The 110,694-nt window shown below is 67.0% G+C and carries 113 protein-coding genes (1 of these 113 only partly in view); 40 read left to right on the forward strand and 73 right to left on the reverse strand.

The features are described from left to right. Nucleotides 1–119: 119 nt before the first annotated feature. The 6 genes from ACSFBL_RS25860 to ACSFBL_RS25885 form a co-directional block, all read right to left on the reverse strand. Complete coding sequence (locus ACSFBL_RS25860; protein WP_435518681.1) at nt 120–986, reverse strand: MaoC/PaaZ C-terminal domain-containing protein; 867 nt, start codon at nt 984–986, stop codon at nt 120–122. Between the two features lie 130 nt (nt 987–1,116). Beyond that, a complete protein-coding gene (locus tag ACSFBL_RS25865; protein ID WP_435518682.1) occupies nt 1,117–1,794 on the reverse strand; it encodes a nitroreductase in 678 nt (225 codons plus the stop codon). 20 nt (nt 1,795–1,814) lie between these two features. Continuing rightward, the gene (locus ACSFBL_RS25870) at nt 1,815–2,864 is read right to left on the reverse strand and encodes a phosphotransferase family protein (RefSeq protein WP_435518683.1); all 1,050 of its coding nucleotides are present in this window, start codon (nt 2,862–2,864) and stop codon (nt 1,815–1,817) included. A gap of 61 nt (nt 2,865–2,925) precedes the next feature. Next, the gene (locus ACSFBL_RS25875; RefSeq protein ID WP_435518684.1) at nt 2,926–4,173 is read right to left on the reverse strand and encodes an acyl-CoA dehydrogenase family protein; all 1,248 of its coding nucleotides are present in this window, start codon (nt 4,171–4,173) and stop codon (nt 2,926–2,928) included. A 141-nt stretch (nt 4,174–4,314) separates the two neighbouring features. After that, a complete protein-coding gene (locus ACSFBL_RS25880; protein ID WP_435518685.1) occupies nt 4,315–5,223 on the reverse strand; it encodes an acyl-CoA thioesterase in 909 nt (302 codons plus the stop codon). Between the two features lie 3 nt (nt 5,224–5,226). After that, on the reverse strand, nt 5,227–6,018 hold the full coding sequence (locus ACSFBL_RS25885; protein ID WP_435518686.1) for an enoyl-CoA hydratase/isomerase family protein: 792 nt from the start codon (nt 6,016–6,018) through the stop codon (nt 5,227–5,229). A gap of 118 nt (nt 6,019–6,136) precedes the next feature. Here ACSFBL_RS25885 and ACSFBL_RS25890 point away from each other — a divergent pair, with 118 nt between their 5' ends. Then, on the forward strand, nt 6,137–7,252 hold the full coding sequence (locus tag ACSFBL_RS25890) for an Rv3169 family protein (protein ID WP_435518687.1): 1,116 nt from the start codon (nt 6,137–6,139) through the stop codon (nt 7,250–7,252). 117 nt (nt 7,253–7,369) lie between these two features. Here ACSFBL_RS25890 and ACSFBL_RS25895 read toward each other — a convergent pair whose 3' ends face one another. From ACSFBL_RS25895 to ACSFBL_RS25935, 9 genes are all read right to left on the reverse strand, one after another. Then, nucleotides 7,370–8,146 (reverse strand): enoyl-CoA hydratase, encoded by a 777-nt coding sequence (locus ACSFBL_RS25895; RefSeq protein WP_435518688.1) that lies wholly within the window; start codon nt 8,144–8,146, stop codon nt 7,370–7,372. Nucleotides 8,147–8,163: 17 nt separating this feature from the next. Beyond that, nucleotides 8,164–9,375 carry an ABC transporter substrate-binding protein gene (locus ACSFBL_RS25900; protein WP_435518689.1) on the reverse strand — a complete coding sequence of 404 codons (1,212 nt, stop codon included), beginning with the start codon at nt 9,373–9,375 and terminating at the stop codon, nt 8,164–8,166. 22 nt (nt 9,376–9,397) lie between these two features. Further along, the gene (locus ACSFBL_RS25905) at nt 9,398–9,892 is read right to left on the reverse strand and encodes a hypothetical protein (RefSeq protein WP_435518690.1); all 495 of its coding nucleotides are present in this window, start codon (nt 9,890–9,892) and stop codon (nt 9,398–9,400) included. Further along, complete coding sequence (locus ACSFBL_RS25910; protein WP_435518691.1) at nt 9,889–10,923, reverse strand: phosphotransferase family protein; 1,035 nt, start codon at nt 10,921–10,923, stop codon at nt 9,889–9,891. The genes ACSFBL_RS25905 and ACSFBL_RS25910 overlap by 4 nt, the downstream gene beginning before the upstream one ends. After that, complete coding sequence (locus ACSFBL_RS25915) at nt 10,920–11,540, reverse strand: histidine phosphatase family protein (protein WP_435518692.1); 621 nt, start codon at nt 11,538–11,540, stop codon at nt 10,920–10,922. Before ACSFBL_RS25915 ends, ACSFBL_RS25910 begins: the two co-directional genes overlap by 4 nt. A 4-nt stretch (nt 11,541–11,544) precedes the next feature. After that, nucleotides 11,545–12,414, reverse strand: a complete 870-nt coding sequence (locus tag ACSFBL_RS25920; RefSeq protein ID WP_435518693.1) for an SDR family oxidoreductase — start codon at nt 12,412–12,414, stop codon at nt 11,545–11,547. A 26-nt stretch (nt 12,415–12,440) separates the two neighbouring features. Then, nucleotides 12,441–13,586, reverse strand: a complete 1,146-nt coding sequence (locus ACSFBL_RS25925) for an acyl-CoA dehydrogenase family protein (RefSeq protein WP_435518694.1) — start codon at nt 13,584–13,586, stop codon at nt 12,441–12,443. 25 nt (nt 13,587–13,611) lie between these two features. Beyond that, nucleotides 13,612–15,168 (reverse strand): long-chain-fatty-acid--CoA ligase, encoded by a 1,557-nt coding sequence (locus tag ACSFBL_RS25930; protein WP_435518695.1) that lies wholly within the window; start codon nt 15,166–15,168, stop codon nt 13,612–13,614. A 119-nt stretch (nt 15,169–15,287) separates the two neighbouring features. Beyond that, nucleotides 15,288–16,472, reverse strand: a complete 1,185-nt coding sequence (locus ACSFBL_RS25935) for a 3-hydroxyacyl-CoA dehydrogenase family protein (protein ID WP_435518696.1) — start codon at nt 16,470–16,472, stop codon at nt 15,288–15,290. A 179-nt stretch (nt 16,473–16,651) separates the two neighbouring features. On the opposite strand from ACSFBL_RS25935, the gene ACSFBL_RS25940 reads away from it, so the two are divergent. The 7 genes from ACSFBL_RS25940 to ACSFBL_RS25970 all read left to right on the forward strand — a co-directional run bounded on the left by ACSFBL_RS25940 (nt 16,652) and on the right by ACSFBL_RS25970 (nt 23,989). Continuing rightward, complete coding sequence (locus ACSFBL_RS25940; protein ID WP_435518697.1) at nt 16,652–17,413, forward strand: SDR family NAD(P)-dependent oxidoreductase; 762 nt, start codon at nt 16,652–16,654, stop codon at nt 17,411–17,413. 66 nt (nt 17,414–17,479) lie between these two features. Beyond that, entirely contained in the window at nt 17,480–18,688 is a 1,209-nt protein-coding gene (locus tag ACSFBL_RS25945; RefSeq protein ID WP_435518698.1) for an ABC transporter substrate-binding protein, read from the forward strand. Between the two features lie 9 nt (nt 18,689–18,697). Continuing rightward, nucleotides 18,698–19,576 carry a branched-chain amino acid ABC transporter permease gene (locus ACSFBL_RS25950; RefSeq protein ID WP_435518699.1) on the forward strand — a complete coding sequence of 293 codons (879 nt, stop codon included), beginning with the start codon at nt 18,698–18,700 and terminating at the stop codon, nt 19,574–19,576. Between the two features lie 7 nt (nt 19,577–19,583). Then, the gene (locus ACSFBL_RS25955) at nt 19,584–21,404 is read left to right on the forward strand and encodes a branched-chain amino acid ABC transporter ATP-binding protein/permease (RefSeq protein ID WP_435518700.1); all 1,821 of its coding nucleotides are present in this window, start codon (nt 19,584–19,586) and stop codon (nt 21,402–21,404) included. Beyond that, a complete protein-coding gene (locus ACSFBL_RS25960; RefSeq protein WP_435518701.1) occupies nt 21,401–22,195 on the forward strand; it encodes an ABC transporter ATP-binding protein in 795 nt (264 codons plus the stop codon). The genes ACSFBL_RS25955 and ACSFBL_RS25960 overlap by 4 nt, the downstream gene beginning before the upstream one ends. Next, nucleotides 22,192–22,995 (forward strand): SDR family NAD(P)-dependent oxidoreductase, encoded by an 804-nt coding sequence (locus ACSFBL_RS25965; RefSeq protein ID WP_435518702.1) that lies wholly within the window; start codon nt 22,192–22,194, stop codon nt 22,993–22,995. The genes ACSFBL_RS25960 and ACSFBL_RS25965 overlap by 4 nt, the downstream gene beginning before the upstream one ends. Before the next feature lie 7 nt (nt 22,996–23,002). After that, nucleotides 23,003–23,989: a ketopantoate reductase family protein gene (locus ACSFBL_RS25970; protein ID WP_435518703.1), complete on the forward strand. Its 987-nt coding sequence runs from the start codon at nt 23,003–23,005 to the stop codon at nt 23,987–23,989. On the opposite strand, the gene ACSFBL_RS25975 is transcribed toward ACSFBL_RS25970, so the two are convergent. The 11 genes from ACSFBL_RS25975 to ACSFBL_RS26025 form a co-directional block, all read right to left on the reverse strand. Continuing rightward, nucleotides 23,986–24,795, reverse strand: a complete 810-nt coding sequence (locus tag ACSFBL_RS25975) for an enoyl-CoA hydratase/isomerase family protein (protein WP_435518704.1) — start codon at nt 24,793–24,795, stop codon at nt 23,986–23,988. The genes ACSFBL_RS25970 and ACSFBL_RS25975 overlap by 4 nt on opposite strands. Continuing rightward, nucleotides 24,788–26,593, reverse strand: a complete 1,806-nt coding sequence (locus ACSFBL_RS25980) for an AMP-dependent synthetase/ligase (RefSeq protein WP_435518705.1) — start codon at nt 26,591–26,593, stop codon at nt 24,788–24,790. Before ACSFBL_RS25980 ends, ACSFBL_RS25975 begins: the two co-directional genes overlap by 8 nt. Nucleotides 26,594–26,601: 8 nt before the next feature. Beyond that, nucleotides 26,602–27,417, reverse strand: a complete 816-nt coding sequence (locus ACSFBL_RS25985; protein ID WP_435518706.1) for an ABC transporter ATP-binding protein — start codon at nt 27,415–27,417, stop codon at nt 26,602–26,604. Further along, the gene (locus ACSFBL_RS25990) at nt 27,414–28,616 is read right to left on the reverse strand and encodes an ABC transporter substrate-binding protein (RefSeq protein WP_435518707.1); all 1,203 of its coding nucleotides are present in this window, start codon (nt 28,614–28,616) and stop codon (nt 27,414–27,416) included. Before ACSFBL_RS25990 ends, ACSFBL_RS25985 begins: the two co-directional genes overlap by 4 nt. Before the next feature lie 22 nt (nt 28,617–28,638). Beyond that, the gene (locus ACSFBL_RS25995; protein WP_435518708.1) at nt 28,639–29,676 is read right to left on the reverse strand and encodes a branched-chain amino acid ABC transporter permease; all 1,038 of its coding nucleotides are present in this window, start codon (nt 29,674–29,676) and stop codon (nt 28,639–28,641) included. A gap of 2 nt (nt 29,677–29,678) precedes the next feature. Then, nucleotides 29,679–30,566, reverse strand: coding sequence for a branched-chain amino acid ABC transporter permease (locus tag ACSFBL_RS26000; RefSeq protein WP_435518709.1), 888 nt, complete (start codon nt 30,564–30,566; stop codon nt 29,679–29,681). Beyond that, nucleotides 30,566–31,429: an ABC transporter ATP-binding protein gene (locus ACSFBL_RS26005; RefSeq protein ID WP_435518710.1), complete on the reverse strand. Its 864-nt coding sequence runs from the start codon at nt 31,427–31,429 to the stop codon at nt 30,566–30,568. The genes ACSFBL_RS26000 and ACSFBL_RS26005 overlap by 1 nt, the downstream gene beginning before the upstream one ends. A gap of 149 nt (nt 31,430–31,578) precedes the next feature. After that, on the reverse strand, nt 31,579–33,225 hold the full coding sequence (locus ACSFBL_RS26010; protein ID WP_435518711.1) for an AMP-binding protein: 1,647 nt from the start codon (nt 33,223–33,225) through the stop codon (nt 31,579–31,581). 127 nt (nt 33,226–33,352) lie between these two features. Further along, entirely contained in the window at nt 33,353–33,820 is a 468-nt protein-coding gene (locus tag ACSFBL_RS26015; protein WP_435518712.1) for a MarR family winged helix-turn-helix transcriptional regulator, read from the reverse strand. A 115-nt stretch (nt 33,821–33,935) separates the two neighbouring features. Further along, on the reverse strand, nt 33,936–34,868 hold the full coding sequence (gene kce / locus ACSFBL_RS26020; protein ID WP_435518713.1) for a 3,5-dioxohexanoate:acetyl-CoA acetone transferase: 933 nt from the start codon (nt 34,866–34,868) through the stop codon (nt 33,936–33,938). A gap of 27 nt (nt 34,869–34,895) precedes the next feature. Beyond that, on the reverse strand, nt 34,896–35,810 hold the full coding sequence (locus tag ACSFBL_RS26025; protein ID WP_435518714.1) for an SDR family NAD(P)-dependent oxidoreductase: 915 nt from the start codon (nt 35,808–35,810) through the stop codon (nt 34,896–34,898). A gap of 139 nt (nt 35,811–35,949) precedes the next feature. Between ACSFBL_RS26025 and ACSFBL_RS26030 the strand changes: the two genes are divergently transcribed. The 9 genes from ACSFBL_RS26030 to ACSFBL_RS26070 all read left to right on the forward strand — a co-directional run bounded on the left by ACSFBL_RS26030 (nt 35,950) and on the right by ACSFBL_RS26070 (nt 44,482). Then, complete coding sequence (locus ACSFBL_RS26030; protein WP_435518715.1) at nt 35,950–37,428, forward strand: 3-oxoacyl-[acyl-carrier-protein] synthase III C-terminal domain-containing protein; 1,479 nt, start codon at nt 35,950–35,952, stop codon at nt 37,426–37,428. Further along, on the forward strand, nt 37,429–38,634 hold the full coding sequence (locus ACSFBL_RS26035) for an acetyl-CoA acetyltransferase (RefSeq protein ID WP_435518716.1): 1,206 nt from the start codon (nt 37,429–37,431) through the stop codon (nt 38,632–38,634). It begins immediately after the preceding gene. Between the two features lie 51 nt (nt 38,635–38,685). Then, nucleotides 38,686–39,456 carry a glucose 1-dehydrogenase gene (locus ACSFBL_RS26040; protein WP_435518717.1) on the forward strand — a complete coding sequence of 257 codons (771 nt, stop codon included), beginning with the start codon at nt 38,686–38,688 and terminating at the stop codon, nt 39,454–39,456. A gap of 12 nt (nt 39,457–39,468) precedes the next feature. Further along, complete coding sequence (locus ACSFBL_RS26045) at nt 39,469–40,263, forward strand: enoyl-CoA hydratase-related protein (protein ID WP_435518718.1); 795 nt, start codon at nt 39,469–39,471, stop codon at nt 40,261–40,263. A 125-nt stretch (nt 40,264–40,388) separates the two neighbouring features. Beyond that, the gene (locus tag ACSFBL_RS26050; RefSeq protein ID WP_435518719.1) at nt 40,389–41,918 is read left to right on the forward strand and encodes an enoyl-CoA hydratase-related protein; all 1,530 of its coding nucleotides are present in this window, start codon (nt 40,389–40,391) and stop codon (nt 41,916–41,918) included. Beyond that, entirely contained in the window at nt 41,915–42,367 is a 453-nt protein-coding gene (locus tag ACSFBL_RS26055; protein ID WP_435518720.1) for an FAS1-like dehydratase domain-containing protein, read from the forward strand. The genes ACSFBL_RS26050 and ACSFBL_RS26055 overlap by 4 nt, the downstream gene beginning before the upstream one ends. Then, nucleotides 42,364–42,756: a MaoC family dehydratase gene (locus tag ACSFBL_RS26060; protein ID WP_435518721.1), complete on the forward strand. Its 393-nt coding sequence runs from the start codon at nt 42,364–42,366 to the stop codon at nt 42,754–42,756. Before ACSFBL_RS26055 ends, ACSFBL_RS26060 begins: the two co-directional genes overlap by 4 nt. Further along, entirely contained in the window at nt 42,753–43,991 is a 1,239-nt protein-coding gene (locus ACSFBL_RS26065) for an acetyl-CoA hydrolase/transferase family protein (RefSeq protein WP_435518722.1), read from the forward strand. Before ACSFBL_RS26060 ends, ACSFBL_RS26065 begins: the two co-directional genes overlap by 4 nt. Then, nucleotides 43,988–44,482, forward strand: a complete 495-nt coding sequence (locus ACSFBL_RS26070) for a PaaI family thioesterase (RefSeq protein ID WP_435518723.1) — start codon at nt 43,988–43,990, stop codon at nt 44,480–44,482. Before ACSFBL_RS26065 ends, ACSFBL_RS26070 begins: the two co-directional genes overlap by 4 nt. 7 nt (nt 44,483–44,489) lie before the next feature. On the opposite strand, the gene ACSFBL_RS26075 is transcribed toward ACSFBL_RS26070, so the two are convergent. Further along, a complete protein-coding gene (locus ACSFBL_RS26075) occupies nt 44,490–45,518 on the reverse strand; it encodes an NADP-dependent oxidoreductase (RefSeq protein ID WP_435518724.1) in 1,029 nt (342 codons plus the stop codon). A 119-nt stretch (nt 45,519–45,637) separates the two neighbouring features. On the opposite strand from ACSFBL_RS26075, the gene ACSFBL_RS26080 reads away from it, so the two are divergent. The 7 genes from ACSFBL_RS26080 to ACSFBL_RS26110 all read left to right on the forward strand — a co-directional run bounded on the left by ACSFBL_RS26080 (nt 45,638) and on the right by ACSFBL_RS26110 (nt 52,894). After that, nucleotides 45,638–46,090: a MaoC family dehydratase gene (locus ACSFBL_RS26080; RefSeq protein ID WP_435518725.1), complete on the forward strand. Its 453-nt coding sequence runs from the start codon at nt 45,638–45,640 to the stop codon at nt 46,088–46,090. Continuing rightward, entirely contained in the window at nt 46,087–46,968 is an 882-nt protein-coding gene (locus ACSFBL_RS26085; protein ID WP_435518726.1) for an HpcH/HpaI aldolase/citrate lyase family protein, read from the forward strand. Before ACSFBL_RS26080 ends, ACSFBL_RS26085 begins: the two co-directional genes overlap by 4 nt. A gap of 33 nt (nt 46,969–47,001) precedes the next feature. Next, nucleotides 47,002–48,168: an acyl-CoA dehydrogenase family protein gene (locus tag ACSFBL_RS26090; RefSeq protein ID WP_435518727.1), complete on the forward strand. Its 1,167-nt coding sequence runs from the start codon at nt 47,002–47,004 to the stop codon at nt 48,166–48,168. 16 nt (nt 48,169–48,184) lie between these two features. Next, nucleotides 48,185–49,384: an acyl-CoA dehydrogenase family protein gene (locus tag ACSFBL_RS26095; RefSeq protein ID WP_435518728.1), complete on the forward strand. Its 1,200-nt coding sequence runs from the start codon at nt 48,185–48,187 to the stop codon at nt 49,382–49,384. 10 nt (nt 49,385–49,394) lie between these two features. After that, nucleotides 49,395–50,297, forward strand: coding sequence for an SDR family oxidoreductase (locus ACSFBL_RS26100; protein ID WP_435518729.1), 903 nt, complete (start codon nt 49,395–49,397; stop codon nt 50,295–50,297). Between the two features lie 4 nt (nt 50,298–50,301). Then, complete coding sequence (locus tag ACSFBL_RS26105; RefSeq protein ID WP_435518730.1) at nt 50,302–51,876, forward strand: AMP-binding protein; 1,575 nt, start codon at nt 50,302–50,304, stop codon at nt 51,874–51,876. Between the two features lie 64 nt (nt 51,877–51,940). Then, entirely contained in the window at nt 51,941–52,894 is a 954-nt protein-coding gene (locus tag ACSFBL_RS26110; RefSeq protein WP_435518731.1) for a bifunctional helix-turn-helix transcriptional regulator/GNAT family N-acetyltransferase, read from the forward strand. Here ACSFBL_RS26110 and ACSFBL_RS26115 read toward each other — a convergent pair. From ACSFBL_RS26115 to ACSFBL_RS26125, 3 genes are all read right to left on the reverse strand, one after another. Next, nucleotides 52,884–53,666: a 3-hydroxybutyrate dehydrogenase gene (locus ACSFBL_RS26115; RefSeq protein WP_435518732.1), complete on the reverse strand. Its 783-nt coding sequence runs from the start codon at nt 53,664–53,666 to the stop codon at nt 52,884–52,886. The genes ACSFBL_RS26110 and ACSFBL_RS26115 overlap by 11 nt on opposite strands. Before the next feature lie 100 nt (nt 53,667–53,766). Beyond that, nucleotides 53,767–54,975, reverse strand: a complete 1,209-nt coding sequence (locus ACSFBL_RS26120; protein WP_435518733.1) for a patatin-like phospholipase family protein — start codon at nt 54,973–54,975, stop codon at nt 53,767–53,769. 48 nt (nt 54,976–55,023) lie between these two features. Continuing rightward, a complete protein-coding gene (locus ACSFBL_RS26125; protein WP_435518734.1) occupies nt 55,024–55,473 on the reverse strand; it encodes a CHRD domain-containing protein in 450 nt (149 codons plus the stop codon). A gap of 104 nt (nt 55,474–55,577) precedes the next feature. Here ACSFBL_RS26125 and ACSFBL_RS26130 point away from each other — a divergent pair, with 104 nt between their 5' ends. Further along, on the forward strand, nt 55,578–56,123 hold the full coding sequence (locus ACSFBL_RS26130; RefSeq protein WP_435518735.1) for a DUF924 family protein: 546 nt from the start codon (nt 55,578–55,580) through the stop codon (nt 56,121–56,123). On the opposite strand, the gene ACSFBL_RS26135 is transcribed toward ACSFBL_RS26130, so the two are convergent. Beyond that, nucleotides 56,124–57,026, reverse strand: a complete 903-nt coding sequence (locus tag ACSFBL_RS26135; RefSeq protein WP_435518736.1) for a YihY/virulence factor BrkB family protein — start codon at nt 57,024–57,026, stop codon at nt 56,124–56,126. It abuts the gene before it with no gap. An 87-nt stretch (nt 57,027–57,113) separates the two neighbouring features. Between ACSFBL_RS26135 and ACSFBL_RS26140 the strand changes: the two genes are divergently transcribed. The 5 genes from ACSFBL_RS26140 to ACSFBL_RS26160 all read left to right on the forward strand — a co-directional run bounded on the left by ACSFBL_RS26140 (nt 57,114) and on the right by ACSFBL_RS26160 (nt 60,056). After that, nucleotides 57,114–57,704, forward strand: coding sequence for a chromate transporter (locus ACSFBL_RS26140; RefSeq protein WP_435518737.1), 591 nt, complete (start codon nt 57,114–57,116; stop codon nt 57,702–57,704). Beyond that, nucleotides 57,701–58,300: a chromate transporter gene (locus ACSFBL_RS26145; RefSeq protein ID WP_435518738.1), complete on the forward strand. Its 600-nt coding sequence runs from the start codon at nt 57,701–57,703 to the stop codon at nt 58,298–58,300. Before ACSFBL_RS26140 ends, ACSFBL_RS26145 begins: the two co-directional genes overlap by 4 nt. Nucleotides 58,301–58,320: 20 nt before the next feature. Beyond that, the gene (locus ACSFBL_RS26150; RefSeq protein ID WP_435518739.1) at nt 58,321–59,289 is read left to right on the forward strand and encodes an aldo/keto reductase; all 969 of its coding nucleotides are present in this window, start codon (nt 58,321–58,323) and stop codon (nt 59,287–59,289) included. A 91-nt stretch (nt 59,290–59,380) separates the two neighbouring features. Further along, entirely contained in the window at nt 59,381–59,551 is a 171-nt protein-coding gene (locus tag ACSFBL_RS26155) for a hypothetical protein (protein WP_435518740.1), read from the forward strand. A 28-nt stretch (nt 59,552–59,579) separates the two neighbouring features. After that, the gene (locus ACSFBL_RS26160) at nt 59,580–60,056 is read left to right on the forward strand and encodes a DUF3237 domain-containing protein (RefSeq protein ID WP_435518741.1); all 477 of its coding nucleotides are present in this window, start codon (nt 59,580–59,582) and stop codon (nt 60,054–60,056) included. 26 nt (nt 60,057–60,082) lie between these two features. Here the strand turns inward: ACSFBL_RS26160 and ACSFBL_RS26165 are convergent, their stop codons facing one another. The 4 genes from ACSFBL_RS26165 to ACSFBL_RS26180 all read right to left on the reverse strand — a co-directional run bounded on the left by ACSFBL_RS26165 (nt 60,083) and on the right by ACSFBL_RS26180 (nt 62,784). After that, complete coding sequence (locus ACSFBL_RS26165) at nt 60,083–60,940, reverse strand: amidohydrolase family protein (protein WP_435518742.1); 858 nt, start codon at nt 60,938–60,940, stop codon at nt 60,083–60,085. A 102-nt stretch (nt 60,941–61,042) separates the two neighbouring features. After that, entirely contained in the window at nt 61,043–61,786 is a 744-nt protein-coding gene (gene rlmB, locus ACSFBL_RS26170; RefSeq protein ID WP_435518743.1) for a 23S rRNA (guanosine(2251)-2'-O)-methyltransferase RlmB, read from the reverse strand. Between the two features lie 37 nt (nt 61,787–61,823). Further along, nucleotides 61,824–62,012 carry a hypothetical protein gene (locus ACSFBL_RS26175; protein ID WP_435518744.1) on the reverse strand — a complete coding sequence of 63 codons (189 nt, stop codon included), beginning with the start codon at nt 62,010–62,012 and terminating at the stop codon, nt 61,824–61,826. Between the two features lie 58 nt (nt 62,013–62,070). Continuing rightward, nucleotides 62,071–62,784, reverse strand: a complete 714-nt coding sequence (locus ACSFBL_RS26180) for an ABC transporter ATP-binding protein (RefSeq protein ID WP_435518745.1) — start codon at nt 62,782–62,784, stop codon at nt 62,071–62,073. 16 nt (nt 62,785–62,800) lie between these two features. Here ACSFBL_RS26180 and ACSFBL_RS26185 point away from each other — a divergent pair, with 16 nt between their 5' ends. After that, nucleotides 62,801–63,451, forward strand: a complete 651-nt coding sequence (locus tag ACSFBL_RS26185) for an arylesterase (RefSeq protein WP_435518746.1) — start codon at nt 62,801–62,803, stop codon at nt 63,449–63,451. Nucleotides 63,452–63,523: 72 nt separating this feature from the next. Here ACSFBL_RS26185 and ACSFBL_RS26190 read toward each other — a convergent pair whose 3' ends face one another. Together ACSFBL_RS26190 and ACSFBL_RS26195 are read right to left on the reverse strand one after the other, a co-directional pair. Next, nucleotides 63,524–63,727 (reverse strand): hypothetical protein, encoded by a 204-nt coding sequence (locus ACSFBL_RS26190; RefSeq protein ID WP_435518747.1) that lies wholly within the window; start codon nt 63,725–63,727, stop codon nt 63,524–63,526. A gap of 70 nt (nt 63,728–63,797) precedes the next feature. Next, nucleotides 63,798–64,991, reverse strand: a complete 1,194-nt coding sequence (locus tag ACSFBL_RS26195) for a PLP-dependent transferase (protein WP_435518748.1) — start codon at nt 64,989–64,991, stop codon at nt 63,798–63,800. Here ACSFBL_RS26195 and ACSFBL_RS26200 point away from each other — a divergent pair. Together ACSFBL_RS26200 and ACSFBL_RS26205 are read left to right on the forward strand one after the other, a co-directional pair. Further along, nucleotides 64,959–65,783, forward strand: a complete 825-nt coding sequence (locus ACSFBL_RS26200; RefSeq protein WP_435518749.1) for a DUF6597 domain-containing transcriptional factor — start codon at nt 64,959–64,961, stop codon at nt 65,781–65,783. The two genes, ACSFBL_RS26195 and ACSFBL_RS26200, sit on opposite strands and share 33 nt — an antisense overlap. Continuing rightward, nucleotides 65,780–66,217, forward strand: coding sequence for a VOC family protein (locus tag ACSFBL_RS26205; protein ID WP_435518750.1), 438 nt, complete (start codon nt 65,780–65,782; stop codon nt 66,215–66,217). The genes ACSFBL_RS26200 and ACSFBL_RS26205 overlap by 4 nt, the downstream gene beginning before the upstream one ends. A gap of 35 nt (nt 66,218–66,252) precedes the next feature. Here ACSFBL_RS26205 and ACSFBL_RS26210 read toward each other — a convergent pair whose 3' ends face one another. From ACSFBL_RS26210 to norR, 5 genes are read right to left on the reverse strand one after another with little or no spacing between them, the layout of a single operon-like run. Then, nucleotides 66,253–67,047 carry an alpha/beta hydrolase gene (locus ACSFBL_RS26210; RefSeq protein ID WP_435518751.1) on the reverse strand — a complete coding sequence of 265 codons (795 nt, stop codon included), beginning with the start codon at nt 67,045–67,047 and terminating at the stop codon, nt 66,253–66,255. A 42-nt stretch (nt 67,048–67,089) separates the two neighbouring features. Next, nucleotides 67,090–67,677: a YbhB/YbcL family Raf kinase inhibitor-like protein gene (locus tag ACSFBL_RS26215; RefSeq protein WP_435518752.1), complete on the reverse strand. Its 588-nt coding sequence runs from the start codon at nt 67,675–67,677 to the stop codon at nt 67,090–67,092. A 54-nt stretch (nt 67,678–67,731) separates the two neighbouring features. After that, nucleotides 67,732–68,295, reverse strand: coding sequence for a methyltransferase family protein (locus tag ACSFBL_RS26220; RefSeq protein ID WP_435518753.1), 564 nt, complete (start codon nt 68,293–68,295; stop codon nt 67,732–67,734). 4 nt (nt 68,296–68,299) lie between these two features. Then, entirely contained in the window at nt 68,300–68,989 is a 690-nt protein-coding gene (locus ACSFBL_RS26225; protein WP_435518754.1) for a glutathione S-transferase family protein, read from the reverse strand. A 15-nt stretch (nt 68,990–69,004) separates the two neighbouring features. After that, complete coding sequence (norR, locus tag ACSFBL_RS26230; RefSeq protein WP_435518827.1) at nt 69,005–70,579, reverse strand: nitric oxide reductase transcriptional regulator NorR; 1,575 nt, start codon at nt 70,577–70,579, stop codon at nt 69,005–69,007. Nucleotides 70,580–70,786: 207 nt separating this feature from the next. Here norR and hmpA point away from each other — a divergent pair, with 207 nt between their 5' ends. From hmpA to ACSFBL_RS26245, 3 genes are all read left to right on the forward strand, one after another. Then, nucleotides 70,787–71,980: an NO-inducible flavohemoprotein gene (gene hmpA / locus ACSFBL_RS26235; protein ID WP_435518755.1), complete on the forward strand. Its 1,194-nt coding sequence runs from the start codon at nt 70,787–70,789 to the stop codon at nt 71,978–71,980. A gap of 163 nt (nt 71,981–72,143) precedes the next feature. Further along, entirely contained in the window at nt 72,144–72,608 is a 465-nt protein-coding gene (locus ACSFBL_RS26240; RefSeq protein WP_435518756.1) for a (2Fe-2S)-binding protein, read from the forward strand. 10 nt (nt 72,609–72,618) lie between these two features. Further along, nucleotides 72,619–74,772, forward strand: a complete 2,154-nt coding sequence (locus tag ACSFBL_RS26245; protein ID WP_435518757.1) for a xanthine dehydrogenase family protein molybdopterin-binding subunit — start codon at nt 72,619–72,621, stop codon at nt 74,770–74,772. Nucleotides 74,773–74,850: 78 nt separating this feature from the next. On the opposite strand, the gene ACSFBL_RS26250 is transcribed toward ACSFBL_RS26245, so the two are convergent. The 20 genes from ACSFBL_RS26250 to ACSFBL_RS26345 all read right to left on the reverse strand — a co-directional run bounded on the left by ACSFBL_RS26250 (nt 74,851) and on the right by ACSFBL_RS26345 (nt 95,294). Next, complete coding sequence (locus ACSFBL_RS26250) at nt 74,851–75,375, reverse strand: phosphoribosyltransferase (protein ID WP_435518758.1); 525 nt, start codon at nt 75,373–75,375, stop codon at nt 74,851–74,853. A gap of 150 nt (nt 75,376–75,525) precedes the next feature. Then, nucleotides 75,526–76,857, reverse strand: a complete 1,332-nt coding sequence (locus ACSFBL_RS26255) for an adenylosuccinate synthase (protein ID WP_435518759.1) — start codon at nt 76,855–76,857, stop codon at nt 75,526–75,528. Nucleotides 76,858–76,877: 20 nt separating this feature from the next. Then, on the reverse strand, nt 76,878–78,041 hold the full coding sequence (locus ACSFBL_RS26260; protein WP_435518760.1) for an ATP phosphoribosyltransferase regulatory subunit: 1,164 nt from the start codon (nt 78,039–78,041) through the stop codon (nt 76,878–76,880). Between the two features lie 46 nt (nt 78,042–78,087). Then, nucleotides 78,088–78,276, reverse strand: a complete 189-nt coding sequence (locus ACSFBL_RS26265; protein WP_435518761.1) for a DUF2065 domain-containing protein — start codon at nt 78,274–78,276, stop codon at nt 78,088–78,090. 45 nt (nt 78,277–78,321) lie between these two features. Further along, nucleotides 78,322–79,221: a protease modulator HflC gene (gene hflC, locus ACSFBL_RS26270; protein ID WP_435518762.1), complete on the reverse strand. Its 900-nt coding sequence runs from the start codon at nt 79,219–79,221 to the stop codon at nt 78,322–78,324. Between the two features lie 12 nt (nt 79,222–79,233). Beyond that, nucleotides 79,234–80,580 (reverse strand): FtsH protease activity modulator HflK, encoded by a 1,347-nt coding sequence (gene hflK, locus ACSFBL_RS26275; protein WP_435518763.1) that lies wholly within the window; start codon nt 80,578–80,580, stop codon nt 79,234–79,236. 76 nt (nt 80,581–80,656) lie between these two features. Next, a complete protein-coding gene (gene hflX, locus ACSFBL_RS26280; RefSeq protein WP_435518764.1) occupies nt 80,657–81,826 on the reverse strand; it encodes a GTPase HflX in 1,170 nt (389 codons plus the stop codon). A 53-nt stretch (nt 81,827–81,879) separates the two neighbouring features. Further along, nucleotides 81,880–82,125 carry an RNA chaperone Hfq gene (gene hfq, locus ACSFBL_RS26285; protein ID WP_012747311.1) on the reverse strand — a complete coding sequence of 82 codons (246 nt, stop codon included), beginning with the start codon at nt 82,123–82,125 and terminating at the stop codon, nt 81,880–81,882. 169 nt (nt 82,126–82,294) lie between these two features. Then, entirely contained in the window at nt 82,295–83,635 is a 1,341-nt protein-coding gene (gene der, locus ACSFBL_RS26290; protein WP_435518765.1) for a ribosome biogenesis GTPase Der, read from the reverse strand. 21 nt (nt 83,636–83,656) lie between these two features. Beyond that, on the reverse strand, nt 83,657–84,802 hold the full coding sequence (gene bamB / locus ACSFBL_RS26295; RefSeq protein ID WP_435518766.1) for an outer membrane protein assembly factor BamB: 1,146 nt from the start codon (nt 84,800–84,802) through the stop codon (nt 83,657–83,659). Further along, complete coding sequence (locus ACSFBL_RS26300; RefSeq protein ID WP_435518767.1) at nt 84,799–85,485, reverse strand: YfgM family protein; 687 nt, start codon at nt 85,483–85,485, stop codon at nt 84,799–84,801. The genes bamB and ACSFBL_RS26300 overlap by 4 nt, the downstream gene beginning before the upstream one ends. A 6-nt stretch (nt 85,486–85,491) precedes the next feature. Further along, nucleotides 85,492–86,790 (reverse strand): histidine--tRNA ligase, encoded by a 1,299-nt coding sequence (gene hisS, locus ACSFBL_RS26305; RefSeq protein WP_435518768.1) that lies wholly within the window; start codon nt 86,788–86,790, stop codon nt 85,492–85,494. Between the two features lie 8 nt (nt 86,791–86,798). Beyond that, complete coding sequence (ispG, locus tag ACSFBL_RS26310; protein WP_435518769.1) at nt 86,799–88,091, reverse strand: flavodoxin-dependent (E)-4-hydroxy-3-methylbut-2-enyl-diphosphate synthase; 1,293 nt, start codon at nt 88,089–88,091, stop codon at nt 86,799–86,801. Between the two features lie 11 nt (nt 88,092–88,102). Continuing rightward, the gene (locus ACSFBL_RS26315; RefSeq protein WP_435518770.1) at nt 88,103–89,002 is read right to left on the reverse strand and encodes a helix-turn-helix domain-containing protein; all 900 of its coding nucleotides are present in this window, start codon (nt 89,000–89,002) and stop codon (nt 88,103–88,105) included. Further along, nucleotides 88,995–89,825, reverse strand: coding sequence for a type IV pilus biogenesis/stability protein PilW (pilW, locus tag ACSFBL_RS26320; RefSeq protein ID WP_435518771.1), 831 nt, complete (start codon nt 89,823–89,825; stop codon nt 88,995–88,997). Before pilW ends, ACSFBL_RS26315 begins: the two co-directional genes overlap by 8 nt. A 4-nt stretch (nt 89,826–89,829) precedes the next feature. Next, nucleotides 89,830–90,978, reverse strand: coding sequence for a dual-specificity RNA methyltransferase RlmN (gene rlmN / locus ACSFBL_RS26325; RefSeq protein ID WP_435518772.1), 1,149 nt, complete (start codon nt 90,976–90,978; stop codon nt 89,830–89,832). 20 nt (nt 90,979–90,998) lie between these two features. After that, a complete protein-coding gene (ndk, locus tag ACSFBL_RS26330) occupies nt 90,999–91,424 on the reverse strand; it encodes a nucleoside-diphosphate kinase (RefSeq protein WP_286597970.1) in 426 nt (141 codons plus the stop codon). Nucleotides 91,425–91,574: 150 nt separating this feature from the next. Further along, nucleotides 91,575–93,299 (reverse strand): pseudouridine synthase, encoded by a 1,725-nt coding sequence (locus ACSFBL_RS26335; RefSeq protein WP_435518773.1) that lies wholly within the window; start codon nt 93,297–93,299, stop codon nt 91,575–91,577. Continuing rightward, nucleotides 93,296–94,150 (reverse strand): SMC-Scp complex subunit ScpB, encoded by an 855-nt coding sequence (gene scpB, locus ACSFBL_RS26340; RefSeq protein WP_435518774.1) that lies wholly within the window; start codon nt 94,148–94,150, stop codon nt 93,296–93,298. The genes ACSFBL_RS26335 and scpB overlap by 4 nt, the downstream gene beginning before the upstream one ends. 127 nt (nt 94,151–94,277) lie before the next feature. After that, complete coding sequence (locus ACSFBL_RS26345) at nt 94,278–95,294, reverse strand: RluA family pseudouridine synthase (protein WP_435518828.1); 1,017 nt, start codon at nt 95,292–95,294, stop codon at nt 94,278–94,280. Nucleotides 95,295–95,317: 23 nt separating this feature from the next. Between ACSFBL_RS26345 and ACSFBL_RS26350 the strand changes: the two genes are divergently transcribed. Beyond that, a complete protein-coding gene (locus ACSFBL_RS26350; protein WP_435518775.1) occupies nt 95,318–96,127 on the forward strand; it encodes an outer membrane protein assembly factor BamD in 810 nt (269 codons plus the stop codon). A gap of 92 nt (nt 96,128–96,219) precedes the next feature. Here ACSFBL_RS26350 and ACSFBL_RS26355 read toward each other — a convergent pair whose 3' ends face one another. Together ACSFBL_RS26355 and ACSFBL_RS26360 are read right to left on the reverse strand one after the other, a co-directional pair. Continuing rightward, nucleotides 96,220–98,241, reverse strand: coding sequence for a DNA repair helicase YoaA (locus ACSFBL_RS26355; protein ID WP_435518776.1), 2,022 nt, complete (start codon nt 98,239–98,241; stop codon nt 96,220–96,222). Beyond that, nucleotides 98,241–98,444 carry a DUF465 domain-containing protein gene (locus ACSFBL_RS26360; protein WP_435518777.1) on the reverse strand — a complete coding sequence of 68 codons (204 nt, stop codon included), beginning with the start codon at nt 98,442–98,444 and terminating at the stop codon, nt 98,241–98,243. Before ACSFBL_RS26360 ends, ACSFBL_RS26355 begins: the two co-directional genes overlap by 1 nt. Before the next feature lie 124 nt (nt 98,445–98,568). Between ACSFBL_RS26360 and ACSFBL_RS26365 the strand changes: the two genes are divergently transcribed. Next, nucleotides 98,569–99,336 carry a PP2C family protein-serine/threonine phosphatase gene (locus tag ACSFBL_RS26365; RefSeq protein WP_435518778.1) on the forward strand — a complete coding sequence of 256 codons (768 nt, stop codon included), beginning with the start codon at nt 98,569–98,571 and terminating at the stop codon, nt 99,334–99,336. Between the two features lie 18 nt (nt 99,337–99,354). Here ACSFBL_RS26365 and ACSFBL_RS26370 read toward each other — a convergent pair whose 3' ends face one another. The 8 genes from ACSFBL_RS26370 to ACSFBL_RS26405 all read right to left on the reverse strand — a co-directional run bounded on the left by ACSFBL_RS26370 (nt 99,355) and on the right by ACSFBL_RS26405 (nt 109,446). Continuing rightward, nucleotides 99,355–100,044: a hypothetical protein gene (locus tag ACSFBL_RS26370; protein ID WP_435518779.1), complete on the reverse strand. Its 690-nt coding sequence runs from the start codon at nt 100,042–100,044 to the stop codon at nt 99,355–99,357. Further along, a complete protein-coding gene (zapE, locus tag ACSFBL_RS26375; RefSeq protein WP_435518780.1) occupies nt 100,041–101,141 on the reverse strand; it encodes a cell division protein ZapE in 1,101 nt (366 codons plus the stop codon). Before zapE ends, ACSFBL_RS26370 begins: the two co-directional genes overlap by 4 nt. Before the next feature lies 1 nt (nt 101,142). Continuing rightward, nucleotides 101,143–102,570, reverse strand: coding sequence for a dihydrolipoyl dehydrogenase (lpdA, locus tag ACSFBL_RS26380; protein ID WP_435518781.1), 1,428 nt, complete (start codon nt 102,568–102,570; stop codon nt 101,143–101,145). A gap of 146 nt (nt 102,571–102,716) precedes the next feature. Further along, nucleotides 102,717–103,991, reverse strand: coding sequence for a 2-oxoglutarate dehydrogenase complex dihydrolipoyllysine-residue succinyltransferase (gene odhB / locus ACSFBL_RS26385; RefSeq protein WP_435518782.1), 1,275 nt, complete (start codon nt 103,989–103,991; stop codon nt 102,717–102,719). 50 nt (nt 103,992–104,041) lie between these two features. Then, nucleotides 104,042–106,924 carry a 2-oxoglutarate dehydrogenase E1 component gene (locus tag ACSFBL_RS26390; protein WP_435518783.1) on the reverse strand — a complete coding sequence of 961 codons (2,883 nt, stop codon included), beginning with the start codon at nt 106,922–106,924 and terminating at the stop codon, nt 104,042–104,044. A 274-nt stretch (nt 106,925–107,198) separates the two neighbouring features. Next, a complete protein-coding gene (locus tag ACSFBL_RS26395; RefSeq protein WP_435518784.1) occupies nt 107,199–107,477 on the reverse strand; it encodes a hypothetical protein in 279 nt (92 codons plus the stop codon). 6 nt (nt 107,478–107,483) lie between these two features. Further along, the gene (locus tag ACSFBL_RS26400; RefSeq protein WP_435518785.1) at nt 107,484–109,025 is read right to left on the reverse strand and encodes a tripartite tricarboxylate transporter permease; all 1,542 of its coding nucleotides are present in this window, start codon (nt 109,023–109,025) and stop codon (nt 107,484–107,486) included. Between the two features lies 1 nt (nt 109,026). Next, nucleotides 109,027–109,446, reverse strand: a complete 420-nt coding sequence (locus ACSFBL_RS26405) for a tripartite tricarboxylate transporter TctB family protein (RefSeq protein ID WP_435518786.1) — start codon at nt 109,444–109,446, stop codon at nt 109,027–109,029. Nucleotides 109,447–109,747: 301 nt separating this feature from the next. On the opposite strand from ACSFBL_RS26405, the gene ACSFBL_RS26410 reads away from it, so the two are divergent. Both ACSFBL_RS26410 and ACSFBL_RS26415 read left to right on the forward strand, forming a co-directional pair. Next, nucleotides 109,748–109,897: a hypothetical protein gene (locus ACSFBL_RS26410; protein ID WP_435518787.1), complete on the forward strand. Its 150-nt coding sequence runs from the start codon at nt 109,748–109,750 to the stop codon at nt 109,895–109,897. Nucleotides 109,898–110,029: 132 nt separating this feature from the next. Then, nucleotides 110,030–110,389: a PRC-barrel domain-containing protein gene (locus ACSFBL_RS26415; protein WP_435518788.1), complete on the forward strand. Its 360-nt coding sequence runs from the start codon at nt 110,030–110,032 to the stop codon at nt 110,387–110,389. Between the two features lie 36 nt (nt 110,390–110,425). On the opposite strand, the gene ACSFBL_RS26420 is transcribed toward ACSFBL_RS26415, so the two are convergent. Then, nucleotides 110,426–110,694, reverse strand: the 3' end of a protein-coding gene (locus tag ACSFBL_RS26420) for an adenylate/guanylate cyclase domain-containing protein (RefSeq protein ID WP_435518789.1). Its footprint extends 1,057 nt past the window's final position; only the last 269 of its 1,326 coding nucleotides appear in the window; the start codon falls outside the window, past its right edge; it ends in the stop codon at nt 110,426–110,428.

The following is a 110,694-nucleotide window of genomic DNA, read 5'->3' on the forward strand; positions in this document are numbered from 1 at the left end:
GTATCCAGCAGAGGGTCCCCCACTCTTGCTGAGATTGAACGGCTGTTGCCGCCTTCGGCGCCACCTCAACTCCAGTCTTCTGATCCCCTTCGGGAGAGAGGCATCCATAGCATCTCCGTTCATTGATCGCTGAACCGGCATTCGCCGCGATCCAGCACGATCACGTCCCGTTCGACCGCCACCGCCCGGAATCGCACCGTGTCGCCCTCGTCGAACAGGTCGACGCGAACGATTTCGCCAGGGTATGCGGGCTGCGCGAAGCGCACGAACATCGAGCGCAGCCGCTCGGGATGCCCCGGGCTGAAGCGCTTGAGGATCGCCCTGCAGGCCAGCCCCATCGTGTTTAGGCCGTGCGAGATCGGCCGGTCGAAGCCGGCGCGGCGCGCGATCTCCGGGTCGGCGTGGATCGGCATGTAGTCCCGGCTGACCAGGCGATAGAGCAATGCCGCCTGCGGCGCGGTGCGGTATTCGATGCTGGCGCTCGGCACGGCACCGTCGCGCAGCGGGGGTACGGCCTGCGGCGCCTCGCCATGGTTGCCGCAGCCGCCGTCGCCGCGCAGGTATTGCGTGGAATTCAGGCTCGCCAGCGCCTCACCGGATCGGGCATCGGCGATTTCGGTGTCGAAGTAGATCAGGGCGCCGCGCCCGACGCCCTTGTCGACGACAGCCCGCACCCGGTGCGTGGCACGGATGTCCGCGTCCAGCGGCAGGGGCCGGTGCAGCACGAAGCGCTGCTCGCCGTGAAGGATGTTCACCCAGTCGATCGCGGCATCGGGATCGGCGTGCCAGAAGGGTGGCCAGCCCAGCACCATGCACTGGCTAGGCACGGCGTGCTGCGCCCGCCCCTCGAAGACGTAGGGCAACTCGTCCTCGTCGAGCGGATCGGAGCCGATGCCCAGCCCGAGCGCGTACAGGGCCGAATCGCGCCAGTCGTAGTGCTGGGCGGTCGCTTCGAAGCTGCGCTCGATGACGTTCTGCAGGTTCATGTTGAGGCTTGTCTCCGTCCCGGCGAGATGCGGTGTCTCGGATCGACGATCCGAACCATCAGCATACAGTACCATACGCATGCGTACTACCTATGGTTAGTACGGGGTCGCCGCTGACCGGACGACAGCCTCAGCGATGGAATCGCACGGCCTCTCCAGTCGCAGCACGGCCGACGCGCGCGGCGTTGGCCTTGTCGGTGTGATCCTCATAGCCGAACGAGACGCCGAACAGCAGCCGCTGCGAGTCGGGCAGCCCCAGCGATGCCCGCACGATGCCGGGGTACAGGCCGAGCGCGCCCTGGGCGCAGGTGGCGATGCCCCTGGCAGTCATCGCCAGCATCAAGGTCTGCGCATACATGCCGATGTCGGTCGCCTCCCGTGTATCGAAGGGATGGGGCATGAAGATGAAGACGGCGTGCGGCGCGCCGAAGAAATCGAGATTGCGCAGGTAGGCGGCGCGTCGTCCGACCAGATCGCCTCGTTCGACACCCATGGCCCCGTAGAGCTGCACAGCGGCATCGACCTGGCGGGCACGGTACACCCCGTCGAACTTGCCATCCGCGGGCCAGTCGGGCTCGATCGGGGCTTCCCGGCCGCCAGCCTCGACCAGCGCCGTGCGAAGGCGCTGGAGCGCCGGTCCCGAGACCACGTGCGGCATCCAGGGCTGGACGTTGCAGTTGGACGGCGCTCGCTGGGCGATCGCGAAGACCTCGTCGAGCACAGGCTGCGGCACTTCTTCGGGCCGGAAGCCGCGCACCGATCGCCGCTGGAGGATGGCATCGTCGACCGTCATGATGGTCCTCGGCATGGATGCGCTCTGCTGGCGGCTCATTGGCCCGCAATCAACGCGGCACCCCGCTTCGCATAGGCCCGCGCCAGCTTGCGGCCGACGCGCGCGGCGTCCGGCAGGAAGCCGTTGCCGGCCTCGCCGCGCACCGCCACGCCGGCACTGCCGACGGCACCGCGGAACATGGCGAACACCTGGTGGAAGGTCGTCATGCGCTCACCCGACCCGGCCAGCCGGTAGTAGCGCTCGAGGTATTCCTCTTCGGTCGGAATCCCGAGTTCGGCCAGCGGCAGGCCCAGCAACCCGCCGTTCTCGTCGGTCGCCATGCGCCACGCCTGGCTGTTGAAGGCCACGTCCACCAGCGGATGACCGAGCGTCGACAACTCCCAGTCGAGCACCGCGACGACGCGCGGCTCGGTGGGATGGAACATCATGTTCGTGATGCGGAAGTCGCCATGGCACAGGGCGATCGTCTGGCTGTCGGGCACCCGTTCGCCGAGCCAGGCCACGATCCGGTCGAGGTCGGGATTGTCGTCATCGCCGCGGCGGAACTGCGTCCATTGCTGTGACCAGCGGCTGAACTGGCGCGCGAAGTAATTGCCGGGACGGCCGAAGTCGCCGAGGCCGACGGCGGCGAAGTCCAGGCGGTGCAACGCGGCCATCGTCGCGCCCATCGATTCGTACATGACGCGGCGCTCGTCCGGTGCCACGCCAGGCATCGCGAAGCCTTCGAACACACGGCCCTCGATGCGCTCCATCAGGTAGAACGGCGTGCCGAGCACTTCGCGGTCATCACAGTACAGGATCGGCGCGGGCACCGGCACGGTGCTGCCGCGCAGTGCGGTGAGCACGCGGTATTCGCGGTCGATGGCGTGGGCCGAGGCCATCAGGACCGCGTTGGGCTGCTTGCGCAGCACGGCGTGCCAGTCGCCGCGGCGCAGGAAATAGGTCGGGTTCGACATGCCGCCGACCGTGCGCTCGATGATCAGTTCGCCCGTGTGCGCCGGCAAGGCCTGCCGGAGGTAGGCATCCAGGCGCGCCGGCTCGAAGTCGATGCCGCGCCCGGCAGGCGCTTCGACGGCGGCGCTCATTCGGCAACCTCCGTGCTTCGCACCGGGGTGCGAGCTTGCCTGGAGCGGTCCGGCGCGACGCTCATGATGTCGCGCGCTTGCCCGCGAAGCCGAACAGATACTGCGCGACGCGGCGCATCTGCATCTCTTCCGAACCCTCGGTGATGCGGTAGCGGCGATGGTGCCGGTAGATGTGCTCGAACGGCAGCGCGCGCGTGTAGCCGATGCCGCCGTGAACCTGGATCGCGCGGTCCGCCGCCTCGCAGCAGAGCCGGTTTGCCCGGAAGTTGCAGATCGAGACCAGGTCGCTGATCTCCAGCGGGTCCTGCTGGTCCATCCGGCTCGCGACCTGGAAGATGAAGTTGCGCACCATCTCGGATTCGGCGTAGAGCTCCACCAGCGGGAACTGGATCGCCTGCTTCTTCGACAGCGGCTCGCCGAACGCGATGCGGTTGACTGCGTACTTGGCCGATTCGGCGATGCAGTAGCGAGCCGCGCCCGCGCTTGCCGCCGCCTGGCGAATGCGGTTCTCGTGGATGAAGCGTTGCGCCAGCACCAGGCCCTGCCCTTCCTCGTGCAGGATCGCGCTCTCTGGCACGCGAACATCCTTCAGCTCGACCTCGGCATGGTCGCTCGGCATGTTGAAGGTCCAGTGGTTGAAGGCGATGCGATGGCCGGGCGTGTCGGTGGGCACGATGAACGCGGTGATGCCGAGCGCATCGCCGGGCTTGCCCGAGGTCCGTGCGAACACGAGGTTCGCGTGCGCCCGCTGCACCTGGCTGTTGAAGCGCTTCATGCCGTTGATGACCCAGCCGTCGCCGTCGCGCACCCCCGTCGTTTCGAGCCAGGTCGCGTCGCTGCCGTGGTTGGGTTCGGTCAGCCCGAACGAGAGGTGGCGGTCGCGCTTGATGATGCCCTCGATGTAGCGCTTCTGCTCGGGCGTGCCGTAGGCGTTGAGCACCGGCACGATCGGGAAGTTGCCGACGATCGAGGATTCATCCTGCAGATCGTTGTGCAACCCCAGTCCCTTGGCGGCCAGGTGCTCGCGGATCGCGGCGATCGCCAGGTTCGAGGCCGCCTGGCCACCGCAGGCCTTCGGCAACCCGTAGCGCAGGTGCCCTGCCCTGTCGGCCCGGCGCTCCATCTCGGCGATCAGGTCATGCCATTCCTTGCGCGGGAAGCCGTCGTTCTCCCAGTCGGTGCGCGCGTACTCGCGGCGATGGTCGAAGAACTGCATGTTCTCGCGCTCGAGCGGCTTGATCTCGGCTTCGATGAACGCGTCGAGTTCGGCGAGCTTGGCGACGACTTCGGGAGGAAACTGGTAGTCCATGGGGGATGTGCTCCTGATGTTGGCGATCCGGTCGCCGGTGATTCATTCGGCTCTATGTATGCGTCAATGACAATACACATGCGTACGACAACCGTCAACGGGATCGTCCCTGCAACAGGCGGTCGGAGATGCTGCGAAAGGTCAGCCCATCGGCGTCATCAGGTTTTCCTGGGTGGCGCTCGCCACCAGCGCGCCGTCGAGCTCGTGCACGGTCGCGATCGACAGGCCGCGTCCGCGCCCCGCGCAGGGACTCTGCACATCGAAGTGCAGCCAGCGGTCGGCGCGCAACGGGCGGTGAAACCAGATCGCATGGTTCAGGCTCGCCACATGCAGGCGCGTGCCGTCGCGCTGCAGTTGCGGCACGTGGACGCCCACGCTCGGGAAGTTGAGCCACCAGTCCGAGAGGTACGCGAATGCCGCAGCCTGCAGGGCCGGCTCGTCGGGCAGCGGATTCCGCGCGCGCAACCAGAAGCGCAGCGCCGCAACCGATGACGACAGGCCCAACGCCTCCGAGGGGTCCGCGACGCGAAAATCCAATGCCAGTGATTCGAGCGGATAGCCGAGCGTCTGCCAGATCGCGTCGGCCGTCTCCTTCGGCATGTCCTCCAGTCGGAGCAGCGATCCCGGATCGACATTGCCGGCGCGTGACGACGTCGCGTGATCCGGGCCGGGCAGCGGCGTGGCGAAGGTGGCCTGGGCGTCGAGCACCACGCGGCGGTTGTCACCCGCGTCGCCCTCCTGCGTCCCGCGCACGTGGCGCGAGGCGAAGCGCTTGCCGTCCTGCAACGGCGTGACTTCGTAGTCGATCGGACGATCCGGCGAAGCACTCTGCAGGAACATGAACTGCAATGCGGTGGCATCGCGATCGGCCGGCACCGTCATCGACGCCGCCATCAGCGCATGCGCGAGGAGTTGCCCGCCGTAGACGGTGCCGCGCGCGTTGGCGCTGGCATGGCGGCTGCGAAAGCGCGAAGGCCCGACCGGCTGCAGCCGCAGCAGCGCTTCCAGGTCATGCAGATTCCACGGCGCGAGGCCGGGAGGGCCGCTCATCGCTCAGCGACCCTGGAAGGCCGGCTTGCGCTTCTCGACCTGGGCGGCGATGCCTTCCTGCGCATCGAGCGTGGCCGAGACGCGTGCCAGGGTCAGCGCCTCGTCCTCGAGCTGCGCTTCGAGCTGGGCCGCACCGGCCTGCATGAACAGTCGCTTGGTTTCGCCGTATGCCACGGTCGGCCCTGCCGCGAGCTTGCGGGCGAGCGCGAGCGCATCCTCCTGCAACTGCGCATCGGGCACGATCTGGTCGACCAGCCCGGCCCGCTGGGCCTCCTCGCTGGCGAGCACTTCGGCGAGCAGCACGAAGCGCCGCGCGCGGGCCACACCCATGCGCGCGCTCAAGGTCACGCTGGAGCCTGAATCGCAACTGAAGCCAAGCTGCGCAAAGGCCGAGCCGATGCGGGTCGACGCCCCGGCGACCACGACGTCGCAGCCCGCCAGCAGCGCCACCCCGCCGCCCATCGCAAAGCCCTGCACCGCCGCAACGACCGGAACCGGGAGCCGCCAGAAGCGCTGCAGCCCCATGTGGAGGTCGCTGGTCCACTCGCGCACCAGCGGCGGCAGGCGGTCGCGCGCCGGGTAGAAGACCTTGAGATCGCCGCCGAAGCTGAAGTTCGAGCCATCCGCGCGCAACAGCACGGCGCGCAAGCCGGTGCAGTTCAGCAGGTCCGAGGCGACCTGCCTGAAATCGCGCGCAAAACCACCGTCGAAGGGGTTGCCCCGCGCGGGCTGGGCGAGCGAGAGAATGGCCAGTCCGTCCTGCAATTCGACACGGATGGAGTCGGTTGAATTCATGGGATTTCTGTCTCCTGGTTCAAGGTGAGGTGTGCCGGACCTTGCTCGCCGCAGCTGCGGGGAAACCCGGCTATCGTGCTATAGCAGACTATACGCTACCGTATTAGAATTCCGCAATATGCTGACCGCCCAAGACGACCTCATCGGCCACCAGTTGCCGACCACCTTCGACCAGATCGACAACAGCGATCCGGCCTGGATGGAACGGCTCTGGTACACCGGGCATCCCACGCCTGATGGCAATCTCATCTTCGACATCGGGCTGGGCTATCACCCGAATCGCAATGTGATGGATGCCTTCGCCGGTGTGGCCGTCCGGGGCCGGCAATGGAACTTCCGCGCGTCGCGCCGGCTGCGTCCCGACCCGCTGACAACGAGCGTGGGGCCGCTGTCGATCAAGGTCATCGAGGGCTTGCGCCGGCATCGGTTGACGCTCGACGCCAACGACTCGGGCATCCGCTTCGACATCGGGTTCACCGCGAACCTGAACCCCCACGAGGAAAAGGCGCATCTGCGCCGCCGCGACGGCCGCGTCACCGAGAACATGGCGCGCGCGCAGCAGCTCGGCCGCTACAGCGGCTGGCTCGAATTCGACGGCCGGCGCGTCGAGATCGACAGCGCGACATGGATGGGGCAGCGCGACCATTCATGGGGGGTGCGCGCCGAGATGCGCAGCGACGAGACGACGCCTCCGCTCACCTTCTACCCGCCCTTCTTCTACTGCTGGACCACCGCGCAGTTCGCGAACCGCGGGTTGCACATCTTCTTCAAGGAGCGCGCGCCGGGCGAAAAGATCTACCTCTCGGGCGAGGAAGTGTTCACGGCCGGCAGCAAGGTCTCTGGCCGCAACCAGCTGGTCGACGTTCGCCACGAGGCGAGTTGGCATGACGATCCGCACGGGCAATCGATGGCGGCGATGCAATTGCATCTGAAGTTTGCCGATGGCAGCGAGCGGCCGGTGTCGGTGCGGGTGTTGCCGACGAAGTATTTCCTGAAGGGCGGTCTGTACGGCGGCCTCGACGGCTGGTTCCACGGGGACGACCGGGGCAAGCTGTACTTCGAGCATGACGTCTGGGATCTCGACGACCCCGGCACGCGTCGCCGCGTCCGCACGCTGGCCGACCAGGTGATCGAGGTCCGCGATGGCGACGAGGTCGGCTACGGGATCATCGAATACGGTGTGGGCAAGGGCTATGCGATGTACGAGAGCGTGCAGTCGCACCCGGCTATTTGAGATCTCCCCCAGCCTCGCCCACTTCGTGTGGCTCTGCACCCCCTTCCGGGGGCGACGGCGGTGGACCGGCGGAGCCGGATCCACGACGTCCCTGGATTGAGCCGGGCCTGCGGCCGGCTATTTGGGATTGCCTTTTCGGCGGGCGATCATGGCTGCCACTCTGGCCTCGATGGCGGCGCGGTCGGCCTTGGCGTTGTTTTCGATGGAAAGGCGGCGTTCGAGGGCGATTGCGTCGTTGATGGGCAGGGCCGCGCCGTCGTCGAGCAGGCGTTTGTAGGCGCATAGCGTCTCGGGCACGGCTGCAGCCATTTGCGTTGCGATTTCCTCGGACTTGGGCATCAGGGCCTCGGGGGGGACCACGTGGTTCACGAGACCCCACGCGAGTGCTTCCTCGGCGCCGAGGTAGCGGCCGGTCAATGCCAGTTCCTTGGCGCGGTTCAGGCCGATCGCGCGCACCATGCGAACCGAACCGCCCCATCCCGGCAGCAGTCCGACGTGCGCGTGCGTGTCGGCGAAGCGCGCCTGGGTCGATGCGACGAGCAGGTCGCAGGAGAGCGCGATTTCGAGGCCGCCTGTCATCGCGAGTCCGTTGATGGCGCCGATCACGAGGCCGGAGAAGGTGCGGATCGCTCGCACCGGATCGTTCTCGTAGGCCCCGGCGGCGAGTTCGTCGGTGGCGCCCCATTCGTCGAGGTCCATGCCGGCGGAGAAGGCGCGGCCCGCACCGGTCAGGATCAGCACGCGCACCGACGGATCGGCCTCGAGCGCCTCGACGGCGGCGACGAACTCGCGGCGCAGTTCGTTCGAGAGCGTGTTGAGCTTGTCGGGCCGGTCGAGCACGAGGGTGGCGAAGCCTTCCTCGCTGCGCAGCACACGGAGGGTCTTGAAGTCCATTGGGCGCAATGTACCGCTCATTGCACCTTGCACTCGGGGCTCGGCGGTGGGAACAGCGACGTGCCCGGCTCGATCTGGCGCATCGCGAAGGTGGTTGCCTTGCCGTCGGCGGTCTTCACGACCTGGGCGACGCCGTGCTGGCGGATCAGCGTGTGGTCGGCGGCGCGCATCTCGACTTCGCCGTAGACGGTCTGAACCTTGAGCCCCGCCAGCGCGTCGCGCACGGCGGGCACGTCGGTGCTTTTGGCCTTCAAGATCGCGCCGCGCAGCATCTCTAGCGCGACCATCATGTCGGCATCGGTGTAGATCGGCTTGCGCTTGTTGTGCTCCTCGTAGGCCTTCACGAAGGCGGCGTTGCGCTCGCCGGGCATCGTGTTGTGGTAGCTAAGCCCGTTGAGCACGCCCAGCACCGCGTCGCCCTGGGCTGACAGCTGGAACTCGGTCGCGAAGCCGTTGCCGAGCACCGTCTTGTACTTGTCGAACAGGCCGAACTGCTTCTGCTGCTTGGCAAAGGAATTGCCGTCGGACATGTAGAGCGTGACCATCAGCGCGTCCGCCGGCTTCGACAGCTGCGTGATGTAGCTACCGAAGTCGGTCGTGCCCTGCGGTGCGAACAGGCTCTGCTGCACGGTACCGCCCTCCTCCTTGACCATGTCGGTGAACTTGGCCGCGAAGGAGTGGCCGACCGCGTAGTCGGGCGAGATCACGTTCCATGTTTTCGCGCCCGACTTCTTGACGAAATCGCGCAGCATCGCGGTGTACACGGCGTCGGGCGTCGTGACGCGGAAGAAGTTGGGCTGGCAGGACTTCGTCATCAGGTCGTCGCCCTGCGAATAGACGTCGATCATGAGTGCGTTGAGTGCGGCCAGCTTGGGCGCGATCGCGAGCGAATGCGAGGTGGGCGTCTGGCCTGTCACGAAACTCGCGCCGCCCTGCTGCACGAGCTTGGTCACCGCGGCGATGGCGCTCGCCGGGGTGCCGGAATGCGATTGCAGCACGACCTCGAACTTGCGTCCGAGCGCGCCGCCCTGTGCGTTGAGGATGTCGACCGCCGTTCGGGCGGAGTCCTCGACGAGGCTGGCGTAGGTGGCGAAGGGACCGCTGTCGATCGTCAGCACGCCGATCTTGATCGGTCCCTGCGCCTGGGCGTTCACCGCCGCCGGCAAGGCGAGCAGCAGGGCGCCGGCCACGGCCGAAAGCGCAACGAATCTTCTGGACAGTGAAGTCATGGGGGTGTCTCCTTGGGGAATCTCAGTCTTCCGAACCGCTGGACATTTCCGCGAAAAGCGGTCGGGGTGAACTCTTCAGTTCGATGGCAAGCTCCGCACGCATGGCGGTACGCAACAAGTTGTCGATCCGGTCGGCCACCTCGGCCGGCAGTTGCGCGCGCTGGGCGTCGAGCCATCCAAGCAGTTCGCCGACCGCGCGATTGCCTTCGTCGCGCAGTGCGAGCAGTGCGACGATGGGCTCGGCCTGCGGCGCAGGGCCGGCCGGCAGCGGTGGCAACGAGGACGCCTCGGGCCGGTCGAGCACCAGGGCGGCCACGCCGTCGATCGCAACGCGCTGTGCCGCGATCTGCTCCAGCAGGAAGCCTGCGGACCAATCGGCGCGCACCTTGAAGGTGTTGAGCAGGTTGATGACGCCGAAGACCTGGCCGCGGGCGAACTCGTCGTCGAGCCGGCTCAGCACTTCCTTGCGAAGGGTGGCGTTCATGCCGTCGATGAGTCGGGCGAAGGAGTTGTTCATCGGGTGGCCTCGATCGTCTTTTCCATCTGGCGCAGGCAGGTCGCGATCTGGCTGCCCATCGCTGGCATGCGCATGTCGTTGAAGCGGCCTTCCTCGAAACAGCGCGCCGCCGCCATGTGCGTCGCGGCGAGCTTGAGCAGCGACAACGCCTGGTAGTAGCGCACGGAGTCCATCGAAACCTCGAAGCCTGCCTTCTCGCCGTACCGGGCGTAGAACCAGTCGGGCTCGGCGAGCCGGCAGATCAGCTTGCTCCCGCCCATGTACATCGGCAGGCTTGCCCAGCCGAGGTCTTCGTGCGGGTCGCCGAGATGTACGAGTTCCCAGTCGAGGATCGCGGTGATGCGGCCGTCCTGCTCCAGGAAATTGCCGGTGCGGTAGTCGCCATGGACGATCGCGACGCGCGGCGCGGTCGGGCAATGGGCCTTGAGCCATCGCAGGCCCCATTCGGCCATCGGATACGGACGCATGGCCCAGCGCGCGATCTGCTGCTCCCAGTACTCGACGTTGATGAGCGCGGCATTCTGAACGGTGATGCCGTGCGCCATCTCGGCCACCGGCTTCTCCTGCCAGGGAATGCGATGCAGCGCCGCGAGCGCATCGACAAACTGCTCGGCCAGGCGCTTGCGATAGCCTTCTTCGAGGCCGGGCTCGTTGGCCGACACCCAGGGCACGACCGCGTCGCCCGAGACCTTCTCGCAGAACATGAATGGCGCGCCGAGGATCGTCGGGTCGTCGCTGCTCCAGTAGGCACGCGGCACGGGGACCGCGCTGCCTTCGAGCGACTGCATCGACAGCACCTGCGGCCGGGCGCTGTAGGGCGCGAAGAGACCGTAGTCCGGGCCCAGGCGCAAGATGATTTCGCGCGGGCCGTCGTCGCCGTCGATGCCGGCCACGGGCACGGCATAGGTCAGCCACGAGAACCCGACCGGGAAGCGGCGCACCGTGCCGACCTGCACCGGATGCCCGAGTTGCGCGGCCAGGTAGTCGGCGATCTTCGGGGCCAGCGTGGTGTCGTCGATGAGCGTGGTCATGGGGAATCCGTGGGATGGGAGGCGGCCCGTCGCACGGGAAGATGGCCGCGCTCGTTCACGCTCGCCACGCCGATCGCGCCGCCGGAGAGCGCGCGCAGCCGCGTCATCGAGGCATAGCCCGGTGCGAAGTGCACGATGCGCGACAGCCCGAGCGCATGCGAGAGCACCACGTTGATCGGCAGGCCATGCGTGAAAACGGCGACGTGCTGATTCCGGGGCCCATTGCCGATCGTCGCGGCAAGCGCTTCGAGCACGCCCTGGCGGAACTTCGTGGCGTCGCCGCCGAAGAAGGCGATCGGATCATCGAGGAAGCGCGACCATTCGTCGGTGCCGAGCGCACGCAGCGTTTCGGTGGACCGGTAGCGGTCGACATGGCGATCGGCCTCGGCCCATCCGTCGACCTCCTCCATCGGCAGGCCGAGCCGGTCGGCCAGCGGCTGTGCGGTCTGCCTCGCGCGGACCATCGGACTGCTGACGATGCGCGTGATGCCCTCCTGCGCGAGCCGGTCGGCGACCGCTTCGGCTTGCGCCCTTCCGTCCGCGCGCAGCGGCGGGTCGTGCGGGCGCTCGGTGTCGTCCTCGTCCGGGCGTCCATGGCGGACCAGCACCAGCTTCATGGCCTCAGCGCCCCTGCTTGAGCAATTCGGGCAGGCTCGCGCGATGGAAGCCCTCGAACGGCACGCTGTTGTGGTGCGGTGTCTGCTTCCAGGTCCCGCGCGCATTGGGCGTCCCGCCATCGACGCGGACGCAGCTGCCGGTGATGTAGGCCGCCGCAGGCGACAGCAGGTAGACGATCGCGGCCGACACCTCCGCCTCGGTGCCGAAGCGCTGCATCGGCACGGTGGGCGGGAATTCGAGGATCTTGGCCTTGGCTTCCGGCGCATAGGTGTCGAAGCCGCTGGACGCGATCCCGCCCGGTGCGACGGTGTTCACGCGCACGCCCGAGGCCGCCCATTCGCAGGCGGCCGTCTCGCTCAGCGTGAGCATGCCGCCGCGCGCGGCGCCCGAATGCGCGAAGTCGGGCCAGCCGTGCCAGATGTCGGCAATGATGTTCACGATGGCGCCGCCGTGCTGCTCCATCCAGCGGTTGTAGGCCTCGCGCATGAAGATGAAGCCGCCCGTGAGGTTGTTGCGCACCACCGCCTCGAAGCCCTTGGTCGAGATGGTCTTCATCGGCGTGCGGTACTGGCCGCCCGCGTTGTTGACCAGGCCGTCGAGCCGCCCGCGCGCCTTCAGCACGGCGTCGATGGTTTCGCCGACGGCGACCTCGTCGCGGATGTCGCAGGGATGCGCGCTCGCGCTGCCGCCGTCCTCGGCGATCTCGCCGCGGACCTTCTCGAGCTTCTCGGCGGTGCGGCCGACCAGCGCCACGTGGGCGCCGAGCGATGCCAGTTCGTGGGCAGTGCAGCGGCCGATGCCGCTGCCGCCGCCCGTCACGATGACGGTCTGGCCGTCGAAGATGCCGGGGCGAAAGACGGATTGGTAGGGCATGCCGGTGTTCCTTTTTGTGCCTGTCTCTACTGCACGGCGGCGCGGCCGATGCGCTGGCGTGCAATCACGAGCTTCATGATGCCGGCCGTGCCGTCGCCGATCTCCAGGCCCATCACGTCGCGCATGCGCTGCTGGTGCGGCAGGTCCTTCGACCAGCCGTAGTGGCCGAAGGTCAACAGGCACTGGTGGATGACGTCGAAGGCTGTCTTCGGCCCCATCCACTTGACCATGGCCGCCTCCGTCGTGTGCGGAAGACCCGCATCACGCAAGGCCAGCGCGTGATAGGACAACTGGCGCACCGCCGCGATGTGCGACTCGCCCTCGGCGAGCGGAAAGCTCACGCCCTGGAACTGCCCGATCGGCCGCCCGAAGGCCTCGCGCTCCTTCGCATAGTCCCAGGCCTCGTCGAGCGAGGCCTGCGCCGCGCCGCAGCACTGCAGCGCAATCAGCGCGCGGCTGTAGTCGAAGCCCTGCATGACCTGCGTGAAGCCCTTGCCCTCATCGCCCAGGCGGTGGCTGGCCGGCACCTTCACGTCGTCGAAGAACACCGAGCCACGCCCGATGATCGCGCTGCCGACGTCGTCGAAGTGCGTGCGCTGGATGCCGGGCGACTCGGCCGGGATGAAGAAGGCCGACACCCCTTTCGCGCCATCTTCGGGCCGGCCGGTGCGCGCGAAGATCAGGTAGGCGTCGGCGCGATCCGCGAAGGTGATCGATGTCTTCTCGCCGTTGATGATGTAGTGGTCACCATCGCGGCGCGCGCGCATCTGCAGGTTGCTCGCATCGGAGCCGCCGCGCGGCTCGGTCAGGCAGATCGCCACCACCGCCTCGCCGCGGATCATGCGCGGCACCCATTCCTCGACCACCTCGGGCTGCGCATGCCGGATCAGGATCGCCGCGTTGAGCGAGACGCCCACCGGCACCGCGCTCACGTTGAAGTCGCCGTAGGCCAGTTCTTCCGCGATCAGGCCGGTCGTGACCGCATCGGCGCCGAGGCCGCCCAGGCGCTCCGGCAGGTCGACACCGATGAGGCCGAGCCGCCCCATCTCGGCGAGCAGGTCGCGGTCGAGCACGCCCAGCTTCTCGCGCTTCTGGTAGTGGGGCAGCAGGCGCTCGCGCGCGAAGCGGCGCGCAGATTCCTGCAGCGCCTTCTGGTCGTCGGTCAGAACCATGGGATGTGTCTCGTGGAGTGGATGTTCAGATCTTGCGTTCGTGACCGACCCAGTACGGGTCGCGCAGCACGTTCTTGCGCACCTTGCCGACCGGCGTCACGGGCAGCGGATCGGCCCGGAACTCGATGCTGCGCGGGCACTTGTAGCCGCCGATGAGGGTGCGGCAGTGCGCGATCAGCGCGTCGGCCGTGGCCTGCTTGCCGTCTTTCAGGACCACCACCGCGTGCACGGCCTCGCCCCATTGCTCGCTGGGGATGCCGATCACGGCGGCCTCGCGCACCGCCGGATGCAGGAAGAGCGCGCGCTCGGTCTCGATCGAATAGACGTTCTCGCCACCCGTGACGATCATGTCCTTGACGCGATCGGCCACGTAGAGAAAGCCGTCGCCGTCCAGGTAGCCCGCATCGCCGGTGTGCATCCAGCCGTCGCGCAGCGCGGCGCGCGTGGCCTCGGGATTGTTGAGGTAGCCGAGCATCAGGAAGTCGCTGCGCACGATGATCTCGCCGATTTCGCCAACTGGTGCGTCGGTGCCGTCGGGCAGCACCACGCGGATCTCGTTACCGAAGCCGGCCTGCCCGGCCGAGCGCAGGCGCGACGATTTCTCGCCCGAGACGATGTGGTCGCGCCAGCGCAGCATGGTCGCGAAACCGCCGGTCTCGGTCATGCCGTAGATCTGGTAGAAGCCCCAACTCGGCACCTTCTCCATGGCGCGCAGCATCAGGCCCTCGGGCATCGGCGAGCCGCCATAGATACACGTCTTGAGGCTCGTCAGGTCGTACTGATCGACATCGGGATGGCTCAGCAGCATGTTGACCATGGTCGGCACCAGCACCGCGTTGGTCACCTTGTGTTCGCCGATCGCCTTCATGACTGGCAGTGCCTCGAACTTCGGCAGGATCGCATGCGTGCCGGCGGCCATGGTGATGTACCAGAGGGCGCTCGCGCCGGCAAAGTGGAAGTAGCCCGCCACGTACAGGAAGGTCAGGTCCTCGACGCTCGGCAGCAGCGCGAGGTAGCAGCAGGTCGCGAGGTACACGCCCTTGTGCGACATCGCCACGCCCTTGGGATGCGCCGTGGTGCCGCCCGTGTAGAAGATGACGTAGAGGTCGTCGTCCGACCGGTTCGCGTCCGGCATCGGCGCGTATTCCTCGACGAGGGCTTCGTAGGAGAGCATGCCCGTCGGGGTCGGCCCGTCGCCGAGGTAGATGAAGGTCGTCACGGACGGCATCTGCGGGCGGATCTGCTCGGCCTGCTCCACGAACGCATCGTCGACGAACAGGATGGGCGCCTTGGAATCGGTGAGCGCGTAGATGTTCTCCGGCACCGACCAACGCACGTTGAGGGGCGCGAGCGCACCGCCGGCCCAGGGCACGGCAAAGAAGAGCTCCAGGTAGCGATCAGAGTTCATCGCCAGGATGGCGACGAAGGCTCCCTCCTTCACCCCCAGCGAGCGAAGCGCCGCAGCCATCCGCGGCACGCGCGTGCCGACTTCCTTCCACGTGCGACGACGCTCGCCACTGATGGTGGCCACGCGTTGCGGGCTGCACTGGACGGCCCGCTTGAGGAGCTGGGTACCCTGCATGTTCTGTCCTTTGAGGTACTTGGTAGTCTTCCCATACGGTACGCTACCGTACGATCATACGCCAATGGGGGTTCCCCCTAAGTGCCGCCGACAACCATAGGGCTTGCCGCCGTGCCGATTCATGTCTCGGCGAAGCCTCCACGCTGCACAGCCAGTCTCCGCAGCCAGGGCGACGGACGGAAGCGCTCGCCATGGAGATCGGCCAGCGCATCGCATTCCGATTCGAATTCGGCGAGCCCCCGCTTTTCGACCTGTGTCAGCACGCCGCCCTCGGACTTCGGAAAGCCCAGGCCCAGCATGGAGCCGATGTCGGCCTCGCGCGCCGTGGCGACCGTGCCCTCCTCCAGGCAACGCGCAGCCTCGAGCGCCTGTGCATGCATCAGTCGACGCCGCACGGCGTCAATGTCGGGTTGGTTCGAAAGTGGTGGGTGCAGCGCGCCCAGACCGGGCCACAACTGCTTCGGTTCCCCTTCGGGGTAGTCGTAGAAGCCGCCGCCGTCGCGCCGACCACGACGACCGGCGGCCATCAACGCATCGAGCACGGGCCTCGACAGCGGGCGGCAGAAGCGCTCGGGCAACCCGTCCGCCCTCGCCTGCCGGGCCTGTTGCCAGTTGAGCGCGATACCGGTTTCGTCGAGCATGGCGAGCGGCCCGATCGGCATACCGGCCGACGCTGCAGCCGCCTCGATCGATGCGGGGGCAACCCCCTCCGCCACCATCGCCGCGGCCTCGTCGAGATAGGCCGCAAAGACGCGCGACGTGAAGAAACCGGGCCCGTCGCGCACCACGATCGGCGTCTTGCCGAGCCTCTTTGCCCATTCAAGGGCCAAGCGCGTGGTTGCGGAGCTGGTTTCGGCTCCGACCACCAATTCGACCAGCGCCATCCGGTCGACCGGCGAAAAGAAGTGCATGCCGACGAAGCGCTCGGGCCGGGACAACGCGGACGCCAGACCCGAGACCGGCAAGCCGGACGTGTTGGTCGCGATCAGCGCGCCGTCGGCCACGACACTCTCGATGCGCCGCAACACCTCGGTCTTGATGCCGCGGTCTTCCGCCACAGCCTCGACCACCAGCGTGCAAGCCGACAGGCCATGGACGTCCGGCGCGGCTGTCACGCGGTCGAGGATGGCGTCGCGAGCGGCCGCGTCGAGGCGGCCCTGCGACACGCGCTTTTGAAGGTCCGCCCCCAGGCGCGACAGACCGCGCAGAGCTGAAGCTCGATCTCGCCCGACGAGCACCGCCTGGATGCCGGCGCCCGCCGCCGCATGGCACAGGCCGAGGCCCATCAGGCCGGGGCCGACCACGCCGATTCGCAAGTTCTCATGAAGCGTCATGGAAGGCCGATTTCTTTCGCTGCAGATACCGAGGGAAAGCCCGTACGACGAATGTCTCGCATTTCTAATGCACTTGCGTACGATACGCACCCATACTAGATACGTCAATTCGGTGCAACCACATGCGCGACCACGGAGACATCCAGCGAATGAACTCGATCGACCTGACTGGTCGCTGCGCCGTTGTCACTGGCGGCGGCAGCGGCATCGGGCTGGCCACGGCGAAGCGCTTTCTCGCCTCGGGCGCCCGCGTCGACCTGTGGGGACGCAGTGCAGACAAGCTCGAAGCGGCCGCGAAGGAACTGGGTGAGCCGAGCGCGGTGTCGTGGCGTGTAGTCGATGTGTCCGACCACGCTGCAGTCCAGCAGGCCGCGGCCGGTGCGAAGGCGGCGCTCGGCCAGGTCGACATCCTTTTCAACAACGCCGGCGTCGCACTCGAGGTGTGTCCGATGGTGGAGATGTCGCTCGACGCCTGGCATCAGAACATCGCCATCAATCTGCACGGCGTGTTCTATTGCTGCCGCGCGCTGGCGCCTGACATGATCGCGCGCGGCTGGGGTCGGATCATCAATGTCTCGTCGATGGCGGGCAAGGACGGCAATGCGATGCAAAGCGCCTACTCCGCGGCAAAGGGCGGGGTGATCGCCTTCACCAAGAGTCTGGGCAAGGAACTCGCGACCACCGGCGTCACGGTCAATGCCATCGCGCCCACGCTGTTCGAAACACCGCTCGCAATGGCCACGATGGCCGATGCCCCGGCGGCGATGCAGGCCGTGATCGACAAGATTCCGATGCGCCGCATGGGGCACGCAGACGAGGCGGCTGCCATGTCGGCCTGGCTGGCATCGGACGAATGCTCGTTCACCACGGGTTTCACCTTCGATCTGTCCGGTGGGCGCGCCACCTACTGATCCCGAATCCCCGCCGGTGCCCTGAATGCGCCTCCCCAGCCCAACACCCCGACAGAAGGACTCCTCATGACCCGCTCCAGCCACCCCTCGCGCCGTTCGGTGCTCGCCGCCGGCTCCGCACTCTTCGGCGGCTCGCTGCTCGCCGGCGCGCCAAGCGTGTTCGCACAGGGGGGAGACACGTTCAAGATCGGCTCGGCGCGTGCGATGACCGGGCTGGTCGCCTCGTCCTTCGCCCCCCTCTATGTGTCGGTCAAGATCGCGGTCGAGGAGATCAACGCGTCCGGCGGCATCCTGGGCCGCAAGGTCGAGATCATCGAGGTCGATGACGAGAGTTCGCCCGCCAAGGAGCCTGCCGTGATGCGCAAGCTGATCGACGGCGGCGCGCAGGCGCTGCTCGGTCCGGTCGGCAGTTCGCACACGATCGCCGCGGCCACGACGTCGACGGCCGCCAAGGTCATCCACGCCGGGGGCGGCTGGGCCGAGGAGTTGGCCGACGGCGCGAAGTACCCCTATCACTACCAGTTCACCTACAACACCGGCCACCAGGGAGAAGCCATCGCGCGGCTCATCGTCGAGAAGCTCAAGCTGAAGAAGGTCGGCATCCTGCAGGAGAACAGCGGCCTGGGCGAATCGGGCGGCGCCGCGACCGTGCGCGCACTCAAGAAGCGGGGGCTCGATCCGGTGGGCATCGAGGTCTACCCGCCGAACGCGACCGACCTCAAGGTCTACCTCAACAAGTTGCGCTCGGCAGGCGCCGACGCGATCGTGCTGTGGAACTCGCCCGTCCAGGGCATGCTGCTCACCGCCTCCGGGCTGCAGGCGATGAAGTGGTATCCGGCGCTGCTCGGTGGCAACTCCCTGTTCTCGAACACGGTGCTCGAGAACACCGATCCCGAGGTCCTGAAGAACGCCTACGGCACGCTCATCAAGACCATGACTTACACGGAGACCGAAGCGCCCGGCCCGAGGCAGGTGGCGTATGCCAAGCGCGTGGTCACGTTCCCGGAGTCCAAGTTCTGGGAGATCAATGCGGCGATCAGCCCGTTCTACGACTACCTGCACCTTCTCAAGGCGGTCGTGGAGAGCGAAAAGCGCTTCGACACCGAGCGGGTCAAGAAAGCCTTCGACGCCACGAAGAACTATCCCGGAATGATCGGCAGCATCAGCTTCACTTCTGAAAACCATTGCGCCCTGACCGGCGACCAGATGGTGATGGCGACGCTGCTGTCCGGCAAGGATCCCCGCTCGATGGGCGTGTTCCGCGAGCGCGCCTGAAGATTCCTCATGTGGCCCGATGTCATCGTCGCCGGCCTGACCTCCGGCAGCCTCTACTGCCTGGTCGCGGTCGGCTTCAACGTCCTGTATCGGCCGACCAAGGTCTTCAACTTCGCGCAGGGCGACTTCGTGATGGTGGGCGCCATGGCGAGCGCGCTGCTCATGACCCAACTCAAATGGTCCTGGGTGCCCGCGTTCGCGGCCGCGATGGCGGGCGTCGCGCTGCTGTCGCTGGTGGTCGAGCGCGTCGCGGTGGCGCCGGTGCTCAAGCGCAGCACGAACGGGACGGCCTGGATCATCACGACGCTCGCCATCGCGATGATCATGACCAACGTCGTCGGCAAGATCTGGGGCGCCGACCCGATCGTGGTGAACGCGCCGGCACCCTTGTCGAACGACATGCTGACCTGGGGCAGCCTCAACATTTCGAGCTACCAGATCGCGCTCATCGTGCTGACCGTGTTGCTGGTGGTGGTGGTCGAACTGCTGTACGGCAGCCTGTGGGGCAAGGCGGCGATCGCGGTTTCGGAAGACCGCGATGCGGCCTTGCTGCGCGGGATCGATCCGACCTCCATCAGCCGCTGGTCGTTCGCCCTCGGCGGCGCGTTCGCGGGGCTGACCGGCGCGCTGGCGTCGCCGGTACTCAGCGCGTCCACTTCCCTCGGCGGGATGCTGCTGCTCAAGGGCTTTGCCGCGGCGGCGATCGGCGGCCTGGGCAGCAATCGTGGCGCGCTCATCGCGGGCTACGCCATCGGCCTGTCCGAGGCGGCCAGCGCCCTGCTGCTGTCGCCCGGCTACCACAACGCCGTGATGCTGGTGCTCGTGCTGGCCATCCTGCTGGTGCGGCCCGGCGGGCTGTTCAGTTCGCTCGAAGCGCGCACGGTGTGACGGCACGATGAACGTTTCGACGCGCACGCTCCCCACCGCGACGGCCGGTGCCGAGGCGGCGGCGTCGCGCTCCGCGCCCGGCCGCATCGCCATCGCCGCGGCCGTCGTCGCGGCCCTGTCGGTGCCGCTGTGGTTTCGTGGCGACTTCATCCTGTTCATGGCGACGCAGGCCGGCGTGATGATGCTGGTCGCCATCGGCCTGAACTTTCTCACCGGCTACGCGGGGCAGGTGTCGCTGGGCGCAGGCGCCCTGGTCGCGGTGGGCAGCTACACGACGGCCCTGCTGATGGTCGATGCGCATTGGTCCTTCTGGGCGTCGGCACTCGCCGGCATGGTGCTCGCGACCGTCATCGGCCTCGTCATGGCGCTGCCCGCGCTGCGTCTGTCGACCTGGTACTTCGCGCTCGTCACGCTGACCTTCGCGCAGGTGGTGACCGACCTGCTCGTGGAATGGCGCAGCCTCACGCGCGGCTTTTCGGGGATCGTCGGCATCCCGGCGCCGGCCATCGCCGGCTACACGCTGGGTCCTGTGCAGGTGTACCTCGTCGTCGCAGGCTGCGTGGTGGCGGCTTTCCTTGTGATCCGCAACCTCACGTTGTCGCGCTACGGTCGCGGCATGGTGGCCGCGCGCGACAACCCGCTGGCGGCCACGGCGTCCGGCGTCTCGCTCTTGCGCATCAAGCTCTTTGCCTTCGCGGTGAGCGCCGCGCTTTCGGGCTTGGCCGGTGCGTTCTACGCGGTTCAGAAAACGGTGATCACGCCGGAAGACTTCACAGCCGACTTCTCCATCTTCTTCCTGCTGATGATCGTGACGGGCGGCCTCGGCAAGCTCTGGGGCCCGGTCATCGGCACGCTGATCTTCTTCCTGCTTCCGGAGCTTCTCGGCGCGTTGCAAAGCTGGCGCCTGCTCATCTACGGCGTGATGCTCCTGGTGCTCATGATCTTCGCGCCGCACGGGATCATGGGCATGGGCTTCTGGAAGCGGTGGGGCGCGCGTGGCGGCGCATCGCGATACGCCGGCGGGGACGTCGCAGGCGCACACCCGGTCCACCGGCTCGGGCTCGTCGTCCGCGACCTGCACAAGCAGTTCGGCGGCGTCGCCGCGCTGCAGGGCTGTGCGCTGAGCGCCAAGGCCGGCAGCACGCACGCGCTGGTCGGCCCGAACGGCTCCGGCAAGACCACGACCTTGAATGTCATCAGCGGCTTCATCCGCAGTGACCAGGGCAGCGTGCTGATCGGTGATGTGGACGTTTCGCGCCGCGCACCGCACGAGATCGCGCGCCTGGGCGTCGGCCGCACCTTCCAGACGCCGAAGCTGCTGCCCGATATGACCGTGCTCGACAACGTTCGACTGGGGGGCTTCCCGAGCGAGCACGCCACGGCGGTCGAGATCGCGCTCGGCCTGCCGCGCGCGCGGCGCGACCGGCACGACGGCTCGGCCGCCGCGATGGCCCTGCTGCGCTTCGTCGGCCTTGGCGAGCGCGCCGACGATCTCGCAGGTGACCTGCCGCACGGCCAGCAGCGGCTGGTGGAGATTGCCCGCGCGATGGCCGGCCATCCTTCGCTGCTGCTGCTCGACGAGCCGGCGGCCGGCCTGTCGATGGACGAACTCGACCGCCTCGGGGCATTGATCGAGGCCATCACCAGGCTGGGCACGACGGTGCTGATCGTCGAGCATCACCTCGAACTGATCGCACGCATCAGCCGCAGCGTCACCGTGCTCGATCGCGGCAAGGTGCTGGCGGCCGGCACGCCCGACGAGGTGTTCAGCCACCCGGAAGTCGAGCGCGCCTACATGGGCCGGGAAGGCACGGGGGGCTCGCGATGAGCGCCATCGACGCCGCCCCGCCCGCGCTGCTGCAGGTGCGCGACCTGCGCGCCGGCTACGGACGGGTGAACGTGCTGGAAGGTGTGTCGATCGACGTCCCCCAGCGCGGCCTGGTTGCCATCGTCGGCAGCAACGGCGCCGGCAAGTCGACGCTCCTGCGCGCGCTGTCGGGACTGATCCGCAGCACCGGCGGAGAGATCACGTTCGGCGGCGCGTCACTGGTCGGCGCCACGCCGAGTGCGATCGTCTCCCGGGGCCTCCTGCATGTGGCCGAGGGCCGGCGCCTCTTTCGCACGCAATCCGTACGCGACAACCTGCAGCTCGGGCTGTGGGGCGCGAAGCTGGGCAAGGCCGAAGCGGCGGCGCGTTTCGATCGCGTGTACGCGCTCTTCCCGACCTTGCACGAGCGCCAGGGCGTGCGCGCCGGCATCCTGTCGGGTGGTCAGCAGCAGATGCTCGCCGTGGCGCAGGCACTGATGCACGCGCCCCGCCTGCTGATGCTGGACGAGCCCTCGCTCGGACTCGCGCCGGCCGTCATCGATCAGTTGCTGGACGCCGTGGTGCAACTGCGCGCCGACGGCACCACCATCCTGCTGGTCGAACAGATGGTCGAGCGCGCATTGCAGATCGCCGATACCGCCTACGTCCTTCAGAACGGACGCGTGATCGGCCATGGCGCCGCGCGAGAAATGCTCGACAGCGACCTGATCCGGCAAGCGTATCTCGGCGCCGGTGCCACGACCCCGGCCGCGGCGCCCCCTTCCACCACCTTCTCGAAAGTCACACCATGAAGCTCCAGGGAAAATCCGCGATCGTCACCGGCGGCGCGCGCGGGCTGGGCCGCGCCTATGCGCTGCGGCTCGCCTCGCTGGGCGCCGACGTCGCAATCATCGATCTCAACCTCGACGGCGCCGCCGAATTCGGCGAGAAACTCGGCGCGGCCAGCGTGCCCGCCGAGATCGAACAGCTCGGACGCCGCAGCCTCGGCATCCAGGCCGATCTGACGCGCCGCGACGAAGCCTTTCGGGCCATCGAGTCGGCGCTCGCCGCGCTGGGCCGGATCGACATCCTGGTCAACAACGCAGGCGGCGCGATCACGCCGGCCGAGCGCAGCCTGGCCTCGGTTACGCCGGAAGAGGACACCCGGCTGCTGATGGACGTCAACTACATGAGCACGGTGCACTGCTGCCAGGCGGCCGCACCGGCAATGCAGCGGCAAGGCAGCGGCGTCATCGTCAACATTTCGTCGCAGTCGGGCATCACGACCTACAACCAGGGCCTGCTTGCCGCCTATGCCGCTTCCAAGGCGGCCGTGACGCACTACACGCGCTATCTGGCGGCCGAGCTCGGCCCGAAGGGCATCCGCGCCAACTGCCTCGCGCCCGGCGTGATGCTGACGGCCCGCGTCGCCGCGCAGGCCGCCGCGCGTGGCATCGGCACCGATGCCGAGGCGGCCAAGGTGCCGCTGCGCCGACTCGGACAGGTCGAGGACTGTGCGGGCGTGCTCGAGTTCCTCGCCACCGACCTGTCGCAGTACGTCACCGGCCAGGTCATCTCCGTATGCGGCGGCGCCGTGCTGACACCGAACTGAGGCCACCATGAAGATCTGCATCTTCGGCGCCGGTGCCATCGGTGGCTACCTGGCGGTGCATCTGGCGCAGTCCGAAGGCGTGTCGGGCAGCGTCGTCGCGCGCGGCGCGCACCTGGCGGCCATCCGCGCCAACGGCCTGACGATCGAGTCGCCGCGCGGCACGCTGCGCGCGCGCGTGCAGGCGAGCGACGATCCGGCAGCACTCGGCGTGCAGGACGTGGTCATCCTCGCGCTGAAATCGCATCAGGTCGCAGCCGCGCTCGATGGCGTGCAGGCTCTGCTCGGGCCCCACACCGTGGTGGTGCCGCCGACGACCGGGATCCCCTACTGGTATTTCCACGACCTTCCGGGGCCCTTCGTCAACCGGCAGGTGGAACGTCTCGATCCGGGCGGGCGCCAGTGGCGTGCCCTGGCGCCGGAGCGCGTGATCGGCTGCGTGTACTGGGTGGCCTCCGAAGTCACGGCGCCGGGCGTCATCCACCACGACGGCAGCCTGTCGCGCTTCCCGATCGGCGAACCCGACGGATCGAACAGCGAGCGCATCGCGCGGCTCGCGGCGGCCATGGCGGGCGCGGGTCTCGATGCGCCCGTGGTGCCCGACATTCGCGCGTGGATCTGGGCCAAGATGATCAGCAGCCTGTGCTGGAACCCCGTCGCCGTGCTCACGCTCGGCACGCTTTCGGAAATGAATGCGCGACCGGAGATCGTCGCGATCGTGCGCGCGATGATGGCCGAGGCCGACGCCCTCGCACATCGCCTCGGCGTCGAGCGGATGCCGATCTCGATCGACCAGCGCATCGAGGCCGCGCGCAACGCCGGCGACCATCGCATGTCGATGCTGCAGGACCTGGAGCGAGGCCGCGCGCTGGAGCTCGATGTGCTCGTCGACTCCATCGAGGCGATGCGCGAACTCGCGCAATCGCCGACACCGACGATCGACACGGTCTACGCGCTGTTGCGCCTGCGTGCCGCAAAGACGGGGGCCCGGGCTTAGGCGCCGTCCTTCTTGCGTGCGAGCATCGCCTCGGCCGCACGCCGAAGCTCCCCCGTCGTCCTTGCAAGGATCTGCGTTCGGTTCTCGAGTTCGATCGCACCGGCGAGGCTCGCGCTCTCGAGATTCGCCCACCCACCGCGCTTGGTCATCCAGACACCGAAGACGCTGTTGGCCGCGATGGCCTGCGCCAGTTCGACGGCACGCGCGATCAGCAGGTCGTCGTCCACAAGTTCCGACACCAGTCCGATGCGCTCGGCCTCGACCGCGTCGACCATGCGCCCGGTCAGCATCATCTCGAAGGATCGCGACGTGCCCACGGCGCGCGGCAGCAGCCAGCTCACGCCGATGTCGCAACTGGACATGCCGACCTTCACGAAGGCGGCATTGAAGGAGGCCGAGCGCGCCGCGATGCGGATCTCGGCCGCCAGCGCCAGGCCGAGGCCCGCACCGTTGGCCGGGCCGTTGACCGCGGCGATGACCGGCTGTCGCAATGCGCGCAGCCGGGTGACGAGGCTGGCGAAGAGCTCCTGCCGCTTCATCCAGGCTTGCGTCTCGCCGGCCTCGCTGCCCGGCGCGTCGCCGGCGAGCGAGAGGTCGAAGCCCGCGCAGAAGCCGCGCCCCGCCCCGCTCACGATCAGCACGCGGCATGCATCGTCGGCGTCGATCGTGTCGAGCAGGCGAAGGATCTCGCGCACCGTGTCGTCATCGAGCGCGTTCAGGCGCTGCGGGCGGTTCAGGCGCAACAGCGCAACGCCGCTGGCGGGCTGCTCCAGGTACGCGCCCGCGGATGAAGCCGGCTCAGGCATAGATCGACTCGATCACGTCGGCGTACTTTTCCGCGATGGACTTGCGACGCACCTTCATCGTGGCGGTCACTTCGCCGTCGTCGTGGTCGAGCTCCTTCGCGAGCAGGTGGAACTTGCGGACCTGCTGCACCTGCGCCAGGCGCGCATTGACGGCGGCGACCTCGTTCTCGATCATCTGGCGCACGCGCTCCTGCTCGACGAGGCTCTTGAAGTTGGTGTAGGCCAGCCCCTGGGCTTCCGCCCAGTTCGCGACGCTGTCGAAGTCGATCTGCAGCAGGGCCGACACGAAGCGACGCCGGTCGGCGATGACGATCGCTTCCTTGATGAAGGGCGACATGCGCAGGGCGTTCTCGATCTCGGACGGCGTGATGTTCTTGCCGCCCGCGGTGATCATGATGTCCTTCTTGCGGTCGATGATGCGCAGCTCGCGGCCGGCCGGGCCGTCGTCCCAGCGGGCGATGTCGCCGGTGCGCAGCCAACCGTCGGCGTCGATGGCCTCGGCCGTCGCCTCGGGGTTGCGGTAGTAGCCCCTGAACACCACGTCACCGCGGATGAGGATCTCGCCGTCGTCCGCCAGCTGGAGCTCCACGCCGGGATACGGCACGCCAACCGTACCGACCGGCGATGCGTCGCTCGGCTGCATGGTCGTGGCGCCGGAGGCCTCGGTCAGGCCATAGGCCTCGCGGATCGGGACGCCGAGCACGCGGAAGAAGTGCAGGATGTCCGGTGCGATCGGCGCGCCCGACGAGATCGCCACCCGGCAGCGTCGCAGCCCGACGTAGTTGAGCAGCGCGCGCAGCACCAGCACATACCAGAAGGCCCAGGCGACGCGCTGCGCGAGGCTGCGCTGCCGCGGCGGCAACGCCGCGAAGCGGCCCACCGAGGCCATCGCGCGCTGGTACAGCGCAAGCCGCCAGCCGCCCGCTTCGCGCAGCTTGGTCTGGATGGAGGCGTGGAACTTCTCCCAGATGCGCGGGACGCCGAAGAACACCTGGGGCGACAGCTCGCGCAGGTCTTCCTGCACGGTGCGAAGGCTTTCGGCGAAGTTGACGACCGCGCCGGTCGCGAGCGGCACGTGGATCGAGAACATCTGCTCCGCCACATGGCACAACGGCAGGTAGGAGACCAGCGAATCGCCTTCGGTGCAGGCCAGCACGGTGTTGAGCCCGCGCGCCGCGCTGCCCAGGCCGCGCCAGCTCATCTGCGCGGCCTTGGGCCGGCCGGTGGAGCCTGAGGTGAACACGATCAGCCCGATGTCGTCCAGCGTCTGCGCGGCCGCAAGCGTCGCGATGCGCGCGGGCTGCGCAACGGCGAGCTGGCGCCCCTGCGCGATCAGCGCCTCGAATTCGTGGATGCCCGCACGGCTGTAGTGACGCAGGCCGCGCGTATCGATCAGCACGATCTGCCGCAGTTCGGGCAGGTTGTCGCGCACCGACAGCACCTTGTCGAGCTGCTCCTGGTCCTCGCAGACGATGATCGGCGAGCCTGCCAGCTGCAGCAGGTACTCGATCTCGACGCCCGGCGAGGTCGGATAGACCCCCGCGACGATGCCGCCGGCCAGGCCGACGCCGAACTGCGCGATGACCCACTCGATGCGGTTCTCGCCGAGGATCGCGACCTTCTCGCCCGGCTTGAGGCCCAGTTCGAGCAATGCCAGCGCAAGGCAGCTCGCCCGCTCGGCGTAGTCGCGCCAGGTCACCGGCTGCCACACGCCGAACTGCTTCTGGCGCAGCGCCACCGTGTCGGGGCGCGTGCGTGCCCAGTACAGCAACTGCTGCGGCGTCGTCAGGCTTTTCAACTCTTCGATCATGACAACCAGCGCTTGCGCCGCTTGTAGTGCTTCACGTCGCGAAAGCTCGTGCTCCCGCCGCCTTCGCCACTGCCGAGGTAGAAGCGCTGCACATCCGGGTCGCCCAGCAGGACCTCCTTGGCGCCGTTGATGACGATGCGACCGTTCTCCATGATGTAGCCGTAGTCGGCCACCCCGAGCGCGACGCGCGCGTTCTGCTCCACCAGCAGCATCGCCACGCCCTGCTCCCGGTTGATGCGCGCGATGATCGAGAAGATGTCCTTCACCACGAGCGGCGCGAGCCCGAGCGACGGTTCGTCCAGGAGGATGAGTCGCGGCTGCCCGACCAGCGCCCGGGCGATCGCGAGCATCTGCTGCTCGCCGCCCGAGAGGTAGCCCGACAGCTGCTTGCGCCGCTCCTTCAGGCGTGGGAAATACTCGAACACCGCCTCGATGTCGGGTGTCTTGCCGCTGCGCCCGTGCAGCGCATTGCCGGCCGCCACGAGGTTCTCGTCCACGGTCAGTTCCGAGAAGACATGGCGCCCTTCGCGCACATGCGCGAGGCCGCGCCGCGGCAGCATATGTGGCGCCCAGCGGTCGATATCCTCCCCGAAGAACTGGATGCGGCCACTGGCCACGCGCCCGTTCTCCAGCGGCAGGATGCCGGAGGCGGCCTTCAAGGTGGTCGTCTTGCCCGCGCCGTTGGAACCGAGCAGCGCCACCACCTTGCCGTCAGGCACCTCGATCGAGAGGCCGCGCAACGCCTGCACCGTGTGGTGATAGACCACCTCGATGTTGGCGATCGACAGTGCGGGCGCCGGTGGACCGCTCACACCTTGATCCATGAACTCGCCGGCTCCATCTGCTTGGTCTTCGGGTCGTAGCGGTAGATGCGCCCGACCGGTGCCTGGTGCTTGCTCAGGTCCACCAGCGTGCCGAAGATGCCGCCCGAGTCCCAGTCCTTCATCGACTCGAGCGCGGCCTTCATGTTGGGCAGCGTGAGCGGCTTGTTGGCCTTGATGCAGCGTTCGGCGATCTCGGCGAACACCATGCCCGAGAGCCACGAGCTGATGTAGAACGGCGAGATGTTCTTCATGTCCGGCCGGTTCTTCGCCGCATAGTCGCGCATCGCATTGATCATGGCCGAGTCGGTCTCGTGCCCGTAGCGGTACGGACTCACGCCGCCAAGCGATTCGCCCATGGCGCCGAGCGCGTCGTAGGCGGGCTTGTCGAGGCCCCAGGCGGTGCCCATGACCTGGCTCTGCAAGCCCGCCTCGCGCATCTGCCGCACGAACTCCGGCATCGGCGCGAGGATGTAGCCCTGGAAGATCACGATGTCGGGCCGGGCACGGCGCAGCTTCGCGACCTCGGGCGCGACGTCGATGCCGGCCTGCTTGGTCACGATCTCCGCGACGATCGGCAGGCCCAGCTTCTCGGCGCGGGCCTTGCCGCCCGGGATGCCGTCGCGGCCGAATTCGGTGTCGGCGTAGACGTAGGCGATCTTCGGCTTCTCCGACTTCGACCAGGTCTTGGCGATGTACTCCATCAGGATTTCGTGCATCGAGCCGTAGATCGGGCCCGGCACGAAGTGCTGGGGCATGCCGGTCGGGTCGGCCATCGAACTCGCCAGCGAGGTGGACGACGTCATGATCGTGCCCGACGCGATGGCGTCCTGCGCGACGGCCTTCGCCCATTGCGTGCTGTCGCCGTAGAAGAAGGTCGGCTTGTCCGACGCCATCAGCTTCTTGAAGATGGCCACGCCCTGGTCGAGCTTGAAGCCGCTGTCCTCCGACACGTAGCGCAGCTTGCGGCCGGCCACGCCGCCGTTGGCGTTCTTCCATTGCACGAAGTCGTTCAGCCCGTTGTTCATCGCGGTGCCCGCGAACGCGAAGATGCCGGTGATCGGCTGCGAGGCCGCGATCACGATCTCGCCCTTCTGTGCCTGCGCCGATGCGCCCTGGATGGCGAAGGGTCCGAGCGCGGCGGCGGTGCCGGCGGCCTGGATCAGTTTGCGTCTCAGAAAGTCCGTCATGGTCAGTCTCCTCGTTATCGGTTCAGGTGATGAAGGGCCACAGGTGAAAGATGCGTCGCACGCGTGCCCACATGGCCGACAGCCCATGCGGCTCGAAGATCAGGAAGACGATGATCAGCAGGCCGAACACGACCTGCCCCATCGGCAATAGAAGGCCGGCGATGCCGGGCAGCCACTCCGCGCCCGCGTGCGCGACCAGCCGCAGCACCTCGGGCACGAAGGTCATGAAGACGGCGCCGAGGATGCTGCCGAGCACCGTGGCACCGCCGACGATGATGGCGGCCAGGTAGTAGATCGACAGCGTGACCGTGAAGTACTCGGGCGTGATGTTTCCGTAGAAGTAGCCCAGCAGTCCGCCCGCGACGCCGGCGTAGAAGGCACCGAGCGCGAACGCTAGGAGCTTCGTGCGCAGCAGGCTCACGCCGAGGATCTCGGCCGAGATGTCCCGGTCGCGCACCGCGATGAAGGCCCGGCCGATGTAGCTGCGCTGGAGATTGCGCGTAGCCAGCGCCGCCAGCAGCACGCAGCCATAGATCAGGTAGAAGTTGCGCCGGTCGCCGATCAGTTCGAAGCCGAACAGGCTGGCCCGCGGAATCGACGTGCCGGGCACGCCGCCGGTCACCGCGTCCCACTCGCGGAACACGAAGGTCAGGATGAAGTGCGCGGCCAGCGTGGCGATCGCGAGGTAGATCCCTTTCACACGCAGGCTCGGCAGGCCGACCACCACGCCGATCATGGCGGCCAGCAGGCCCGCGATCGGCAACGCAACGTAGAACGGCACCCCCTGCTTGGCGAGCCAGGCGACCGTGTAGCAGCCCACCCCGAGGAAGGCCGCGTGCGCGAGCGAGATCTGGCCGGTGCTGCCGGTCGTGATGTTGAGGCCCAGTGTCGCGACGATGTGGATGCCGACGATGCAGGCCATCGCGAGCACGTAGTCGCTGCCGTAGAACGGCAGCCCGATCAGCGCGACGATGAACAGCGCCATCGAGCGCCGCGAAGCCGGCGAGTCCCAGAGCTGCTCTTCGGAGCGGTGCGTTTCGTGGAAGACACCCGTGCGCATGGTCAGAGCCTCTCGATGGTTCGGGTGCCGAAGATGCCGTGCGGACGCATCACGAGGATGGCGAGCACGACCACGTACGGGACCAGGTCGCGCGCCTTGCCGCCCAGGTAGCCGGCGGCCACCGCGTCGAGCCAGCCGACGATCAGGCTCGCGACGATCGCGCCGACGATGCTGTCGAGGCCGCCCAGGATGATCACCGCGAAGGCGGCGAGCGCCGTCGAGGCCAGCAGCGGGGACAGGTTGGCCGATGTCGCGATCAGCACGCCCGCCACCGTGCCGACCAGGCTCGAAAGGATCCAGGTCAGCCGCTGCGCATGGTGGATGTCGATGCCCATGGTCGCCGCGGTCACCGGGTCGCTCGCGGTGGCGCGCAGGGCGATGCCGGTCTTCGAGTAGCGGAAGAAGGCGATGAACGCCGCGATCAGCACGGCCGCCACCACGAAGTTGCCGATGGCCGTGCCGGGAATCAGCACCTCGCCGAAGTTGAGCGGCATGCGCGGCAGCAGCGGGGGCACCGTGAAGGTGTCGCCGCCCCAGATCGCCTCGACGCTGCCATGCACGATGCTGGCCATGCCGATGGTGGCCATCAGCACCGAGACAGGCGACTGGCCCGATAGCGGCCGCAGCACCATCCGCTCGACCAGCACTGCGAGCAGCGCGATCGCGGCGAGCGCAACGCCGAAGGCCGGTAGCGGCGCCAGGCCGAAGGTCACGTGCGCCGCGTAGTAGAGGTAAGCGCCGAGCATCATCACCTCGCCGACCGCGAAATTGACGACGCCCGTGCCCTTGTAGACCAGCACGAAGCTCAGGGCGACCAGTGCCAGCACGCCACCCGAGAGCAGGCCGATGGTGCTGTATTCGATGAACTCGTACCAGTTGGACATGTTCATCACGCGCCCTCCTCGTCGGCGCCCAGGTAGGCCTGGATGACGCCCGGATGGCTGCGCACCTCTGTGGGCGTTCCGCTCGCGATGACCTCGCCGAAGTTGAGCACCACGACGTGGCTGGAGATGTCCATCACCATCCCCATGTCGTGCTCCACCAGCAGCACCGTCACGCCCCACTCTTCCTGCACGTCGAGGATGAAGCGTGCCATGTCCTCGGTCTCTTCGCGGTTCATGCCGGCGACTGGCTCGTCGAGCATCAGCACGCGCGGGCGCATCGCAAGCGCGCGGGCGAGTTCGACGCGCTTCTGCAGGCCGTACGACAGCGCCTCGACGGGGCGATGGCGCAGGTGGTCGATCTGCAGGAAGTCGATCACGCGCCGCTCGACCTCGTCGCGCAGCGCGAGTTCCTCGTTGCGCGCCGACCGGGTCTGCGCCAGGCTCTGCAGCAGGCCGGCGCGCATCACGTGGTGGCCGCCCAGCTTGATGTTCTCGAGCACGCTGAGGCCGTGGAACAGCGCGATGTTCTGGAACGTGCGCGCGAGTCCGCGCGACGCACGCTGATGCACCGGCACGGCGGTGATGTCCTGCCCGTCGAGCAAGACGCGGCCGCTCGAGGGGCGGTAGAAGCCCGAGATGGTGTTGAACACGCTCGTCTTGCCGGCCCCGTTGGGGCCGATCACCGCCGTGATCTGCCCTGGCGCCGCGGCGAAGGAGACGCCACGCAGCGCGTGGATGCCTCCGAAGCGCAGGTCGACACCCTCGACCGCCAGCGAGACGCCGGCAGCAGCGGCCGAATGCGCAGCGTCCGCTGCGCGTCCGGTCGGCAGGGAAGTTGTCCGCTGTAGCGAGGAAGCCGCGATGTCCATGCGCCCGTTCCGAGGTCCTGAGGGAGCGCCGGTCCGGCGGCGCCCATGAAATGTCCGGCACGCAGGCCAGACACGCAAAAATAATACGCTACTGTAAGGTATGCAATATCAATGCTTACCCGCGCGCACGACGGGGGGGCCGCGAGTGGCTACTGCGTGGCGGCGGCGAAGGCCTTCGCGCGTTCCTTCAGGACGAACTTCTGGATCTTGCCGCTGGGCGTTCGCGGCACCGCAGCAAGCACTTCGACGCGCTCGGGCCAGTACTGCTTCGCGACCTTGCATTCGGCCATGTAGGCCTGGACGCCGGCGAGGTCGAGGGTCGCGCCGGGACGCAGTTCGAGGAAGGCGCAGGCGCGCTCCCCGAGCCGCTCGTCGGGGTAGCCGACGATCGCCGCCATCGCGACGGCCGGATGCTTGTAGAGCAGCGCCTCGATCTCCACCACCGGCACGTTCTCCCCGCCGCGGATCAGCACGTCCTTGGTCCGGCCGTTGATGCGGATGTAGCCCTCGTCGTCCATGTAGGCCAGGTCGCCCGTGTCGAACCAGCCTTCCGCGTCGTAGGTGGCGATGTCGGGCCGCTTGTAATAGCCGAGGGACATCTGCGCACCGCGCACGAGCAGGCGGCCGGTCTCTCCCACCGGCATGGGCTTGCCGTCGTAGTCGACGATGCGGATGCCGACGCCGTCGAGCGCGCGGCCGTCGGTCTTCGATGACTTGTCGGCGGCCCGGGAAGGCTCGGTCAGGGTGCTCGAGAGCGACTCGGTCATGCCCCACAGCGAGCAGACCTTCAGGTCCAGCTCGTTGGCCGCGCGCTCGATCAGCACCGGTGGGATCGGTGCGCCGCCGCACAGGAAGGAGCGCAGGCGGGCCGGCCGCGGCGCGCCATCGACCACGGCACCGCAGATGTCCGCGAGGAACGGCGTCGATGCGGCCGTGTACGTGACGCCTTCCTCGGCCATCAGGGTGACGCCGCGCCGCGCTTCCCAGATGTCCTGGAGCACGACGGTCGACCCGAGGTAGATACCAAGGACCATGACGGCGGCATAGCCCGTCATGTGTCCGACCGGCGAGCAGGCGAGCAGCACGTCGTCCGAGGTCAGTCCGAAGCGCTCCGACAGCGCCTTGTTGCAGGCCAGCAGCGTGTTGCACGAGTGCATCACGCCCTTGGGCGAGCCGGTGGTGCCGGAGGTGAACATCATGACCGCGAGTTCCTCGGGAACGAGCGCGCGGTCGGCCGAGACTTCGGCTGCCTCGACCCGTTTGCTGCCCTGCAGCAACACGCGTTCGAAGCCGTTGGCGCCCTCCCCGTCGACGACGACGATGTGCTGCAGCTTGGGCAGTTTCGCTTTCAGGCTTTCCGCCATGGCCGCATGGTCGAAGCCGCGGAACATCGCCGGCACCACGAAGACCTTGGCCTCCGCGAAGCCGAGCATGAATTCGAGCTCACGCTCGCGGAAGATGGGCATCAGCGGATTCACCACCGCGCCGATGCGGCCACAGGCCAGCGTCATGACGACGAATTCCCACCAGTTGGGGACCTGCACGGCCACGATGTCGCCGTGTCCGACGCCCAGGTCGCGCAGCGCGCCGGCGGCCAGTGCGACCTTGTCGCCGAGTTCGCGGTAAAAGATGCGCACCGGCTCGGCCCGGTCCGCGCGATATGCCACGAGTGCGGACTTGTCGGGGGTTTGGCGGATCGCGGCGACAAGGTAGTCGTCGATGGTCTTGTCCTGCCAGAAACCCTCCTCGCGCATGTGCCGCGCGTGGGCGACAGCATCGAATCCTTTGACCGTCATGCCAGTATCTCCAAGTAGTCGCTGGAATTAGTTCACTACTGTACGATACGTGGATTGACGATTCATCGCAAGCCCGGACACCCCCGGGAAAGCGAGCACATGGCGGCCCCGAACGGACGAGGACGAATCAGGCCGTCTCGGTGGCCTGCAGGTAAGTCAGCAGGTTGCGCTTCATGGCGTCGAGCGTGATCGCCGCCGCCTCCAGCTTGGTGTCGGCCAGGCCGTCGAGGATCTGCTCGTTGAGCTGATGGCTGACCTTGCGCATCCGGGTGATCAGCTGCTTGCTCTTGGGTTCGAGGAAGACGCGATTCACGCGCCGGTCGGTGGCGTCGGCATCGCGCCGTACCAGGCCGGATTTCTCGAGGCGGTCGATCAGGCCGCCGACGGCCACCTTGCCTAGGTCGAGTTCCTCGGCCAGTTGCGACTGCGTCATGCCGTCCTCGCGCGACAGGTAGGCCAGCACCCACCATTGCGAGCGGGTCACGTTCAGCGGCTTCAGGCAGCGGTCGAAGGCGCTGCGTCGCAGGCGCGAGACGTCGTGGATCAGAAAACCGAGCCGAAGCTCCCAGTCGGTGGAATGCGGGTCAGTTGCCATGGTGCGCCGCTCGCCGCGGGCGGCGAGTCTATTACTGTAATGATGCGTACATTCTAGCAACTGACTTTAAGCCCGTGCAGTCCGCAAAGCGACAGCCGCCCGAAGGATCCGGGCGCTAGAAGGCGACGGCGTCCTTGCCCTTGAGCTGCAGGATCTCGCGCGCCTCGGCCGGTGTCGCGACCACCAGCCCCAGGCCCTCGATGATCTCGCGCGCCTTGCGCACCTGCTGCGCGTTCGATTCGGCCAGCTTGCCCGCGCCGATCCAGAGGCTGTCCTCCAGCCCGACGCGCACGTTGCCGCCCATGGAGGCCGACATCGCCGCGATCGGCATCTGGCTGCGCCCCGCGCCGAGCACCGACCAGCGGTAGTCGCTGCCGAAGAGCCGGTCGGCCGTGCGCTTCATGTGCATGACGTCGTCGGGGTGGCTGCCGATGCCGCCCAGGATGCCGAACACCGTCTGCACGAAGAACGGCGCCTTGACCATGCCCCGATCGACGAAATGCGCAAGGTTGTACAGGTGCGAGGTGTCGTAGCACTCGAACTCGTAGCGGGTGTCGTTGACCGACAGCTCGGTGAGCACCGTCTCGAGGTCGCCGTAGGTGTTGCGGAATATCAGGTCCTTGCTACCTTCCAGATAGGGGCGCTCCCAGTCGAACTTGAATTCCTTGAAGCGCTGCAGCATCGGAAACAGGCCGAAGTTCATCGTGCCCATGTTCATCGAGGCGACCTCGGGCTTGAGCACCTTGGCCGGCTGCATGCGTTCCTGCACGGTCATGTAGGGCGAGCCGCCGGTCGTCAGGTTGATGACCGCATCCGAACGGGCCTTGATGTCCTTCAGGAAGGGCACGAAGGCCTCGGGCCGCTGGTCGGGCTTGCCCGTGACCGGATCGCGCGCATGCAGGTGGATGATGGCTGCGCCGGCCTCGACGGCGCCGACCGCCGCATCGGCGATCTCTTGCGCCGTCACCGGCAGGTACGGCGACATCGAGGGCGTATGGATCGCACCGGTCACGGCGCAGGTGATGATGACTTTGCGTTGGGTGGACATGCAGGTCTCCTTGCTTTCAAACGAGGTTTAGACGGGATCCCAGGTGAACACATCGCCCGAGCGATCGAGCGGGAAGAAGCTGGCGCGCAGCATCGGCAGCGCGGTGTCGAGCACGCCCTCGGGCGTCCAGCCTTCGCCGCAGTGTGCACTGCGGATTGGCCGCGGCTGGCTGAACAGGTAGATCTCGTTGTTGCGCACGCCGAAGATCTGCCCGCTGACATCGCTCGCCCCATCGGCGCAGAGCCCGACCACGAAGGGCGCGATCTTCTCGGGCACCAGCTTCTTGAGGCCTTCCACCCGCTTCTTCTGCTCGGGCGTCTCACTCGGGATCGAGTCGATCATGCGCGTCCAGGCGAAGGGCGCCACGGCGTTCGAACGCACGCCGAACTTCTGCATGTCCAGCGCGATCGACTTCGACAGGCCCGCGATACCCAGCTTGGCCGCGCTGTAGTTGGCCTGGCCGAAATTGCCGATCAGGCCGGAGGTAGACGTCATGTGCACGTAGACGCCGCTGCCCTGCTGCTTGAAGTGCGGCGCCGCGGCCCGGCTCACATTGAAGCTGCCTTTCAGGTGCACGGCCAGCACCTGGTCGAACTCGGGCTCGCTCATGCGGTGGAACATCACGTCGCGCAGGATGCCGGCGTTGTTGACGACGATGTCGATGCGCCCGAAGGTGTCGACGGCCGCCTCGACCATCTTGTTGGCCGCGCCCCAGTCCGCCACCGAGCCGCCGTCGGCGATGGCATCGCCCCCCATGGCCTTGATGGCCGACACGACCTCGTTCGCGGGCTGTTCCTGGTCCGGCTGGCCGTCCAGCGACGCGCCCAGGTCGTTGACGACGACCTTGGCGCCCGCGGCCGCCATGGCCAGCGCGATGCCTCGCCCGAGACCCCGGCCGCCGCCCGTGACCAGCGCCACTTTGCCTTCGAGTAGTTTGCTCAATTCATGTCTCCTTGGGTGCAGCCGTCGAGGGTAAACCCCTGTTCATCCTCGAGATTGCGGCTTGCGGAAATATCGTGCGCTAGCGTACCATGCACCACATGATCATGTACAGCAGGCGTTCGCGCCGACGCCAAAAGCCATGAACGATTCCGAGACCGTGTTCGGCCTGCTGGCCACCACCCGCTACGTGCCCCGCCTGCGTCTGGAACGCAGCGAAGTCGCCGCGCAGCACCGCTGGATGGCACCGGGGCTCAAGTCGCTCGGCAAGGGCCAGCGCGCGATGGCCAACTGGGACGAGGACGTGGTGACGATGGCGGTCGAGGCCGGTCGCACGCTGCTGGCCTCGATGTCCGCACCGCACGCAAGGGAGCTGACCCTGGCTTCCACCACCCTCCCCTTCGCGGACCGTCTCAACGCCGGGATCGTCGCGGCCGCGGTCGGACTGGCAGGCGATGCCGTCGTGCGCGATGTCGCTTCGAGCGCCCGCGCCGCGCTGACCGAACTGGCCGGCACACTGCGCCATCCGACGCCGGACGCCACCCGGATCATCGTCGCGGCCGAACGCCGGACCGCGAAGCCCGCCAGTGCGCAGGAGCTCATCTTCGGCGACGGTGCCGCGGCGGCGTCCGTCGGCACCGGGCGCGCCATCGCCACCTTCGTCGCGGCGCGCAGCCTGCATGCCGACCTGGTCGATCACTTCCGCCAGTCGGGCGAGGTCTACGACTACGGCTGGGAAGAACGCTGGATTCGCGACGAGGGCTACATGAAGCTCGCGGCCGACACGATCCGGCAATGCCTGGCCGACGCCGGGGTGAGCGCATCGGACGTGAGCCACTTCGCGCTGCCCGCGCCGCTGGCGCGCATCAACGAGGCCGTCGCCAAGCGCGTGGGCATCGCACCGACGGCGCTGGTTGCCACCGCCTCCGACGCGGTCGGCGACATCGGCTGCGCGCAACCGCTGGCCATGCTCGACATCGCACTCCGCGCGGCGGCACCCGGCGCGCTGATCCTGGTGGCGGCCTTCGGCAGCGGCTGCGACGTGCTGCTGCTCAAGCGCACGGCCGCGCCCTGTCCGGGCAGCGCGCCCGACGCCGGCAAGCCCGAGACCAGCTACCTCAAGTACCTGTCCTTCACGGGGCAGATCGACCTGGCCTGGGGCATGCGCGCCGAGATGGACAACAAGACCGCGTTGACCGCCGCCTGGCGCGATCACGCACGCACCGAACGCTTCGAAGGCGGCCGCTGCGAGCGTTGCGGCACCGTACAGTTCCCGCGCTCGCGGGTGTGCGTCAACCCCGCCTGCCGCGCACAGGACACGCAGCAGCCGGCCAACCTGGCCGACGTGCCGGCGCGCGTGATGTCGCACACCACCGATTTCCTGGGCTACACGCCCGACCCTCCGTTCCAGTTCGGGCACATCGACTTCGAAGGCGGTGGCCGGGTGCTGATGGAATTCACCGACACCGATGTCGGCGAGCTCGCGGTCGGGCTGCCGCTGCGCATGGTCTACCGCGTGAAGGAATTCGATCGCAACCGCGGCTTCCGGCGCTATTTCTGGAAGGCGACGCCGACGCGCGCCGGCGTGAGCAGCGCCCCATCCACCCCGGAGAGCAAGTAAATGGCCAGCGGAATCCGCGACAAGGTCGCCATCATCGGCATGGGCTGCACGCGCTTCGGCGAGCGCTGGGATTGCGGTCCCGAAGACCTCATGCTCGAAGCCTTCAACGAAGCCGTTGCCGACGCAGGCATCGACGCGCGCCAGATCGAGGCCGCATGGTTCGGCGTCTGCCTCGAGGAGAACAACGTCGGCAAGACCGCCGGCCCGCTCGCCCAGGCGCTGCGGCTCCCGCGCATCGCGGCGACGCGGGTGGAGAACGCCTGCGCGACCGGCACCGAGGCCCTGCGCGGCGCAGCCTACGCGGTGGCCGCGGGCGCCTACGACATCGTGCTCGCGCTCGGTGTCGAGAAGCTCAAGGACACCGGCTACGGCGGCCTGCCGGCGCGCACGCGCGGCGTCGCCAACGATCTCTGGCTGCCGAATTCGACGGCACCCGGTGCCTTCGCCCAGCTCGCCTCGGCCTACGCGGCCAAGCATGGCGTGGCGATGACGGAATTGCGGCGCGCCATGGCGCACATCTCGGTCAAGAGCCACGCGAACGCGGCGCTGAATCCGAAGGCTCACCTGCGCAACAAGATCACCGAGGAAGACGTGTTCAAGGCAATGACCATCGCCGCGCCGCTCGGACTGTACGACTGCAGCGGGGTCAGCGACGGCGCCGCCTGCGCGATCGTCACCACGCCGGAGATCGCCCGCGCGCTCAAGGCCAACGCCGAGATCGTGACGATCAAGGCGCTGGAGGTGTCGGTGAGCAATGGCGAGGAAGCCAGCTTCAACAACTGGGACGGCGCGAACATCGCGACCGCCAAGACGGCCGCCGAGCGCGCCTACCGCGCCGCCGGCATCAGCGAGCCGCGCCGCGAGATCCAGATGGCCGAGGTGCACGACTGCTTCTCGATCACCGAGGCAGTGCTGATGGAGGACCTCGGCTTCAGCGCGCCCGGCCGTGTGATCCACGACGTGCTCGACGGCGTCTTCGATCGCGACGGCGCCTTGCCGGTCGTGCCCGACGGCGGGCTGAAGTGCTTCGGCCATCCGATCGGTGCCTCCGGCCTGCGCATGGTCTACGAGGTCTACCAGCAGATCCATGGCCGTGCGGGCGAACGCCAGCTCAGGAACGTCGACCGCGGCCTGACGCAGAACCTCGGCGGCCATCCGCACCAGAACGTGAGTGCCGTCGCCATCATCGGCCGCGCGGGCGCCTGAGCGCATAGCCGTACCGAATCCCCCCATTCCCTTTTCAACTGGAGACTTCCCATGCGAGGACTGAAAGGCAAGAAGGCCATCGTGACCGGCGCCGGCAGCGGCATCGGCCGTGCCATTGCGTTGCGGCTTGGCGCCGAAGGCGCGATCGTCGGCGTGTTCGACATCAACCCGGCCGGCGCGGCCGAGACCGTCAAGGCCATCGAGGCCGCCGACGGCAAGGCGATCGCGGTGACCTGCGACATCACCGACTACGCGGCGGTCACCGCGGCCGTCGCGAGCTTCGAGGGCCAGGCCGGGGCGGGCACCGACATCCTCGTCAACAACGCGGGCTGGGACACGCCCATGCCCTTCCTGAAGACCGAGGAGGCCTTCTGGAAGAAGGTCACCGCCATCAACTGGTTCGGCCCGCTGCACATGACGCACGCTGTCGCCAAGGGGATGGCCGAGCGCAAGAGCGGCCGGGTGGTCAACATCGCATCGGACGCCGGCCGCGTCGGATCGACGGGCGAGGTCGTCTACTCCGGCTGCAAGGGCGCGACGATCGCCTTCGCGAAGGCACTGGCGCGCGAGGTTGCACGCAGCAATGTCACCGTCAACACCGTGTGCCCCGGTCCGACCGAGACGCCGGCGATGGACGCCTTCGTCGGCACCGGCGAGCAGGGCCAGAAGATCCGCGACGCGATGGTGCGCGGCGTGCCGCTCGGCCGCATCGGCGTGCCCGACGACTACCCCGGCATCGTGGCCTTCCTGGCCAGCGACGACGCCGCCTTCATCACCGGCCAGACGATCAGCGTCTCGGGCGGCCTCAGCATGCATGGATAACAGGAGCAGAACATGAGCAAGGACTACAAGGACATCCTCTACGAAGTGCGCGACGGCGTCGTGAACATCACGATCAACCGGCCCGACGTCTACAACGCCTTCCGCAACCAGACGCTGGAAGAGCTGATCGACGGCCTGCGCCGCGCCGACGAGGAGAAGAGCGCGAACGTGATGGTGCTCTCGGGCGCCGGCGACAAGGCCTTCTGCACCGGGGGCGACCAGAAGGTGCACCTGAGCGAGGACGGCCTCTACGGCCCGCGCGGCACGGTCGGCATGCCGATCGAGGAGATGCAGACGGCGCTGCGCGACCTGCGCAAGGTCTCGATCGCCAAGGTGCAGGGATTCGCGATCGGCGGCGGCAACGTCTTCGCGACGCTGTGCGACCTGACCATCGCGAGCGAGAAGGCCACCTTCGGCCAGGTCGGGCCGAAGGTCGGCTCGGTCGATCCGGGCTGGGGCACGGCCTACCTGGCGCGCATCGTGGGCGAAAAGAAGGCCCGCGAGATCTGGTTCCTGTGCCGAAAGTACAGCGCCGCCGAGGCCGAGAAGATGGGCCTCGTCAACAAGGTGGTGCCGCACGACCAGCTCGACGCCGAAGTAGCGCAGTGGTGCAAGGAGATCAACGAGATGAGCCCGACTGCACTCGCGATCGCCAAGCGCTCGTTCAACGCGGACAGCGAGAACATCCGTGGCATCGGCTTCCTCGGCATCCAGACGGTCAAGCACTACTACCAGACCGAGGAGTCGAAGGAAGGCGTGCGCGCCTTCAACGAGCGGCGCAAGCCCGACTTTAAAAAATATGCCTGAGGACTTGGCTCACCCCCAGGCTCGTGCACTTCGTGTCACTCTCCACCCCCTTTCAGGGGGCAATACCGGCGGCCCGGCAAAGCCGGTTCCGCGGTATTCCTGGCACCCTGATCTGATGGCGACCTATGGAAACTTTGATTCAAACCAACCTTGAGGCCGACGGCGTGCTTGTCGCCACCATCGACATGCCGGGCCGCACGATGAACGTGTTCTCGGCGGATCTGATGGATGCGCTCGATGCGCTGATGGACCGGGTGGACGAGGACGCGCAAGTTCGGAGCGTGGTGCTCACCTCGGGCAAGTCGACCTTCTTGGCGGGCGCCGATCTCGTGATGGTGCGCGGCTACACCGATCGCGCGAAGACCGGCACGCACGAGGAACTGTTCGCCATGTGCGGGCGCCTGGGCCGCCAGTTCGTCCGGCTCGAGCAGTCGGCCAAGCCGTGGGTTGCGGCGGTCAACGGCATCGCGCTGGGCGGCGGACTCGAACTGGCGCTCGCGTGCCGCGTGCGGCTGGTCACCGACGCGCCGCGCACGCAGATCGGCGTGCCCGAAGTGCGGTGGGGACTGCTGCCGGGCGCCGGCGGCACGCAGCGCCTGCCGCGTCTGGCCGGCTTCGACGCGGCGCTCGACCTGCTGCTGAGCGGCCGCTCGATCGCGCCAGCCGACGCGGTGCGGCTCGGCATCTTTGCCCGGGCGCTGCCGGCGTCGCAGCTCGTGGACGAGGCACGAGCGGTCGCGCGCACGCTGCACGGCAAGCCATATGACGAGAAAGAGAAGTTCGCCCGCCTCGCGCAGGCCGACGTGCCGCCCTACACCCCCGAAGGTGCGCGGGCCATCGCGCTCGAGCATGGCGTGAGCCCGGACAATTTCGATCGCTACCCCGCGTACAGCGCCATCGCCGACAGCGTGCTCAAGGGCGCGCGGCTCCCGCTCGCCGAGGCGACCGATGCGGAGATGACGCAGTTCCTGCGCCTCATGTTCAACCCGGTCGCCGGCCAAATGGTGCGCACCCTGTTTCTCGAGCGCCTGCGCGCGGAGCGTGAACTGGCGGCACCGAAGGGCACGGCCATTGAGCGCATCGAAGTGGGCCCCCTGGGCCCGGCGCACAAGACATGGGCCGACGCGCTGGCCAGGATGAAGGTCGCGCAGGCGGCCAATGCGTCGCTGCCGGAAGGGACGATCGAGATCGTCGACCTGCAAGGCAGCCGCCATTGCGTGGCGCTTGCAACGCTCGACACGCCGGCCTCCTCCGCTTCTGCGCTGGCCCTGCTCGCGCCCGCCGGGCCGTATGGGCGCGTGATCGAGATCATCAGTTCGGATGACGAGGCGGCGACCGCCATCGCCGCCCTGGCGCCGCATCTGGGCGCATTGCCGTGGCGGACCCCGGGCCCCGCCAGCGTGCTGCAGCGGCTTCGCGGCGAATCGCTCGATGCACAGGCGCACACGGCCGTGCAGTGCGCGGCGGTGCCGGGCGCGAGCGACGTGGCCTTCCTCGATGTCGCCGCCTGCCTGGCCGGGGTGACGCCGGCCTGGAGCGGTGGCCCGCTCAGCTGGCTCTGGGCCGAGCGCGCCAGGGTCGTGCCCGGCTTCGACTCGGGAACGCGCGACGCCTGGAACCGGCTCCAACCGGCCCTGCACCGCGCCTTCGCATGATCGACCGCACCCGCATCGGCTTCGAGACCGAGGCCACCACGGCGGACATCGACGGCTGGCGCGTCAAGCTCTTCTGCCAGGCGGTGGGCGAGGACGACCCGGTCTACCGCGATGCCGACGCCGCACGGGCGGCGGGTCACCCGGCGTGCCCGGTGCCGCCGACCTTCCTGAAGGCAATCGAGGGCGAGCACTTCAGCAGCGCGCAACTGATGGCGCTGCTCCAGGTGCCGCTGCGCGGCGTGCTGCATGCCGAACAGAGCTTCGAACATCTGGCGCCGGTCTACGTGGGCGACCGCATCGAGGTCAGCCGCAAGGTGGCCGACATCTTCGACAAGAAGAACGGGGCCTTCACCTTCATCGTCGTCGACACGGACTACCGCCGCGCGAGGCAACCCGTGGCCAGCAGCCGGCAGACGATCCTGGTGCGCAATGCGCTGGAGGCGACATGAGCGCGTTTCCGGAAACGCTCGAACTGCACTGCGGACCCGTCACGGCCGTCGACCTCGCGCTGTTCGCGGCCGCCTCGGGCGATCACAACCCGCTACACCTCGATGTCGAGGCGGCGCGTGCCGCCGGTTTCGACCGTCCGCTGGTGCACGGCATGCTGACCATGGCGTACGCCGCACGCCTCTTCACGAAGACCCTCGGCGCCGGCAGCGTGCGGCACCTTCACACGCGATTCACCGGAGCCGCCCGGCTCGGCGACACGGTCGTGCTGAGCGCGACGCTGACAGGCACCGAGGGTGAACTCGGTCTCTATGACCTCGACGCGCGCACGTCGGCCGGTGTCGAGCTGGTCTCGGGCAAGGCCCGGGTGGCGAGCGGACCGACGCGATGAGCCGACTCGTCGACGCGCTGCAACCCGGCATGCGGGTCTTCGTACCGACGCTGAGCACGGAGTCCCCGCTGCTGCTGGACGAACTGCGCGCCGATCCCGAGCGTGCCCGTGGCGTGGTCTTCACCGGCGTGCAGTTTCCCGGCATCGACCGCGCGGACTATCTGGCGCTGCATCCCGAGGCGCGACAGACGGCCTTCTTCATGACCCGCCCGGTGCGCGCCGGCCTGCTCGAGGGGCGAGCCGAACTGCTGTCGCTGGACTACCTCGGCATTGCGCGTCATCTTCGCGACGCTGCGCCCATGGACCTCGCGATCGCGCATCTCACACCGCCGGATGCCGATGGCTGGTGCAGTCCGGGCCTCGCGAGCGATTTCATGCCGCTCGTATGGGCGCGCGCGAGGAAGCGCATCGCGCACCTCAATCCGCGCATGCCGCGCACGCAGGGCTCGTTCCGCGTCCATGTCTCGGAGCTGGATGCGGCCGTCGAAGTCGATGCCCCGCTCAACGACTTCATCGAGTCGCCCTCGGGCGAGGTCGAGGCGCGGATCGGCCGGCATGTCGCCACGCTCGTGCGGGACGGGGACACACTCCAGTTCGGCATCGGCTCCGTCCCGCTGGCCCTGGCCGGTGCGCTGAGCGCGCACCGCGGGCTGCGCTTCCATGGCGGGCTGGTATCGAGCGCCTTGCAGACGCTGTGGGAAGCGGGCGCGATGGACCGCGACGCGCCAATCACCACCGGGGTGGTCCTGGGCGACGCGTCCTTTCATGACTTCGTCGGGCGCCTCGCCCCGTTGCGTCTTGTCGACGTGATGAAGACGCACGACCCGGGCATCGTCGCAGCGATCCCGCGCTTCGTCGCGATCAACGCCGCGGCCGAAGTCGACCTGTTCGGCCAGGTCAATGGCGAGCGCGTGGGCGGAACGATCCAGGCGGGCGCGGGCGGGTTGCCCGCCTTCGCACAGGGCGCGCTGGCATCGCCCGGCGGCCGGCTCCTGATCTGCCTGGGCGCGACCGCGCGCAAAGGCAGCGTGTCGCGCATCGTGCCCGTACTGGGGGACCAGGCCCTGTGCACCTTGCCGCGCTACCTGGCGGACGCCGTGGTGACCGAGCATGGCATCGCCGAGCTTCGCAATCTGTCGCTCGACGGCCGGGCCGAGGCGCTGATAGGCATCGCGGCGCCGGAGCACCGCGCGAGCCTGCAGGAAGCCTGGCGCGCGATCCGCAAGGCCGCATGACCACCATGACCCAGGCTCCGCACCCTGCGCCACCGCCGCCCGGCTTCGAACAAGTGGACCTGGGTGGCACCTTCGCCACCGTCAACGGACCGCTCTTCGCGCGCTGGCACGGCGAGCGCCTGCAACTGGGCTTCCGCGTCGGCCCCGGGCACGTCAATCCCGGGCAGAACTGTCATGGCGGGATGTTGTGCACCTTTGCCGACGTCCTGATCTCGACCGCGGCGCAGTACCAGACCGACATCCCGCGCCAGTTCCTCCCGACGATCAGCCTGCAGGTGGACTTCCTGGCCGTCGCGCCGCTGGGCAGCTGGGTCCAGGGCCAGGCCGAGATCCTGCAGGTGACGCGCAACCTCATCTTCTCGCAGGGCCTCATCCAGGCCGATGACCAGGTGGTGATGCGCGCGAGCGGCGTGTTCCGGCGCGGCCCGCTGCTGCCGGAGTCTGCCGATGACCAGGCGTTGCGCCTGCCCGGCATGCCGCTACGCAGCTAGCGGGCGCTCAGCGCACCTCGGCTTCGTCGCAGAGGCGGATCAGCCGCTTGCCGAGGTTGTCGCCGCGATACAGACCCGCGATCGCATCCGGTGCGTGCGCGATGCCGTCGAGCACTTCTTCCATGTAGCGCAGGCTGCCGTTGCGCAACCACGCGGCCAGATCCGCACGCGCACCGTCGGCGTATTCGGGGTGGTCGAAGATCACGAAGCCCTGCATGCGCGCGCGCTTGGTGAGCAGGTGGCGTTCGACGCGGGGGCCCTGCGGCGGCGGGTCCCAGCTCGCGACCGACGCGGTTCCGCAGATCACGATGCGCGCCCCGACGTTCAGGTGCGCCATCACGGCGTCGCTGATCGTCCCCGCCGTGTTGTCGAAGTAGACATCGACGCCGCCGGCACAGGCTTCTGCCAGGCGCTGTGCGAAATCGGCCGCCTTGTAGTCGACCGCTACGTCATAGCCGAAGCGCTCCACGCACAGCGCCCGCTTGGCCTCGCCGCCCGCGATGCCGACCGCGCGGCATCCTTTCAATCGCGCGATCTGGCCCACGCAGGAGCCGACGGCGCCTGCGGCGGTCGAGACGACGACCGTCTCGCCGGCACGAGGCTGGCCCAGTTCGAGCAGCCCGTAGTGCGCCGTCACACCGTTGATCCCCATCACGCCCAGCGCGGTCGACATCGGCAGGTCGTCCTCGGCGATGCGTCGCAGGATGGCGGCACCGTCGACCGCCGCATAGTCCTGCCACCCGAAAAGCCCCGTCACCGCGGCGCCCACCGGCCATGCCGGATCCTTCGATTCGACGATGCGCCCGGCGGCGAATGCCCGCATGACGGCGCCGATGGCCACGGGCTCCGAATAGTTGGCGACGGCGCTGACCCAGCCGCGCATCGCCGGCTCGACCGACAGCCAGATGTTGCGCACCAGCACCTGGCCCGGCCCGGGCGACGTCACCGGCGCGTCGACGATCTCGAAATGTTCCGCCTGCGGGATGCCCGTGGGCCGGCTTTTCAGGCGAACCTGGCGATTGATGCGCGCATTCATCGATTTGTCTCCATCAAGGTTCCACCCGAGTTGCAAAGCTGCGAGACTTGCTATAGTACACATGCGTACCATGCACATCCATACGCTGTAGCAACTTTCTATTCATGAGGTAAATCACGATGGCAGGCCGCTGGTTTGAGGAATTCGAAGTCGGTCAGACTTTCGACCACGAGATCCGCCGCACGGTCACCGAGGCCGACAACATGTGGTTCAGCAACGCCACCTGCAATCCCGCGGCGATCCATATCGACGCAGAGTACTGCAAAGGCACGGAATTCGGGCGGCCCCTGGTCAACAGCATCTTCACGCTCGGGCTGGTGATCGGGCTGTCGGTGCAGGAAACGACGCTCGGCACGACCGTGGCCAATCTCGGCATGACCGACACGCGCTTTCCGGGCCCGGTGTTCGCGGGCGACACGATCCGCTCGCGCACCACCGTGAAGGAGATCCGGGACAGCAAGTCGCGCCCGAATGCCGGCATCGTGACCTTTCTGCACCAGGGTCTCAACCAGCGCGGCGAAGAGGTGTGCGTCTGCACACGCCAGGCGCTCATGCTCCGAAAGCCCCAATGAAGCCGCTCAAGCTCCGCTCGATGCTCTTCGTACCGGCCGACAGCGAACGCAAGCTGGCGAAGTCGGTCGGCAACCCGGCAGACGTGCTGATCCTCGACCTGGAGGACTCGGTGGCCGATTCGCGCAAGGTCGGCGCGCGCGCCACCGCCGTCGAGTTCATCGCGGCGCAAGCTCCGCACATCACCGCCAGCCTCTTCGTCCGCATCAACCCGCTCGACACCACGCTGGCGATGGGCGATCTTGCGGCCATCGTCGTGCCCGGTCTGGCCGGCATCATGCTGCCGAAGACGCGCAGCGCGGCCGACATCACGCGCCTCGGTCACTGCCTCGACGCGCTGGAGGCACGCGCCGGCATTGCGCCGGGCACCGTGCGAATCGTGCCGGTCGCGACCGAGACGCCACAGGCCATGCTGACCATGCAGAGCTTCGCGACTGGCCCGATCGAGCGGCTTGCAGGCATCACCTGGGGCGCCGAGGACCTCTCGACGGCCATCGGCGCGGTATCGAACCGCGACGAGGACGGCAGCTTCTCACCGCTCTACGTCTGGGCCAACTCGCTGTGCCTCTGCGCCGCCGCATCCGCCGGCGTCCCGCCGATCGACACGCTGCATGCCGACTTTCGCGACCCCGAGGGCCTCGCGACCGCCTGCCGCGCATCGCGTCGTCGCGGCTTCCGCGGCCGCATTGCAATCCACCCGGACCAGGTTGCCATCATCAACGAGGCCTATACGCCCTCGGAGGCGGAGATCGCGCATGCCCTTCGCATCGTCGATGCATTCGCCGCCGCGCCGGATGCCGGCACCCTGAGCCTGGACGGCGTGATGCTCGACAAGCCGCACCTGACGCAGGCGCTCGAGACCTTGCGGATGGCCGACTAGACGGCCGACAACAGCGAGACCCACGGAGACCCTATGGATTTCTCAATCAGTGAAGACCATCGCGCGATTCGCGACGGCGTGAGCGCGGTGGTGCGATCTTTCGACGACGAGTATTGGCTCGCACGCGACGACGATGGCGAGTTTCCGCGCGCCTTCCACCGGGCAATGGCCGACGCGGGATGGCTCGGCATCACGATGCCGCCGGAATATGGCGGCGCCGGACTCGGCGTGACCGAGGCCGTGATCATGATGCACGAGGTCGCGAGCCATGGCGGCGGCATGGCATCCGCATCGACGGTGCACATCAACCTTTTCGGGCCGCATCCGATCGTGGTCTTCGGCACGCCCGAACAACGCCAGCGCTGGCTGCCCCGGCTCGTCGAAGGCAAGGACCAGTGCTGCTTCGGCTTTACCGAGCCCGATGCCGGCCTCAACACGACGGCGATCAAGACCTTCGCGCAGAAGGTACCCGGCGGCTACCTCGTGCATGGGCAGAAGGTCTGGACCTCGACCGCGCAGGTCGCCAACAAGATCATGCTGCTGACGCGCACGACCAAGCTGGAGGACTGCAAGAAGCCGACCGACGGCATCACGATCTTCTACACCGACCTGGACCGCAGCAAGATCGAGGTGCATCGCATCCCCAAGATGGGCCGCAAGGCGGTCGACTCGAACTCGATCTTCATCGATGGCCTGTTCATCCCCGAGGAGGACCGTGTCGGTGAGGAAGGCAAGGGCTTCTCGTACATCCTGCACAGCCTCAACCCCGAGCGCCTGCTGGTGGCGGCGGAAGCCGTTGCCATCGGGCAGGACGCGTTGCGCCGGGCTGCCAAGTACGCGCGCGAGCGCGTCGTCTTCGACCGGCCCATCGGCCAGAACCAGGGCATCCAGCACCCCCTGGCCGAGCGCTGGATGGCGCTGGAGGCGGCGTGGGCCATGGTGATGAAGGGCGCCTGGCTCTATGACCAGCACCAGCCCTGCGGCGCGGAGGCCAACACCGCAAAGTTCCTCGGCGCGCGTGCCGGCTTCGATTCGTGCATGCAGGCCGTGCTGACGCATGGCGGTTTCGGGTACGCGAAGGAATACCACGTCGAGCGCCTGCTGCGTGAAGTGACGGTGACGCGGATCGCGCCAGTGACGGAGCAACTGATCATGTCGTTCATCGCCGAGAAGGTGCTCGACCTTCCCAAGTCTTACTGATCGCAAGGGAGCCAAGGTGTTCAAACGAAATCTTTTCAACGAAGACCACGAGTCATTCCGCAGCATGGTGCGCCGGTTCATCGAGAACGAGATCGCGCCCTACCACGCGCAATGGGAGGAGTCCGGCGTCGTGCCGCGTGAGCTGTGGCTGAAGGCCGGCGCGGCGGGCATGCTCTGCTGCACCGTGCCGGAGCAGTACGGCGGCGTCGGTGCCGACTATCTCTTCGACGTCGTGGTGTTCGAGGAAATGGCACGCTCGGGCTTCTCGGGACCGGGCTTCATGATCCACTGCGATCTGGTCGCGACCTACATCGCCAGCTTCGGATCCGAAGCGCAGAAGAAGAAGTGGCTGCCGCTGATGGTGACCGGCGAGGCGATCGGCTCGCTCGGCATGACCGAACCCCACGCGGGATCGGACCTGAAGGCGATCCGGACCAAGGCCGTGCGCGACGGCGACGACTTCGTCATCTCGGGCCAGAAGGTGTTCATCTCGAACGGGCAGCTGTGCGACGTGATCGTGCTGGCGACGAAGACCGACTCGACCGCGGGCGCCAAGGGCGTGACGCTGTTCCTCGTCGACACCAGCCTGCCGGGCTTCCGTCGCGGCAAGAACCTGCACAAGCTGGGCATGAAGGCGCAGGACACCTCCGAGCTGTTCTTCGACGAAGTGCGCGTGCCGGCCACCGCGATGCTCGGCGAAGAGGGGCGCGGCTTCGAGCTGATGATGACCAAGCTCGCGCAGGAGAGGCTGGCGCAGGCCATCCGTTCCGCCACGGTGGCCGAGACGGTGATCGACTGGACCATCGAGTACACAGGCAACCGCAAGGCCTTCGGCAAGACGATCGGCGACTTCCAGAACACGCAGTTCAAGCTCGCCGAACTGAAGACCGAGGCGGTCGTCGGGCGGCAGTTCACCGACCGCTGCATCGAGACCTTCATGAAGGGCGAACTCAATGCGGTCGACGCGGCCATGGCCAAGATGTGGCTCAGCAACATGCACTGCAAGGTCGTCGACGAATGCCTCCAGCTCTTCGGTGGCTGGGGCTACATGTGGGAGTATCCGATCGCGCGCGCCTATGCGGATGCGCGCATCGTCAAGATCGCCGGTGGATCGATCGAGGTGATGAAGCACATCATCGGCCGCCAGCTCTTCAGCGAATTCCGCCCGGGCAAGGACGCCGCCGTGAACGGCATCGCGGGCGTCAACCCTGTCTAGGAGACTCGCAGTGATCCCCTCCACCTTTCGGCCCGACGTATTGGCGGGCAAGCGCATCCTCATCACCGGCGGCGGCACGGGCCTCGGCAAGGAACTGGCGCGGCAGTTCGCCGCCCAGGGTGCCGCGGTGCACATCTGCGGGCGCCGGGAGGCCGTCCTGCAGGCTGCCGTGGCCGAGCTGAACGAGACGGCGCAGCACGGCGGCAGCGCCGAATCCCACATCTGCGACGTGCGCGACGCCGACCAGATCGAGGCGATGGTCGACCGCATCTGGGCGGGCGGCCCGTTGACGGGCCTGGTCAACAACGCAGCCGCCAACTTCATCTCGCCGTCGATCGACATCAGTCCGCGCGGGTTCGCGGCAGTGCGCTCGACGGTGATGGATGGCGCGCTCTTCTCCACGCTGGCCTGCGGCAGACGCTGGATTGCCCAGGGGCTGCCCGGCTCCGTCGTGAGCATGCTCGTGACCTGGGTCTGGACCGGCTCGGCCTACGTGCTGCCTTCGGTGATGGCCAAGACGGCGGTTCATGCGATGACGATGTCGCTGGCAGTTGAATGGGGGGCGAAGAACATCCGCGTCAACGCGGTGGCACCGGGTCCGTTCCCGACCGAAAGCGCATGGGAGAAGCTGGCCCCGATCCCCAAGGCCAACGTCGGCGCTGCATCGTCCGACGAGGTGCCGATGCAGCGCTTCGGCCGCATGCCGGAGCTGTGCAACCTGCTGACCTTCCTGCAGGCCGATGGCTGCGAATACCTCACGGGGCAGAACATCGCGATCGATGGCGGGCACCATCTGGCGGCGCCCAGCACCTTCGCGGCGCTGGGCAAGCTGACCCCGGAAGACTGGGCCGAAGCCAAGACGCTCGTGCGGGGCCGCGCCGAACAGGAAAAGGCACAACGCAGCGCAGGCTGAGGCGATGCCTATTGCGCACGACAACGCGACGCGCGATCTGCGACTCAACGCCCGCGTGACACCGGACCGCCCGGCGATCGTCTGCGGCAACGAGACATGGAGCTATGCGGCACTCGAGGCGATGAGCAATCGAATGGCGGCGGTGCTTCGCAGCCTCGGCACGGTACGCGGCGACCACGTCGCCTCGCTGATCGGCAATCGGGCCGAGGCGGTGGCCCTCGGCTGGGCCGCATGGCGCGCCGGTGTCTATCTGACGCCAATGCCGACAGGCCTCACCGCAACCGAATTGCGATACGTGATCGACGATTGCGATGCGAAGGTCGTGATCGCCGATGCAGCCTTGTCAGACGGCGCGGCGCAGCTCCCCGCCCTGTCGAAGCCGGAAATCTCATGGCTGTCGCTGCGGGGTCCGATTCCGCAGTTCACCGCCCTGGAGCCATTGCTGTCACAAGCCTCGCCCGAGCCCGACAGCGACGAGACACCCGGTGCCTTGATGGTCTACACCTCTGGCACGACCGGGGTCCCCAAGGGCGTGTTCCGCCCGCTCCTGCCGGCGGACTACCGCGGCACGCCGCCGTTCGCGGGGGACCTGCTGACACTGTTCGGCCTCGGCGACGAAGACGTGCGCTATCTGTCCACCGCTCCGCTCTACCATGCGGCCCCGCTGCGATTCGCGCTGGCCGTCACCGCCGGCGGCGGCACGGTGCATGTGATGCAGCGCTTCGATGCAAACGAAGCGCTGCATCTGCTGGAACATCACGCCATCACTCACAGCCAATGGGTGCCGGCCATGTTCCAGCGACTGCTCGAGCTTCCGGCCGGGCGTCGCGCGGCGTTCAGCGCGCCGGCGCACCGCTCCGCCATCCACGGCGCGGCGCCCTGCCCCTTCGCGCTCAAGAAGGCCATGATCGATTGGTGGGGACCGATCGTCAGGGAGTACTACTCCGGCAGCGAAGGTGTCGGGCTGACCTTGATCGATTCGATGGAGGCGCTCTCCCATCCCGGGTCGGTGGGACGCGCGCGCAAGGGCGTCCTTCACGTGGCGGACGATGCCGGCAATGCCTTGCCGCATGGCACCACCGGCCTCGTGTGCTTTTCCGGCGTGGCGCCATTCGCGTACTACAAGGCGCCGGAGAAAACCACCGGCCGCACGCTGCCGCAGGGATGGCAGACTTTTGGCGACATCGGCCATGTCGACGAGGACGGCTATCTCTACCTGACCGATCGGCAGGACGACATGATCATTTCCGGCGGGGTCAATGTGTACCCGCAGGAGATCGAGTTGGCCCTCCGTAGCGTGCCGGGCGTATGGGACTGCGCCGTCGTCGGCGTCGCAGATGAGCGCTTCGGCGAGCGTCCCGTGGCTTTCCTGGTGGCTGTACGCGGCGTCCCCGAGGGCGATCCGCCGGCTCTGATCGCCGCAGTGCGCGCACATTGCGAGTCGCATCTTGCTCGCATCAAGCGACCGTCGGATTTCGTGTTGGTCGACAGCCTGCCGCGATCGCCTACCGGCAAGCTGCTGCGCCGTCTGCTCCGCGAGATGGTGGGCGACGACAAGCGGCGAGATCTGTCGCCGTAGCTCTGGCTCGCGACGCCCGCTCAATTGATTGCTTTGGTCAATCAATTGATTGACAATGGCAACCATGTCAACAGTTTCATCCGCCTCGCCCGAGGTCGCCGCGGTCAAGGCGATCCGCCAGTTCAATCGCTTCTACACCCGTCGCATCGGCGTGCTCGACCCGTACCTCGACAGCGACATGTCGCTGACCGACGTTCGCGTGCTGTATGAGCTGGCCCACCGCGAAGCCCCGGTCGCCAGCGAGATCGGCAAGGATCTGCACCTCGACGGCGGCTACCTCAGCCGCATCCTGCGCCGCTTCGAAGCCAGCGGCTGGCTGCGGCGCGAACCCGATGCACGGGATGCGAGGCAGAGCCTCCTGTGCCTGACCGAGGCCGGCCATGCCGCCTTCGCCCCGCTGCAGCAGAAGTCGCGCGACGAGGCGGCCGCCCTGCTCTCGCCGCTCGCCGCCCCCCAGAGAGCGCAACTCATCGACGCCATGCAAACCGTTCAAACCTTGCTGGACCCGGCGGCCGCCCCTCCGACGAAGACGAGGGCGGCCGTGCTGCGCGCCCCGGCACCGGGGGACATAGGTTGGGTCGTGCAGCAGCACGGCGAGATCTACGCCCGCGAATACGGCTGGAACAGCGATTTCGAGGCGCTGGTGGCCGACATCTCCAGCCGGTTCCTGCGCAAGTTCCAGCCCGAATGGGAGCGCTGCTGGATCGCCGAACTCGACGGCGAGCGGGTCGGGGCCGTGTTCGTGGTGCGCAAGTCGCCGAGCACGGCGCAGCTGCGCATGCTGATCCTGAGCCCCAAGGCACGCGGTCTCGGCCTGGGCGCCCGGCTCACGGACGAATGCATCGCCTTCGCGCGCAGCAAGGGCTACAGGAAGATGGTGCTGTGGACCAACAGCTGCCTCAGCGCCGCGCGCGGCATCTACGCCGCACGCGGCTTCCGGCTGATCAAGTCGGAGCCCTACGAGGGCTTCGGCCAGCAACTGGTCGGCGAGACCTGGGAGCTCAAGCTCACTGCATGAACCAGCCGTGGCTCACGACCAGCGACTGGCCCGTCAGCGCGTTGGTCGGGAAGGCAGCGAACAGCAGCGCCACGCGCGCCACGTCGTCGGTGGTGGTGAACTCGCCGTCCACCGTCTCCTTGAGCATCACGTTCTTCACCACCTGCTCCTCGGTGATTCCGAGCGTCTTGGCCTGCTCCGGGATCTGCTTCTCCACCAGCGGCGTGCGCACGAAGCCGGGGCAGATCACGTTGGCCCGCACGCCGTGCGAGGCGCCTTCCTTCGCGACGGTCTTGGCCAGCCCGATCAGGCCGTGCTTGGCGGTGACGTAGGGTGCCTTGAGCAGCGAAGCCTCCTTGGAGTGCACCGAGCCCATGTAGATCACGCTGCCGCCGCGGCCTTGCGCGTACATGTGCTTCAGGCAGGCCTTGGTGGTGAGGAAGGCGCCGTCGAGGTGGATCGCCAGCATCTTCTTCCAGTCGGCGAAGCTGAATTCCTCGACCGGATGCACGATCTGGATGCCGGCGTTGCTGATCAGGATGTCGATGCCGCCGAAGGCCTTGGCGGCCTCCTCGACGGATGCGTTGACTTGGTCCTCGCTGGTGACGTCGACCCCGACGCCGATGGCCTGCGCGCCCGTGGCCTTGAGTTCCGCGGCGGTGGCATCGGCGGCCTCCTTGTTGAGGTCGGCGATCACGATTTTCGCGCCTTCCTTGGCGAAGACGATCGCGATTTCCTTGCCGATACCGCTGGCCGAGCCGGTGATGAAGGCGACCTTGTCCTTGAGCTGCATAAGATTTCCTTTGCGTGACGGAGGTTGGGAGAAGCGTGCAATCTGCGTGCCCGAGGCATCAGACTGGCGGTGGAAACTTAAACGTACCTGATCTGCATGACTATGCGCCGGCCGGAATGTTCGGCAACTTCATCGGGCGGCGAACGCGGCGCGAGTTGGGCTCGGTGAGGTCGAAGGTCGTCACGCCGTTGGCCTGCGCCGCGCTCTTCAGCCATTCCGGATGGTCCAGCGTGTTGCAGATGTCGCGCATGCCGGCCTCCCAGTGTTCGTCGACCGACGCGCGCGAGAACTCGTAGTCCTTCGATTCGAGCTCGTAGGGCTTGTCGCGGTAGATCAGGTGGACGATCTCGATGGGCTTGTGCGAGAGCTGGTCGCACACCGCTTGCACGCTGGCATCCTTGCGCAGCGGCGCAGGAAGCTTCTTGATGAGGTCGGCGATCGCCTGCTGGAGGTTCACGTTCGAAGCGAGCGCGTCGGTGTTCATGCGCGTGCGGCTCGAATAGGTGATGTCCTTCTGCCGCTCCATGGTCTCGGAGATCGTGCTGGGCATCGCCCCATGCGCGCTGAACAGGTCGACCTGCAGCACGAGCAGCGGCTCGCTGCGCGGATGGGTGTCGAGCACGTACTGCAGCGGCGTGTTCGACACGATGCCGCCGTCCCAGTAGTCCTCGCCGTCGATGTGCACCGGCGCGAAGCCCGGCGGCAGCGCGCCGCTGGCCATGATGTGCTCGGGGCCGATGCGCTGGACCGTGTTGTCGAAATAGATGGAATTGCCGGTGCGCACGTTCACCGCGCCGACGCTGAAGCGGATCTCCTGGCGGTTGATGCGATCGAAATCCACCAGGCGTTCGAGCGTCGCCTTGAGCGGCGCGGTGTCGTAGTAGCTCAGCACCGGCGCGGCGCCGCCAAGCAGGAGGGCCGGACTGCGCCTCGGCTCGAAGAAGCCGGGCACGCCGAACACGGCCGCCGACGTGGCGCTCCACTGGTTGAACATGACGCGGTCGCTCCACCACGTCGGCACGCGCTGCGCCGGGCCGGAGGAAACGAGATCCCAGAATTCGCGCAGCCGCTTCACCCGCATCTCGGGTGCGTTGCCGGCGATCAGCGCCGCATTGATGGCGCCGATCGACACCCCGGCCACCCAATCGAGCGCCTTGTGCTTTTCGAAGACGCCCGCGTAGACGCCGGCCTGGTAGGCGCCCAGGGCGCCGCCGCCCTGCAGCACCAGGGCCTTTTTGGCGGTCGTGATGTCGACGGTGATCCCCGCGCGGCTCGGGACGGATGAGTTGGCATTTCTGGAAACGGGCATGGCGTCATTGGACACCATGCGCCGCACCGCCGGCTTCTCCCGAAGGGATTACATCTTGGGCAGCATCTGCCCGCGAATCTCGCCACCCGGGTTGGCGGCCGTGTGGACATTGGCATACCACTTGCCGGCCATCAGGTCCGCCGCCTGCGCCGGGGTGAGCGTCGCCGTCCCCTCGATCGGGCTGGCCGCGTTGGCAAAGGGAAGGACCACCGCCGCATTCGCACCCGCGGCGGCAGGGCCATGGAAGTGCGCCGCCGTGGCTGGGCCGCTCAGGCCGTCATAGGTGATCTTGTATTTGAGGACGTTCGTGTCCTTGTTCAGCGTCGCCTCGGCGAGGCCGCTGCCGCGCGTCATGTTGGGCGGCACTTCGCTGGCGGCGTTCATGCTGCCGCTGAAGCTCGCGGTGTTGGACTTCGACATCATTCCGCAGCCTGCGAGCGCAGCGGTCGCGACGCCGGCCACGAGGGCCATGCGCAAGGTGGTGCCATATCGGTTCATGGATTGATCTCCTTCTGTTTTCGAAAAGCCAGCATAGGCAGCATCCCCGGCGCCCGCTGTCGGCCACGAACCCGACTTCGAACCCGGTGGCATGATTTCGGTGCATGAAAACCCTGCCTTCTGCCCCCGAAATCGTCGAATTCTGGCGAGACGCCGGTCCCAAGCGCTGGTTCGCCAGGAGCGCTGCCTTCGACGCCGAGTTCAAGTCGCGATTCGAAGCCGCCCACCACGCCGCCGCGACCGGCGCGCTCGACCCGTGGGCCGGCGATGCCGAGGGTGCGCTCGCATTGCTCGTGCTGCTCGACCAGTTCCCGCGCAATGCCTGGCGCGGAAGCGGCCACATGTTTGCGACCGACGGGAAGGCGCAGTCCGTCGCGCGCGCCGCGGTCGATGCCGGCCTCGACCGGCAGGTCGATGAAGCGCTGCGGCCCTTCTTCTATCTGCCCTTCATGCATTCGGAATCGCTGGCGGACCAGGAGCAATCGGTCGAACTCAATGCCGCGCTCGATGCCAACACCCGGCGCCATGCCGTGTTGCACCGCGACATCATTGCGCGCTTCGGGCGCTTTCCGCATCGCAACGCGGCCCTGGGCCGCCCGACGACCGCCGAAGAGCAGCAGTACCTGGACGACGGTGGCTTCAAGGGTTGATCAGGCGGACTGCTCCACGCGCATCGGCGAGGTTCTTGCCGCGGGACGCGGCCGGCCCTTGAACGAGCCGTACTCGTGCGCGTACACCCAGGTGAACTCGACGCCCAGCAGGAAGATCTGCGCCGAGTAGTAAACCCACACCAGCAGCACCACGAGAGAACCCGCCGCGCCATAGCCCGAGGCGATGCCGGTCTTGCCGATGTAAAGCCCGATCAGGAACTTGCCGATGGTGAACAGCACGGCAGTGACCACCGCACCAATCCACACGTCACGCCATTGCACACGCACGCGCGGCATGAACTTGAAGATCATCGCGAAGCCCACCGTCACGATCGCGAAGCCGAACACGGAGTTGACGTTCTGCGCCAGCGTGGCCCAGCCGCCGAAGACCGGCGCCCACCATTCGCCGAGCGCGGCAAGCGCCGCGTTGACCACCAGCGACACCATCAGAAGGAAACCGATGCCCATGATCATGCTGAACGAGAGCAGCCGCACGCGCATCAGGTCGAGCAGCCCGTTGACGTCCTGCCGCGCCGGCGCACGCCAGATGCGGTCGAAGGCGTCCTGGAGTTCGCCGAACACGGTGGTCGCGCCGACGATCAGCAGGGCCACGCCGATCACCGTCGCCACGATGCCCTGCCTCGGCTTGTTGAGCGCCTCCAGCATGATCTGGATCGCCCGCGCGCCCTCGGTGCCCATCAGGCCCGAAAGCTGTTCGAAGATCTCGCCGCGTGCCTCGTCGCGCCCGAACACGAGGCCGACGACCGAAATCACGATCAGCAGCAGCGGCGCCACCGAGAACACCGTGTAGTAGGCCAATGCGGCGCCCATGCTGGGGGCGTAGTCCGCCCGCCACGAAGCGAAGGACTGCTTGCAAAGATCAAAGAGCGCACGTGCAACCATCCGCGCAGTGTCGCAGCATGCGGCGGGCACGCAAGCCGAACAGGGTGCGGCGACGCTCAGGCCCCTTGCCCGTGATAATCGGCCGCAATGCATCCGCCCCCCCACAGTGCGGCCACGGCGCCCGACCACCCGCAACCCCAGTCCCCCCGCGACCTGTTCGTTTCATTCACCTGGCTTGCGTTGCAAGGCTTCGGCGGCGTGCTCGCCGTCGTGCAACGCGAGATGGTCGAGAAGAAGCGCTGGCTGACGCCCGACCAATTCCTCGAGGACTGGGCCGTGGCCCAGGTGCTGCCGGGACCGAACGTGGTCAACCTCGCGCTGATGATCGGCGACCGCTACTTCGGCCTGCGCGGCGCCGTGTGCGCGGTGGCCGGCATGCTGACGGTGCCGCTCGGCGTGATCCTGACGCTGGCCGTGCTCTACGCCCACTACGCCGGCAATCCGCAGGTGGCCGGCGCGCTCCGCGGCATGGGCGCGGTGGCGGGCGGCCTCATCGCCGCCACCGGGATCAAGCTCATTCCGGCGCTGCGCAAGCACCCGCTGGGCTTCGGCGTCTGCCTCGGGATCGTCGCGCTGGTGTTCGTCGCCATTGCCTTTGCGCGCATTCCCCTCGGATGGGTGCTGCTGGCCGTCGGCGGCATCACCTGCGCCTGGACCTGGCGAAAGCTGCGCGCATGACGATCGTGATGCACTGGCACGACTGGCTCGCCCTTTTCGGCCAGTACCTCATGCTCTCGCTGCTGTCGATCAGCGGCGCCATCACGACCGTGCCGGACATGCACCGCTACCTGGTGACACAGCACAACTGGCTGACGGACGCGCAGTTCAGCTCGTCGGTCGCGATCGCCCAGGCCGCGCCCGGGCCCAACGTGCTGTTCGTCGCGCTGATGGGCTGGAACGTCGGGCTCAATGCCGGCGGCGGCATCGGTGCCGGGCTGCACGCATGGCTGCTGGGGCTGCTCGGCCTCGCCACGACGATGGTCGGGATCATGCTGCCCAGCACCACCCTCACCTACTTCGCGACCCGCTGGGGCCATCGCAACCGAGAGCGGCGCGGGGTGCGGGCCTTCAAGCAGGGCATGGCGCCGGTCGTGGTCGGGCTGCTGATCGCGACCGGCTGGGTGCTGGCCTCGGGAAACCATTCCGGCGACGCGCCCGCATGGCACCTCTGGCTGCTGACCGGCGTCTCGGCGTTTATCGTCTGGCGCACTCGTATCCATCTTCTGTGGCTGCTCGGTGCCGGCGCCCTGCTCGGCGCGCTGGCCTTCGTCTGACTTATCGAGGAAATCACTTCATGCAGTTTCGACCCCTCGGCCGCTCCGGCCTGCAAGTCTCCCCGCTCGCCTTCGGCGGCAACGTCTTCGGCTGGACCGTCGACGAAGCGCTGTCGTTCCGGCTGCTCGACGCCTGGCTCGACGCCGGCTTCAACTTCGTAGACACGGCGGACGTCTATTCGAGCTGGGTGCCCGGCCACATCGGCGGGGAATCCGAAACCATCATCGGCAAGTGGCTCCGGCAGACCGGCAAGCGCAACCGCGTGGTGCTTGCGACCAAGGTCGGCAAGCCGATGGGCGAAGACAAGAAGGGTCTCTCGCCGGCGTACATCCGCCAGGCCGTCGACGCTTCGCTCAAGCGCCTGAAGACTGACCACATCGACCTCTACCAGTCGCACGACGACGATGCGGAGACGCCGCTGTCCGACACGGCGGAAGCCTTCGCCGCGCTGATCAAGGCCGGCAAGGTCCGGGCCATCGGCGCATCGAATTTCAGCGCGCCCCGCCTGGCCGAGGCGCTCGACGTGGCGGAGAAACAGGGCCTTCCGCGCTACGAGAGCCTCCAGCCGCTCTACAACCTGTACGACCGGGCAGTCTTCGAGAAAGACCTTGAACCGCTGTGCGTCGAACGCGGCATCGGCGTCATCAACTTCTACGCGCTCGCGGCGGGCTTTCTGACGGGCAAGTACCGGACCGAGGCGGACGCATCGAAAAGCGCGCGCGGCGCCAACACGACGAAGAAGTACCTCAACCCGCGCGGCCTGCGCATCCTCGATGCGCTGGATGCCGCCGCCAAGACGCATGGCGTCACGCCGGGCCAGGTGGCGATCGCCTGGCAGATCGCGCGGCCCTCCATCACGGCGCCCATCGCCAGCGCCACGTCGATGAAGCAGCTCGACGAACTGCTCGCCGCGGCCACGCTCCAATTGCCCGCCGAGACCATCGCCGCCCTCGACGCGGCGAGCGCCGAGGCCGCCGACCAACGGTAGGCACCCTCCGACACGCATTGGCGGCCCAGGCCGCCGCTGCGGCGACCCGCGCCGTGCAGACTGGCGCGGATCGCAATACCGGAGAGAGAACATGTCCTTTGCCCTCTACATGATCGGGTTCCTGATCTTCCTGGCCGGCCTCGTCTGGGGTGCGTCGGTCGCTGGCGTGCCGACGCTCTACATCGGGATCGGGGCACTGATCGTCCTCGGCATCGGCATCTTCAGTGCCGTGAGCCGCACGCGGGGCAAGGACCCATCCTGAGCGACGCCAACGGCGTTACGCTCGGCGGATGACTGCCACCGATCCGCTCGCTCCACCCTCCCTCGACTATTTCGCCGACCTGCAGGTAGATGTCGGCGCGCCGCAGGTGCTCAGCCAGTGGCCGCGCGGCATGCGCAGGCTCGTGCCGATCACCGGCGGCAAGGTACAGGGCAAGGGGTGGACCGCCAGGGTTCTCCCGGGCGGGACCGACTTTCAACTGATCGTCAGTGACACCCTTTCGGAGCTGGATGCCCGTTACGGGCTCGAGACGGACGCAGGCGACCTCGTCTACGTCCAGAACCACGCGGTCCGCGCCGCGCCGCCGGAGGCGATGGCAAAGCTGCTGCGCGGCGAGCCGGTCGATCCGTCGCAGATCTACTTCCGCTGCAATCCGCGATTCGAAACTGCCTCGCCGGCGCTGCGCTGGATCGGCGAGCGCATGTTCGTCGGGGTCGGTGTGCGCCATCCCGCGCAGGTGGTGATGCGCTTCTTTGTCTTGCTGTAGACCCCGCCGCAGACTCGTCGCGACGACTACGCGGCGCCGAAGCGATAGAAGGCCTGCGGATTGCGCACCAGCAGTTGCTCACGAAGCGCCGCATCTGGGGCGATCTCCGCCAACGCATCGACCAGTTCGCCATCGTCCGGTACATGGTCGTGCAGCGGATGCGGCCAGTCGGTGCCCCAGAAACACCGGTCCGGAAAATCCCGCACGAGCGTGCGCGCGATTTCGATGCCGTCGGCGTACCCGGGCGCGCGCGAGATGCGGTCGATGCCGCTGACCTTGACGCGGAACAGCGGGTTCTTCATCAGCGTATGCAGTGCGACGAAGTCCGGATGCTTCGTCCCGGCCGATGCGTCGACACGCGCCATGTGGTCGATGACCACGGGAACGGCACTCTGTGCGAGCGGGGCAGCCAAAGAATGAATCAGACCGCGCTCGAAATGCACCTGCAGATGCATCCCCAGCGATTCGAGCCGCCGAGAGAACGCAACGACACCGTCGACGTCGAACGCCGAACCGGACGCGCCGGTGAAATTGAATCGAACGCCCCTGAATCCCACTGACGCGAGCCGCGAAAGCTCCTTGTCGGCGACATCGAGCGGCAGCAACGCAACGCCCAGGTAGTTGCCGCCACCGGCCGCAATGGCGTCCTCGACCACGCGGTTGTCCAGCCCGTGGCACAGCGACTGGACGATCACGCAACGCTCGATGCCCATCTGGCGGTGCAGCGCGAACAGCGTTTCCTTGGGCGCATCCGCCGGCGTGAAGCTGCGCTCTTTCGCGAACGGAAACCGCTCGGCAGGGCCGAACACATGGACGTGCGCGTCGCACGCACCCGCCGGCAGCGCAAGCCGCGGCGTCGAGGGATGCGGGTTAAAGGTCAGCATCGGCGTCAGGAATACCGCGAACCGGCTCTGCCGGGCCGCAGGTATTGCCCCCGGCTGGGGGTTGGCGGAGCGACACGAAGTGCGCGAAGACTGGGGGCGAGCTCACGACCTTTGTCGCATGGCCTCGTAGAGGCATACGCCGCTGGCGACGGAGACATTCAAGCTCTCTACCGCCCCGGCCATCGGGATGCTCACCAGCTCGTCGCAGGTCTTGCGGGTGAGCTGCCGCATGCCCTCGCCCTCTGCGCCGAGCACCATCGCGAGCGGACGCTTCAAGTCGCACTGATAGAGCGTGCCGGGCGCGTCGTCGCTCGTGCCGACGCACCAGATGTTGCGCTCCTTCAGTTCGCCCAGCGTGCGCGCGAGATTGGTGACCATGAAGTACGGCACCGTCTCGGCCGCCCCGCTCGCGACCTTGGCCACCGTCGCGTTGATGCCGGCCGCATGGTCCTTGGGCGCGATCACGGCGTGGGCACCCGCGCCGTCGGCCACCCGAAGGCAGGCGCCGAGGTTGTGCGGATCGGTCACGCCGTCGAGCACGAGCAGCAGCGGCATGATGCCCGCGGCCTCCAGGCCTTCGAGCAACTCGTCGAGCGAATGGGTCTGGGGAATGGGCTCCACGCGCGCCGCCACGCCCTGGTGGCCGTGGCTGCCGGCGAGCTTGGCGAGGCGCAGGCCGTCAGCCTCGATCAGGCGGACGCCGGCCTCCTGCGCACGGGCGATGAACTGGCGCATGCGCGCATCGCGGCGGCTGGCATCGAAGAGCACCTCGATCACCGATTTCGGCGAGGTCTTGATACGCACGCCGACGGCGTGGAAGCCGAAGATCACTTTGGGGGAAGACATCGGGGGATTATCGAGCCCCGGCCGTGATTGCCCGCGTTCAGAGCCTCCCGGTCACGTAGAGCAGCATCAGGACGACGACCACAGCCACGGCCGCAAGCGCCACCCACTTGCCCCGGCCGGTCCGAGCAGGTTCCGCGATCTTGCCGCGCCCCGGCCCGCCTCGTGGCGCCAGCCCGCCGAAGGCGGTGTCGTCTTCGTCGTCGTCAGGGTTTCGCGGTCTCTGCATGGCAATCTTCCTTGCTATGCGTGGGGGCCGCCCGGGCGGCCCGCCGTTCGAAATGCGCTCAGGCGCCGTGACCGTCGAGCGCCACGCGGCCAGCCTCGATGGTGATCCGCCGCTCGCACCGCTCAGCGATGCCACGGTCGTGCGTGACGAGCACGAGCGTCGTGCCCAGCTCGCGGTTGAGATCGAACATCAGTTTCATCACTTGCTCGCCCGTTGCAAAGTCGAGACTGCCTGTAGGTTCGTCGGCCAGCAACAACGCGGGTTGTACGACAAAAGCCCTCGCCAGCGCCACCCGCTGTTGCTCTCCGCCCGACAGCACCTTGGGGTAGTGTCCGAGCCGCTGGCCCAGCCCGACGCGGCCGAGCATCTCGGTCGCGGCCTTGCGGGCGTCCTTGCGATCGGCCAGTTCGAGTGGCAGCATCACGTTTTCGAGCGCGCTCAGGTTGCCGAGCAGCTGGAAACTCTGGAACACGAAGCCGACCTTCTGGGCGCGCAGGGCCGCACGTTCGTCTTCGTCGATGGCGAACAGGTCCGCCCCGGCGAGTTTGACGGTGCCGCGGGTGGGCGTGTCCAGGCCAGCGACGATCGACAGCAACGTGCTTTTCCCCGACCCTGATGCACCGACGATGGCGGCAGTCTCCTTCGCGCCCAGCGTGAAATCGATGTCTTGCAGAATGTCCAGCGTTCCGGCGGAGTCGGTGACGGACTTGAAGACATGCTCGACGGCGACGATGGGTTGGGATCGGCTGCCATCGGATTGGATTGAGGACATTGAAAGGTTTCGCGTGGTGAATCGACGTCACTTTATCTTGTGCGGCGCGCTGGCCGGCAGCGGCGGGTCATGGGTCGCCGCGCAGGCGCAGGCCGCGACCGCCCGAAAACCGGTCATCCTTGTCGTCGGCGACTCGCTCTCGGCCGAGTACGGCCTCAAGCGCGGCGAAGGCTGGGTGCCCCTGCTCGACAAGCGACTGGGCGAGCAGAAGGTCACGGCCACGGTCATCAACGCCAGCATCAGCGGCGACACCACGGCCGGCGGACGGGCGCGGCTGCCCGGCCTGCTCGCGCAGCACCAGCCCACGCATGTCGTGCTCGAACTGGGCGCGAACGATGCGCTGCGCGGCCTGCCCCTCGCCGGCACCGAGGACAACCTGCTCCAGATGACGAAGGCCGCCCAGGCTGCCGGGGCGCAGGTGCTGATCGTCGGCATCCAGGTGCCGCCCAACTACGGCAGCGACTACACCCGGCGCTTCGAGGCGATCTTCGCCAAGGTGGCGAGTGCGACCAAGGCGCCGGTGGTGCCGTTCCTGCTCAAGGGCGTGGCCGACAGTCCGGATGCGGCGATGCTTTTCCAGGCCGACCGGATCCATCCGACGGCGGCCGCGCAGCCGCGCATGCTCGACAACGTGTACCCCGCGCTGCGCAAGCTGCTGCCCAAGTGAAGGGCCAAGCAAAAAGCCGCCGCAGGCCCGAAGCCCGCGGCGGCTTTTGCTTGATCTGGGAGCCGGAACGGCTCAGCCGTTTTTCGTCGGCAGTTCCGGAACGGTCGGCGGGTCACGCTCCAGCGAGGCCACGTCGGTTTCCGGATCGCCCGGGGCGAGCCCGTCGCTGCTGGGCATGAGCTTGCGGTTGGCTTTTTCCCTCAGCTTCTCTTCCTTCTTCTTCTTCTTGGCCAGTTCCTTCTGGCGCTTCTCGTAGCCGTAATTTGGTGTTGCCACTGCTTCTCCTTCGGGCGAGGCAGTCAGGTTGACTGCGCGTCATCGGACTGTACGCGATAACCGTCCGCTCTCAGAGCGCCGCGAGGGCCTGTTCGAGGTCGGCGCGCAGGTCCTCGACGTCTTCCAGGCCGACCGAAAACCGCACCAGCGTGCCCTTGTGCGGCCACCTGGCGACGCTCGCATCGCGCATCAGGCCGATGTCGTAGGGCACCACCAGGCTGATCGGGCCGCCCCACGAATAGCCGAGCCGGAAAAGTTCCAGGCTGTCGCAAAACCGGTCGACCTGCTCGGTCCCGTAGCGGTCGTCGAACACCACGGAGAACAGGCCGGCGGCGAGATCGGTGGCACCGCAAAGCCGCAGCCAGTGCGCATGGCCCGGCGAGCCTTCCAGCGCCGGGTGCAGCACCTGCGCGATCTCCGCGCGCCCTTCGAGCCAGCGGACGAGTTCGCGTGCGCTGCGGTCGTGCGCCTGGTAGCGCAAGGCGATGCTCGGCAACGAACGCAGGAGCGTTTCGACATCGCCGACGCCGATGCCGAAGCCCATCCGCATGTGCGTGAGCTTGATCGCGCGGTGCAGGCGTTCGTCGCGCGTGACCACGCTGCCCATCAGCACGTCGCCACCGCCGCTCGGGTACTTGGTGAGTGCGTGGACGGAGACGTCGACCCCCTGCCCGCTGCCGTTGAAATCGAAGGGTGCGAAGGCCAGTCCGGCGCCCCAGGTGTTGTCGAGCGCGGTGATCACGCCACGCGCGCGGCAGACGGCGACCAGCGCCGGCAGGTCCGGGAACTCCATCGTGACCGAGCCGGCGGCCTCGACCCAGACCAACTTCGTTTGGGGGGACAGCTTGGCGGCGAGATCGGCCGGGTTCATGGCGTCGTAGAGCCGATGGGTGATCCCGAAATTCGCCAGCTCGCCATTCGCGAGCGCCTTGTTGGGGCCGTAGGCGTTGTCGGGAATCAGCACCTCGTCGCCGGTCTTGAGCAGCGCGAAGGACACCAGCGCGATCGCAGCGAGGCCGCTGGGCACGAGCAGGCACTCGGTGCCGCCCTCCAGCGTGGCGAGCCGCTCTTCGAGCGTGAAGGTGGTCGGCGTTCCGTGCAGGCCGTAGGTGTAGCCAGCCTTGGTCTTCCAGTCGCGCGCGCGCATTGCGGCGACGTCGGCGAAGAACACGGTGGAAGCCTTGTACACGCCGCGCTGGGGTGCCGCGAAATTCACGGGGGGGCTGTACGGATGGTGGATCAGGTCGGTGATGGGCTTTCGCATGCCTCCATGCTAGTCGACCGGATCGGCCGGGCAACAGACAATGCGCGGATGCTGCTGACGCGCGCTCCGGGCCCCTCGTTGCGGCCCTTTGTCCGGACCCTCTGGGCGGCCGATCCCGGCCCGCGCGATCCGCCAGCGGGCCGGACACCGGCGCGCGAACATGTGCTGCCGACGGGCGACATGCATCTGGTCTTCCGGCTGTCGGGTCCGCCGCTTCGGCTCTTCGCGGGCGCGGCGGATTCGGTGGGGTACACGGTGGGCTACGCGATCGTCGGGGGCGCGCGCTCGGCCTTCTACGCGCGCGATGTGTCCGTTGCCACACGATCGGTCGGCGTACAGTTGCGGCCGGGTGCCGCGCGGGCCCTGTTCGGCATGCCTGCCCATGAACTCGCGAATCGCCACACGCCGCTGGATCAGCTCTGGGGCGCCCAGGCATTCGAAGCGCTCGAACAGCTCCACGATGCCGGGACGCCGACGGCCCAACTGGCCTGCCTCGAAGCCTTGCTGAAGAAGCGACTGGAACGCCGGCCGCAAGCCATGCATGCCGCATTTCAATCGCGACTTTCTCGAGATCACCGGCATGACGCCGGAGACCTATCGCAGGGCCGCGCCAGGTTCGCCGAATCACGTGCGTATCGACGTCCGGTGGTGAACCAGCCGGCATTCTGCAGCGTCGCGCGGCGACCCGAGGCGCGTCCACGCGTGCCGCGAAGCCCCGGTCAAATTCGTTCAATACGTCCCGCGCGCAGGGGCTCAGAATCGCGAGACCGTTTCACGAGGACCCTTCGATGACCGTCCATGAGCTCTTTCCCTACCTCTGCGTAAACGACACGGCAGCCGCCATCGGCTTCTATGGCGAGGTATTCGGCGCCAAGGAGAAGTTCAGGCTGACCGAACCGAGCGGTCGCATCGGGCATGCCGAACTCGACTTCGGAACCACCACGGTGATGCTCTGCGACGAGTTCCCGGAGTACGGCATCCGCGGCGCCAAGACGATCGGCGCCACGCCCGTCACGCTGCATCTGCACGTCGACGATGCCGACGCGGTGATCGAGCGCGCGTTGAAGGCCGGCGCCACGCTCCATATGCCCGCGCAAGACCAGTTCTACGGCGAGCGTTCAGGCTCGTTCTTCGACCCCTTCGGGCACCGCTGGAACGTGGGTCACAGCATTGAGGACGTGGCGACGGAGGAGATGCAGCGGAGGTATACGGAGGCGCTCAAGTAGCTGCCGGGGCGGCGAGTCGGCTGTCGTGTCCGAGGTTATTTGGCAAGAATCCAGGCGGAGACCTGCGCCACCACGTCGCGCTCAATGCCGTTGAAGCCGTGATAGGCCATGGCCTCGCACGGGTCGCCCTTGCTCTCCCCACCTTCGAACGCCAGCAACTCCTTGCGTGACGCGTTTGCAAGCTTCGCCATGAGCGCAGGCACGTTGGCAAAGCCGCAATAAGCGCAGCCATCCTTCGCGTGATGCACGACGAGAACGGGGATGCGGATTCTTTCCAGCGGCATGGCCGGGACAGGCCGGCTGTTGTTGTCCGTCAGGATGGTCGAGCTCAGGACAATGCCGTCCGGTCCTTCGGGGCCGGAGAGTTCGGTCGCGACATAGGCGACGGACTGTGTCCCGCGGCTCGTACCCACGAGCCAGACCGGCGCCCTGGATTGCTCGCGCGCCCAGGCGATGACCGCCTTGATGTCCGCCGCATGCTCGGGCTTCTGACGAAAACCGGCGAGGAAGGGCGGATTCTGTCGGTCGGATGGTGCATCGACCACGACAACCATGAGCCCCTGGTCTGCAAACAACTGACGCGTGCGAACCAGGAAATTCCCGGCACCCCAATCGAACGAACCGTTGGGGAATATCTTCAGCCCCCCGTGTCCGCCGGCAAAGAGGATCACGCTTGCCTTTGGCGTCAGCGGCGACAAGACAAGCATCCGCTGTGTCACTCCGGGCCGGGTTGGAATGTCCACGACTTTCTGTGCGGTCTGCGCCTGGGCTTGTTGAACGCCGAGCAAGATCAGAAAGCCCGCGGTCCAGGCCTTGATGGCGCGGCGCATCGACACTCTCTGCATCGCCATGGACATCCCCTTCAATGGCGCTCAGGGCCTGCCGAAGCGCAGCACGATGCTGCTGGCGCCCTTGCCGTGACCATCGACAAGCCGCGCCTGGAGCTCCGGCCAGGTCAGGCCCGGCGGCAGCGCGCCCGGCTCGTAGTCGGTGGCGATGGCGGTGAACGTGTAGTGGTGCCAGCCCGTGTTCGGCGTGGCGCAGGGCCCCATGTAGTAAGGCAACTCCTGCGTGCTCTTGCCGCCCGTGAACTTGGGTGAGGGCTTTGTCACTTCGTTCTCGGCGAAGCCACCGACGGCGGGATCGATGCCATAGGCCACCCAGTGGTACACGCCGGCGCCGCCCCTGCCCTCCGGGTCATGCAGGACGATCGCGATGCTCTTCGTGCCCGGCGGCACGTTCTTCCACGCCAGCGCTGGCGACACGTTCTCGCCCACGCAGTTCGGGTTGGACTTGATGTTGCCGGCATGGCGCTGCTCCAGTCGCGAGTTGTCGGGAAACTGCGGCGCGTACAACGTGAAGGCCGTCTCGTGGATCGGCACATTGCCAGTCGCGGCGCACGCGGCCAGGGCGACGCCTGCGAGCGGCGATAGATGGCGTGTCAGGGAAGCGAAATTCATTGTTGTCTCCTCGTTGTCGTAGTTTCAGGATACTGTCTCAGGGGTCCGACGCAGCTAAAGCACAAACGGGACGAAGCGCCGCGACCGCCGCATGTAGTCGCGGTAGGCCTCGCCGAAATAAGCCAGACACTCCTGCTCTTCGCGAATCGCGGTGACGTACAAAAGCGCCGTCGCCGCGAGCACCAACACCAACCCCAGCCACGTGAACTGCTGGAGAAAGATGCCCCAGGCCAGGCAGATCAGCGACGTGTACATCGGGTGGCGGATATAGCGGAACGGCCCGACGGTTACGAGCCTGCTCGTCCGCTCGAATCCGAGCAGCGCCGCGTCCTTGCGTTCGGCGCTCGGCCGGCCCCGGCGCCGCAGCATGAGAAATGCGTGGAGCGGAAGCCAGATCGAAGTCATGAGCAACGCCATCGCCACGGATTGGCGCAGCACGACCGGATCCGTGCCCCAGACGGGCAGGTTGATCCATATGAGCCCCAGGATGCATTCCCATGCGAAGAACCGGTAGAAGCCGTGGGACCGCGGCCGCGTGATGGCGCCGCGGGAGGCGTAGAGGAGCACCGAACTCACGACGACGAAGGTTGGCCCGTAGGCCGCCAGGGGCAGGAGCATCGCGTCAGGGGTTCCTCGGCTCGAAAAAGCGTTGGGCCAGGCCCGCGCGCCCCGGATAGAACTTGAACCACGGCCGCGCCTGCTCGATGGTGCGCGCGACCGATGGATGCGCCATCAACCGTTCGAAGTAGTCGCCGAGGTGCGCATGCTCCGGCAGCAAGGGCACGTAGGTCACGGCGTAGAACAAGGCCGGCGCCGCCGCACAGTCGGCCATGCTGAACGCGTCGCCGGCCACCCAGGTCCGCCCTTCGAGGCGGCGGTCGATGAAGGCATAGGCCGACGACAGGCCTTCTCGCGCACGGGTCACGTTGATGGGGTCGCGATCCCCTTCGGGCCGCAGGAGATCGGCGGTGAACGCCTGCATGGGGGTCATCACATACAGGTCGAAGAGCCGGTCCCACAGGCGCACATCGAGCGCGGCGTCCGGGTCATGCGGAATGAGGACGCGGCCGGGGCCTGCATGGTGGCGCTGCAGGTGCTCGATGATGATGCTCGTCTCTGGGACGGGCCGGCCCTGGTCGACCAGGAGCGGCATCTTGCCGGTGGGCGTCAACGCGAGGTAGGCGGCCCGCTTGGCGGGATCGGACAGATCGAGCAACTGCTTGTCGATGTCGACGCCCAGTTCGTCGACTGCGATCAACACCTTGTGGCAATAGGACGAGAGCGGGTGGTAGTGCAGCGTAAGTGCAGTCATTGGATGCCGGTTGGTTCAATGGCGATCGAGTGTCGACGAGGGCGAGCCTGATTGCAACGATCGCAGCGACCGCTTGTCGCCAGGAAGGCCGAGCCGCTTCGCAAGACGGGCGAGATTGCCACGGTCCATGCCGAGTGCGCGGCCGGCTGCAGCCCAGTTGTAGTCGTTCTGCGCCAGGGCCGACGCGACGAGTTCGCGCTCCAGCCGTGTCACCGCGTCCCTCAGCCCCTCGCCTTCGCGCAGACGCGGCCCGGGCACTGGCGCGGGCGACGGGGTGTCCGGTGCTCCGGACTCGACCCGAGGTGGCCCGCCCTGCAAGTCGAGGTCACCCGCCGTCAGGCTCAGGATGCGCGGGCGCTGCGCATGCCGGCCGAGCGCCTTCAGCACGCTCCGGCCGAGCAGATGCTCCAGCTCGCGCACGTTGCCCGGCCAGTCGTGGGCGAGCAGCGCGGCCTGCGCGCCGGCATCCAGCCGCAAGCCGCCGAGACCCAGTCGGGAGCGGTTCTCTTCGAGGAAGAAGCCACTGATGAGCAGCACGTCGCGGCCCCGCTCCCGCAACGGCGGCACCTGCAGCGGGTAGACGCTCAGGCGATGGTAGAAGTCCGCGCGCAGGCGCCCTGCCCGTACCTCGTCCGCCAGATTGCGATTGCTCGCGGCAATGAGCCGCACATCGACGCGGTGCTCGCGGTCCGAGCCGAGCCGCTGCAACTGGCCGCTCTGCAGCACGCGCAGCAGCTTGGCCTGCACCGGCAGCGCGAGTTCGCCGACCTCGTCGAGGAAGAGGGTGCCCCCGTCGGCCAGTTCGAACTTGCCCGGGCGTTCACCGACGGCGCCGGTGAACGCGCCTTTCACGTGGCCGAAGAGTTCGCTTTCCACCAGCGTTTCGGGCAACGCGGCGCAGTTCAGGCTGATCATGGGGCGCGCGGCCCGGGACGAGCCCGCGAGCAGCGCTTCGGCGACCAGTTCCTTGCCGACGCCGGTCTCGCCCTGGATCAGCACGGACAGCTCGCTGCCGCTGACGAGGTCGATCTCCTTCTGGAGCTGCCGCATCGCGGGGCTGCGGCCGATCAGTCCTCGTGCGCGCGGCGCCGCGGCCAGGCGGTAGCCCTCGGCGCGAAGGCTCTCGTCGCGGACGCGCGACTTGAGGTGCTCGATGTGCCCGGCCACCCTGACGGTTGCCGCGGCCAGGCTGCCAAAGGACGCCAACACCTTCAGGTCGATGCGCGAGAAGCGTTCCGGCGCCAGGTCGTCGAGCGTCAGCAGGCCCCAGGGTCTGTCGTCGACCCGGATCACGCAGCCCACGCAATCGTGCACCGGCAGATGGCCTTTCACACCCTCGACCAGGCCGTCGTAGGGGTCGGGCATGTCGCTGTCGGCAGGGAATCGCAAGGGCCCATCCGCATCGAGCAAGGCGGCGAAGCGCGGATGCTCGCCGACGCGGAACCGGCGGCCCAGCGTGTCGCTGCTCAGGCCGTCCACGGCCAGGGGCAGCAGCCAGCCGTCCTCCAGGCGCAGCAGCGCAGCGGCGTCGCACGGGAGCACGACGCGCAACGCCTCCAGCAGGCGTCGGTAGCGTTCAGCGCTGGGCATTTCGCGCGCGATATCGGCCACGAGGGGGATGAGGGCCTGGAGCAAGGGATGCGTGGTCAATTGGACTCGATGCGTGTCGTCGTGATGCCATCGTAGCCGTGTCAACAAGACATCATCGGCGGCCAAGTCATTGATTCATAACGACCGCCGGCCTGGAACGACGATTGCAATGAAGTAGCCATCTCCTCCATCATCGAAAGGCTCTCCATGCTGTCCGCCGCCCAAAAGGCCATCGTCACCGCCACCGTTCCCCTGCTCGAAACCGGTGGCGAAGCGCTGACGACGCACTTCTATTCCATCCTGCTGGGCGAGCATCCCGAAGTCCGCCCGCTCTTCAACCAGGCCAACCAGGCGAGTGGCGACCAACCCCGCGCATTGGCGAACGGTGTGCTCATGTACGCGAAGAACATCGACCGGCTCGAAGCCCTGGGCGACCTGGCCGGCGAGATCGTCAACAAGCACGTCGCGCTGCAGGTGCTGCCGGAGCACTATCCGATCGTCGGCGCCTGCCTGCTGCGAGCGATCCGCGAAGTGCTCGGCGCGGAGGTTTCGACGGACGAAGTCATCGAGGCCTGGGCCGCCGCCTACGGGCAACTCGCCGACATGCTGATCGGTGCCGAGAAGCAGATCTACGACAGCAAGGCCGCCGCGCCCGGCGGCTGGCGCGGCGGGCGGGACTTCAAGGTCGTGCGCAAGGAAGTCGAGAGCGACGAGATCACGTCCTTCTACTTCGCGCCCATCGACGGCAAGCCCGTGCTCGACTTCCAGCCCGGCCAGTACATCACGCTGCGCCTGCGTTTCGATGGTCAGGACATCCGTCGCAACTACTCCCTTTCGGCCGCGACGAACGGTCACACCTACCGAATCAGCGTGAAGCGGGAAATCGGCGGCCTGGCTTCCAATCACCTGCACGACGCGGTGCAGGTCGGCAGCACGATCGAGTTGTTCCCGCCCTCAGGCGCATTCACGCTCGAACAGAGCGACCGGCCGCTGGTGCTGATCAGCGGCGGCGTGGGCATCACACCGACGCTGGCGATGCTCGAGGCCGCGCTGAAGACCTCGCGAGCGGTCCACTTCATCCACTGCGCGCGCACGCGCAGCGTCCACGCCTTCCGGGATGCCATCGATGGGCTGGCACACAAGCATCCGCAACTGAAGCGCTTCTATTGCTACGACGAGGCGCCCGAGACCTCGAGCGATGCCGACGCGCCCCACGCCATCGGCCGACTCGACAGCCACAAGCTCGCGCAATGGCTGCCTGCCGCGACGCGCAACGTCGATGCCTACTTCCTCGGGCCGAAGCCGTTCATGCAGCAGGTGAAGAAGGCGCTGCGGACGCTCGGCGTGCCGGACCAGCAGGTCCGCTACGAGTTCTTCGGGCCCGCGTCGGCGCTGGAATGACGTCGAATTCGAGGTGCTGACGAGCGGCCCCGTCGCGCGTTGACATCGTGGGGCGGCCGGCGTATGGGCCGAGTCAGCATCCGGTCAGTCAAGGAAGATCAGGGTGCGATGTTTGCCGCGAATGTCTCGCTGGCGAGCATTTCCATAAAAGAGGAGACGCCCCATGACCATTGGCCTCAATCTGAACGGTAAAGCGGTGCAGGTGAAATCCGAGCCCGATACGCCGTTGCTCTGGGTGATTCGCGACGAGATCGGACTCACAGGCACCAAGTTCGGCTGCGGGGCCGCCTTGTGCGGCGCTTGCACCGTCCACCTCGACGGCATGCCCGTCCGCTCTTGCCAGACACCCGTTTCAGCCGCCGCAGGACGCAAGGTCAGCACGGTCGAGAGCCTCTCGCGCAACAACACGCATCCGCTGCAGAAGGCGTGGATCGCCCATGACGTGCCGCAATGCGGCTACTGCCAGTCCGGCCAACTGATGAGTGCCGCCGCATTGCTCAACACCAACAAGAACCCGAGCGATGCCGACATCGAAGGCGCGATGAGCGGCAACATCTGCCGATGCGGCACCTATGGCCGCATCAAGGCCGCCATCAAGACCGCTGCCGCCGAAATGCGACGCGCGTGAGGAGATCGACATGAACTCCAACACGACCCTCGCCCCGCTGTCGCGCCGCGGCTTTCTGCAAACCTCCGCGTTCGTCGGCGGCGGGCTCATGCTCGGCGTCACCCTGCCCGGCTTCGTCGGCGACGCCCAGGCCGCTGGCACTGTTCACACGCCCAATGCCTGGGTGCACATCGCCGACGACAACACCATCACGCTGCTGTCCGCGCGCTCGGAAATGGGCCAGGGTGTCTACACCTCGATGCCGATGCTGATCGCGGAAGAACTGAACGTCGACATCCGCAAGATCAAGGTCGCCATCGCGCCGCCCGACACCAAGCTCTACGGCAACGCCTTGCTCGGCGGGCCGCAACTCACCGGCGGATCGACCTCGGTGCGCGACGGCTGGGAAAAGCTGCGCATCGCCGGTGCGCAGGTGCGCGAAATGCTGATCACCGCGGCGGCGAACAAGTGGAAGGTCGACCGCGCCACGCTCACCGCCAAGGATGGCGTGGTGCATGGCCCCGGTGGGAGGAAGGCGACCTATGGCCAGCTCTCGGCGGCGGCATCGCAGTTGCCCGTGCCGGAGAAGGTGGCGCTGAAGGACCCGAAGGACTTCACCATCATCGGCAAGCGCACGACGCGGCTCGACACGCCTGCAAAGACCAACGGCACGGCCGTGTTCGGCATCGACGTCAAGCTGCCGGGAATGGTCTACGCGTCGCTCGAACAGTGCCCCGTGATCGGCGGCACGGTGAAGAGCTTCGACGCCACCAAGGCGAAGGCGATGCCGGGGGTGATCGACGTCGTGCAGATTCCGGACGGCGTCGCGATCGTCGCCGACACCTGGTGGCATGCAAAGAAAGCGCGCGAAGGCCTGACCGTCGTCTGGGACGAAGGCGCCGGCGCGACCTTGAACGACAAGACCATGCTGGCGGGTATTCGTGCCGGTTCGCCCTCGGACACCGTCCTGCCGCTCAAGGCCGTGGGAGACGCCGATGCGGTGATTGCCAAGTCCGCGAAGGTCGTCAAGGCCGAATACACGATGCCGCTGCTGTCGCATTCGCCGCTGGAGCCGATGAACTTCACCGCGCATGTCCACGAGGACAAGGTCGACCTGATCGGCCCGACGCAGTGGCAGGACGCGGCACAGGCCACCGTGGCCAAGGTGCTCGACGTCAAGCCCGAGAACGTGACGCTGCAGACGACCTTCCTCGGCGGCGGATTCGGCCGTCGCATCGACATCGACTACATCATCCAGGCCGCGCAGATCTCCAAGGCAGTCAACAAGCCGGTGAAGCTGCTGTGGACGCGCGAAGACGACATGACGCATGACTTCTACCGCCCGCAGTCGGTGCACCGGCTGGCCGCTTCGCTCGGCGATGATGGCAAGCCGACGGCGATGACGTTCCGGCTCATGTCGCAGTCGGTGACGGCGCGGATCTTCCAGTTGCCCCCCGATGTGCAGGACCCGCTGATGACCGAAGCGGCGATGGCGCCCTACGAGATTCCCGCAACGAAGCACGATGTCGTCAAGCACGATGCCGGGATGCGCGTGGGGTACTGGCGTTCGGTGAGTCATGCGCTCAACGCCTTCGCGAACGAGAGCTTCATCGACGAACTCGCAACGGCTGCCGGGCAGGACCCGTACGCCTATCGATTGGCGTTGTTGACCAGCAAGCCGCGCTTCGCAAACGTGATGCGAATGGCCGCCGAAAAGGCTGGCTGGGGCACGCCGGCACCGGCCGGGCGCTTCCGCGGCATGGCGCTGATGGAAGGCTACGACACCTACATGGCGCAGGTGGCCGAAATCTCGATGAAGGACGGCTTGCCGGTGGTGCACAAGGTCACGGTCGTCGCGGACCTGGGGCGGATGGTCAATCCGGACACGGTGGAAGCGCAGATCCAGTCGAGCGTGATCTTCGGCATGACGGCCGCGCTCTACGGCGAGATCACCATCGAGAACGGTCGCGTGCAGCAGACCAACTTCCACCAGTACCAGTTGGTGCGGATGAACGAGGCGCCGGTGATCGACATCACGCTGGTGCCGAGCACCGAGAAACCCGGCGGCATCGGCGAGCCGGCGACGGCGCTGATCGGCCCGGCGATCGCCAACGCGATGTTTGCCGCCACCGGCAAGCGCGTGCGGAGCATGCCGCTGACGCGCGACAACCTGCAGAACGCCTGAGCGGCCAGCGCACGCCTGAGCGGCCAGCGCGCCTGAGGGGCTTCCCTGCCCTTCAGGCGCGTGAAGCCCGCGGAGGCCTCAGACGGACCACTTCTCCATGAGCTTCTCGGCGCCCATGGCGTCATAGCCCTCGAAGGGCTGGTGGATCCACGGATTGGTCTGCAGGAACTCGACCGAGTAGTCCGGCGTGAAGGTCGAAAGCGCCTTGGTCCAGATCACGGCACTGCGCAGCTCGGTGATGGGCTTGTAACTGCTCTTGAGGTTCTCCACCACCGCGTGGAGCGTGTGGCCGGAGTCCGCGAGGTCGTCGACCAGCAGCACCTTGCCTGCGATCTCGCCCTTGGGCGTCGTGATGTAGCGCGCGATGTCGAGGTGACCCTGGATCGTGCCGGCGTCAGCCCGGTAGGAACTGGTCGACATGATCGCCAGCGGCTTGTCGAAGATGCGCGAGAGCACATCGCCGGGGCGCATGCCGCCGCGCGCCAGGCACAGGATCGTGTCGAACTGCCAGCCCGACTGGTATACCTTGATCGCGAGCTTCTCGATCAGGTTGTGGTACTCGTCGTAGCTGACGTAAAGGTGCTTGCCGTCTTCGGTCAACATGCGCTCGTCTCCATCGAATGGTTAATGGTTGATTCAATGCCAATTGCGGTGAACACTGCGGAACCGGCTCTGCCGGCCCGCTGGTGTTGCCCCCGGCAAGGGGTGTGCGAAGCGACACGAAGTGCGCGCGGCATGGGCGCGAGCAACATGTCAGTCTGCAAGATAGGGGTGGCGCATCATGATGGTGTGATCGCGATCCGGGCTCGTCGAGACCATGTGGATCGGCACACCGGTCACCTGCTCGATGCGCTGCAGATAGAGGCGCGCATTGATGGGCAGCTTGTCGTATTGGGTGACGCCCACGGTGCTCTCGGTCCAGCCTTCGAGCTTTTCGTAGACCGGGGTGCAGCGCTCGATCTCGTCGGCGCCCATCGGCAGGATGTCGGTGTATTCGCCGTCGAGCTGGTAGCCGGTGCACAGTTGCAGTTCCTCGAGGCCGTCGAGCACGTCCAGCTTGGTGATGCAGAGGCCGCTCAGGCCGTTGACCTGGGCCGAGCGCTTGAGCAGTGCGGCGTCGAACCAGCCGCAGCGGCGGCTGCGGCCCGTGGTCACGCCCTTCTCGGCGCCGACGGTGCTGAGGTGGTAGCCCACGCTGCCCGGCTTTTCCCAGTCGAGCTCGGTCGGGAACGGGCCACCGCCGACGCGGGTGCAGTAGGCCTTGGTGATGCCGAGGACGTAGTGCAGCATGCCGGGGCCGACGCCGGATCCGGCGGCCGCATTGCCGGCCACGCAGTTGCTGGAGGTGACGTACGGATAGGTGCCGTGGTCGACGTCGAGCAAGGTGCCCTGCGCGCCTTCGAACAGAAGGTTGGCGCCGGCGCGGTTCGCGTCGTTGAGCTCGCGCGAGACGTCGGCCATCATCGGCTTGAGCAGCTCGGCGTGGCGCATCGCTTCTTCATACACGGTGTCGAAATCGATGGCCGGTGCGCTCAGCACCTGCGTCAGCACGTGGTTGTGCAGGTCGAGCAGCACGCGCAATTTGGTGGCGAAGCGCTCGGGATGCTTCAGGTCCTGCACCCGCAGGGCGCGGCGCGCGATCTTGTCTTCGTAGGCCGGGCCGATGCCGCGGCCGGTGGTGCCGATCTTCTCGATGCCGCCCTTTTCGCGGTAGGCCTCGCGTGCGATGTCGAGCGCCGCATGGAAAGGCAGGATCAGCGGGCAGGCTTCGCTGATGCGCAGGCGCGAGCGGACCTCGACGCCGGCCTTCTCCAGGCCTTCGATTTCCTCGAAGAGCTTGCCGGCGGACAGCACCACGCCGTTGCCGATGTAGCACTTGACGCCGGGCCGCATGATGCCGCTCGGGATCAGGTGCAGCGCGGTCTTGACGCCGTTGATGACCAGCGTGTGGCCGGCGTTGTGGCCGCCCTGGAAGCGCACGACGCCCTGCGCGCTTTCGGTCAGCCAGTCGACCAACTTGCCCTTGCCTTCGTCGCCCCACTGGGTTCCGACGACGACCACGTTTCTTCCGGTGGTTACGCTCATGATTTTTCGCTTTTCAGGATTCAGATGGCTTGCACGCGCCACTGGCCGTCGCGCTCGACGAGCTCGCGGTCGCAATGGAATTCGTCGATTTCGCTGTCGTGGCCGGGCAGGACGCACACCACGGTTTCGCCTTCGCTGCGCAGCGCGGCGATGGTCTTGTTGAGGGCCTCGGCGTCGCTCCACGGCGCGCGGATCGCGGCGCGCAGGGGCCTTTCGGGCAAAACGCCGACCAGTTCGCGGACGTCGAGGCTGAAACCCACCGCTGGACGGTTGCGACCGAACACGGCGCCCACTTCGTCGTAGCGGCCACCGCGCACCAGGGCGTCGCTGGCGCCTTCGGTGTAGATGCCGAAACGCATGCCGCTGTAGTAGGCGTAGCCACGGAGGTCGGCCAGGTCGAAACTGACGCGCGCACCGTCGAGACGGGATGCCAGTTGCTTCAGGTCGAACAGTGCGGCGCGTATGCCCGCCGAGTCCGGGAGGGCCTTGGCCGCTTCGTCGAGCACCGATACGTCGCCGTACAACTGAACCAGCGCCAGGAGGCCTTCGCGCGAAGATGCCGGGAAATCGGTTGTGAGCGCCCGCAGGGCGCTGGCGTCCTTGGCCGCCAGGGCCGCGTGCACCCGTGCGATGACGGCGGCATCGACCGGCACGCCGGCAAACAGCGCGCGCACGATGCGCGCGTCGGCCATGTCGACGATGACCGGGCCCTGCGCGCTGCCGGTCACACCGGCGGCGTGGAGGCAATCCAGCGCCAGGCGCAAAGTCTCGGTGTCGGCTTCGAGCCCCGCGTGACCGTAGATCTCGGCACCGAACTGAAGCGGCTCGCGGGTCGCATGGGGGCGGTCAGGACGGGTGTGCAGCACAGGCCCGCAATAGCAGAGCCGGGTCACGCCAGCCCGGTTGAGCAGGTGGGCATCGATGCGCGCGACCTGGGGCGTGGTGTCGGCCCGCAAGCCGATGCTGCGCCCGGACAACTGGTCGACCAGCTTGAAGGTCTGCAGGCCGAGCGCCTCGCCCGTGCCGGAAAGCAGGGACTCCAGGTGCTCGAGCAGCGGCGGCATCACCAGCTCGTAGCCATAGCCACGGGCAGTGTCGAGCAGTTCGCGTCGAAGTTCTTCGATGTGGCGGGCCTCGGAAGGCAGCACATCGGCAATGTGATCCGGGAGGACCCAGGCGGACATGGAGATCGGGGGCGTGGTTAAACCGGGATTCTACCGGGCGCCCGCGTCACCCCAATAACCAGAGCAGGAAGAGGCCCAGAAGTATGCTGCAGAGACCGAAGAAGCGGAGCTGCCCGTCTCGCAATTGCATGAGCTGGCCGAAGCCGCGCCGCCAGCCGCCGGGGAACAGGAAAGGCAGCAGCCCCTCGATCACCAGGACAAGGGCCAGCGCGCTCCAGAAGGTATCGATGTCCACGACGGTCCGGGTCTCAGCAGGCAACGGGCCGGCGCATCGTCATCGTCAGCGACGGGGTGCGTTGCTCGTCGAACCGGAGCTCTGCATCGACCTGAAGAAGTCGGACGAGGGGTCCAGCACCATCACGTCGCTCTTCTTGTTGAAGCTCTGCTTGTACGCGTCGAGGCTGCGATAGAACAGCGCGAACTGCGGATCGCGGCCGAAGGCGTCGGCGTAGATGCTGGCAGCGCGGCCATCGCCCTCGCCCTTGATCTTCTGGGCGTCGCGGTAGGCGTTCGCCACGATCACCTCGCGCTGGCGATCGGCGTCGGCGCGGATCTTCTCGCCCTCGGCGAAACCGGTCGAGCGCAGTTCGTTGGCGACGCGCTTGCGCTCGGCCTCCATCCGGCGATAGACCGATTCGGTGATCGCCTCGACATAGTCGACACGTGTGATGCGCACGTCCACGACATCGACGCCCCACGGCTTGGCACCCTTGACGACTGCCAGCACTTCGCGCTGGACATCGGACATCACGGCTTCGCGGCGCACCGAGATCAGGTCGCGCACGGTCCGCTTGTTGATGTTTTCCTGGAACGCATTGCGCACCACGCGATTGAGCTGCACGGCGCCGGCGTTCTCGTCGAGGCCGACGTTGCGGATGTACTCCGACGGATTGCTGATGCGCCAGCGCACATACCAGTCGATCACCACCCGCTGCTTCTCTGCAGTCAGCATGGGCTCCGGATCGAGGCTGGACAGGGTCAGCAGGCGCTTGTCGATGTACGAGACGTTCTGGAACGGCGGCGGCAGCTTGAAGTTCAGGCCCGGCTCGGTGATCACTTCCTTGATCTGGCCGAGTGCGTACACCACGCCGAACTGGCGCTGGTCGACGACGAAGAGGGTCGAACTCAGGAGCGCGAGCGCCACCAGGATCGACGAGACGATGAATCCGATTCTGTTCATATTCTTGTGTCCTCAGCGCACGTCGCGGTCACGCGAGCGGCCATCGCGGGCGCGGGCGTCACCCGCCGAGGGAGCGACCGGAATCACGGACGACTGCGGCGAGGCCGTACCCGCGACATTGGGGTTGGCGGCATCGACCGGTGTGCCGGCGGCGGCGTTCTGGCTGGACAACTGCATCAGCTTGTCGATCGGCAGGTACAGCAGGTTCGAGTTCTGCTTCGAGTCGATGAGGACCTTGGTCGTGCTGCTGTAGATCTGCTGCATGGCGTCGGTGTACATGCGGTCGCGCGTCACCTGCGGCGCCTTCTGGTACTCGCTCAGGACCGAGCTGAAACGCTGCGCGTCACCCTGGGCCTGTGCAACGATCCGCGCCTTGTAGGCTTCGGATTCTTCCTTGAGCCGCGAGCCGGTACCGGTCGCACGCGGGACGACGTCGTTCGCGTAGGCCTGCGCTTCGTTCTTGGCGCGTTCGCGCTCCTGGCCCGCCTTGAGGACGTCGTCGAACGCCGCCTGCACCTGCTCCGGCGGGCGCACACCACCCTGCTGGAGGTTGATGCCCACGACCTCGACGCCGACCTTGTAGCGGTCGAGGATGGTCTGCATCAGCGTGCGCACGCGCGGAGCGATCTGGTCGCGCTCGTCGGCAAGTGCGGCATCCATGCGCATCTTGCCCACGACTTCGCGGACGGCCGTCTCTGCGACCTGCACCACCGTGTCGGCCGGCGACTTGCTCTCGTAGAGGAAGGCGCGAGCGTCGCTCAGTCGGTACTGCACCGCGAACTTGATCTCGACGATGTTCTCGTCCTCGGTCAGCATGGCGGACTCGCGCAAGCCGGTGGAGCGAACGATGGTGTCGCGACCGACGTCGACGGAGCGGATCTGCGTGGTGACAACGATCTCGTGGCGCTGGATCGGATACGGCAGACGCCAGTTGAAGCCTGCACCGACGGTCGCCTTGTAGCGGCCGAACTGCGTGATGACGGCCTGTTGACCTTCGTTCACGATGAAGAAGCCGGTGCCCAGCCAGATCAGGACCGCCACTGCGGCGACCAGGCCCAGGCCGAAGCCCGCGTTCTTCATGTCGGGCTTGAGCCCGCCGCCATTGCCGCCGTTCGGACGGTTGTTGTCGCCACCGCCACGGTTACCCCCGAAAAGTCCGCCGAGCTTGCGATTGAAGTCGCGCCAAAGTTCGTCGAGGTCCGGCGGCCCCTGGTTGGGACCCTGGCCGCGGGGGCGATTGCCGTTGCCGGAGGGCGGCGGAGCGGGCGGCTCGCCGTCGGGACGGTTGACGGCGGGACGGTCGCCGTTCGACGAGGAATCGTCACCCCGGCCCCAGCGGCCATCGTTCAGATTGAACATGCCCTGGAACCGTCTCCACACTGGCTTTGCATTCATTCGATTCTGTTCTGTAGTCAGTGACGGGGATTGTGCCCAATCAGTTGGCGGCATCGTGCAATTCGGGGCTGGCTTCTGGGGACATGTCCTCAGCAGGCAGGCGGGAGCGTTCGGCGAGTTCGGCGCGCAACGCCGGAACACCTTCGCCGGTGTGGGCGCTCAGGAAGATGCGGGACACCTGCACGCCGTCGACGTCGATCTCGTCCTGGAGATGCAGGGGGTGCTGCGTGCTTTCAAGTGCATCGAGCTTGTTAAAGACCAGCAACTGCGGCACGTTGTCGGCACCGATGTCCTTGAGCACGGCCTGCACTTCGGCCATCTGTTCGGGGTGATGGGGGTTGGACGCGTCGACCACGTGCAGCAGCAGGTCGGCATCGACGGCCTCCTGGAGGGTGGCCTTGAAGGCGTCGATCAGGCCGTGCGGCAAGTCGCGGATGAAGCCCACGGTGTCGGAGATCGACACCTTGCGGCGCGCGTCGCCCAGGTACAAGTGGCGCGTCGTGGTGTCCAGCGTTGCGAAGAGTTGGTCGGCCGCATAGGCGCGCGCCTTGACCAGGGTGTTGAACAGCGAGGACTTGCCGGCGTTCGTATAGCCGACGAGCGAGATGTTGAAGGTATCGCGACGCTCGCGCTGGCGCCGCTGGGTGCCGCGCTGCCGCTGCACCTTGGCGAGGCGCTCGCGCGTGCGCTTGATGGCTTCGCCGATCATTCGGCGGTCGAGCTCGATCTGCGTTTCGCCGGGACCGCCGCGCGTACCGATGCCGCCGCGCTGACGCTCCAGGTGGGACCAGCGGCGCACGAGCCGCGTGCTCAGGTATTGCAGGCGTGCCAGTTCGACCTGCAGCTTGCCCTCATGGGAGCGCGCGCGCTGGGCGAAGATTTCGAGGATGAGGAAGGTGCGGTCATACACCGCGACGCCGAGTTGGCGCTCCAGATTGCGCTGTTGCGCGGGGCTGAGCGACTGGTCGAACACGACCTCGCTGGCCCGATGCAATTCGGCGAGCTCACGGATCTCGTCGGCCTTGCCGCTTCCGACGAACAATGCCGCGTCGGGCGCCTTGCGTTTGCAAACGAGGCGTGCGACCGGCTCCAGGCCCGCGGTCTGCGCGAGCAGTCCGAGTTCCTCGAGTTCACCGTCGAAATGGGGCAGCCCGAAATCCACGCCGACAAGAACGACGGCGCCTTCCTTGCGTGGGATCAGTTCAGACAAGCGGGATCAAATTGAAGAAAGCGCGGCGGATGAACCGCCGCGCTCCGTGCCCTTCAGGCAGCGGCGTCGTCGTTCTCGGCAGCCGAGAAGTTGACGGCCCGACCCGGCACGATGGTGGAGATGGCGTGCTTGTAGACCATCTGGGTCACCGTATTGCGAAGCAACACGACGTACTGGTCAAACGACTCGATCTGACCTTGCAGCTTGATGCCGTTGACCAGATAGATCGAAACCGGCACGTGCTCACGACGCAAGGTGTTCAGGAAGGGGTCTTGTAGAAGTTGCCCTTTATTGCTCACGATATTCTCCGTGTTCAAGAGTAGTTGTTGGAGAGGTCACCTTAACACAGCGATTCCGCGCTGCAGCAAGAATGTCCAATGGCCTTCAAAAATACGGCAGTTAAAAGTCGGAACTTCAGGCGTGGTTGCTGCTCTTCGGCGGCTAAAGGAAGCCAATCCACAGCGGGCGCTATGCGTCCTTGTCCGCGTACGGATTGTGCGAGGTCTTGAGTTCAATGCGCAAGGGCGTGCCGACCAGATCGAATTCCTTGCGGAAGCGCCCTTCGAGAAAGCGCTTGTACGCGTCGGTGACGTGTTCGAGCGAATTGCCGTGGATCACGATCACCGGCGGATTCATCCCGCCCTGGTGCGCATAGCGCATCTTCGGCCGGTACATGCCGGAACGCTTGGGGGCCTGGAATTGCACGGCCTCCAGCAGCAGCCGCGTCAGCACCGGCGTCGACATCTTGCGTGTCGCCGATTTGTGCGCCTGCACGATGGCCTGCCAGACCGGACCGAGGCCCTGGCGCTTGACGGCCGAGATGAAGTGCAGCGAAGCGAACTTGAGGAACGGCAAGCGCGTCTCGATCTGACGCTGGATCTGCTCCCGCTGGTAGCTGTCCACCGCATCCCATTTGTTGATGGCGATCACGACCGCGCGCCCGCTTTCGAGGATGTAGCCCGCGATATGGGCGTCCTGGTCGGTCACGCCTTGGGTCGCATCGAGCAACAGCAGGACGACGTTGGCCGACTCGATGGCCTGCAGCGTCTTGACCACCGAGAACTTCTCGATCGCCTCGAACACCTTGCCCTTGCGGCGCAGGCCGGCCGTGTCGATCAGTTCAAAGCGCTGCCCGTTTCGCTCGAAGGGCACCATGATGGCGTCGCGCGTGGTGCCCGGCAGGTCGAAAGCGACAAGGCGCTCTTCACCCAGCCACGTATTGATCAGCGTCGACTTGCCGACATTGGGGCGGCCGGCGACCGCCAGCTTGATGGCCTTGTTGGCCTCTTCTTCCTCGTCCTCGTCGTCCTCGGAGAGCTTGAGCGGCTCGAGTGCCAGTTCGACCAGGCCGCGAATCCCTTGCCCGTGCGCCGCCGAGACGCCGTGCACCTCGCCGAAGCCGAGTTCGTAGAAATCCACCAATTTGGTGCCGTCGTGCATGCCTTCGGCCTTGTTGGCCACCAGGACGCACGGCTTGCCGAGACGCCGGAGTTCGTTCGCGATGTCGTGGTCCTGCGCCGAAAGACCCTCGCGCGCATCCACGACGAAGATCACCACGTCGGCTTCGGCTACCGCCTGGCGCGTCTGCTTGGCCATCTCCTTGAAGATGCCGCTGCCGGCGTCCGGCTCGAAGCCGCCGGTGTCGATCACGATGAACTCGTGCTTGCCCTGGCGGCCGTTGCCGTAGTGACGATCGCGCGTCAGGCCGGCAAAGTCGGCGACGATGGCGTCGCGCGTCTGCGTCAGGCGGTTGAAAAGGGTCGACTTGCCGACGTTGGGACGCCCGACCAGTGCAATGACCGGCTTCATGGAAGGCGTCCTTTCACGTGATTACTCGGGCCGATAGCCGAACACGCCGCCATTGCGGGTGACGACCACGACCGTGTTTCCGGCCAGCACCGGCGTCGCGACGATGGCAGATCCATCGGGCGTGAGGCGATTCAGCGGTGAACCGTCGTCGCGGGAGAGGATGTGCAATATCCCCGTGCTGTCGCCGATGATCAGCGAGCGGCCAACCGCCAGCGGCGCGGTCAGCACGCGATACTTGAGGAGATCGGCCTGCTGCCAGGCGCGCTCGCCGTCGGCACGGCGCCATGCGACGACCGTCCCATTGTCCTCGGACCCGAAAACGTAGCGGTCGTCCCCGCCCAGCCCGTCCGCGCCCACGGCCGGCTTGGTCCAGAGAAGCGCGCCGCGCGATGCGTCGACGCAGCCCACGTTCGCGAAGTAGGCGCGCGCGCAGACGACGTCGCCGATACGGCTCACCGAGCCGGTCAGGTCGACCAGGCGCTCGACATCGTTCGTCCCGCGCGGCGCGGCGATCGGCGTCTCCCAGCGCGAGGTGCCGTTGGCGGGATTGATGCCGACGAGGCGGCCGCCGACCCCTGTGACCAACGTGTCGCCCACCGCGAGCATCACGCCGGGCTTCTTCAGCACCAGGTTCTCCGCCGGACGCTGCTGCGCCCAGAGGCGACGGCCGCTCTGTCCGTCCCAAGCGCTGGTCGTGCGATCGGCGCCCTGCACGAAGATCCGGCGGCCGGCCACCAGCGGCGGGGTGTAGGCCTGTGCGCTCAGGCGCTGCTTCCACAGGATCTTGCCGCCCTGCAGGGCCACGAGTTCACTGTTGGTCGTGACCACGGCGACCATCGTCCCGTCGCTGCCGACGCCCGCCACGAGCGGCGCGCCCACCTTGGCGCGCCACACTTCCTGACCGGCGCGCGCGTCGATCACCGCCACGGTGCCGTCGCTGCCGGCGACCGAGACCAGGTCGCCGTTCACGTTGGTCGACAACGGGAAGTCCACCTTCGGGATGCTCAGCGTCCATGCCTGGCGGACGCCCATTAGCGCCACGTTGGCGGGAAGCGGCGCAGGCTTCGGCCTCGACGTTCCGGAACAGGCCGCCAGAGCGGCGATCAGGATCACCGAAGCGCCAAGGCGCAAGGATGATGCTGAAGTCAGGTAACGCTTGAAATTCATGGTTTGTTCTTGGCTGGTGCAGCGCCGGCAGCGGCCAGGCTCTTCGGGTCGATGCCGACGGCGTTGAGCTTGATCTCGACGAGGCGGCGGTAGTCGGAGCGCGGCTCGAAGGCCGTCCAGGCCTTCTGGTACTCGGCCTTCGCCTCTTCTCGCTTGCCCTGGGCAAGATAGATGTCGCCCTTGCGGTCGGCGACCAGCGCTTCGAACTCCTTGGGCACGTCCCCCGACAGTTGCTTGAGCGCTTCGTCGTACGACTTGGCCTCCAGCAACTCCGCGGAGAGCCGCAGCTTTGCGACGGCCTGATAGCCAGGATCGACCGCATGCTCCGCAACCCACGTGAGCGCCGCGCGCGAACCATCGACATTGCCCTTTTCGTACAAGGTCTTCGCAGCCAGCAGGCCTGCCTGCTGCGCATACGCCGTGCCCGAGAACTTGTCCTTCATGTCGGCCAGCGCGCGCTCGATGCGGGCGGTGTCGCCCGACTGCGCACTGCGCTCGACCTCGTCATACAGGGCTGCGGCCTGCACGGCCTTGGTCCGTTGGAAATACTGCCAGCCGTTCCATGCCACGAAGGCGCCGGCTGCAAGCAGCACGACCCAGGTGATCAGGGTGCCGTAGGTGTTCCAGAAATGCTTGAGCTGGTCGAGCTGTTCCTGTTCTTCGAGGTCGAGGTGGGTGGCCATGCGCTGTCAGTTGTTGGGAGCGGAGGATTGTAGGGTGGTGGCCCAGGCGGCCACATCGGCGAGCGGCCGGGTGCTTTGCGCGCCGCTGCCGTCGCGCAGCGCCTTGAGGGTCACCTCGCCCCGTGAGAGTTCGTCGGCGCCGAAGATCAGCGCGTACGAAGCGCCGCTGGCATCGGCCTTCTTGAACTGCGACTTGAAGCTGCCGAGCCCGTCGACGGTGGCGGCGTGCATCTGCGCGCGCAGGCCGGCATCGCGCAACTGCTGCAAGGTACGCAGCGCGACGGGCATGGCCGCGGCGTCGGGCACCACGGCGTAGACGTCCGGCACGGGCAACGGGATCTGCGTGCCCTGCTCCTTGACGAGTTCGAGAACGCGCTCGACGCCCAGCGCCCAGCCGACTGCCGGTGCCGCCTTGCCGCCGATCTGCACGATGAGATCGTCGTAGCGGCCGCCCGCGCAAACGGTGCCCTGCGCGCCAAGACGGTCGGTCACGAACTCGAAGACCGACAGGTTGTAGTAGTCCAGGCCGCGCACCAGGCGCGGATTGATCGTGTAGCCGATTCCGTTGGCGTCCAGGATCGCGCGGAGGCCATCGAAGTGTGCGAGGGATTCCGCGCCGAGGAAGTCCATCAGCTTCGGCGCAGATTCGACGACGTCCTTCATCGCCGGATTCTTGGTGTCGAGAATGCGCAGCGGATTGCTGTGGAGGCGGCGCCTGGCGTCCTCGTCCAGTTGATCCGCGTGTTTCTCGAAGTGGGCGATGAGCTGCGTGCGGTGCAGGGCGCGCTCGGCGGGTTGGCCGAGACTGTTGAGTTCGAGGCGCACATCGGTCAAGCCGAGCGCCTTCCAGAGCGCGCTCGCCAGCAGGATCAGTTCCGCGTCGACGTCCGGCCCGGCAAAGCCCAGGGCCTCGGCGCCGATCTGGTGAAACTGGCGGTAGCGACCGCGCTGCGGACGCTCATGGCGGAACATTGGCCCCATGTACCAGAGCCGCTTGCCGCCGTCGTACAACAGCGAGTGCTCGGTGACGGCGCGTACCACGCTGGCCGTGTTCTCGGGCCGCAAGGTTAGCGCCTCGCCGTTGAGCTTGTCCTCGAACGAGTACATCTCCTTCTCGACGATGTCCGTCACCTCGCCGATGCCACGGACGAACAGCGCCGTGTGCTCGAGGATGGGAGTGCGGATGTTGCGATAGGCATAACGCGCCATCAGATCGCGCACGATGCCCTCGAGCCACTCCCACCGCGCCGAATCGGGCGGCAATATGTCGTTCATGCCTTTGACGGCATTGAGTTTTTCAGCCATGGATGAGATCAGGCGACCTGCGCAGCGGACTCGCTGCCAAAGCGCTTTTCAATGTAGTTTTCGACCAGTTGGTGGAACTCGTTGGCGATGTTGTCGCCGCGCAGCGTGAGCGCCTTCTGGCCGTCGATGAAGACCGGCGCCGCGGGCGCTTCGCCGGTGCCGGGCAGGCTGATGCCGATGTCGGCATGCTTGCTCTCGCCCGGGCCGTTGACGATGCAGCCCATCACGGCGACCTTCATCGTCTCGACGCCCGGGTACTTGGTGCGCCAGACCGGCATCTGCATGCGCAGGTAGTCGTCGATCTGCTTGGCGAGTTCCTGGAAGGTGGTGCTCGTCGTGCGGCCGCAGCCGGGGCATGCCGTGACGCTGGGCACGAAAACGCGAAGGCCAAGCGCCTGCAGGATTTCGTTGGCGATCACGACTTCCTGGGTGCGCGATTCGCCCGGCTGCGGCGTGAGCGAGACGCGGATCGTGTCGCCGATGCCTTCCTGCAGCAGGATCGAGAGCGCGGTGGCCGAGGCCACGGTGCCCTTGGTGCCCATGCCGGCCTCGGTCAGGCCCAGGTGCAGGGTGTAGTCGCAGCGTTTGGCCAACTCGCGGTAGACCGAGATCAGGTCCTGAACGCCGCTGACCTTGCAGCTCAGGATGATCTGGTTGCCGTTCATGCCCATCGACTCGGCGAGCTTCGCGGAATCGATGGCCGAGGTCACCAGCGCCTCGTACATCACCTGCTTGGCGTCCCAGGGTTCGGCACGCCGGCTGTTGGTGTCCATCAGGCTGGCGAGCAACTCCTGGTCGAGGCTGCCCCAGTTGACGCCGATGCGGACCGGCTTGTTCCAGCGCATGGCCGCATCGATCATCTGGCCGAATTGGCGGTCGCGCTTGTCGCCCTTGCCGACGTTGCCGGGGTTGATCCGGTACTTGCTGAGCGCCTCGGCGCAGGCCGGGTAGTCGGTGAGCAGGCGATGGCCGTTGTAGTGGAAGTCGCCGATCAGCGGCACGTCGACGCCCATGCGATCGAGTTGCTCGCGGATATACGGCACCTGCGCCGCCGCCTCGGGCGTGTTGACGGTGATCCGCACCATTTCGGAGCCGGCCAGCGCGAGTTCCTTGACCTGGATGGCGGTGCCGATGGCATCCACCGTATCGGTGTTCGTCATCGACTGGACGCGCACCGGCGCATCGCCGCCCACGGTGACGGTGCGAGGCCCCCAGACCACGTTCGCCTGGCGGGAGCGGCGCGCCTTCGGAGCGGCGGGTTCAATCGGGAGGCAGCCGATGGCGCCGGGGATGTCGGTCATGGTGTGTGGGCTCAGGATTTGATCTCGAAGCGTGCCACACCGCCGGAACGCGTGACGGGCGCAAGGTCGTAGGCCTTGCCGCGAACCCGTACCTCTACGCCCGCGGCGCGACCGACAACCACCTTCAGCGGCAGCGTGCCCGTCAGGCCGACGGTTTCGCCCGCCTTGACCGTGCGTCGCAACAGTTCCTTGCCGCCCGCCTCGGTCACGGTGATCCACGAGTCCTCGCGCACCGTGAAAGCGATCAGGTCGTTGGCGACGGGCGCTTCGGGGGCTGCGGCCACCGGCGGTGCAGGGGGAGTTTCCGCCAGCGGCGGGACAGGCGCGGCAGGCGCAGTGGATTCAGTTGCGGTCCCGGCGGGGGCGCCCGACGGCGCCGTGGAAGATTTGGACGCCTCGTCGCTCGGTTCACGGGCGGTCAGGTGCGCGATGGAAGCACCGACCTGGTCGAAGATCGACTGCGGCAGCCAGAACAGGACCGCAGCCCCGATCAACAGCAGCACCACCACGATCAGGAGGGGCCGCGAAGGCAGCCAGTTCGACCCTGCACCCGATCGGGGCGAAGCCGAACGCAGGCTCCGACTGATGGTCCGGTCGGCGTCCGCAAGACCCGGCTTCAGGGCGCCCGGCAGCTTGGCCAACACCGGCGTGGGATCGATCCGCAGCGCCCTGCACACGCTCGCGGCCAGGGCGCGCGCAAACACCGGGTCCGGCAGGGCGTCGATGTCATCGGCTTCGAGTGCTGCCAGCTTCTGCGGGGAGACCTTGAGCGCGGCCGCCACCATGTCGATGTGCAGCCCGTGTGCTTCCCGCGCTTCGCGCAGCATGTCGCCGGCGGTCATGTGCGTGCTGTCGCCCCCGACCAGGGGCACCGCCGCGGAGGCCCCGAATTCACTCGCCCGCTCAATCATTGAAATTCCCGCGCTCGTACGCAATCGCCTCCCGCGACTGGGGGAAGCGCCGCTGCAGCTGGCTCGCCAACTGCGAGATCGCCTCGCGGTTGTTGAGCTGACGTTCGATCTTGATGCCGAGCCACAAGGTCTCGGCGTTGGCTGACGGACTGTTGTTGACGCGGCGGATGTAGAACTGCGCGCGCGACCATTCTTCGCGCTGCGCGAGGATCGACGCCAGGTTGTAGCCGATCACAGGATTGCCGGCGTCGATCTCATAGGCCTGCGTGAGGCTGCGCTCGGCTTCGGCCCGCTGGCCCGCCTTCAGTTGGCAGATGCCCTGGGTCATCAGCGTCTTCGCGCGGTCGGAATAGTTGGGCATGGCGAGCGCTGCAGAGAACTGCTGCTGCGCGTCGGCGTAGCGATTCTGCTGGCACAGGAGCCATCCGTAGTTGTGCAGGACATTGGGCTCGCGCGGGTTCAGCGCGATCGCACGGCGAAAGCTGTCCTCGGCGGAGCTGGGATCGTCGAGCCGCATGTAGATGAGTCCGCGGAGGTTGTAGGCGTCCGAAAAGGTCGGATCCGCCGCAACAGCCTGCTTGATCTCGTCGAGCGCCACCGTGGTCTGGCCTGCCTGGAAGTAGCCGATCGCCAGTTCGACGCGCAACTTGGCGCGCATGCGCGCGTTCGTCTCGTCCGATTCGGTCATGATGGCTGCGGCACTACCGGCGGAACTCGGCGCAGGGGGATTCTTGCTGGCACACGAGGCCAGCAGGAAAACGGCGGCAACGCCAAGGAGCGCCTGCGTCGCCAGTTTCTGCGCGGTCGGAAAGGCCTTGCTCATCGAATCATTGCTCCTCGGTTTTGGATGTGACGGCCTTCGGACGGGCCGGATGCAATATGACGGTGCGCCGCTGCGCCATGCGCTCGGCCGCATGGGTGCGGTCTTTCACATCGCCCGCCAGTTGGCCACAGGCGGCGTCGATGTCGTCGCCACGCGTCTTTCGGACCGTGGTGACGATACCTGCTTCGCTCAGCACCCTGGCGAAGGACAGCACCCGGGGTTGCGGCGAGCGCAGCAGACCGGATGCAGGAAATGGATTGAAGGGGATCAGGTTGAACTTGCAGGACACGCCCTGCGAGCGAACCAGTTCGACCAGTTGGCGCGCATGTTCCGGTTGGTCGTTGACGCCGTCGAGCATGCAGTATTCGAAAGTGATGAAGTCGCGCGGCGCGTGCGCGAGGTAGCGCTTGCAGGCTTCCAGCAACTCGGCGATCGGGTACTTGCGATTGAGCGGCACGAGGTCGTCGCGCAGCGGGTCGTTCGGCGCGTGCAGGGAGACCGCGAGCGCGACGGGGCAATCGCCGCCGAGCCGGTCGATCATCGGAACCACGCCGGAGGTCGACACCGTGACGCGCCGGCGCGACAGGCCATACGCGTTGTCGTCGAGCATCGTGCGCAGCGCCGGCACGAGCGCAGCGTAGTTCTGCAACGGCTCGCCCATGCCCATCATCACGACGTTGGAAATGACCCGCTCGTCGCGCTTCAGGTGCTTGCGCAGGAAGTGCTCGGCAAACCACAGCTGGGCGATGATTTCGCCGGTCGTGAGGTTGCGGCTGAAGCCTTGGTGCCCAGTCGAGCAGAAACGGCAGCCGACGGCGCATCCGGCCTGCGAGGACACGCAAAGCGTGCCGCGATCGTCCTCGGGAATGAACACGGCCTCGACCGCATTGCCATCACCGACGTCGAACAGCCACTTGATGGTCCCGTCGGCGGATTCGTGCTGCGTGATGACCGGCAGCGCCTCGACGCGCGCCGTCGTCGCGAGCTTTTCGCGCAGCGACTTCGCGAGATCCGTCATGTGCGCGAATTCGCTTGCTCCGCGCTGGTGGATCCAGCGGAAGAGCTGCGTCGCGCGGAAGCGCTTTTCGCCCAGCCGTTCGCAGAACGCGGCCAATCCCTCCAGATCGAAGTCGAGCAGGTTGGCCGTGGTCATCGCGTCAGGGGGGCTGAACCTCAGCGTGCGTAGACGTTGAGGCCGGCGAAGAAGAAGGCGACTTCGTTCTTCGCGGTTTCGGGGGCGTCCGAGCCGTGCACGGCGTTGGCATCGATGCTGTCGGCGAAGTCGGCGCGGATGGTGCCGGCGGCAGCCTTCTTGGGGTCGGTCGCGCCCATCAGGTCGCGGTTCTTGGCGATGGCGTCTTCACCTTCGAGCACTTGCACGAACACCGGGCCGGAGATCATGAACTCGACCAGGTCCTTGAAGAAGGGACGCTCCTTGTGGACGGCGTAGAACTGCTCGGCTTCGTTGCGCGACAGGTGCACCAGCTTGGCTGCCACGATCTTGAGGCCGGCGGCCTCGAAGCGGGAGACGATCTTGCCGATGACATTCTTGGCGACTGCGTCGGGCTTGATGATGGAGAGGGTGCGTTCGATGGCCATGAGAGTGCTTTCTTGAGAGCTTGAATCTGGATGGGTTCCGTCAATGCCGCAACGCACACGTCGCGGCCTTCGACAAAGCCTATGATTTTAACCAGCGCGTTAGGGTCAACCCGCAATAAGCGGGCGAAAGACCGCCGGTCGCGCTGATTGTCAGCGACCGCGGCGGCGACCGCCACCTTGTCCGCCGAAATTGCCGCCCGGGGGTCCGCCACGGCGTGGCCCCTGGCGCTGTTCCTTGCGCTGGCGCGAGAAACTGTCGGCGCCGATATAGCCGAGCGAGGTCTTCATCGGGTCTGGCTGGTTCGCTCCGCCTGGCGGACGATCGTCGCCCTGGCGATTGCGGCCCTGTTGCCCGCCCTGCCCTTGCCCTTGTCCCTGGCGATCGCCCCGGTTGTTCCGGCGGCCTTGCGGCGGCCCCTTGCCGCCGCCCATGCCCCGGTCGGAACGTGCGCCCGGACCGTGGGCCAGCGGATTCGGGATGGGCGCCTCGCGCTCCTCCCCTTGAGGACCGCCGGCACCGCCGTTCCGGTTGCCGCGTCGCTTGCGATTGCGGTTGTTGCGACTGCCGCCGCCGTCCGGGCCCTGCCCTTGCTGGCCCCTCGGACCGGCCCCGGGACGCGCCTGGCGCTCGCCGGACCCGCCCGCAGCCTGGAACAGCGCCCGGATGTCGCGCTCGTCGAGTTCCATCCAAGCGCCTCGCTTGAGGCCGCGCGGCAGCACCATGGCGCCATAACGGATGCGGATCAGTCGGCTGACGGCATGCCCCACCGCCTCGAAAAGGCGGCGAACCTCGCGGTTGCGCCCTTCCGAGATGGTCACGCGATACCAGCAGTTGGATCCTTCGCCGCCGCCTTCCTCGATCGTGCCGAAATGGGCCATGCCGTCGTCGAGGCGAACCCCTTCGAGCAGGCGCTGCTTTTCCTCGCTGCTGAGCGCACCGAGCACACGCACCGCGTATTCGCGCTCCAGCCCGAAACGGGGATGCATCAGCTGGTTGGCCAGTTCGCCCGAACTGGTGAACAGCAAAAGGCCTTCCGTGTTCAGGTCCAGACGGCCCACGGATTGCCACTTGCCCTGCTGCAGGCGCGGCAGCTTGCGGAACACGGTCGGCCGGTTCTGCGGATCGTCGTGCGTCACGACCTCGCCGACGGGCTTGTGATACGCGATGACGCGCGCCGGCGGCGGTGCGATCCGGTAGCGGATCGGCTTGCCATTGATCTTGACCTGATCGCCGAACTGGATGCGCTGGCCGATGTGGGCCGGCTCGTTGTTGACCGAGATCCGCCCTTGCAGGATGAGCTGTTCCATCTCGAGGCGCGAACCCAGGCCCGCCTGCGCCAGCACCTTGTGGAGCTTCGGCGAATCGGCTTCCGGCAACAGCACCCGCTTCAGCGGCGGAACTTCCGGACTTTCCTCGTCGGCATCGAACTGGCCCGAAATGACGTCGGCGAAGCGGATCGGCTCCGGCGGCGGCGCGTTGCGCTGCTCGCGCTCGGCGGCGCGGCGTGCGCGATCGAGGTCGTCTTCCTCTTCGTCCGGCTCTTCTTCCTCGTCGTCCTCGTCCTCGTCCGCCTCGGAAGCCCTCACCTCGGGAGGCGGTTCCGGGGCTCGTGCGGGTGGCTGTTCGGCCTCAGGCTCGATCGGCTCGATCGGCTCGGCAGACTGGACGGCCTCTTCGGATGCCGCCTCCGCGGACACTTCCGCAGCAGGCTTGCGCCGGCGCGGACGGCGCTTGCGCGGCGCCTCGGCCGCGTCGCCGGCGAGCGGCGGGAGGCCGGCACCGTCTTCAGGCTGCACCGGCACGTCCGTCGCGCGCTCCTCGGAAACAGGTTCGGCCGGCAGCGTGGCTGCGTCATCGGGATCTGTGGGGCTCATGGTCGGGTTCCGGAAGGGACAGCGGTGGTGTCGGCCTCATCGGGCGATGCCTCGGCATCTGCGTCGACGGGAGAAGGGGATGGGGGTTGGGATTCCGTCGGGGCGAAAGCTTCGGCTTCGGCGGCAAGGTCGTGCGGCGTCTCGGCTTCCGCTTCGATCACGGGCTCGGTCGTGGCGGTCTCAGCAAGCTCCGTCGTGGCGTCGGCCGAGGGCGCCTCGCCTTCCGTGCTCGCCTCGACAGCGCTCGCCTCCGGCTGCACAGCGATCTCATCGATCGGCAGCGTCGGCTGCTGTTCGCCGGCCGCGCGGTCGAGGGCGTCGATCAGGGCGCCCTGCTGCGATGGCGACTCGATCACCGGCAACTGGTCCAGCGAAGCAAGGCCCAGGTCGTCGAGAAACTGCCGGGTGGTCGCATAAAGGGCCGGTCGCCCGACGGTCTCGCGGTGTCCGATGACTTCCACCCAGTTGCGGTCCTCAAGCTGCTTGAGGATCAACGAGTTGATGGTGACGCCACGGATGTCTTCCATGTCGCCGCGCGTCACCGGCTGCCGGTAGGCAATGATGGCCAGCGTCTCGAGGGCAGCGCGCGTGTAGCGCGGGGGCTTCTCGGGGTGCAGGCGATCAAGGTGGTCACGAAGTTCGGGGCGGCTCTGGAAGCGCCAGCCGGTGCCGACGCTCACGAGTTCCAGGCCGCGTTGCGACCAGTCTTCCTGCAGTTCGAGCAACAGCGACTTGATCGTGTCGGAGCCCAGTTCGTCGTCGAACAGCACGCGCAGTTCGCGCACCGGCAACGGCTGGGTCGAACAGATCAAGGCGGTTTCGAGAATGCGCTTGGCATCCGCCGTATTCATGGTTCGCGTTATCCGGGAAAAGGCGCCTCGGGGACGCTAGTTCAGATGGATGAAAGGAGGCGCTGCAGGCACGCGGCGATTGCAACGCGAGGCCGGCATCGGATGGCCGGCGCGGCCCTCGGGACCGTCAGGCGGAATTGTAATCCAGCCCCCACTCGGAAAAACCCTGAGCGAGATCGGGTGGCGGCGGGGACAGGAACTCCATCGCCTCGCCGGTCACGGGATGCTTGAAGCCGAGCCTGAACGCATGCAGGCCCTGACGCGTCAGACCCGCCGCATTGGCGCCTCCGTAGAGCGCGTCGCCGACGAGCGGATGACCGATCGATGCCATGTGGACGCGGATCTGGTGCGTCCGACCGGTTTCCAGGGTGCAGCGCACGGCGCATCCCAGGTCGTTGGTATCGAGCGCCTCGATCAGCGTGTGCGCGGGCTTGCCTGAATGTCGCTCCAGGTCGACAACGGCCATGCGGAGCCGGTTGCGCGGGTCGCGTCCGATCGGGGTGTCGACGTGCCGCGCGCTGGCGCCCTGCCAGGTGCGGTGGGCGAGCGCAAGATACTGGCGCCTTACCTCGCGCGCCGCGATGAGCGCGACGAGCGCATCCATCGCCGCGCGGCTGCGCGCGACAACCATCAGCCCGCTGGTGTCCCTGTCAAGTCGATGCACGATGCCGGCGCGCGGCAGGAGCGCCGCCCGCGGATCGAGGGCGAGCAGTCCGTTCAGCAGGGTCCCGCTCCAGTTGCCCGGCGCCGGATGGACGACGAGGCCCACGGGCTTGTCGATGATGCGCAGATGATCGTCCTCGTACCGCACGTCGAGCGCCATGGCCTCCGGTCGGAAGGCCTGGCTCTGCGGCGTGGGGCGCAACTCGATGCGCCCGGCTTCGCCCGCATGCACCGTCGCCGACGTCTTGGTCACCACCCGCCCCTGAAGCTCGACCATGCCGGCGTCGATCAGTTGCTGGAGGTAACTGCGCGAGAACTCGGGCACCAGGGCGGCCAATGCGCGATCCAGCCGCTGCCCGTGCTGAGCCTCGCCAATCAGGAAGGTGCGAACTTCGCTGGCATCCGACAGGTCCGCACCCTCGTCATGGTCGGCGCCTTCCGGGGTAGGGCCCAGGGGGTCGGCCGATATAATTGAGGGCAACTGTTTCACGAAAGCCTTATCTGATGTTTCGCGCCAAATTATCGGTTGTCCCAGGCTGGCTGGCCCTCTGTGCCGCCGTCTGGCTGGCGGCCGGGTGTTCGTCGACTCCGGCCGACAAGACCGCGAACTGGAGCCCCAACCGGATCTACTCCGAAGCCAAGGACGAAGTGGACTCGGGGGCCTTCGACAAGGCTGTTCCGCTGTACGAGAAGCTCGAAGGCCGCGCCGCCGGCACGCCGCTCGCCCAACAGGCGCAGCTCGACAAGGCGTATGCCCAGTTCAAGGCGGGCGACAAGGTGCAGGCCGTCGCGACGCTCGATCGCTTCATGAAGCTCCATCCGGCCAGTCCGGCGGTCGACTATGCGCTCTACCTGAAAGGCGTGATCAACTTCAACGACGACCTGGGCATGTTCGCATTCATGACGCGCCAGGACCTGTCGGAACGTGACCAGAAGGCCGCAAAGGAATCGTTCGAGTCCTTCAAGGAACTGGTGACGCGCTTCCCCGAATCGCGCTACACGCCGGATGCGCGGCAACGGATGAACTACATCGTCAATTCGCTGGCGCAGTATGAAGTTCACGTGGCCCGCTATTACTACAACCGTGGTGCCTACCTGGCCGCCATCAATCGTGCGCAGCTGGCGCTGGCAGATTACCGCGAGGTGCCCGCGCTCGAAGAGGCGCTCTACATCATGTACATGTCCTACGACAAGCTCGGCATGACCGATCTGCGTGACGACACTCAGCGCGTGCTGACGACCAACTATCCGAAGAGCGAATACCTGACGCGCGGATTCCGGGCCAAGGACGATCCCTGGTGGAAGGTTTGGTAGCCCCCCGGCTTTTCACTTCGCTTCGCTGCGTGTAACTCCACCCCCCGAGGGGGAGGCGCGGCCCGCCTTGGGGCGGCCCGGCGGCGGCCGCATCAATCGGCGTCTGACGGCGCGGCTTCTTTTAGCGCCGCGACGGCGGCGTCGAATTCTGTTTCGGTCTCGATCCTGCGCATGGGTGGCAGCGCGGCGAGGAGGCGGCGGCCGTAGCCCATGGCGACGAGGCGCGTGTCGCAGATCACGAGCACGCCCATGTCGGTTTCCCGCCGGATCAGTCGACCGGCGCCCTGTTTGAGCGCGACGGCGGCCTCGGGCAGGGAATAGTCGCTGAAGGAACTCCGTCCCTGTGATTCGAGACGCTGGGAGCGCGCCTCGACCAGCGGATCGTTGGGAGGCGGAAAGGGCAGCTTGTCGATCACGACCAGTTGCAGGGCATCGCCGGGTGCGTCGAAGCCCTCCCAGAACGAGGCCGAGGCCACGAGCACGCAGCCGGCGCGTCCGCCGGAATCCCCTTCGCGGAAACGATCCATCAGGACGCGCTTCGGCAACTCACCCTGGACCAGCACTTCGGGACGGCTCCCGGGCTCCAGATGCTCCAGTTGCTGCCGCATCGCATCGCCGATCGTCCTCAACGCGCGCAGGGTCGTCGTGAGGACCAGCGTGCGGCCGCCGAGGACGGCAGCACCACGGGCAGCGAGTTCCGCGACCCGCTGGCTGTGCGCCGGGTCGTTCGGCTTGGGGAATGCACGTGGCACGTAGAGCGCGGCCTGCCGGGCATAGTCGAACGGACTCTGCACGCGCAGCACCTCGGCATCGTCGAGCCCGCAGGGCTCGGTGAACCAGCGCAGCCTCGGATCGTCGCCGAGCGTCGCGGACGTAAACACCCAGGCACGCCCGCCCTCTTCCGCTCCCTCGGCGCCAGACTTGAGAACGCGCGTCCGCACTGCCTCCGCGATGTCCAGCGGAGACTCGATCAATCTCAGCTGCGTGCCCACATCCACCCAACGCACCGATCCGGCGGGACAGGCGTCGGCGAAACGCCTCGCGCGTTCCGACAGTTGTTGCGCGCGGTCATGGAGCCGGACGAAATCGGGTGACAGTTCGCTCACGGTATCGAGGCCCCGTGCGGCTTCCGCGAAGGCAGCCTGCAAGGCATCGAGCGCTTCTCGCCACGATTGCGCGGGGACGCCCTCCGGCGATTCGCCTGCCCAGCGCAACTTTGCGCCGGGATACTGTTTACCCGCCGACAGCCGCAACTCACGCGCGCCACGTTCGACGCCCGCCACGAGTTGCTGCCAGTCGACCAGGCCCCGCGCTTGCTGGAGCCCCGCTGCAAGCAGGTCGCGCGCGAAGTCCAAGGCCTGGCCGCTGCCGAGTTGGACGCCCAGGAACTGCACCCCGGTTTCATTGAGCTGGTGGGCCTCGTCGAAGACCACGACCCGCACGGTGGGCAGCAACTCCGCCATGCCCGACTCGCGCACCGCCAGATCCGCGAAGAACAGATGGTGGTTGATGACCACGACGTCCGCCGCCATCGCCTCACGTCGCGCGAGATTGACGTGGCACGGCTTGAACTGCGGGCACTGCGCACCCAGGCAGTTGTCGCGCGTGGAGGTCACCAGCGGAATCAAGGGCGAGCGCTCGTCCAGTCCAGGGAGCTCGGCCAGGTCGCCCGTGCGCGTGGCCTTGGACCATTGCTCGATCTTCGCGAGCGTCCGCAGCGAGCCCCGTTCCGGCAGCGACGCATCGTGGCGCGCCAGATCGAGACGGTGCAGGCACACATAGCTGGCGCGCCCCTTGAGCAACGCAGTCCGCACGGGCAATCCCAGCGCTGTCACGAGCCGGGGCAGGTCCCGGCCGAAGAGCTGATCCTGCAAGGTCTTGGTGGCGGTCGACAGCAGCACGCGCTCCCCGCTCAGGAGCGCAGGCACGAGGTACGAAAAGGTCTTCCCGACGCCCGTGCCGGCCTCGACCACGAGCACGCCCCCCTGGTCGATGGTGCGCGCCACGGCAAGTGCCATCTGCGTCTGCCCCTCGCGCTCACGGAATTGCTCGGCGGCATGGGAGAGCACGCCATCCTGCGCGAAGGCCTCGCGCACCTCTTGTTCGATCGACATCAGGCGGGCTCTTGCGGGTCAAGCAACCGTTCGAGCCGTGCGATTTCGTCGCGCAGCCCGAGACGCCGCTTCTTCAACCGCCGCAACAGGAGTTCATCGAGCGGAACGACCTCGCCCAGCCGGTCGATCGTGGCATCGAGGTCGGCGTGCTCGATCCGGAGTTCGATCAGCTGTCGCGAAATTGAGTGAAGATTGGAGTCCAACGGAGGCAGTGTGAAATCTTGCAGCGACGCGCTTCGGCCGCGGCTTGTGTTCACTCGATAATACGTCTTCGTCCAACCTGCACGACAACATGAAAGACCGCGCCATCGGCGCATCCGCGCCCCCATGACACGAGGCTTTCGACTTGCCGCCGCAACCGGTCTCCACAAGGGGGATCGCCCCTACCAGCAGGATCAGGTCCTGGTCATGTCCCACCCCCGAACCCCAGGGTGCGTGCTCGGCGTCATCGCCGACGGGATGGGCGGTCGCAGCGGTGGGCGCAAGGCGTCCGACCAGGTCCTGATGACGGCGCGCCAACTCTTCTCGCGCTACAAGCCCGGACGCGACGAAGCCTCGGCCCTCCTGCGGCATCTGCTGGAAGACGCCCATACGGTGATCAAGCTCACCGCAGTCTCCAGCGAGCAGGAACCGCACAGCACCCTCGCCGCCTTCCTCATGAATCCCGAGGGCGACTGCACCTGGATCCACGCCGGCGACTCGCGCATCTATCACTTCCACAACGGAACGCTTGTCAAGCGCACCAAGGACCACTCCTACGTGCAGGTGCTCGTGGACCGTGGCGAAATCAACGACGACGAAGCCAACATGCATCCCCAGAGCAACATCCTGCTCGGATGCCTGGGCATGAAGTCGACGGCGCCACCGGTGGACATTCACCTCGTTCCGCGCCTGCAGACTGGCGACGTCCTGATGGCCTGCAGCGACGGGCTGTGGCACTACTTCAGGCCCGAGGAGATGGGCGCCTTGCTGGCGGACCAGACGCCACGCGCCGCCGTCGAGTTGCTGGTCGCCGAGGCCCGACGCCGCGCGCACGGAACAGGCGACAACATCTCGATCGTCGTCGTCAAGCTCGAACCGCTTCCCGCCGACTGAGCGTCGGCTGCGATCCCGTCAGGGAGTCGCGGGCTTCGGTGGCGTGGCCGATGTTGCCGCGGGTTCTCCAGGCGTCGGCAGGGGCGCCGAGCGAGGCTTCGTGTTCGCCGCATTGCGCCTGTCGAGCTCCGCGCGGTGCTGTTGCGCCTTCTTCAGCTTTTCCTCGTAGTCCGAGCGCGCCGCCGGTGCCTCCGCGCGCCGCTGCGCTGCCTTGGCCTGTTCTTCGGCATGCGTGCGCTGCTTGTCGTCGAACTGCTTCTGACGCGCGGCCGCCTGCGATGCCAGTTGCGCGCGGCTGGCCGCATTGTCGGCGGCGCGCTGCTCGCGGTCCTGCTGCGACTTCAGTGCCTCCTGGCGCTTCGCTTCGGATTCCTGCGCGCGCTGGTCCGCCTTCTGCTGCTCGAGCTTGTCGAGTTCCGCGGCCGCGCGGCGCTTGCGCTCGAAGTCGTTCATCACGGCTTCCTGGCGCTTGATGTTGTCGACGTCCGTGCGGCGCCGGCGACGGCTTTCCTGAAGGCAGTCCTCGACCGCGAATTTCTTGTAGCAGGCGGCCTGCTCGGTCGCGTAGCGGGCATCGACGTCCTTGCGCTCTTGCGCGAGGCGGGCACGCTCGGCGTCGAAGTTCGTGGCTCCGCTCGTGGCCTCGGACTGCGCCCAGAGGGGCGACACAGCCAGGCCGATCAGCAATCCAAGGGCGATGTTCTTCATGTCAGGCGCGTATCGACAACACGGCGTTCAAGCGCAAGGAACTCGGCCGATTGCATCTCGTTGAGCCGGGATACGGTCCGCGGGAACTCGTGCGCCAGCGGACCCTCGGTGTACAACGCCTCGGGAGGCACTTCGGCGGACATGATCAGCTTCACGCGCCGATCGTAGAACACGTCGATGAGCCAGGTGAAACGCCGTGCTTCAGAGGCCATCCGCACCGGCATGTACGGCACGTCGGACAGCAGGACCGTGTGGAACTGCGTCGCGATCTCCAGGTAGTCATTCTGCGAACGCGGACCACCGCAAAGGGTCTTGAAATCGAACCAGACCACGCCCCCCGCCTTTCGCCGCGCGTGGATCTCGCGCGACTCGATGTGCAGGATCGGGTTTTCGTCCGCGCTCTCGGCCAGGCGCTCGAAGGCGTTCCGCATTTCCTTGTCGGCGGCTGCGCCGTTGGGCGTGAGGTAGAGCTTGACCTGCTCCAGCGTGCGGCGACGGTAGTCGGTACCGTTGTCGACACTGATGACCTCCAGGCGCTCGTTCAGCAGCGCGATGGCCGGAAGGATGCGGTCGCGGTGCAGCCCGCCCGGGTAGAGGTCGTCCGGCTTGAAGTTGGACGTCGTGACGAAGCCGACGCCGTTCTCGAACAGCGCCACCAGCAGCCGGTGCAGGATCATCGCGTCGGTGATGTCCGCAACGTGAAATTCGTCGAAGCAGATTAGCCGGTAGCGCTTGGCGATGCGGCGCCCGAGCTCGTCAAGCGGATTGACCGTGCCCTGGAGATCGGCCAGCTCGCGGTGGACTTCGCGCATGAACTCGTGGAAATGCAGCCGCGTCTTGCGCCTGAGCGGAACTGCGTTGTAGAAGCAGTCCATCAGGAAGCTCTTGCCTCGCCCGACGCCGCCGTACATGTAGACCCCGCGCGGAATCTCGGGCCGGTTGATCAGCTTCTTGAAGGCATTGGAGCGCTGGGCCTTGAAGTCGGCCCATTCGCTCGCGCAACGGTCGAGCGCCTCCACGGCGTGCAGCTGCGCGGGGTCGCTCTGGAACCCCCGGGCAGCCAGCTCCGCGTCATAGGCCTGCCTGACGACGCCCACGTCAGAAGTTCAGGGTGCGCTTGTCGACGGCCAGGGCCGCTTCCTTCGTCGCCTCCGACAGCGACGGGTGGGCGTGGCAGATGCGGGCGATGTCTTCCGCGCTGGCCTTGAACTCCATCGCCACGACGGCTTCGGAGATCAGCTCGCTGACCATCGGACCGACCATGTGCACGCCGAGGATCTCGTCCGTGGCGGCGTCCGCCACGAACTTGACCATCCCGGTCGTGTCGCCCAGCGCGCGGGCACGTCCGTTCGCGAGGAACGGGAAGCTCCCGGCCTTGTAGGCACGGCCGCTCGCCTTGAGCTGCTGTTCGGTCTGGCCCACCCATGCGATCTCGGGCGAGGTGTAGATCACCCACGGGATGGTGTTGAAGTTGACGTGCCCGTGCTGGCCCGCGATGCGCTCTGCCACCGCCACGCCCTCTTCTTCCGCCTTGTGCGCGAGCATGGGGCCCCGGACCACGTCGCCGATCGCCCACACGTTCGGCAGGCTGGTCTTGCACTCGTCGTCGACGACGATCGCGCCGCGCTCGTCGAGCTGGAGGCTCACCGCTTCGGCATTGAGGCCGATGGTGTTCGGCACGCGGCCGATCGAGACGATCAACTTGTCGACTTCGAGCGACTGTGCGCCGCCCTTGGCGTCGGTGTAGGCGATGCTCACGCCCTTCTTGCCCGACTTGACTTCCCCGACCTTGACGCCGAGCTCGATCTTCAGCCCCTGCTTGTCGAAGGCCTTCTTGGCTTCCTTGGCGATCTGTTCGTCCACCGCGCCCAGGAAGGTCGGCAGCGCTTCGAGCACCGTCACCTCGGCGCCGAGCCGGCGCCAGACTGAACCCATCTCGAGGCCGATCACGCCGGAGCCGATCAGCGCGAGCTTCTTGGGCACGCCGCCGATGCGCAGTGCGCCGTCGTTCGAGAGGATGTTCTCCTCGTCGAAGGGCGCGCCCGGCAGCGGACGCGCATTCGAGCCGGTCGCGACGATGATGTGCTTGCCGCTGATGCTCTCTTCCGAGGCACCCGCCACCTTGATCTCGTAGCCGCCGTCCGCGGCCTTGACGAACGAGCCGCGCCCATGGAAGAACGCAACCTTGTTCTTCTTGAACAGGTAAACGATGCCGTCGTTGTTCTGCTTCACGACGTTGTCCTTGCGCGCCAGCATCTTCGCGAGATCGAGGCCGAGGCCTTCGACCTTGATGCCGTGGTCGGCAAAGCTGTGCCCCGCGTGCTCGTAGTGCTCGGACGATTGCAGCAGCGCCTTCGAGGGAATGCAGCCGATGTTGGTGCACGTGCCGCCGAGCGCCGGACCGCCCTTGGCGTTCTTCCACTCGTCGACACAGGCCACGTTGAAGCCCAGTTGCGCCGCGCGGATGGCGGCGATGTAGCCGCCAGGGCCGCCACCGATGACGATGACGTCGAATTGCTTGCTCATTGATTGTTCCGTTTCAGTTTTCCACCGCGCCACACCAAGGCGCTGGCCCCTTCGCGAAACACCGCGGAACCGGCTCTGCCGGGCCGCAGGTGTTGCCCCCTGCAAGGGGGTGGGCGAAGCGACACGAAGTGCGCGCAGCCTGGGGGTTAGATATCAAACAGCAGGCGCGCCGGATCCTCGAGCGCTTCCTTCATGGCCACGAGGCCCAGAACGGCTTCACGGCCGTCGATGATGCGGTGGTCGTAGCTCATCGCGAGGTAGTTCATCGGTCGAACCACGATCTGGCCGTTCTCCACCACGGCGCGGTCCTTGGTCGCGTGCACGCCCAGGATGGCCGACTGCGGCGGGTTGATGATCGGGGTCGACAGCATCGAGCCGAACACGCCACCGTTGGAGATCGAGAAAGTACCGCCGGTCATTTCCTCGATGCCCAGCTTGCCGTCGCGCGCCTTCGCGCCGTACTCCGCGATCTTCTTCTCGATGTCGGCAAAGCTCATCTGGTCGGCGTTGCGCAGGATCGGAACCACCAGGCCGCGCGGCGAACCGACCGCGATGCCGATGTCGAAGTAGCCGTGGTAGACGATGTCGTTGCCGTCCACCGAAGCGTTGAGCACCGGGTACTTCTTGAGGGCATGCACCGCCGCCTTCACGAAGAAGCTCATGAAGCCGATCTTGACGCCGTGCTCCTTCTCGAACTTCTCCTGGAAGCGCTTGCGCATTTCCATGACGGGCGCCATGTTCACCTCGTTGAAGGTGGTCAGGATCGCGTTGGTGGATTGCGACTGCAGCAGGCGCTCGGCGATGCGGGCGCGCAGGCGGCTCATCGGGACGCGTTCTTCCGGACGGTCGCCCAGGTCGGGCGAACCGGCCGGCGAAGCGACTTGCGGCAATGCTGCCTTCGGCGCGCCCGTGGGAGCGGGCACGGGCGCGGCGACCTTGGCGGTCGTGCCCGACGCAATGGCGCCCAGCACGTCGCCCTTGGTCACGCGGCCGTCCTTGCCGGTGCCGGCGACGTCGCCGGTGCCCAGCTTGTTGTCCGCGAGGAGCTTGGCCGCGGCGGGCATCGCCACGTCGGACTTCGCGCCGCCGGTGGCGGCGGCCGCAGCGGCCGGAGCCGCCGTCGGCGCGGCGGCAGGCGCTGCTGCCGGTGCGGCGGCAGGCGCGGCTGCGCCGGCCTTGCCTTCGGTGTCGATCTTCGCGATCAGCTGGTCGGCCACCACGGTGGCGCCGTCGCCGACCACGATCTCCGCCAGCACGCCGGACGAGGGTGCCGGCACTTCCAGCACGACCTTGTCGGTTTCGATCTCGATCAGGATTTCATCGACCGTGATGGCGTCGCCGGCCTTCTTCTTCCACTGGAGCATCGTGGCTTCCGCCACGGATTCGGACAACTGGGGGACTTTGACTTCTACGATGGACATTTCTTATGTGCTCCGCTTCGTGTTTCTTATGCAGGTGAATTGAGTTCTTCTTACTTGGTCAGCACGAAGCCTTTGAGCTTGCCGAACGCGCCGTCGACCAGCGCCTTCTGCTGTTCCTGGTGCAGGTGCGAGTAGCCCACCGCAGGCGATGCCGAGGCGGCACGGCCGGAGTAGCCCAGCTTCTGGCCTTCCTGCATGTTCTCGTGGATGTAGTGCTGCACGAAGAACCAGGCGCCCTGGTTCTGCGGTTCGTCCTGCGACCACACCACGTCGACGAGGTTGGGGTACTTCTTCAGCTCGGCGCCGAAGGCCTTGTGCGGGAACGGATAGAGCTGCTCGACGCGGATGATCGCCACGTCGTCGGCGCCCTTCTCCTCGCGCTTCTTTGCCAGGTCGTAGTAGACCTTGCCGGAGCAGGCGATGACGCGCTTGACCTTCTCGGCCTTCAGGTCCTTGTTGTCGGGGATGACGGTCTGGAAGCCGCCCTTGGTGAACTCCGACAGCGGCGAGGTCGCGTCCTTGTTACGCAGCAGCGACTTCGGCGTCATGATCACCAGCGGCTTGCGCAGGTTGCGCACCATCTGGCGACGCAACACGTGGAAGATCTGGCTCGCCGTGGTGGGCTGCACCACCTGCATGTTGGTGTCGGCCGACAGCTGCATGAAGCGCTCGAGGCGCGCCGAGCTGTGTTCGGGGCCCTGGCCTTCGTAGCCGTGCGGCAGCATCAGCGTGATGCCGTTGACGCGGCCCCACTTCACTTCGCCGGACGCGATGAACTGGTCGATCACGACCTGCGCGCCGTTGACGAAGTCGCCGAACTGCGCTTCCCAGATCACCAGCGTGTTGGGGTCGTTCGAGGCATAGCCGTATTCGAAGGCGAGCACGGCTTCTTCCGACAGGATCGAGTCGATCACGACGAAGGGCGCCTGGTTGTCGGCGACGTTCTGCAGCGGCACATAGGTGCCTTCATCGAACTTCTCACGGTTCTGGTCGTGCAGCACGGCGTGACGGTGCGTGAATGTGCCGCGGCCGCTGTCCTCGCCCGACAGGCGCACCGGATAGCCGCTGGCCACCAGCGAGGCAAAGGCCATGTGCTCGCCCATGCCCCAGTCGACGTTGACGTCGCCGCGGCCCATGGCGGCGCGGTCGTCCAGCACCTTCTTGACCAGCGGGTGCACGGTGAAGTTGTCCGGCGCCTTGGTGATGCGCTCGGCCAGCCGCTTCCATTCGGCGGTGGGGATCGCGGTGTCGCCGGCGTCGGTCCACTTCTTGTTCAGGAAGGGATGCCAGTCGACCGCGTACTTGCTCTTGAAGTTCGTCAGCACCGGGTCGGACGTGTTCTTGCCGGCGTCGAAGGCCGCGCGTTGCGCCTTGACCATGTCGTCGCCGAGCGTGGCGCCGAGGCCCTGGGCAGCGAGCTTGTCGGCGTACAGCTTGCGCGTGCCGGGGTGCTGCGCGATCTTCTTGTACATCAGCGGCTGCGTCAGCGCCGGCGTGTCCTGCTCGTTGTGGCCGAGCTTGCGGAAGCAGATGATGTCGACCACCACGTCCTTCTGGAACTCCATGCGGAATTCGAGGGCGAGTTGGGTCGCGAGGACCACGGCTTCGGGGTCGTCACCATTCACGTGCAGCACCGGTGCCTCGATCATCTTGACGATGTCGGTGCAATACAGCGTAGAGCGGCTGTCGCGCGGGTCGCTCGTGGTGAAGCCGATCTGGTTGTTGATCACGATGTGGACCGTGCCGCCGGTGGAGTAGCCGCGCGTTTCGGCCAGCGCCAGCGTTTCCATCACGACGCCCTGGCCCGCGAAAGCCGCGTCGCCGTGCACGATGATCGGCAGCACCTGCTTGCCGAGCGGGTCGGCGCGGCGGTCCATGCGGGCGCGCACCGAACCTTCCACGACCGGGTTCACGATTTCGAGGTGCGAAGGGTTGAAGGCCAGACTCAGGTGAACCGGGCCGCCGGGCGTCGACACGTCCGAGCTGAAGCCCTGGTGGTACTTGACGTCACCGCTGGGCAGGTCTTCGGGCGCGGTGTGGTCGAACTCGGCGAAGAGGTCGGCCGGCATCTTGCCGAGCGAGTTGACCAGCACGTTCAGGCGACCGCGGTGCGCCATGCCGATCACGATTTCCTGGACGCCCTTGATGCCGGCCTGCTTGATCAATTCGTCCATCGAAACGATGAAGCTCTCGCCGCCTTCGAGCGAGAAGCGCTTCTGGCCGACGTACTTGGTGTGCAGGAAGCGCTCGAGCCCTTCGGCGGCCGTCAGGCGCTCGAGGACGCGCTTCTTCTGGTCGGCGCTCAGCTGCGGGTTGGTGCGGGCGCTTTCGAGCTTCTGCTGCCACCAGCGCTTCTGGCCCTGGTCGGTCATGTACATGTACTCGGCGCCGATGGTGCCGCAGTAGGTTTCGCGCAACGCATTGAGCAGGTCGCGCAGCGACATCGTCTCCTTGCCGAAGAAGGTGTTGCTCGTGTTGAACACCGTTTCGAGGTCCGCATCCGCAAAGCCGTAGAACGAGGACTCGAGTTCGGGGATCGCGGGACGCTCGGTGCGCTTGAGCGGATCGAGGTCGGCCCAGCGGGCGCCGACGTTGCGGTAGGCGGCGATCAGCTGCTGGACCGCGGTGCGCTTGCGGCCGAGTTCGGAATCGGCGCCGCTGGCCACGACCACCTTGGTGGTGCCCTGCTTGGCGCGTTCGGCGAAGGCATTGACGACCGGCAGGTGCGGCACGTCCTTGGTGTTGGTTCCGTCGGTCGCAGGGACGTTCTGGAGGGCGTCGAAGTACGAGCGCCAGTTGTCGGGCACGCTGCCCGGATTGGAGAGGTAGTTTTCGTACATCTCTTCGACATAGGGCGCATTGCCGCCGAAGAGGTAGGTATTGCCTTGATAGGCGCTATAGACGGACGAAGACGTCGACGAGGAATCGCTCATATTCCGCTGACCTTCGCTTCCCTTTGGGAAGCACTAGTTGGTTAAGAAACCTTCCGCGACACGGCTGAACCGATTGGCGGATGCGACTGTGGCTGGGGAAGGGCCTGAGTACGGGCGCATTGTGCCACTGTTATGGAAAACCCCCAGGCATGCCCACTACGTGTGGCCGCCTCCCCCCTTTCCAAGGGGGCAATACCGGCGGACCGGCGGAGCCGGATCCGCGGTATTTTCCGAACGCGACCTGGCTTCGCCGGTCGGATGCCTCCGCCGCTGGTCAGGACGGGAGGGCGGGGCGCATGCGGATGCACAGGTGCGACAGCAGGCTGTCCAACTCCTTGTCGGAGTGGCCCTCTCCTTCCTGGGCCAGGTCCCATTGCCAGATGGCCTGGAGGTCGGTCACGCGCATGTTGTCGAAGACTTCGGAGGCCACCCAGGCGAGGTCGGGCCTCTGGAGGTCGAGGCGCTCGGCCAGGCGGCGGAAAGCCGCCGACGGCGGGCCCTGCCCGAACTCGACCTTGGCAAGGGCCCGGACTTCGTCGGTGACTTCGAACATCGGCAATCAGGAAGCCGGCGCTTCCTCGAGAGGGGGCTGGCCGTCGCCGCCTTGCCGCCGGAGCGCATTCTTCTTTCGCACCTGGAGCACGAAGGCGACGAGCTGCCAGGTGACGAAGACGCCGATCAGGGCCATCAGGCTGCCGGCGATCGGGCGGTTGAAGAAGGTGGTGAAGCTCCCGCGGCTCAACAGCAGTGCACGGCGGAAGTTTTCTTCCAGCATGGGGCCGAGGATGAAGCCGAGCATCAGTGGGGACGGGTCCAGTTCCAGTCGCATGAACATGTAGCCCATGAAGCCGAACGCGGCCGTGATGTAGACGTCCTCCATGCTGTTGTTCACGCTGTAGGTGCCGATGCAGCAGAAGAACAGGATCGACGGGAAAAGCACGCTGTACGGGATCTTGAACACCGACAGCCAGTAGCGCACCAGCGGCACGTTCAGCACGAGCAGGAAGACGTTGCCCACCCACATGCTGGCGACCAGGCCCCAGAACAGTTCGGGATGGGCGGCAATCATGTTCGGTCCGGGCTGGATGCCCTTGATGATGAAGGCGGCCAGCATCAGTGCCATCACGGCGTTCTCGGGAATGCCGATGCTCATCAGCGGGATGAAGCTGGTGCGGGCAGCCGCTTCGTCGGCGGCGGCCTGTCCGGCCACGCCCTCGATGCAGCCGGTGCCGATCTCGTGCTTGTACTTGCTGAGCTTCTTGTCGATCGCATAGGCGGCGAACTGGGCAATGGTGGGGCCGCCGCCGGGCAGGATGCCCAGGAAGGAGCCGACCACGCTGCCGCGCAGGGCGCTGGGGATGATGCGCTTGAATTCCGGCCACGTCGGCATGAGCTTGATCTTGCCGTTGAAGGGAGAGCGCTCTTCCCGCGAGTCCAGGTTCTTCGTGACTTCGGCAATGCCGAAGCAACCGAGCGCGATGCTCACGACGCCCACGCCGTCCACCAGGAACGGCAGGTCCAGCGTGAAGCGTGCCAGGCCGCTGTTCACGTCGGTGCCGATCTGGCCGAGAAGCACGCCCACCATGGACATGGCCAGCCCGTTGAGCAGGCTGCCGGTGGTGACGAAGCTCACGCACATGAAGCCAACCAGCATCATGGCGCAGTAGTCCGCCGGGCCGAACAGGAAGGCCACCTCGCCGAGCGTCGGCGCCAGGAAGGTCAGCACCAGGATGGCGACGCTGCCGCCGATAAAGCTGGAGACCCCCGCCGTGAAAAGCGCGAGCCCGGTTTTCCCCTTCAGCGTCATCTGGTAGCCGTCTATGCAGGCCACGATGCTGCTGGCATGCGGGATCTTCATCGTGATCGCGCTCACGCTGTCCCCGTACTGCGCACCATAGTAGATGCCGGCCAGCATGATCAGCGCGCCGGTGGTGGGAATCGAATAGGTCAGCGGCAGCAGCAGGCTGATCGTGGCCAGGGGGCCCAGGCCGGGCAGCAGGCCGACGAGCGTGCCGACGACACAGCCGATGGCACAGTAGAGAAGGTTATGAATGGTCAGGGCGTGCGAGAAGCCGAACGCCAGGTTGTTGAGGGCGTCCATGTCAGTAGAGCGGCAGGTTGAGACCGAGGAACTTCTGGAGGACAAACGCCATCGTGAGGAGGCCGGCGGAGATCTTCACGTTGCGGATCCAGGAATAGGAGCTGCCGGCCAAGGTGGAACAGAACACCAGGAAGATGATCCCGGCGATCATGTTCACGTACGTCGAAATGACCGCCAGTCCGCAGAGGCTCGCCATGATGATCGCGATGTTCCGGAAGTTCAGGTTCATCTTCACGGGGTCGACGAAGAACGATCGGACCACGGTGACGATGCCGACGAGGAGCAGCAGCGAACTGACTACGACGGGAAACAATCCGGGTCCTGCCCGGCTGAAGTCCCCGATGGGATAGCGAAGCGCCTGCAGGCCGAAGGCCAGCGCGATCGCGATGAGGAATAGACCTCGAAGCAGATTTCTGTTCATAGCGAGTGAAGGGTTTGTCTCCGGTGGTGGGGCCCCCCACTTCTGTGATGCCGGGCGCCCGGAATCCCTTGACTGGCGGGATGCCGGGTGCGATTCGATGTTCTTGCCGCGAGGCTGATCGGACTCTGACTCTGACCTGAGGGGAATTACGTATCCGGGCCGCGCGGACGCCCATCCGCCCGGATGCGCGTCCGTCCGAAGCACACCGGCAAACGGATCGGATACGTCCCACACGCGCTGGGCCGCCAAGGGATCAATGTTGGGTGACGCGATCACGCGCATCCCGACAGGAGGTATCTCCATGATCCGCAAACTGGCTTCCGGCCAATACCGCCTCTACTCGCGAAAGACCGACGAGAAGACTGGCAAGCGCCGCAATCTCGGAACCTTCGACACGCTGGAGCAGGCGCGCCAGCACGAGCGCGAAGTGCAGTATTTCAAGCGCCATTGAGTGCCCCGGGATGGGCCGGCTTGCAGGTCGCGCCGGGCCGGCACAGACCTACAGACGGAGGGCGCCGAGCCTGATCGCGGCGAGCCCCTGGCGGCGCGATACCTGAGTCATCATCCACCAAGGAGCATGCAAATGACCACCGCAACTGTCGGGTCCACTAGCAACGTCATCTCGTCCGAACGCGTCGAAGGCACGTCCGTCTACAACAACGCCGGGGACAAGCTCGGCTCGATCGACGACCTCATGATCGACAAGATGTCCGGGCAGGTGCGCTACGCCGTTCTCGAATTCGGCGGCTTCCTCGGCATGGGCACGGACCGCTATCCGCTGCCCTGGAACATGCTGAAGTACGACACGTCGATGGACGGCTACGTCGTGCCGATCGACAAGAACATGCTGGAAGGCGCGCCGCGCTACGCCCAGGAGGAAGTGCCGGACTACAACGCCGACTACAACCGTCGCGTCAACGACTACTACGGCGTGACCTGGTAATTCGGCGTCCCCAAGGGGCGCTCCGCGGCAACGCGCCTATTGTTCGACGGCGAACAGCCGCCACTCGTCGGGGATTCCCTTCAAGCGTTGCGTGCCCCGGTCGTGGAACGACAGGCCGGAGCCCGCGACCAGGTCCTTGACGGTGCTTGAAACAAGCACCTCGCTCGGTTGCGCGTGCGTCGCGACGCGCGCGCCGGTGTGCACGGCAATACCCGCCAGCTTGTTGCCCAGTACCTCGCACTCCCCCGTATGAAGCCCCGCGCGGATCTCCAGTCCAAGGGAGCGCACCTCCCGCGATATGGCGC

This window comes from Variovorax glacialis (genome assembly GCF_051216375.1).
Taxonomy (GTDB): domain Bacteria; phylum Pseudomonadota; class Gammaproteobacteria; order Burkholderiales; family Burkholderiaceae_C; genus Variovorax.

Bases quoted from the DNA above. Each gene is read 5' to 3' on its own strand.
- ACSFBL_RS26115 (WP_435518732.1), bottom strand. From the start codon at position 53,666: ATGCAGCTCAAGGACAAGGTCGCCTTCATCACCGGCTCGGCCAGCGGT.
- ACSFBL_RS26030 (WP_435518715.1), top strand. From the start codon at position 35,950: ATGAACGATTCCGAGACCGTGTTCGGCCTGCTGGCCACCACCCGCTAC.
- ACSFBL_RS25990 (WP_435518707.1), bottom strand. From the start codon at position 28,616: ATGACGGACTTTCTGAGACGCAAACTGATCCAGGCCGCCGGCACCGCC.
- ACSFBL_RS26300 (WP_435518767.1), bottom strand. From the start codon at position 85,485: ATGGCCACCCACCTCGACCTCGAAGAACAGGAACAGCTCGACCAGCTC.
- ACSFBL_RS26000 (WP_435518709.1), bottom strand. From the start codon at position 30,566: ATGAACATGTCCAACTGGTACGAGTTCATCGAATACAGCACCATCGGC.
- bamB (WP_435518766.1), bottom strand. From the start codon at position 84,802: ATGAATTTCAAGCGTTACCTGACTTCAGCATCATCCTTGCGCCTTGGC.
- ACSFBL_RS26335 (WP_435518773.1), bottom strand. From the start codon at position 93,299: ATGAGCCCCACAGATCCCGATGACGCAGCCACGCTGCCGGCCGAACCT.
- ACSFBL_RS26035 (WP_435518716.1), top strand. From the start codon at position 37,429: ATGGCCAGCGGAATCCGCGACAAGGTCGCCATCATCGGCATGGGCTGC.
- ACSFBL_RS26015 (WP_435518712.1), bottom strand. From the start codon at position 33,820: ATGGCAACTGACCCGCATTCCACCGACTGGGAGCTTCGGCTCGGTTTT.
- ACSFBL_RS25945 (WP_435518698.1), top strand. From the start codon at position 17,480: ATGACCCGCTCCAGCCACCCCTCGCGCCGTTCGGTGCTCGCCGCCGGC.
- ACSFBL_RS26245 (WP_435518757.1), top strand. From the start codon at position 72,619: ATGAACTCCAACACGACCCTCGCCCCGCTGTCGCGCCGCGGCTTTCTG.
- kce (WP_435518713.1), bottom strand. From the start codon at position 34,868: ATGTCCACCCAACGCAAAGTCATCATCACCTGCGCCGTGACCGGTGCG.
- ACSFBL_RS26125 (WP_435518734.1), bottom strand. From the start codon at position 55,473: ATGAACCGATATGGCACCACCTTGCGCATGGCCCTCGTGGCCGGCGTC.
- ACSFBL_RS26260 (WP_435518760.1), bottom strand. From the start codon at position 78,041: ATGTCCGCCTGGGTCCTCCCGGATCACATTGCCGATGTGCTGCCTTCC.
- pilW (WP_435518771.1), bottom strand. From the start codon at position 89,825: ATGAGCAAGGCCTTTCCGACCGCGCAGAAACTGGCGACGCAGGCGCTC.
- ACSFBL_RS25930 (WP_435518695.1), bottom strand. From the start codon at position 15,168: ATGCAGGGTACCCAGCTCCTCAAGCGGGCCGTCCAGTGCAGCCCGCAA.
- ACSFBL_RS26120 (WP_435518733.1), bottom strand. From the start codon at position 54,975: ATGCCCGTTTCCAGAAATGCCAACTCATCCGTCCCGAGCCGCGCGGGG.
- ACSFBL_RS25890 (WP_435518687.1), top strand. From the start codon at position 6,137: ATGCTGACCGCCCAAGACGACCTCATCGGCCACCAGTTGCCGACCACC.
- ACSFBL_RS26400 (WP_435518785.1), bottom strand. From the start codon at position 109,025: ATGGACGCCCTCAACAACCTGGCGTTCGGCTTCTCGCACGCCCTGACC.
- ACSFBL_RS25920 (WP_435518693.1), bottom strand. From the start codon at position 12,414: ATGCCCTACCAATCCGTCTTTCGCCCCGGCATCTTCGACGGCCAGACC.
- ACSFBL_RS26085 (WP_435518726.1), top strand. From the start codon at position 46,087: ATGAAGCCGCTCAAGCTCCGCTCGATGCTCTTCGTACCGGCCGACAGC.
- ACSFBL_RS26065 (WP_435518722.1), top strand. From the start codon at position 42,753: ATGAGCCGACTCGTCGACGCGCTGCAACCCGGCATGCGGGTCTTCGTA.
- ACSFBL_RS26405 (WP_435518786.1), bottom strand. From the start codon at position 109,446: ATGAACAGAAATCTGCTTCGAGGTCTATTCCTCATCGCGATCGCGCTG.
- ACSFBL_RS26075 (WP_435518724.1), bottom strand. From the start codon at position 45,518: ATGAATGCGCGCATCAATCGCCAGGTTCGCCTGAAAAGCCGGCCCACG.
- ACSFBL_RS26105 (WP_435518730.1), top strand. From the start codon at position 50,302: ATGCCTATTGCGCACGACAACGCGACGCGCGATCTGCGACTCAACGCC.
- ACSFBL_RS26050 (WP_435518719.1), top strand. From the start codon at position 40,389: ATGGAAACTTTGATTCAAACCAACCTTGAGGCCGACGGCGTGCTTGTC.
- hmpA (WP_435518755.1), top strand. From the start codon at position 70,787: ATGCTGTCCGCCGCCCAAAAGGCCATCGTCACCGCCACCGTTCCCCTG.
- ndk (WP_286597970.1), bottom strand. From the start codon at position 91,424: ATGGCCATCGAACGCACCCTCTCCATCATCAAGCCCGACGCAGTCGCC.
- ACSFBL_RS26410 (WP_435518787.1), top strand. From the start codon at position 109,748: ATGATCCGCAAACTGGCTTCCGGCCAATACCGCCTCTACTCGCGAAAG.
- rlmN (WP_435518772.1), bottom strand. From the start codon at position 90,978: ATGACCACGGCCAACCTGCTCGACTTCGATCTGGAGGGATTGGCCGCG.
- ACSFBL_RS25860 (WP_435518681.1), bottom strand. From the start codon at position 986: ATGAACCTGCAGAACGTCATCGAGCGCAGCTTCGAAGCGACCGCCCAG.
- hflK (WP_435518763.1), bottom strand. From the start codon at position 80,580: ATGTTCAATCTGAACGATGGCCGCTGGGGCCGGGGTGACGATTCCTCG.
- ACSFBL_RS26150 (WP_435518739.1), top strand. From the start codon at position 58,321: ATGCAGTTTCGACCCCTCGGCCGCTCCGGCCTGCAAGTCTCCCCGCTC.
- ACSFBL_RS26110 (WP_435518731.1), top strand. From the start codon at position 51,941: ATGTCAACAGTTTCATCCGCCTCGCCCGAGGTCGCCGCGGTCAAGGCG.
- ACSFBL_RS26250 (WP_435518758.1), bottom strand. From the start codon at position 75,375: ATGTTGACCGAAGACGGCAAGCACCTTTACGTCAGCTACGACGAGTAC.
- norR (WP_435518827.1), bottom strand. From the start codon at position 70,579: ATGCCCAGCGCTGAACGCTACCGACGCCTGCTGGAGGCGTTGCGCGTC.
- ACSFBL_RS25900 (WP_435518689.1), bottom strand. From the start codon at position 9,375: ATGACTTCACTGTCCAGAAGATTCGTTGCGCTTTCGGCCGTGGCCGGC.
- ACSFBL_RS26155 (WP_435518740.1), top strand. From the start codon at position 59,381: ATGTCCTTTGCCCTCTACATGATCGGGTTCCTGATCTTCCTGGCCGGC.
- ACSFBL_RS26215 (WP_435518752.1), bottom strand. From the start codon at position 67,677: ATGAATTTCGCTTCCCTGACACGCCATCTATCGCCGCTCGCAGGCGTC.
- ACSFBL_RS25940 (WP_435518697.1), top strand. From the start codon at position 16,652: ATGAACTCGATCGACCTGACTGGTCGCTGCGCCGTTGTCACTGGCGGC.
- ACSFBL_RS26135 (WP_435518736.1), bottom strand. From the start codon at position 57,026: ATGGTTGCACGTGCGCTCTTTGATCTTTGCAAGCAGTCCTTCGCTTCG.
- ACSFBL_RS26165 (WP_435518742.1), bottom strand. From the start codon at position 60,940: ATGCTGACCTTTAACCCGCATCCCTCGACGCCGCGGCTTGCGCTGCCG.
- ACSFBL_RS26205 (WP_435518750.1), top strand. From the start codon at position 65,780: ATGACCGTCCATGAGCTCTTTCCCTACCTCTGCGTAAACGACACGGCA.
- lpdA (WP_435518781.1), bottom strand. From the start codon at position 102,570: ATGAGCAAGCAATTCGACGTCATCGTCATCGGTGGCGGCCCTGGCGGC.
- ACSFBL_RS26180 (WP_435518745.1), bottom strand. From the start codon at position 62,784: ATGTCCTCAATCCAATCCGATGGCAGCCGATCCCAACCCATCGTCGCC.
- ACSFBL_RS25895 (WP_435518688.1), bottom strand. From the start codon at position 8,146: ATGGACTTCAAGACCCTCCGTGTGCTGCGCAGCGAGGAAGGCTTCGCC.
- ACSFBL_RS25885 (WP_435518686.1), bottom strand. From the start codon at position 6,018: ATGAATTCAACCGACTCCATCCGTGTCGAATTGCAGGACGGACTGGCC.
- ACSFBL_RS26045 (WP_435518718.1), top strand. From the start codon at position 39,469: ATGAGCAAGGACTACAAGGACATCCTCTACGAAGTGCGCGACGGCGTC.
- ACSFBL_RS26415 (WP_435518788.1), top strand. From the start codon at position 110,030: ATGACCACCGCAACTGTCGGGTCCACTAGCAACGTCATCTCGTCCGAA.
- ACSFBL_RS25910 (WP_435518691.1), bottom strand. From the start codon at position 10,923: ATGACCACGCTCATCGACGACACCACGCTGGCCCCGAAGATCGCCGAC.
- ACSFBL_RS25995 (WP_435518708.1), bottom strand. From the start codon at position 29,676: ATGCGCACGGGTGTCTTCCACGAAACGCACCGCTCCGAAGAGCAGCTC.
- ACSFBL_RS25955 (WP_435518700.1), top strand. From the start codon at position 19,584: ATGAACGTTTCGACGCGCACGCTCCCCACCGCGACGGCCGGTGCCGAG.
- ACSFBL_RS25875 (WP_435518684.1), bottom strand. From the start codon at position 4,173: ATGGACTACCAGTTTCCTCCCGAAGTCGTCGCCAAGCTCGCCGAACTC.
- ACSFBL_RS26130 (WP_435518735.1), top strand. From the start codon at position 55,578: ATGAAAACCCTGCCTTCTGCCCCCGAAATCGTCGAATTCTGGCGAGAC.
- ACSFBL_RS26225 (WP_435518754.1), bottom strand. From the start codon at position 68,989: ATGACTGCACTTACGCTGCACTACCACCCGCTCTCGTCCTATTGCCAC.
- ACSFBL_RS26040 (WP_435518717.1), top strand. From the start codon at position 38,686: ATGCGAGGACTGAAAGGCAAGAAGGCCATCGTGACCGGCGCCGGCAGC.
- ACSFBL_RS26070 (WP_435518723.1), top strand. From the start codon at position 43,988: ATGACCACCATGACCCAGGCTCCGCACCCTGCGCCACCGCCGCCCGGC.
- ACSFBL_RS26365 (WP_435518778.1), top strand. From the start codon at position 98,569: ATGACACGAGGCTTTCGACTTGCCGCCGCAACCGGTCTCCACAAGGGG.
- ACSFBL_RS26200 (WP_435518749.1), top strand. From the start codon at position 64,959: ATGGTGGATCAGGTCGGTGATGGGCTTTCGCATGCCTCCATGCTAGTC.
- ACSFBL_RS25975 (WP_435518704.1), bottom strand. From the start codon at position 24,795: ATGCCTGAGCCGGCTTCATCCGCGGGCGCGTACCTGGAGCAGCCCGCC.
- ACSFBL_RS26255 (WP_435518759.1), bottom strand. From the start codon at position 76,857: ATGAGCGTAACCACCGGAAGAAACGTGGTCGTCGTCGGAACCCAGTGG.
- ACSFBL_RS26175 (WP_435518744.1), bottom strand. From the start codon at position 62,012: ATGCAGAGACCGCGAAACCCTGACGACGACGAAGACGACACCGCCTTC.
- ACSFBL_RS26370 (WP_435518779.1), bottom strand. From the start codon at position 100,044: ATGAAGAACATCGCCCTTGGATTGCTGATCGGCCTGGCTGTGTCGCCC.
- ACSFBL_RS26160 (WP_435518741.1), top strand. From the start codon at position 59,580: ATGACTGCCACCGATCCGCTCGCTCCACCCTCCCTCGACTATTTCGCC.
- ACSFBL_RS26145 (WP_435518738.1), top strand. From the start codon at position 57,701: ATGACGATCGTGATGCACTGGCACGACTGGCTCGCCCTTTTCGGCCAG.
- scpB (WP_435518774.1), bottom strand. From the start codon at position 94,150: ATGAATACGGCGGATGCCAAGCGCATTCTCGAAACCGCCTTGATCTGT.
- ACSFBL_RS26055 (WP_435518720.1), top strand. From the start codon at position 41,915: ATGATCGACCGCACCCGCATCGGCTTCGAGACCGAGGCCACCACGGCG.
- ACSFBL_RS26395 (WP_435518784.1), bottom strand. From the start codon at position 107,477: ATGTTCGAAGTCACCGACGAAGTCCGGGCCCTTGCCAAGGTCGAGTTC.
- ACSFBL_RS25880 (WP_435518685.1), bottom strand. From the start codon at position 5,223: ATGAGCGGCCCTCCCGGCCTCGCGCCGTGGAATCTGCATGACCTGGAA.
- ACSFBL_RS25915 (WP_435518692.1), bottom strand. From the start codon at position 11,540: ATGAAGCTGGTGCTGGTCCGCCATGGACGCCCGGACGAGGACGACACC.
- ACSFBL_RS25925 (WP_435518694.1), bottom strand. From the start codon at position 13,586: ATGGTTCTGACCGACGACCAGAAGGCGCTGCAGGAATCTGCGCGCCGC.
- odhB (WP_435518782.1), bottom strand. From the start codon at position 103,991: ATGTCCATCGTAGAAGTCAAAGTCCCCCAGTTGTCCGAATCCGTGGCG.
- ACSFBL_RS26390 (WP_435518783.1), bottom strand. From the start codon at position 106,924: ATGAGCGATTCCTCGTCGACGTCTTCGTCCGTCTATAGCGCCTATCAA.
- ACSFBL_RS26355 (WP_435518776.1), bottom strand. From the start codon at position 98,241: ATGTCGATCGAACAAGAGGTGCGCGAGGCCTTCGCGCAGGATGGCGTG.
- ACSFBL_RS26350 (WP_435518775.1), top strand. From the start codon at position 95,318: ATGTTTCGCGCCAAATTATCGGTTGTCCCAGGCTGGCTGGCCCTCTGT.
- der (WP_435518765.1), bottom strand. From the start codon at position 83,635: ATGAAGCCGGTCATTGCACTGGTCGGGCGTCCCAACGTCGGCAAGTCG.
- ACSFBL_RS26060 (WP_435518721.1), top strand. From the start codon at position 42,364: ATGAGCGCGTTTCCGGAAACGCTCGAACTGCACTGCGGACCCGTCACG.
- ACSFBL_RS26005 (WP_435518710.1), bottom strand. From the start codon at position 31,429: ATGGACATCGCGGCTTCCTCGCTACAGCGGACAACTTCCCTGCCGACC.
- ACSFBL_RS25950 (WP_435518699.1), top strand. From the start codon at position 18,698: ATGTGGCCCGATGTCATCGTCGCCGGCCTGACCTCCGGCAGCCTCTAC.
- ACSFBL_RS26315 (WP_435518770.1), bottom strand. From the start codon at position 89,002: ATGATTGAGCGGGCGAGTGAATTCGGGGCCTCCGCGGCGGTGCCCCTG.
- ACSFBL_RS25905 (WP_435518690.1), bottom strand. From the start codon at position 9,892: ATGAACAACTCCTTCGCCCGACTCATCGACGGCATGAACGCCACCCTT.
- ACSFBL_RS26210 (WP_435518751.1), bottom strand. From the start codon at position 67,047: ATGCGCCGCGCCATCAAGGCCTGGACCGCGGGCTTTCTGATCTTGCTC.
- ACSFBL_RS26240 (WP_435518756.1), top strand. From the start codon at position 72,144: ATGACCATTGGCCTCAATCTGAACGGTAAAGCGGTGCAGGTGAAATCC.
- ACSFBL_RS25970 (WP_435518703.1), top strand. From the start codon at position 23,003: ATGAAGATCTGCATCTTCGGCGCCGGTGCCATCGGTGGCTACCTGGCG.
- rlmB (WP_435518743.1), bottom strand. From the start codon at position 61,786: ATGTCTTCCCCCAAAGTGATCTTCGGCTTCCACGCCGTCGGCGTGCGT.
- ispG (WP_435518769.1), bottom strand. From the start codon at position 88,091: ATGACCGACATCCCCGGCGCCATCGGCTGCCTCCCGATTGAACCCGCC.
- ACSFBL_RS25960 (WP_435518701.1), top strand. From the start codon at position 21,401: ATGAGCGCCATCGACGCCGCCCCGCCCGCGCTGCTGCAGGTGCGCGAC.
- ACSFBL_RS26010 (WP_435518711.1), bottom strand. From the start codon at position 33,225: ATGACGGTCAAAGGATTCGATGCTGTCGCCCACGCGCGGCACATGCGC.
- ACSFBL_RS25865 (WP_435518682.1), bottom strand. From the start codon at position 1,794: ATGCCGAGGACCATCATGACGGTCGACGATGCCATCCTCCAGCGGCGA.
- ACSFBL_RS26090 (WP_435518727.1), top strand. From the start codon at position 47,002: ATGGATTTCTCAATCAGTGAAGACCATCGCGCGATTCGCGACGGCGTG.
- ACSFBL_RS26140 (WP_435518737.1), top strand. From the start codon at position 57,114: ATGCATCCGCCCCCCCACAGTGCGGCCACGGCGCCCGACCACCCGCAA.
- ACSFBL_RS26080 (WP_435518725.1), top strand. From the start codon at position 45,638: ATGGCAGGCCGCTGGTTTGAGGAATTCGAAGTCGGTCAGACTTTCGAC.
- ACSFBL_RS26220 (WP_435518753.1), bottom strand. From the start codon at position 68,295: ATGCTCCTGCCCCTGGCGGCCTACGGGCCAACCTTCGTCGTCGTGAGT.
- ACSFBL_RS25965 (WP_435518702.1), top strand. From the start codon at position 22,192: ATGAAGCTCCAGGGAAAATCCGCGATCGTCACCGGCGGCGCGCGCGGG.
- ACSFBL_RS25870 (WP_435518683.1), bottom strand. From the start codon at position 2,864: ATGAGCGCCGCCGTCGAAGCGCCTGCCGGGCGCGGCATCGACTTCGAG.
- hisS (WP_435518768.1), bottom strand. From the start codon at position 86,790: ATGGCTGAAAAACTCAATGCCGTCAAAGGCATGAACGACATATTGCCG.
- ACSFBL_RS26195 (WP_435518748.1), bottom strand. From the start codon at position 64,991: ATGCGAAAGCCCATCACCGACCTGATCCACCATCCGTACAGCCCCCCC.
- hflC (WP_435518762.1), bottom strand. From the start codon at position 79,221: ATGAACAGAATCGGATTCATCGTCTCGTCGATCCTGGTGGCGCTCGCG.